Source organism: Paenibacillus sp. J45TS6, assembly GCF_018403285.1.
In the GTDB taxonomy this organism is placed as follows: domain Bacteria; phylum Bacillota; class Bacilli; order Paenibacillales; family Paenibacillaceae; genus Paenibacillus.
In genome coordinates this window covers 1-115,343 of sequence record NZ_BOSJ01000004.1, presented here as the reverse complement: position 1 = coordinate 115,343, position 115,343 = coordinate 1, and the positions used below count along the sequence as shown (strand labels likewise).

The 115,343-nt window shown below is 41.3% G+C and carries 117 protein-coding genes and 4 pseudogenes; 29 read left to right on the top strand and 92 right to left on the bottom strand.

What is annotated here, in order from left to right; translation table 11 throughout:
- Positions 1–53: 53 nt before the first annotated feature.
- The gene (locus KJS58_RS07740; protein ID WP_160032816.1) at positions 54–251 is read right to left on the bottom strand and encodes a hypothetical protein; all 198 of its coding nucleotides are present in this window, start codon (positions 249–251) and stop codon (positions 54–56) included.
- A gap of 295 nt (positions 252–546) precedes the next feature.
- On the opposite strand from KJS58_RS07740, the gene mnmL reads away from it, so the two are divergent.
- Genes mnmL through KJS58_RS07720 form a run of 4 tightly spaced genes read left to right on the top strand, consistent with a single transcriptional unit; the run spans position 547 to position 4,101 of the window.
- Positions 547–1,497: a tRNA modification radical SAM protein MnmL/YtqA gene (gene mnmL / locus KJS58_RS07735; RefSeq protein WP_213531982.1), complete on the top strand. Its 951-nt coding sequence runs from the start codon at positions 547–549 to the stop codon at positions 1,495–1,497.
- Positions 1,498–1,500: 3 nt separating this feature from the next.
- The gene (gene mnmM, locus KJS58_RS07730; RefSeq protein WP_213531981.1) at positions 1,501–2,085 is read left to right on the top strand and encodes a tRNA 5-(aminomethyl)-2-thiouridylate-methyltransferase MnmM; all 585 of its coding nucleotides are present in this window, start codon (positions 1,501–1,503) and stop codon (positions 2,083–2,085) included.
- Positions 2,086–2,142: 57 nt separating this feature from the next.
- On the top strand, positions 2,143–3,114 hold the full coding sequence (locus KJS58_RS07725) for a type I phosphomannose isomerase catalytic subunit (RefSeq protein ID WP_213531980.1): 972 nt from the start codon (positions 2,143–2,145) through the stop codon (positions 3,112–3,114).
- Positions 3,115–3,165: 51 nt separating this feature from the next.
- Positions 3,166–4,101: an alpha/beta fold hydrolase gene (locus KJS58_RS07720; RefSeq protein WP_213531979.1), complete on the top strand. Its 936-nt coding sequence runs from the start codon at positions 3,166–3,168 to the stop codon at positions 4,099–4,101.
- 83 nt (positions 4,102–4,184) lie between these two features.
- Here the strand turns inward: KJS58_RS07720 and KJS58_RS07715 are convergent, their stop codons facing one another.
- The 3 genes from KJS58_RS07715 to KJS58_RS07705 all read right to left on the bottom strand — a co-directional run bounded on the left by KJS58_RS07715 (position 4,185) and on the right by KJS58_RS07705 (position 8,970).
- Entirely contained in the window at positions 4,185–4,709 is a 525-nt protein-coding gene (locus tag KJS58_RS07715) for a YfiT family bacillithiol transferase (protein WP_213532234.1), read from the bottom strand.
- A 106-nt stretch (positions 4,710–4,815) separates the two neighbouring features.
- On the bottom strand, positions 4,816–6,072 hold the full coding sequence (odhB, locus tag KJS58_RS07710; protein ID WP_213531978.1) for a 2-oxoglutarate dehydrogenase complex dihydrolipoyllysine-residue succinyltransferase: 1,257 nt from the start codon (positions 6,070–6,072) through the stop codon (positions 4,816–4,818).
- Positions 6,073–6,078: 6 nt separating this feature from the next.
- A complete protein-coding gene (locus tag KJS58_RS07705; RefSeq protein ID WP_213531977.1) occupies positions 6,079–8,970 on the bottom strand; it encodes a 2-oxoglutarate dehydrogenase E1 component in 2,892 nt (963 codons plus the stop codon).
- A gap of 714 nt (positions 8,971–9,684) precedes the next feature.
- On the opposite strand from KJS58_RS07705, the gene KJS58_RS07700 reads away from it, so the two are divergent.
- On the top strand, positions 9,685–10,770 hold the full coding sequence (locus KJS58_RS07700; RefSeq protein WP_213531976.1) for a Gfo/Idh/MocA family protein: 1,086 nt from the start codon (positions 9,685–9,687) through the stop codon (positions 10,768–10,770).
- A 69-nt stretch (positions 10,771–10,839) separates the two neighbouring features.
- Here the strand turns inward: KJS58_RS07700 and KJS58_RS07695 are convergent, their stop codons facing one another.
- The 4 genes from KJS58_RS07695 to KJS58_RS07680 are packed head-to-tail and all read right to left on the bottom strand — an operon-like array spanning position 10,840 to position 13,323.
- Positions 10,840–11,298, bottom strand: a complete 459-nt coding sequence (locus tag KJS58_RS07695; RefSeq protein WP_213531975.1) for a GNAT family N-acetyltransferase — start codon at positions 11,296–11,298, stop codon at positions 10,840–10,842.
- 54 nt (positions 11,299–11,352) lie between these two features.
- The gene (locus tag KJS58_RS07690; protein ID WP_213531974.1) at positions 11,353–11,646 is read right to left on the bottom strand and encodes an antibiotic biosynthesis monooxygenase family protein; all 294 of its coding nucleotides are present in this window, start codon (positions 11,644–11,646) and stop codon (positions 11,353–11,355) included.
- Positions 11,647–11,662: 16 nt separating this feature from the next.
- Positions 11,663–12,202, bottom strand: coding sequence for a DinB family protein (locus tag KJS58_RS07685; protein WP_213531973.1), 540 nt, complete (start codon positions 12,200–12,202; stop codon positions 11,663–11,665).
- A gap of 44 nt (positions 12,203–12,246) precedes the next feature.
- Positions 12,247–13,323, bottom strand: a complete 1,077-nt coding sequence (locus KJS58_RS07680; RefSeq protein ID WP_213531972.1) for an undecaprenyldiphospho-muramoylpentapeptide beta-N-acetylglucosaminyltransferase — start codon at positions 13,321–13,323, stop codon at positions 12,247–12,249.
- A gap of 101 nt (positions 13,324–13,424) precedes the next feature.
- On the opposite strand from KJS58_RS07680, the gene KJS58_RS07675 reads away from it, so the two are divergent.
- From KJS58_RS07675 to KJS58_RS07660, 4 genes are all read left to right on the top strand, one after another.
- Positions 13,425–14,621, top strand: a complete 1,197-nt coding sequence (locus KJS58_RS07675; RefSeq protein WP_249717022.1) for a MalY/PatB family protein — start codon at positions 13,425–13,427, stop codon at positions 14,619–14,621.
- 394 nt (positions 14,622–15,015) lie between these two features.
- Positions 15,016–15,972, top strand: a complete 957-nt coding sequence (locus KJS58_RS07670) for an ABC transporter permease (RefSeq protein WP_213532232.1) — start codon at positions 15,016–15,018, stop codon at positions 15,970–15,972.
- Between the two features lie 15 nt (positions 15,973–15,987).
- A complete protein-coding gene (locus KJS58_RS07665; RefSeq protein WP_213531971.1) occupies positions 15,988–16,857 on the top strand; it encodes a carbohydrate ABC transporter permease in 870 nt (289 codons plus the stop codon).
- 80 nt (positions 16,858–16,937) lie between these two features.
- Positions 16,938–18,569, top strand: coding sequence for a type 2 periplasmic-binding domain-containing protein (locus KJS58_RS07660; RefSeq protein ID WP_213531970.1), 1,632 nt, complete (start codon positions 16,938–16,940; stop codon positions 18,567–18,569).
- Between the two features lie 61 nt (positions 18,570–18,630).
- Here the strand turns inward: KJS58_RS07660 and KJS58_RS07655 are convergent, their stop codons facing one another.
- The 4 genes from KJS58_RS07655 to KJS58_RS07640 all read right to left on the bottom strand — a co-directional run bounded on the left by KJS58_RS07655 (position 18,631) and on the right by KJS58_RS07640 (position 25,765).
- The gene (locus KJS58_RS07655; RefSeq protein WP_213531969.1) at positions 18,631–19,269 is read right to left on the bottom strand and encodes a hypothetical protein; all 639 of its coding nucleotides are present in this window, start codon (positions 19,267–19,269) and stop codon (positions 18,631–18,633) included.
- A gap of 235 nt (positions 19,270–19,504) precedes the next feature.
- A complete protein-coding gene (locus KJS58_RS07650) occupies positions 19,505–23,953 on the bottom strand; it encodes a carbohydrate binding domain-containing protein (RefSeq protein WP_213531968.1) in 4,449 nt (1,482 codons plus the stop codon).
- 32 nt (positions 23,954–23,985) lie between these two features.
- The gene (locus KJS58_RS07645; protein ID WP_213531967.1) at positions 23,986–24,864 is read right to left on the bottom strand and encodes a carbohydrate ABC transporter permease; all 879 of its coding nucleotides are present in this window, start codon (positions 24,862–24,864) and stop codon (positions 23,986–23,988) included.
- Positions 24,865–24,880: 16 nt separating this feature from the next.
- Positions 24,881–25,765: an ABC transporter permease gene (locus tag KJS58_RS07640; protein ID WP_213532231.1), complete on the bottom strand. Its 885-nt coding sequence runs from the start codon at positions 25,763–25,765 to the stop codon at positions 24,881–24,883.
- Between the two features lie 211 nt (positions 25,766–25,976).
- Here KJS58_RS07640 and KJS58_RS07635 point away from each other — a divergent pair, with 211 nt between their 5' ends.
- Both KJS58_RS07635 and KJS58_RS07630 read left to right on the top strand, forming a co-directional pair.
- Positions 25,977–27,686 carry a sensor histidine kinase gene (locus tag KJS58_RS07635; protein WP_213531966.1) on the top strand — a complete coding sequence of 570 codons (1,710 nt, stop codon included), beginning with the start codon at positions 25,977–25,979 and terminating at the stop codon, positions 27,684–27,686.
- 11 nt (positions 27,687–27,697) lie between these two features.
- Complete coding sequence (locus tag KJS58_RS07630; protein ID WP_213531965.1) at positions 27,698–29,338, top strand: response regulator transcription factor; 1,641 nt, start codon at positions 27,698–27,700, stop codon at positions 29,336–29,338.
- A gap of 150 nt (positions 29,339–29,488) precedes the next feature.
- Here KJS58_RS07630 and KJS58_RS07625 read toward each other — a convergent pair whose 3' ends face one another.
- From KJS58_RS07625 to KJS58_RS07605, 5 genes are all read right to left on the bottom strand, one after another.
- Complete coding sequence (locus tag KJS58_RS07625) at positions 29,489–31,177, bottom strand: extracellular solute-binding protein (protein WP_249717020.1); 1,689 nt, start codon at positions 31,175–31,177, stop codon at positions 29,489–29,491.
- A gap of 205 nt (positions 31,178–31,382) precedes the next feature.
- On the bottom strand, positions 31,383–32,096 hold the full coding sequence (gene bglS, locus KJS58_RS07620) for a beta-glucanase (RefSeq protein WP_213531963.1): 714 nt from the start codon (positions 32,094–32,096) through the stop codon (positions 31,383–31,385).
- Positions 32,097–32,401: 305 nt separating this feature from the next.
- The gene (locus KJS58_RS07615) at positions 32,402–33,871 is read right to left on the bottom strand and encodes an N-acetylmuramoyl-L-alanine amidase family protein (protein ID WP_213531962.1); all 1,470 of its coding nucleotides are present in this window, start codon (positions 33,869–33,871) and stop codon (positions 32,402–32,404) included.
- A 217-nt stretch (positions 33,872–34,088) separates the two neighbouring features.
- A complete protein-coding gene (locus tag KJS58_RS07610) occupies positions 34,089–34,511 on the bottom strand; it encodes a VanZ family protein (protein ID WP_213531961.1) in 423 nt (140 codons plus the stop codon).
- A 19-nt stretch (positions 34,512–34,530) separates the two neighbouring features.
- Complete coding sequence (locus KJS58_RS07605) at positions 34,531–35,382, bottom strand: GNAT family N-acetyltransferase (RefSeq protein WP_213531960.1); 852 nt, start codon at positions 35,380–35,382, stop codon at positions 34,531–34,533.
- Positions 35,383–35,557: 175 nt separating this feature from the next.
- Here KJS58_RS07605 and KJS58_RS07600 point away from each other — a divergent pair, with 175 nt between their 5' ends.
- Positions 35,558–36,988: an amino acid permease gene (locus KJS58_RS07600; protein ID WP_213531959.1), complete on the top strand. Its 1,431-nt coding sequence runs from the start codon at positions 35,558–35,560 to the stop codon at positions 36,986–36,988.
- On the opposite strand, the gene KJS58_RS07595 is transcribed toward KJS58_RS07600, so the two are convergent.
- The 12 genes from KJS58_RS07595 to KJS58_RS07540 all read right to left on the bottom strand — a co-directional run bounded on the left by KJS58_RS07595 (position 36,969) and on the right by KJS58_RS07540 (position 45,933).
- Positions 36,969–37,601 (bottom strand): LysE family transporter, encoded by a 633-nt coding sequence (locus tag KJS58_RS07595; protein ID WP_213531958.1) that lies wholly within the window; start codon positions 37,599–37,601, stop codon positions 36,969–36,971. The two genes, KJS58_RS07600 and KJS58_RS07595, sit on opposite strands and share 20 nt — an antisense overlap.
- 107 nt (positions 37,602–37,708) lie before the next feature.
- Positions 37,709–38,197 (bottom strand): NUDIX domain-containing protein, encoded by a 489-nt coding sequence (locus KJS58_RS07590; RefSeq protein WP_213531957.1) that lies wholly within the window; start codon positions 38,195–38,197, stop codon positions 37,709–37,711.
- 213 nt (positions 38,198–38,410) lie between these two features.
- Positions 38,411–39,196, bottom strand: a complete 786-nt coding sequence (locus KJS58_RS07585) for a Cof-type HAD-IIB family hydrolase (protein WP_213531956.1) — start codon at positions 39,194–39,196, stop codon at positions 38,411–38,413.
- A gap of 37 nt (positions 39,197–39,233) precedes the next feature.
- Positions 39,234–39,890, bottom strand: coding sequence for a ribonuclease H (gene rnhA / locus KJS58_RS07580; protein ID WP_213531955.1), 657 nt, complete (start codon positions 39,888–39,890; stop codon positions 39,234–39,236).
- A 220-nt stretch (positions 39,891–40,110) separates the two neighbouring features.
- Positions 40,111–40,587 (bottom strand): NUDIX domain-containing protein, encoded by a 477-nt coding sequence (locus KJS58_RS07575; RefSeq protein WP_213531954.1) that lies wholly within the window; start codon positions 40,585–40,587, stop codon positions 40,111–40,113.
- Positions 40,588–41,222: 635 nt separating this feature from the next.
- Entirely contained in the window at positions 41,223–41,555 is a 333-nt protein-coding gene (locus tag KJS58_RS07570; protein WP_213531953.1) for an SdpI family protein, read from the bottom strand.
- Positions 41,556–41,591: 36 nt separating this feature from the next.
- Positions 41,592–41,936 carry an avidin-fold protein gene (locus KJS58_RS07565; RefSeq protein WP_213531952.1) on the bottom strand — a complete coding sequence of 115 codons (345 nt, stop codon included), beginning with the start codon at positions 41,934–41,936 and terminating at the stop codon, positions 41,592–41,594.
- A gap of 19 nt (positions 41,937–41,955) precedes the next feature.
- Positions 41,956–42,792, bottom strand: coding sequence for a nucleotidyltransferase domain-containing protein (locus tag KJS58_RS07560; RefSeq protein ID WP_213531951.1), 837 nt, complete (start codon positions 42,790–42,792; stop codon positions 41,956–41,958).
- A gap of 3 nt (positions 42,793–42,795) precedes the next feature.
- Positions 42,796–43,233 carry a GNAT family N-acetyltransferase gene (locus KJS58_RS07555; RefSeq protein WP_249717018.1) on the bottom strand — a complete coding sequence of 146 codons (438 nt, stop codon included), beginning with the start codon at positions 43,231–43,233 and terminating at the stop codon, positions 42,796–42,798.
- Between the two features lie 40 nt (positions 43,234–43,273).
- Complete coding sequence (thyX, locus tag KJS58_RS07550) at positions 43,274–43,996, bottom strand: FAD-dependent thymidylate synthase (protein WP_213531949.1); 723 nt, start codon at positions 43,994–43,996, stop codon at positions 43,274–43,276.
- Between the two features lie 152 nt (positions 43,997–44,148).
- Entirely contained in the window at positions 44,149–44,430 is a 282-nt protein-coding gene (locus KJS58_RS07545; RefSeq protein WP_213531948.1) for a DUF6171 family protein, read from the bottom strand.
- 9 nt (positions 44,431–44,439) lie between these two features.
- Entirely contained in the window at positions 44,440–45,933 is a 1,494-nt protein-coding gene (locus tag KJS58_RS07540; protein WP_283771254.1) for an alpha-N-arabinofuranosidase, read from the bottom strand.
- Positions 45,934–46,323: 390 nt separating this feature from the next.
- On the opposite strand from KJS58_RS07540, the gene KJS58_RS07535 reads away from it, so the two are divergent.
- From KJS58_RS07535 to KJS58_RS07525, 3 genes are all read left to right on the top strand, one after another.
- Entirely contained in the window at positions 46,324–48,060 is a 1,737-nt protein-coding gene (locus KJS58_RS07535; protein WP_213531947.1) for an ABC transporter ATP-binding protein, read from the top strand.
- Positions 48,053–49,846, top strand: a complete 1,794-nt coding sequence (locus tag KJS58_RS07530; RefSeq protein WP_213531946.1) for an ABC transporter ATP-binding protein — start codon at positions 48,053–48,055, stop codon at positions 49,844–49,846. The genes KJS58_RS07535 and KJS58_RS07530 overlap by 8 nt, the downstream gene beginning before the upstream one ends.
- Before the next feature lie 107 nt (positions 49,847–49,953).
- Complete coding sequence (locus KJS58_RS07525) at positions 49,954–51,939, top strand: FUSC family protein (RefSeq protein WP_213531945.1); 1,986 nt, start codon at positions 49,954–49,956, stop codon at positions 51,937–51,939.
- A 78-nt stretch (positions 51,940–52,017) separates the two neighbouring features.
- Here KJS58_RS07525 and KJS58_RS07520 read toward each other — a convergent pair whose 3' ends face one another.
- A complete protein-coding gene (locus tag KJS58_RS07520; protein ID WP_213531944.1) occupies positions 52,018–52,839 on the bottom strand; it encodes an endonuclease/exonuclease/phosphatase family protein in 822 nt (273 codons plus the stop codon).
- A 7-nt stretch (positions 52,840–52,846) separates the two neighbouring features.
- A complete protein-coding gene (locus KJS58_RS07515; RefSeq protein ID WP_213531943.1) occupies positions 52,847–54,517 on the bottom strand; it encodes a PTS transporter subunit IIBC in 1,671 nt (556 codons plus the stop codon).
- A gap of 377 nt (positions 54,518–54,894) precedes the next feature.
- On the opposite strand from KJS58_RS07515, the gene KJS58_RS07510 reads away from it, so the two are divergent.
- The 3 genes from KJS58_RS07510 (at position 54,895) to pgmB (ending at position 59,239) form a co-directional block, all read left to right on the top strand.
- Positions 54,895–55,935 carry a LacI family DNA-binding transcriptional regulator gene (locus KJS58_RS07510; protein ID WP_213531942.1) on the top strand — a complete coding sequence of 347 codons (1,041 nt, stop codon included), beginning with the start codon at positions 54,895–54,897 and terminating at the stop codon, positions 55,933–55,935.
- Between the two features lie 343 nt (positions 55,936–56,278).
- Positions 56,279–58,561, top strand: a complete 2,283-nt coding sequence (locus KJS58_RS07505; RefSeq protein WP_213531941.1) for a glycoside hydrolase family 65 protein — start codon at positions 56,279–56,281, stop codon at positions 58,559–58,561.
- Between the two features lie 24 nt (positions 58,562–58,585).
- Entirely contained in the window at positions 58,586–59,239 is a 654-nt protein-coding gene (gene pgmB / locus KJS58_RS07500) for a beta-phosphoglucomutase (RefSeq protein WP_213531940.1), read from the top strand.
- 128 nt (positions 59,240–59,367) lie between these two features.
- Here the strand turns inward: pgmB and KJS58_RS07495 are convergent, their stop codons facing one another.
- The 21 genes and pseudogenes from KJS58_RS07495 to KJS58_RS07395 all read right to left on the bottom strand — a co-directional run bounded on the left by KJS58_RS07495 (position 59,368) and on the right by KJS58_RS07395 (position 77,448).
- Positions 59,368–59,796 (bottom strand): hypothetical protein, encoded by a 429-nt coding sequence (locus KJS58_RS07495; protein WP_213531939.1) that lies wholly within the window; start codon positions 59,794–59,796, stop codon positions 59,368–59,370.
- A gap of 72 nt (positions 59,797–59,868) precedes the next feature.
- Positions 59,869–61,005, bottom strand: a complete 1,137-nt coding sequence (locus tag KJS58_RS07490; RefSeq protein WP_213531938.1) for a DUF4269 domain-containing protein — start codon at positions 61,003–61,005, stop codon at positions 59,869–59,871.
- Positions 61,006–61,019: 14 nt separating this feature from the next.
- Positions 61,020–61,505: an 8-oxo-dGTP diphosphatase gene (locus tag KJS58_RS07485; protein ID WP_213531937.1), complete on the bottom strand. Its 486-nt coding sequence runs from the start codon at positions 61,503–61,505 to the stop codon at positions 61,020–61,022.
- Between the two features lie 74 nt (positions 61,506–61,579).
- Positions 61,580–61,975 carry an SRPBCC family protein gene (locus KJS58_RS07480; RefSeq protein ID WP_306433063.1) on the bottom strand — a complete coding sequence of 132 codons (396 nt, stop codon included), beginning with the start codon at positions 61,973–61,975 and terminating at the stop codon, positions 61,580–61,582.
- 72 nt (positions 61,976–62,047) lie between these two features.
- Positions 62,048–62,389: a hypothetical protein gene (locus tag KJS58_RS07475; protein ID WP_213531936.1), complete on the bottom strand. Its 342-nt coding sequence runs from the start codon at positions 62,387–62,389 to the stop codon at positions 62,048–62,050.
- 52 nt (positions 62,390–62,441) lie between these two features.
- Positions 62,442–63,044, bottom strand: a complete 603-nt coding sequence (locus KJS58_RS07470) for a hypothetical protein (RefSeq protein ID WP_213531935.1) — start codon at positions 63,042–63,044, stop codon at positions 62,442–62,444.
- 189 nt (positions 63,045–63,233) lie between these two features.
- The gene (locus KJS58_RS07465) at positions 63,234–63,422 is read right to left on the bottom strand and encodes a hypothetical protein (RefSeq protein ID WP_249717016.1); all 189 of its coding nucleotides are present in this window, start codon (positions 63,420–63,422) and stop codon (positions 63,234–63,236) included.
- 143 nt (positions 63,423–63,565) lie between these two features.
- Positions 63,566–64,123: a hypothetical protein gene (locus tag KJS58_RS07460; protein ID WP_213531933.1), complete on the bottom strand. Its 558-nt coding sequence runs from the start codon at positions 64,121–64,123 to the stop codon at positions 63,566–63,568.
- Positions 64,050–64,721, bottom strand: a complete 672-nt coding sequence (locus KJS58_RS07455) for a GNAT family N-acetyltransferase (protein ID WP_213531932.1) — start codon at positions 64,719–64,721, stop codon at positions 64,050–64,052. The genes KJS58_RS07460 and KJS58_RS07455 overlap by 74 nt, the downstream gene beginning before the upstream one ends.
- 47 nt (positions 64,722–64,768) lie before the next feature.
- On the bottom strand, positions 64,769–65,434 hold the full coding sequence (locus KJS58_RS07450; protein ID WP_213531931.1) for a hypothetical protein: 666 nt from the start codon (positions 65,432–65,434) through the stop codon (positions 64,769–64,771).
- A 266-nt stretch (positions 65,435–65,700) separates the two neighbouring features.
- Positions 65,701–66,843: a glycerate kinase family protein gene (locus KJS58_RS07445; protein WP_213531929.1), complete on the bottom strand. Its 1,143-nt coding sequence runs from the start codon at positions 66,841–66,843 to the stop codon at positions 65,701–65,703.
- Positions 66,844–67,075: 232 nt separating this feature from the next.
- Positions 67,076–68,239, bottom strand: coding sequence for a multiple monosaccharide ABC transporter permease (mmsB, locus tag KJS58_RS07440; protein WP_213531927.1), 1,164 nt, complete (start codon positions 68,237–68,239; stop codon positions 67,076–67,078).
- 2 nt (positions 68,240–68,241) lie between these two features.
- Positions 68,242–69,789: a multiple monosaccharide ABC transporter ATP-binding protein gene (gene mmsA, locus KJS58_RS07435; RefSeq protein WP_213531925.1), complete on the bottom strand. Its 1,548-nt coding sequence runs from the start codon at positions 69,787–69,789 to the stop codon at positions 68,242–68,244.
- Positions 69,790–69,834: 45 nt separating this feature from the next.
- A complete protein-coding gene (chvE, locus tag KJS58_RS07430; RefSeq protein ID WP_213531923.1) occupies positions 69,835–70,917 on the bottom strand; it encodes a multiple monosaccharide ABC transporter substrate-binding protein in 1,083 nt (360 codons plus the stop codon).
- Positions 70,918–71,160: 243 nt separating this feature from the next.
- Entirely contained in the window at positions 71,161–72,375 is a 1,215-nt protein-coding gene (locus KJS58_RS07425; protein WP_213531921.1) for a response regulator, read from the bottom strand.
- Positions 72,372–74,234, bottom strand: coding sequence for a cache domain-containing sensor histidine kinase (locus KJS58_RS07420; RefSeq protein ID WP_213531919.1), 1,863 nt, complete (start codon positions 74,232–74,234; stop codon positions 72,372–72,374). Before KJS58_RS07420 ends, KJS58_RS07425 begins: the two co-directional genes overlap by 4 nt.
- Positions 74,224–75,237: a substrate-binding domain-containing protein gene (locus KJS58_RS07415; protein ID WP_213531918.1), complete on the bottom strand. Its 1,014-nt coding sequence runs from the start codon at positions 75,235–75,237 to the stop codon at positions 74,224–74,226. Before KJS58_RS07415 ends, KJS58_RS07420 begins: the two co-directional genes overlap by 11 nt.
- 230 nt (positions 75,238–75,467) lie before the next feature.
- Positions 75,468–75,731 (bottom strand): annotated as a pseudogene (locus tag KJS58_RS07410) (KGG domain-containing protein); the annotation flags it as partial.
- A gap of 141 nt (positions 75,732–75,872) precedes the next feature.
- A complete protein-coding gene (locus KJS58_RS07405) occupies positions 75,873–76,175 on the bottom strand; it encodes a hypothetical protein (protein WP_213531914.1) in 303 nt (100 codons plus the stop codon).
- Positions 76,176–76,373: 198 nt separating this feature from the next.
- Positions 76,374–76,856, bottom strand: a complete 483-nt coding sequence (locus tag KJS58_RS07400; protein ID WP_213531912.1) for an NUDIX hydrolase — start codon at positions 76,854–76,856, stop codon at positions 76,374–76,376.
- Positions 76,857–76,908: 52 nt separating this feature from the next.
- On the bottom strand, positions 76,909–77,448 hold the full coding sequence (locus KJS58_RS07395; RefSeq protein WP_213531910.1) for a hypothetical protein: 540 nt from the start codon (positions 77,446–77,448) through the stop codon (positions 76,909–76,911).
- Between the two features lie 242 nt (positions 77,449–77,690).
- Here KJS58_RS07395 and KJS58_RS07390 point away from each other — a divergent pair, with 242 nt between their 5' ends.
- From KJS58_RS07390 to KJS58_RS25755, 4 genes and pseudogenes are all read left to right on the top strand, one after another.
- A complete protein-coding gene (locus tag KJS58_RS07390) occupies positions 77,691–78,350 on the top strand; it encodes a pentapeptide repeat-containing protein (RefSeq protein WP_213531908.1) in 660 nt (219 codons plus the stop codon).
- A gap of 104 nt (positions 78,351–78,454) precedes the next feature.
- Positions 78,455–79,681: an RtcB family protein gene (locus tag KJS58_RS07385; RefSeq protein ID WP_213531906.1), complete on the top strand. Its 1,227-nt coding sequence runs from the start codon at positions 78,455–78,457 to the stop codon at positions 79,679–79,681.
- A 230-nt stretch (positions 79,682–79,911) separates the two neighbouring features.
- Positions 79,912–80,853 (top strand): aminoglycoside phosphotransferase family protein, encoded by a 942-nt coding sequence (locus tag KJS58_RS07380; RefSeq protein ID WP_213532228.1) that lies wholly within the window; start codon positions 79,912–79,914, stop codon positions 80,851–80,853.
- Between the two features lie 12 nt (positions 80,854–80,865).
- Positions 80,866–80,958: pseudogene (locus KJS58_RS25755) on the top strand (hypothetical protein); the annotation flags it as partial.
- Positions 80,959–81,096: 138 nt separating this feature from the next.
- Here the strand turns inward: KJS58_RS25755 and KJS58_RS07375 are convergent.
- The 4 genes from KJS58_RS07375 to KJS58_RS25615 form a co-directional block, all read right to left on the bottom strand.
- On the bottom strand, positions 81,097–81,438 hold the full coding sequence (locus tag KJS58_RS07375; protein ID WP_213531904.1) for a cupin domain-containing protein: 342 nt from the start codon (positions 81,436–81,438) through the stop codon (positions 81,097–81,099).
- Positions 81,439–81,452: 14 nt separating this feature from the next.
- Positions 81,453–81,866, bottom strand: coding sequence for an SMI1/KNR4 family protein (locus tag KJS58_RS07370; RefSeq protein WP_213531902.1), 414 nt, complete (start codon positions 81,864–81,866; stop codon positions 81,453–81,455).
- A gap of 14 nt (positions 81,867–81,880) precedes the next feature.
- Positions 81,881–82,456 (bottom strand): CDP-diacylglycerol--glycerol-3-phosphate 3-phosphatidyltransferase, encoded by a 576-nt coding sequence (pgsA, locus tag KJS58_RS07365; RefSeq protein ID WP_213531901.1) that lies wholly within the window; start codon positions 82,454–82,456, stop codon positions 81,881–81,883.
- A gap of 151 nt (positions 82,457–82,607) precedes the next feature.
- Positions 82,608–82,742, bottom strand: a complete 135-nt coding sequence (locus tag KJS58_RS25615) for a hypothetical protein (RefSeq protein WP_283771253.1) — start codon at positions 82,740–82,742, stop codon at positions 82,608–82,610.
- 116 nt (positions 82,743–82,858) lie between these two features.
- On the opposite strand from KJS58_RS25615, the gene KJS58_RS07360 reads away from it, so the two are divergent.
- Together KJS58_RS07360 and cypC are read left to right on the top strand one after the other, a co-directional pair.
- Complete coding sequence (locus KJS58_RS07360) at positions 82,859–83,644, top strand: metallophosphoesterase family protein (protein WP_213531898.1); 786 nt, start codon at positions 82,859–82,861, stop codon at positions 83,642–83,644.
- Between the two features lie 157 nt (positions 83,645–83,801).
- Positions 83,802–85,058, top strand: a complete 1,257-nt coding sequence (cypC, locus tag KJS58_RS07355; RefSeq protein WP_213531896.1) for a CYP152 family fatty-acid peroxygenase CypC — start codon at positions 83,802–83,804, stop codon at positions 85,056–85,058.
- Positions 85,059–85,194: 136 nt separating this feature from the next.
- Here the strand turns inward: cypC and KJS58_RS07350 are convergent, their stop codons facing one another.
- From KJS58_RS07350 to KJS58_RS07340, 3 genes are all read right to left on the bottom strand, one after another.
- A complete protein-coding gene (locus tag KJS58_RS07350) occupies positions 85,195–85,476 on the bottom strand; it encodes a hypothetical protein (RefSeq protein WP_213531894.1) in 282 nt (93 codons plus the stop codon).
- A gap of 408 nt (positions 85,477–85,884) precedes the next feature.
- Positions 85,885–86,256, bottom strand: a complete 372-nt coding sequence (locus tag KJS58_RS07345; protein WP_213531892.1) for a hypothetical protein — start codon at positions 86,254–86,256, stop codon at positions 85,885–85,887.
- Positions 86,253–86,672, bottom strand: a complete 420-nt coding sequence (locus tag KJS58_RS07340; RefSeq protein ID WP_249717014.1) for a GNAT family N-acetyltransferase — start codon at positions 86,670–86,672, stop codon at positions 86,253–86,255. Before KJS58_RS07340 ends, KJS58_RS07345 begins: the two co-directional genes overlap by 4 nt.
- 146 nt (positions 86,673–86,818) lie before the next feature.
- Between KJS58_RS07340 and KJS58_RS07335 the strand changes: the two genes are divergently transcribed.
- Positions 86,819–87,046 carry a hypothetical protein gene (locus tag KJS58_RS07335; protein WP_213531888.1) on the top strand — a complete coding sequence of 76 codons (228 nt, stop codon included), beginning with the start codon at positions 86,819–86,821 and terminating at the stop codon, positions 87,044–87,046.
- Between the two features lie 52 nt (positions 87,047–87,098).
- On the opposite strand, the gene KJS58_RS07330 is transcribed toward KJS58_RS07335, so the two are convergent.
- From KJS58_RS07330 to KJS58_RS07275, 12 genes are all read right to left on the bottom strand, one after another.
- The gene (locus KJS58_RS07330; protein WP_213531886.1) at positions 87,099–87,770 is read right to left on the bottom strand and encodes an HAD family hydrolase; all 672 of its coding nucleotides are present in this window, start codon (positions 87,768–87,770) and stop codon (positions 87,099–87,101) included.
- Between the two features lie 62 nt (positions 87,771–87,832).
- Positions 87,833–88,270, bottom strand: a complete 438-nt coding sequence (locus KJS58_RS07325; protein ID WP_213531884.1) for a hypothetical protein — start codon at positions 88,268–88,270, stop codon at positions 87,833–87,835.
- Positions 88,271–88,333: 63 nt separating this feature from the next.
- Positions 88,334–89,164 (bottom strand): VanW family protein, encoded by an 831-nt coding sequence (locus KJS58_RS07320; RefSeq protein WP_213531882.1) that lies wholly within the window; start codon positions 89,162–89,164, stop codon positions 88,334–88,336.
- Between the two features lie 18 nt (positions 89,165–89,182).
- Positions 89,183–89,515, bottom strand: a complete 333-nt coding sequence (locus tag KJS58_RS07315) for a hypothetical protein (RefSeq protein ID WP_213531880.1) — start codon at positions 89,513–89,515, stop codon at positions 89,183–89,185.
- Positions 89,516–89,661: 146 nt separating this feature from the next.
- A complete protein-coding gene (locus KJS58_RS07310; RefSeq protein WP_213531878.1) occupies positions 89,662–90,057 on the bottom strand; it encodes an RDD family protein in 396 nt (131 codons plus the stop codon).
- A gap of 122 nt (positions 90,058–90,179) precedes the next feature.
- Complete coding sequence (locus KJS58_RS07305; RefSeq protein WP_213531876.1) at positions 90,180–91,379, bottom strand: N-acetylglucosamine-6-phosphate deacetylase; 1,200 nt, start codon at positions 91,377–91,379, stop codon at positions 90,180–90,182.
- Positions 91,380–91,388: 9 nt separating this feature from the next.
- Positions 91,389–92,180 carry a glucosamine-6-phosphate deaminase gene (locus KJS58_RS07300; protein WP_213531874.1) on the bottom strand — a complete coding sequence of 264 codons (792 nt, stop codon included), beginning with the start codon at positions 92,178–92,180 and terminating at the stop codon, positions 91,389–91,391.
- A 187-nt stretch (positions 92,181–92,367) separates the two neighbouring features.
- A complete protein-coding gene (locus KJS58_RS07295) occupies positions 92,368–92,871 on the bottom strand; it encodes a YcxB family protein (RefSeq protein ID WP_213531873.1) in 504 nt (167 codons plus the stop codon).
- A 93-nt stretch (positions 92,872–92,964) separates the two neighbouring features.
- On the bottom strand, positions 92,965–93,498 hold the full coding sequence (locus KJS58_RS07290) for an RDD family protein (protein WP_213531871.1): 534 nt from the start codon (positions 93,496–93,498) through the stop codon (positions 92,965–92,967).
- 95 nt (positions 93,499–93,593) lie between these two features.
- The gene (locus KJS58_RS07285; protein ID WP_213531869.1) at positions 93,594–93,749 is read right to left on the bottom strand and encodes a hypothetical protein; all 156 of its coding nucleotides are present in this window, start codon (positions 93,747–93,749) and stop codon (positions 93,594–93,596) included.
- A gap of 47 nt (positions 93,750–93,796) precedes the next feature.
- On the bottom strand, positions 93,797–94,279 hold the full coding sequence (locus KJS58_RS07280) for a hypothetical protein (RefSeq protein ID WP_213531867.1): 483 nt from the start codon (positions 94,277–94,279) through the stop codon (positions 93,797–93,799).
- Between the two features lie 2 nt (positions 94,280–94,281).
- On the bottom strand, positions 94,282–94,767 hold the full coding sequence (locus KJS58_RS07275) for a hypothetical protein (RefSeq protein ID WP_213531865.1): 486 nt from the start codon (positions 94,765–94,767) through the stop codon (positions 94,282–94,284).
- Between the two features lie 182 nt (positions 94,768–94,949).
- Here KJS58_RS07275 and KJS58_RS07270 point away from each other — a divergent pair, with 182 nt between their 5' ends.
- Complete coding sequence (locus KJS58_RS07270; protein ID WP_213531863.1) at positions 94,950–97,340, top strand: putative bifunctional diguanylate cyclase/phosphodiesterase; 2,391 nt, start codon at positions 94,950–94,952, stop codon at positions 97,338–97,340.
- A 37-nt stretch (positions 97,341–97,377) separates the two neighbouring features.
- On the opposite strand, the gene KJS58_RS07265 is transcribed toward KJS58_RS07270, so the two are convergent.
- The gene (locus KJS58_RS07265) at positions 97,378–98,058 is read right to left on the bottom strand and encodes an HAD family hydrolase (protein ID WP_213531861.1); all 681 of its coding nucleotides are present in this window, start codon (positions 98,056–98,058) and stop codon (positions 97,378–97,380) included.
- 58 nt (positions 98,059–98,116) lie between these two features.
- Here KJS58_RS07265 and KJS58_RS07260 point away from each other — a divergent pair, with 58 nt between their 5' ends.
- Positions 98,117–98,365, top strand: coding sequence for a hypothetical protein (locus KJS58_RS07260; RefSeq protein WP_213531859.1), 249 nt, complete (start codon positions 98,117–98,119; stop codon positions 98,363–98,365).
- Positions 98,366–98,468: 103 nt separating this feature from the next.
- Here KJS58_RS07260 and KJS58_RS07255 read toward each other — a convergent pair whose 3' ends face one another.
- The 5 genes from KJS58_RS07255 to KJS58_RS07235 all read right to left on the bottom strand — a co-directional run bounded on the left by KJS58_RS07255 (position 98,469) and on the right by KJS58_RS07235 (position 101,560).
- Positions 98,469–98,960, bottom strand: coding sequence for a DinB family protein (locus KJS58_RS07255; RefSeq protein WP_213531857.1), 492 nt, complete (start codon positions 98,958–98,960; stop codon positions 98,469–98,471).
- A gap of 64 nt (positions 98,961–99,024) precedes the next feature.
- Positions 99,025–99,624, bottom strand: a complete 600-nt coding sequence (locus KJS58_RS07250; RefSeq protein ID WP_213531855.1) for a hypothetical protein — start codon at positions 99,622–99,624, stop codon at positions 99,025–99,027.
- A 374-nt stretch (positions 99,625–99,998) separates the two neighbouring features.
- The gene (locus tag KJS58_RS07245) at positions 99,999–100,325 is read right to left on the bottom strand and encodes a hypothetical protein (protein WP_213531853.1); all 327 of its coding nucleotides are present in this window, start codon (positions 100,323–100,325) and stop codon (positions 99,999–100,001) included.
- Between the two features lie 40 nt (positions 100,326–100,365).
- Positions 100,366–101,019, bottom strand: a complete 654-nt coding sequence (locus KJS58_RS07240) for a zinc dependent phospholipase C family protein (RefSeq protein ID WP_213531851.1) — start codon at positions 101,017–101,019, stop codon at positions 100,366–100,368.
- Positions 101,020–101,131: 112 nt separating this feature from the next.
- Positions 101,132–101,560, bottom strand: a complete 429-nt coding sequence (locus KJS58_RS07235; protein ID WP_213531849.1) for an NUDIX domain-containing protein — start codon at positions 101,558–101,560, stop codon at positions 101,132–101,134.
- A 172-nt stretch (positions 101,561–101,732) separates the two neighbouring features.
- Between KJS58_RS07235 and KJS58_RS07230 the strand changes: the two genes are divergently transcribed.
- Entirely contained in the window at positions 101,733–102,233 is a 501-nt protein-coding gene (locus KJS58_RS07230) for a DUF2798 domain-containing protein (protein ID WP_213531847.1), read from the top strand.
- Positions 102,234–102,351: 118 nt separating this feature from the next.
- On the opposite strand, the gene KJS58_RS07225 is transcribed toward KJS58_RS07230, so the two are convergent.
- The 9 genes and pseudogenes from KJS58_RS07225 to KJS58_RS25415 form a co-directional block, all read right to left on the bottom strand.
- On the bottom strand, positions 102,352–103,488 hold the full coding sequence (locus tag KJS58_RS07225) for a YsnF/AvaK domain-containing protein (protein WP_213531845.1): 1,137 nt from the start codon (positions 103,486–103,488) through the stop codon (positions 102,352–102,354).
- A gap of 255 nt (positions 103,489–103,743) precedes the next feature.
- A complete protein-coding gene (locus KJS58_RS07220; RefSeq protein ID WP_374705795.1) occupies positions 103,744–104,262 on the bottom strand; it encodes a DinB family protein in 519 nt (172 codons plus the stop codon).
- Positions 104,263–104,290: 28 nt separating this feature from the next.
- Positions 104,291–105,109 (bottom strand): GNAT family N-acetyltransferase, encoded by an 819-nt coding sequence (locus KJS58_RS07215; protein ID WP_213531841.1) that lies wholly within the window; start codon positions 105,107–105,109, stop codon positions 104,291–104,293.
- A gap of 16 nt (positions 105,110–105,125) precedes the next feature.
- On the bottom strand, positions 105,126–105,563 hold the full coding sequence (locus tag KJS58_RS07210) for a hypothetical protein (protein WP_213531839.1): 438 nt from the start codon (positions 105,561–105,563) through the stop codon (positions 105,126–105,128).
- A gap of 160 nt (positions 105,564–105,723) precedes the next feature.
- Entirely contained in the window at positions 105,724–106,344 is a 621-nt protein-coding gene (locus KJS58_RS07205; RefSeq protein ID WP_213531837.1) for an NUDIX hydrolase, read from the bottom strand.
- Positions 106,332–107,111 carry an aminoglycoside adenylyltransferase domain-containing protein gene (locus KJS58_RS07200; protein WP_213531836.1) on the bottom strand — a complete coding sequence of 260 codons (780 nt, stop codon included), beginning with the start codon at positions 107,109–107,111 and terminating at the stop codon, positions 106,332–106,334. The genes KJS58_RS07205 and KJS58_RS07200 overlap by 13 nt, the downstream gene beginning before the upstream one ends.
- Positions 107,112–107,142: 31 nt before the next feature.
- Positions 107,143–107,883 (bottom strand): SDR family NAD(P)-dependent oxidoreductase, encoded by a 741-nt coding sequence (locus KJS58_RS07195; protein WP_213531834.1) that lies wholly within the window; start codon positions 107,881–107,883, stop codon positions 107,143–107,145.
- 201 nt (positions 107,884–108,084) lie between these two features.
- Positions 108,085–109,023: pseudogene (cysK, locus tag KJS58_RS07190) on the bottom strand (cysteine synthase A).
- 267 nt (positions 109,024–109,290) lie between these two features.
- Positions 109,291–110,310 (bottom strand): GNAT family N-acetyltransferase, encoded by a 1,020-nt coding sequence (locus KJS58_RS25415; protein ID WP_249717012.1) that lies wholly within the window; start codon positions 110,308–110,310, stop codon positions 109,291–109,293.
- A gap of 86 nt (positions 110,311–110,396) precedes the next feature.
- On the opposite strand from KJS58_RS25415, the gene KJS58_RS07175 reads away from it, so the two are divergent.
- The gene (locus KJS58_RS07175; RefSeq protein WP_201450690.1) at positions 110,397–110,540 is read left to right on the top strand and encodes a hypothetical protein; all 144 of its coding nucleotides are present in this window, start codon (positions 110,397–110,399) and stop codon (positions 110,538–110,540) included.
- A 98-nt stretch (positions 110,541–110,638) separates the two neighbouring features.
- Here the strand turns inward: KJS58_RS07175 and KJS58_RS07170 are convergent, their stop codons facing one another.
- From KJS58_RS07170 to KJS58_RS07145, 6 genes and pseudogenes are all read right to left on the bottom strand, one after another.
- A complete protein-coding gene (locus KJS58_RS07170; protein WP_213531831.1) occupies positions 110,639–111,214 on the bottom strand; it encodes an HAD-IA family hydrolase in 576 nt (191 codons plus the stop codon).
- A 50-nt stretch (positions 111,215–111,264) separates the two neighbouring features.
- Positions 111,265–111,591, bottom strand: a complete 327-nt coding sequence (locus tag KJS58_RS07165) for a hypothetical protein (RefSeq protein WP_213531830.1) — start codon at positions 111,589–111,591, stop codon at positions 111,265–111,267.
- A 191-nt stretch (positions 111,592–111,782) separates the two neighbouring features.
- A complete protein-coding gene (gene gdhA / locus KJS58_RS07160) occupies positions 111,783–113,162 on the bottom strand; it encodes an NADP-specific glutamate dehydrogenase (protein ID WP_213532226.1) in 1,380 nt (459 codons plus the stop codon).
- Positions 113,163–113,362: 200 nt separating this feature from the next.
- Positions 113,363–113,902, bottom strand: coding sequence for a GNAT family N-acetyltransferase (locus KJS58_RS07155; protein ID WP_249717003.1), 540 nt, complete (start codon positions 113,900–113,902; stop codon positions 113,363–113,365).
- Between the two features lie 22 nt (positions 113,903–113,924).
- Positions 113,925–114,923 carry an ROK family protein gene (locus KJS58_RS07150; protein WP_213531828.1) on the bottom strand — a complete coding sequence of 333 codons (999 nt, stop codon included), beginning with the start codon at positions 114,921–114,923 and terminating at the stop codon, positions 113,925–113,927.
- 63 nt (positions 114,924–114,986) lie between these two features.
- Positions 114,987–115,217: pseudogene (locus KJS58_RS07145) on the bottom strand (RidA family protein); the annotation flags it as partial.
- Positions 115,218–115,343 lie beyond the last annotated feature (126 nt).

Here is a 115,343-nt window from a genome sequence, read left to right as displayed (position 1 = left end):
CCAATAGGCACGGCATATAATTCCTTTTTCATTTATTTGGAATTGGGGTCCAACTACTTTAACAGTTCATAGTCTACCTTATCTTGGGTAGAAAAATCAAATGTCTTTTCGAAGGCTCTACGTATTTTCTTCTTGGCAATTGTTTCTACTTGTGGGTTGTTATTGAATCTTACTCCCGTAAGTGCTAGTGCTTCATCCGCTGTAAGCTCAACCGTTACTTTGTGCTGTCCTGCTTTTATTATCGAATTCATGTTATCACCTCATTATTAGTATGGCCGAGACGAGCAAAATGTATGAATTCTAGCGAAATTTGTAAGCAATAATGTTAAGGTCTGACCTAGTTATAATATAACATTACTGTGTAAGGTTTACAATAGGAAAGCGCTTATTTTTTTAATTTTGTCTGTGATCTTTTTCTGTAATCTATGGGAGAAGAATTCCCTTTTTGCAAAGCTTTTTGATACAATGGTAAAGGTTATCGTTAACTCAAATCAACCTTACTTTTTAATATACAGAAAGAACTTAGTCAAAAGGAGCAACACTACAATGAATTTACCAACTTCCTCCCCTCCACTCTGGGGAGACAAACGATTCCACACATGGAACTATGAAATGCGGGAGCAGTTTGACAATAAGGTATTTAAAGTCATGCTCGATGCCGGTTTTACTTGTCCCAACCGAGACGGCTCGATCGCAAAAGGCGGCTGCACGTTCTGCAGCTCGAGAGGCTCTGGCGATTTTGCAGGATCAAGAAGAAACGATTTGGTAACGCAGTTTAATACCATCCGTGATCGCCAGCATCAAAAGTGGCCGAATGCAAAATACATTGGATATTTTCAGGCATACACAAACACTTATGCTCCTGTTGAAGAACTGCGAGAATATTTTGAAGTGATTTTAAAACAGCCTGGAGTAGTTGGATTATCGATCGCAACACGTCCGGACTGTTTACCAGATGACGTGGTTGAATATCTTGCTGAACTCAATGAACGGACCTATCTATGGATCGAAATGGGTCTGCAAACGATTCATGATTCAACTTCACAGTTAATTAATCGGGCACATGATACAAAATGCTATGTAGAAGCTGTTGAAAAGCTAAGAAAACACAATATCCGTGTATGTACACACATTATTCACGGACTTCCTCAAGAAACTCATGAAATGATGCTTCAGACAACAAGGGCAGTAGCAAACATGGGTGTACAAGGAATCAAAATTCATCTGCTTCATCTTATGCGCAAGACACCTATGGTAAAACAATATGAAGCAGGTCTTCTGCGTTTTTTGGAGCAAGACGAATATATAAAACTTATTGTAGATTCCCTGGAAATTTTGCCGCCTGACATGATTGTTCACCGCTTAACCGGAGATGCTCCAAGAGATCTTTTGATTGGTCCAATGTGGTCCCTTAAAAAGTGGGAAGTATTAAATGGTATTGACGCCGAGCTAAAAGCTCGTAATACTTGGCAAGGGAAATACTGGAGGGGATATTAATTTATGGGTTTTCGATCCATTCTTAGCTGTGCCCACCTTTGGACAGCGGACAGGCTGCATCCTGGAGACACAGCCATTGATGCTACGGTAGGGACAGGAGCAGACACTTTATTTTTGGCACGGACCGTTGGACCAAAGGGGCATGTCTTTGGCTTTGATATCCAAGAACAAGCAATTGACCTTGCAAAAAATAGATTTGCGGGTGCCGCTGATCAAGATAAACTTGCACCCGTCACCTTTTTTAGACAAAGTCATGGGGATATGAGAAATTATATCCCTTCCCATTTCCATGGTCATATCGGAGCCGTCATGTTCAATCTTGGATATCTGCCGGCTGATCAAGCTGATCCTTCTGTAATCACGCTTACTGCAACTACGATCTCTGCTTTGGAAGTATCCCTTGATTTACTTCGACCCAAAGGAATCCTCACTGTCGTATTATATCCTGGACACAAAGGTGGCGATGAAGAAGCACATGCAGTTAGTGAGTGGGCTGCGGAACTTCCTATAGCTATTGGTCAAGCAGTTACATACAGACAGTTGCAGAGAGCCACTTCCCCCTATCTCATCGCTATTGAGAAAAAGTAACAGAATCTAATATGGGTAGAAGAAAGACTAAATTCATATCATAAGGAGAGAATAATCATGCATAAGCCTTACCCGTTGCAATTTCAGCCCGAGTTTAAAGAAAGAGTATGGGGCGGTCGCGCTTTAGAACAATTTGGTCTTACGATACCTGATGGACATATTGGGGAAGGTTGGATGATTGCAGATCATCCAAATGGAACAACAAAAGTGCTTAACGGTGAATTAGCTGGTCTTGGTCTTGACGAAATAAGAGAAACATACGGACGAGATTGGCTTGGCAACAAAGGGGTTTCCGAACAAGGGGGCCGATTCCCTCTACTCATTAAGTTGCTTGATTGTAATGATGATCTATCCATTCAGGTTCATCCTACCGATGATTATGCTGGACTTCCAAAAGGAGAACTCGGCAAAACAGAAATGTGGTATGTGCTTGATGCAAAACCGGATGCTAAGATTATATATGGATTAAAAGAAAATGTTACTCACGATCAGCTTCGTGACGCACTCGAAAACGGTACGGTAATGGATACCCTGCAGGAAGTACCCGTAGAAGCAGGAGACTCCTTCTTTATCCCAGCAGGTACAGTTCATGCCTTATGTGCTGGTGTGTTAGTTGCCGAAATTCAGCAAAACTCAGATACGACCTACCGGATTTTTGACTACAATCGCCCTGGTCTTGACGGTAAACCTCGTGAACTTCATATCGAAGATTCTTTAAACGTAACCGTATTCAAAAATACAGGAGCTACTTCGATGAAAACAAATCAGGCTGTTCCTGGTGAATGGCTTACACTTGCTTCTTGCCCATATTTTGTCGTCGAAAAGGGAATTGTAACGAGTTCTTGGAACCTGTCAACCAATGAAGATAGTTTTACCATTCTCGTTGTCTGTGAAGGCAGCGGCCAATTAATCTGGAATGATACGGAAGAACTTGATCTAAAAGCGGGACAATGTTATTTACTTCCTTCTAGCCTTGGAAGTTACAAACTTGAAGGAAATACAACCGTTTTACGCTCTTATCTCCCCTAATTTATTTTTTTCATTATTTTAGCGCCATTCACTTTGGAAGGAGGACTCACCATGCAGGAATATACGTTTCAAATGCTGGATAGCGATGAGGTCAATGTCTTTGTGTATCGGTGGGCTCCGGAAGATGAAATACCTATTAAAGGGATTGTTCAGATTGCACACGGGATGTCCGAAACAGCGAAGCGCTATAAAGAACTGGCTGAATGCTTGACTAAACACGGGTTCATCATCTATGCCAATGATCATCGTGGTCATGGTAAGACTGCTGTTGATCAAGGAATGTTAGGAGATGGCGGACCCAATGCCTTTAAGTGGATGGCGAAAGATATCGGCGAACTAGGAAAGTTCATACGCCAAGAGCATCCTCAGTTACCTCTTTTTTTACTTGGACACAGTATGGGCTCCTTCCTTACCCAAAAAGTAATGTATGCCGGTCCACATTTATACGAAGGCTATATTTTATCTGGTTCGAATGGGAAAAGAAATTTGCTGAAGTTAGGACAGATTCTCGCTCAACTGCAAAGTCTTATTCAGGGACAACAACGTCGAAGTTTTTTTCTCAATGCAGTCGTATTCGGTGGGTTTAACCGCTCATTCCGCCCTGCTGCTACTCCTTTTGACTGGTTATCAAGGGATGAACAAGAAGTAAGGAAGTTTATAGATGATCCTTTATGCGGCTCGCTATGCACAGCTCGCTTTTACCAAGGTTTTTTCGAACTTCTTATGGAGATCCACCTTCCTCATCATCTGGCTGATATACCTAAAGATAAGCCCGTCTACATCTTCTCAGGAGGAAATGATCCTGTGGGTATGCATGGCAAAGGAGTACTGAATCTAGTAGAAATGTATAATGAACTGGGGATAAGAGATTTGGAATATCGGATTTACCCAGAAGGCAGGCATGAAATGCTGCATGAAATTAACCGCAGAGAAGTAGAAGAACATGTTGCCGATTGGCTCCTTCGTCATGTATCTCCTTCCGTATGATCTATAAATCACACCAAAAAACCTTTCTTGAAATTGAACTTATCATTCAATGACAAGAGAGGTTTTTTGTCGTTATCTTTTTTTTACCAATTCATACGCCCGCGAAGTGAAGTAATATGGGCAGTATGGTGAAGACTATGCCACGAATAATGACGTGCACACTCTCCAAGCGTTAAGGTCTTCTGGGAACCAGGGTGATAAAATGTACGCTGATAATCTTCAAGAGACAGCGAATGAAGCAGTGCAGTCCAGCGTGCATGAAGCCCTTCTATGATATGTAAGGAAGGTGTTACCGGCATTAAGCTTGCGTCAGGCAGTTCAGCCCATAATGTTTCTTCGTATGGTGTAATCGTGGGATTATTCTCTGTCAAAGCGAGTTTACATCTAATAAAACTATTCATATGGCTGTCTGCCACATGATGAACAACCTGCCTAACAGACCATCCATCCGGGCGATAAGGAGTATCTAACTGTTCATCGGACAAATCCGCTACCGCCTCTTTCAGCTTCTGAGGTAACTCTTCCAGATTTTCAATCCATTCTTTGATGTTCTCCTCCGTTATGGGCTTATCTTCCTCTTGCCCAATCGGATATTGTAACTCTACAATATTCAGCATTTCCGTTTCCTCCTACTAAAAGTGATATAAAAAGAAGAACAAGCCGCCACATAAGATGCGCGCACCTGTTCTTCTTATTATTCAATATTCCGCCTTCTTATCCTTCAAGCAGCAGTGATTCTGGGTCCTCTAACAATTCCTTCACCGTTACTAGGAAGCGAACTGCTTCGCTGCCGTCAATAATACGGTGATCATAGGATAGAGCAATGTACATCATTGGGCGATTCTCCATACGTTCATCATCAATAGCTACTGGACGGACTTGAATCTTATGCATACCCAAGATCCCCACTTGCGGAGCATTCAGGATTGGAGTAGATAAGAGTGAGCCAAATACTCCGCCATTTGTGATGGTAAATGTTCCACCTTGCAGTTCATTTAGAGACAATGTATTCGAACGCGCTTTAGATGCAAGTTCTCCAATATTGCGCTCAATCTCAGCAAAGCTCAAACGGTCAGCATCCCGGACAACCGGAACAACAAGTCCTTCTTTAGCAGATACAGCTATACCGATATCGTAATATTTTTTAAGAATAATATCGTCGCCATCAATCTCCGCGTTAACTGTTGGAAATTGTTTCAATGCACCTACAACTGCTTTCGTAAAGAATGACATAAAGCCAAGACCTACATCATGTTTTTCTTTGAATTTATCTTTACGACGTTTACGAACGTCCAAGATTGCAGTCATATCAACTTCATTAAATGTAGTTAGCATAGCCGCAGTTTGTTGTGCCTCTACAAGACGCTTCGCAATGGTCGCGCGGCGGCGAGACATTCTCTGACGTTCTACTGGTTTGCTGAAGCTTGCTTGCTCTTTTGGAGCAGAAGGAGCACTTGCTGGCTTATTAGGTGTCGCAGCAGGAGCGGCTTGCACCGAACCATGAGTTTTCACATCTTCTTGGTAGATACGTCCAATAGGATCGCGGCTCTGTACTTGATCAAGATCAATACCACGTTCACGGGCAAGCTTGCGTGCAGATGGAGAAGCTTTAGGGCTTTCGCTCTCAGCAGCATCCTCCTTTTGCTTACTTTGTACAGGAGCTGGTTCTGGCGACGCTGCAGGAGCCGGAGCTTCCGGAGTCGGCGCTGAAGCTGCTGCAGATTCCTTGGCGCCTGCGCCTGCTTCAAGCAACGCAATAGCTTCCCCGATTTGCACCGTATCTCCTTCTTGATGCAAGATACTGGTGATTACACCGCTCTCTTCCGCACTAATTTCGATATTTACCTTATCCGTTTCAACTTCTAGAAGTACATCCCCTTGATTTACAGAGTCTCCTTCTTTAACGACCCATCTGGATATTGTCCCTTCCGTGATGGATTCCCCCATAGCCGGTACTTTAATTTCGCTCACAGCAAGCTACCTCCCCAGTGGTATGTTTTTCTTCGAATTTTGTTTCAATACTTTAGCGAGAATTTGTTGTTGTTCTTGGATATGAACGTGCTGGAATCCCGTAGCTGGGCTTGAATGCTCGGTACGTCCCGCATACTCCACCTTAACACCTTCTGGTGCAAGACCGCGAAGTTTCGGTTCCATATAAGTCCAGGCTCCCATATTTTTAGGTTCTTCCTGAGTCCATACGAGTTCTTTCAAATTGCGGAATCTAGCTAGTATCCGTTTTATCTCCTGTTCAGGGAATGGATAAAGCTGTTCTACACGGATAATATGAAGCCAGGACCAGTCTTTTTCCTTATCCTTATCAATCGCCTCTTCTAGATCAATAGCTATTTTGCCGCTGCATAACAATACACGTTCAACTCCCTCTGACTGTATACCAAGGTTAGGTTGTTCGAGTACTGCCTGGAAACTGCCTTCGCTAAGCAGCTTAGCTGGCGATGCTACTCTAGGGTTACGAATGAGGCTCTTCGGTGACATGAGTACGAGCGGCCTTGCATCTTCTGTTTCCGTCAAGGCAGCTTGGCGGCGAAGTAAGTGGAAGTATTGCGCACTGCTTGAGAGATTGGCAACAATCCAGTTATCATCCGCACTCATCTGCAGGAAACGCTCTAATCTTGCACTTGTATGTTCAGGCCCCTGTCCTTCACTTGCGTGAGGTAAAAGCATAACCAAACTCGAATTCTGAGACCATTTTGAACGGCCAGAAGATATAAACTGATCAAAGACAACTTGAGCACAGTTCGCAAAATCACCGAATTGTGCTTCCCAGATGACAAGCGTCTCTGGAGAGAAGACATTATATCCATACTCAAATCCAAGAACAGATTCTTCTGATAAAGGACTGTTATGAAGAGCAAACGACGCTTTAGCTTGCGGCAGACGATGCAGCATGTTGTACTCTTTGCCTGTCTCAGAATCATGTAAAACCAGGTTACGATGGGCAAAGGTTGCACGCTGTGCATCTTGACCCGTCATTCGAATTGGTTTGCCATCCGCAAGGATAGAAGCAAAGGCCAATGTTTCAGCCAAACTCCAGTCTACCTTTTCTCCCTCATCCAGAGCATTCTGACGACGCTGTAGAATCCTCTGCAGCTTCGGATACACCTTGAATCCTTCCGGCCATTTCAGTAATTCTGAATTGATCTCACGAAGTTTGTCTAACGGTACCCCCGTCGGCATATTGGTCATACGTTCTGGTCGATCCAGACGTTTGCTGCCAGCATCCACTTTACCATGAACTTCTTCATGACTTACCGTTCCTTGTTTTACTTCCTCGTAAGCCTGTTTCAGGACACGCTGCGCTTCTGCGCGATACTCAGCTAGAAGATCGGATGAAATTCCCTTTTGGCTAAGATACTCAGCGTACAATTCAGTTACTAATGCATGTTTTTTAACTTTTGCATACACGGTAGGTTGTGTCGTTTCCGGATCATCGGTCTCGTTATGACCATAACGGCGATAACCAATCAGATCTATTAAAAAGTCTTTCTTATAACGGTTACGGTACGCCGATGCAAGTCTCATCGCAGCAACACATGCTTCAGGATGATCCGCATTAACGTGGACAATCGGAATTTCATAACCTTTTGCCAAGTCGCTAGAATAAAGCGTAGACCGTGAGTCATCGCTGTTCGTTGTAAAACCTACTCGATTATTTACGATAACATGAAGTGTTCCGCCATTCTGGTAGCCTTTCAGCGCTTTGAAGTTCAATGTTTCAGCTACAATACCCTCACCAGGGAAAGCAGCGTCACCATGCATTAGAATCGTTGCGGCTTTGGACACATCCTGCTTAGGATAACCAGACTCACTGCGATCTTCTTGAGCAGCACGAGCGAAACCTTGAACGACAGGGTTCACATACTCCAAGTGACTCGGATTATTCGCAAGAGTGATTTTGGCCTGAATGTTATCCGCTTTTTTAAGCGTGCGTGTGGCACCTAAATGATATTTTACGTCACCCGTCCATCCAAAGTTCACACCAGAAGATGATTCCGAAGGAACAAGATCCTTGTTGATCGCTTGATGGAACTTGGAAAAGATTTTGCCGTAAGGTTTTCCAAGAACATGCGCAAGAACATTGAGTCTTCCCCTATGAGCCATCCCCATTAAGATATGACTTGAACCTGCATCCATCATCGTATCAATAAAAGAGTCAAGCATAGGGACAAGCATGTCATTGCCTTCGATAGAAAACCATTTTTGTCCGACGAATGTCTTGTGTAAAAATTGTTCAAACTGTTCTACTTCTACCAAACGTTTTAAAAGTGCTTTTCGTTCTTCTTCCTTAAGTTCCTCTTGTAATTTGCCCGACTCGATATATTCATTAAGCCACTTTCGTTCTTCTTCGTCCTGAATATGCGTGAACTCAAAAGCGATCGGCCCTGTATACAATTCATTTAGACGTGTAACTGCGTCTAGAGCTGTTTTGGTAGTCTGGTCTGCATTCTCCCAAACAATAGAGGCCGGCAATGATCTTAGATCCTGCTCACTAAGACCGAAATGCCCAGGAGATAGTAGATCTGTATCTGTATTTTCACTGATTCCAAGAGGATCAATATTCGCTTTTAAATGACCGAATCGTCGTATATTTTGTACTAATTCACCTATTGTAACCGCTTTCCTTAAAAGGTGGATATCAGCTACACCGGAAGCAACTGTACTCCCCGTCTCATTATTACTTGTTATTTCCTCTTCAGGAGGAGGTCCCCATTGCTCAAAAAGTAAACGGTATTCAGCATCTACCGAATCCGGATTAACTGTATAAATTTCGTACTGTTCTTGAACATAACCCATATTAGGTCCGTAATAAGCTTTCCAAGGGCTTTGCATATTGCCATCTTCGTTAGCCATAAATGTTCCCTCCGTCAATTATTTTGGATTGTTCCAGGACGGAATACCATATAAAAATCTAATCAATTAAAAACATATTATAATTCGTTAATATGAAGAGAATATGAATTAACTTCAGTAATGAATCGCTCTTTGGTCATCCTCATCTTTCATTACATTACTACATATTCCATGAATTACGGGCACTCACACTAGAAAGGTGAGTTTCTTTATTTCATATAGTAGATGTAAACTGATGCTCATGTTAGCCCAAGGCGGTCACCTCATTTAATTATTCTACCGATCCCAAGGGATGGTTGTAATTCCTAATTCTATTCTATAAACATTTGAAGCGAAGAGCATTTCCAATTTTAAAGGTAATTGATGCATTAATTAGATGAATCGTTTTTTACGTATCAATACACCAATTATTGATTCTACCAAATAACGAGTAAGAAGACAAAGATCATGAAAATCTTCTCTCATCAAAAGGAAGTTACTATACCTATAGTACCCCACTTTTCACGATTTGAATGGATTTTATACTTTTTAGCCAACTGTTAAAGTTGAGCTAACGTTTTTACGATTCGGAGTTTCTTCCCCCTGCGGAGTAGAATTATATTCTTGTTAACAAGAATATATATAAAAACATTGGTTTCATTCCGCCACATTGTGGTAACCATAAGTCAAGAGTAATTTCATTAATCGATGGATTTGGTAAAGGAGGAATGATGCTTGGAACGTACAATTAAAATCGGAATCATTGGAAGCGGAGGTATTGCAAGAGCTCATGCAAATGCCTATAAACAACTTGACTATGTAGAGGTTGTAGCCGTTGCGGATATTATTCCAGGCAAAGCATCCTTATTCATAGAACAAACGAATCTGCCCATGGCAAAAGCTTATGATGATCATCTTGATCTGCTGGAACTGGACTTAGATGGTGTCAGCATCTGTACACCGAACTTCTCCCATTACAATATTACCATTGATGCACTGAATGCAGGAAAACATGTCATGGTAGAGAAACCGATGTCTGTAACACTTGATCAAGCTATTGAAATGGTTGAGGCCTCTAAACGCTCGGGAAAGATGCTTACTGTCGGATTTCAACCCAGATACGATCCAAATATGCAGGCCATTCGCAGCCTGATTCAAGATGGACAGCTTGGAAAGGTATACTTTGCCGAAGCAGGCGGTGGCCGAAGACGCGGTATGCCTGGTGGTACATTCATCAGAAAGGATCTTGCCGGAGCTGGGGCTATGGCGGACATTGGCTGCTATTCTCTAGATATGGTTCTCCATGCGCTAGGTTATCCTAAGCCGCTTACGGTATCTGCCTATACCTCCAATTATTTTGGCACAAATCCAAAATATCACCCAGAAGCAAATATGTTTAACGTAGAAGATTTTGGTGCAGCGATGGTGCGATTAGAAGGCGATATTTTGTTAAGCTACAAAATCTCCTGGGCTATGCATATGGATACACTCGGACCCACGATGTTTCTTGGAACCGATGCCGGTTTAAAAGTCACTCCTTCAGGAAGCGGTCCTTGGAGCGGAGGCTGGGAAGGCCGAATCGGCAGTATGACGCTGTATCACGACATTGCTGGTCATCATACAGAAAGTCCCCTTCCCATTCAACATCATCAGATCAATTTATTTCATGCAAAGATTTTTGACTATGCTAATGCAATTCAAAAACGGTTACCAGCTCCCATACCGGGTGAGCAAATTTTATATAATCAGGCGATCATTGACGGCGTTCTCCGTTCCTCAGCCGCAAAAAAAGAAGTGACGATTGAAATTCCTGATTTATAGCATAGCAATCAAAAAAAAACAAAAAGCCATCTATCCTGCAGGAGGATTACGATGGCTTTCTTCTCGCCGCTACACCTCCTTGGATAGACGCAGCATATCTACACAAGGTATACCATTTTCTATAATAGGGTCAGGATAGTGTTTAATAAAAAAATCACGGTCAATTCCAGTGATTCGGAACCCTTCTCTTTGATAAAATCCCAGCTGATCCAGACTTGAATTGCCAGTACCGATCTCAATAGTCGAGGCTCCCTGATCCTTTGCATGATCAATTGCATAGCGCAGTAATACTCTTCCTATGCCCTTCCCTTGATATTCCTCTTTCACTGCCAAATTTACAATCTCATAAGTTTGCGGCCTGGTATGCAGCAGCACCACAATTCCTATAATTTTTCCATGAGATACGGCAACGCTTATCTGTCCGCGGTGAATGTATTCGTCTATCACAGCTTTAGACGGATCAGCAAGGAGTAATAGGTCATAAGGTACGGGATCTTCCTTCTCAATGGACCGGATTGTGTATTCCACATGTGTTCCCCCTTGATGCGGCAGAATTCAAAATTGTATTTTCCAGGTCAATACTTACAGACTGACCTTCTCGAAATGCTCTACCTTTGGAAAAGGATCATAGTAGTGATGAAGGATCTCTTTCCACTGCTGATAACCTTCCGAACCTCGAAATCCAATCGTGTGATCCTCCAGTGTTTCCCATTGAACTAACAGCAGATACTGATGATCTGTCTCCATGCATTTATACAATTCGTGATGAATATACCCTGTCATGCTTGATATAATCGTAGATGCCTTCGCAAAATCTTGTTCAAAAGCAGACTCATTCCCTTTTGTTACATACAGCATGGCACTTTCCAGAATCATCGTACATCGTTCCTCGCTATAAAGATTTAGACATATCTTCAAGTTGTTTCATATGATGGCGATCGTGCCAAATAAAATCTTCAACATAACTTTGTACAGTAAAAGGTCCGCCATCAAGTCCCCTATATTCTTTCGTCCAATCCTCAGCAGGTAGTTCATGAAGCGCGCGGATAATCTGCTCCCGGTAATGGAGCGTTTCTTGCACTAGCTCTTCTATACTAATTGTATGTGCATGTTCACGTGCCGCCTCATTAAATATATCAAAATCCAGATGCTGAATTTGCAGCTGTTTCTCTTCTCCAGAAATAATCAAAGATATGGCACCTTCCCAAAAATAACGATCCCAGCGCATCATATGACTAATCAGCTCACGAACCGTCCATTTCTCAGCTGCAACCGGGATATCCCAAAGCGTATTCTTCTCTATACTCCACTTGCGGAACCAGTCATGCCATTCGTGAAAAGACACAATCAAGGAATTTTTTTGCAGTGTATTCACTTCGCCTTCATCCCCTCGCCAGAAATAGATTGGAATAGATATCAATTCTAAATTCATTCGTCAAGATACAAGAAATCCCCTGCTTTTCCACAAAATAAAACTTATTTCAAACGTGAATTTTCAATGATTTTGATGATTTCTGATATCGCATCTTGTCGATTATAATCCAGCATCTTCGCTCTTATCTTTTCTTTATTCTCATCCAGCAAACGAATGGATTCCAGCAAGGTATCTTCAGTAAGATGTTCTTCCCATAAAATTTGAGCATATCCTGATGTTTCAAAGGCTTTGGCATTCAAAACTTGATCTCCGCGGCTTACTTTTTCAGATAATGGGATCAGCAGCATCGGTTTATGTAAGGTTAAGAATTCAAATATTGCATTCGAACCTGCCCTTGAAATCACCATATCCGCTAACGCAAGCACATCTGGGAGCTCATCCTGAAGATATTCAAATGCCTTGTAACCTTGTACCGAATCCATCTCTAGGTCCACTTGACCTTTCCCGCAGAGATGTACAATCTGATATTTCCCAGTAAGTTTGGTCGCTACAGTCCGCAACGTATCATTCATCTTCTTCGCACCGAGGCTGCCACCCATAAATAACAGTACCGGCTTCTCTTGCTCAAAACCAAGCCATCTTCTGGCCCGTTCCTTGTCGCCTTGCCGCAATTCTTCTCTAACAACAGCCCCTACATGAATTGCCTTATTTCCTATTAGGTGTTTTGCCGCTTCTTCAAAGGTAGTGCATACCTTGGTAGCAAAAGGAAGGGCAATCCGGTTAGCGAGACCTGGGGTAAGATCCGATTCATGAATAACAACGGGGATTTTACGCATCCATGCCGCCATAACAACGGGAACAGATACAAATCCGCCTTTCGAAAATACAATAGAGGGTTTCACATCCCCAAGGTACTGGTAAGCTTCACCCACCCCTTTTAACACTCGAAAAGGATCTTTCAAATTCTTAACACTAAGGTACCGGCGTAGTTTCCCCGTCGCTATTGCTTTATAACTCACCTCTTCTAGAGACTGAACAAGTTCTTTTTCAATACCGTCTCTAGAACCTATATAATGTACCTTTTCACCCTTTTGCAGAAAATAAGGAATCAGTGCCAAATTCACCGTTACATGTCCGGCAGATCCTCCTCCGGTAAAAACAATCGTTCGTTGTTTCATTTATATCCTCCACTCCTGTCTCATTGCGTTCATACCTACTTTATTAGATAATAATAATTATGGATTGTTATGCTATATATTGTGTTGGAGGAAACTAAATAATGGATAAAAATACGACTAATCATGATCATCCGCTTCATCGCATGATTAACCGCAGAGAGACACGTTCTGTGAAATGGGATGGAATGGAATCCCTTTTTGGGGTAAAAGAAGCCATTCCGCTGTGGGTTGCAGATATGGACTTTACTGCACCGGAGCCGGTCCTGCGAGCGGTACGTGACGTAGCAAATCATGGAATACTCGGCTATGCCACACCCAATGCTTCATTTCAGCAATCCATTGCTGACTGGATGCAAAAACGCCATGGCTGGAATGTAAGCCCCGAGTGGCTTGTTTATACACCAGGTATCGTCCCCGCCCTTAATATGGCAGTAGAAGCCTTTACTGAACCTGGAGATCACATTATCATACAGCCTCCTGTTTACGGACCTTTTCACAAGTTAGCATCTAATCATGGACGAGAACTGGTGTTAAACCCTCTCCTTCATGATGAGCTCCATTATAAAATGGATCTCGCTCATTTGGAACAAGTTGCAAAACATGAAAAAGCTAAAATGCTCGTATTATGCAGCCCTCATAATCCGATTGGACGTGTATGGACCAAAGAAGAACTAAAATCCGTAATGGAGATTGCTGCTAGGCATGACCTAATTGTCATCTCCGATGAAATTCATGCAGATCTCGTATTCAAAGAAGGGCTGCATACGCCTTACGCGATGATATCTGAAGAAGCTAAAATGCACTCTATCATCTGTACTGCCGCAAGCAAAACATTCAATATCGCTGGATTACATACGTCAAATGTCGTGATCGCTAATGAAGAACTGCGCGAGAAGTTTAAAAAAATCATTGAAAAAAATGCGCTCTCTTCAATGAATATCTTCGGTATTGCGGCAACGGAAGCAGCATACCGTGAAGGTGAACCTTGGCTTTCAGAGACCCTGGAGTACATTCATGAAAATATGGTATATGTTACAGAATTTATTCATACGCATCTACCGGAATTAAGAGTGAAATTGCCTGACTCAACCTATTTGCTGTGGATTGATTTTCGCAATCTGCAAATACCTCACAAAGAACTCTATCAATTCCTGCTTCATGAAGCCGGTCTCGTCTTCAGCAGCGGCACTGACTTTGGTGAACATGGAGAAGGATTTATGCGTATGAATGTAGCATGTTCAAGACGCTTGCTGGAAGAAGCCATGAATAAGCTAAAGATTGCTTTACAGTCTCGATAAGAGGTCAACATTTACTCCATAATTTAGGGTGGGAATCCGTTTAACGGCGAGTTCCCACTCTTTTTTGTCTGTTTTTCTTTATTTCAGACATTTTGTTTCTTTTTATTTTTGTGCTGAATATATCATTTTTTACGACCATTACTATAACTACCCTCTTAAAACGTTAAGAAATAGCGCTATAAAACACTGTTAATTAAAGATTCGACATTAATAATAAGTTAATTTAAATAAACGGCAATCTAAATCAAATAATATACATTAAAAATAAATATTGACAATGAAAGCGCTTATTCGGTAGTATTTTGTTTACAACACAGATGTTCACAGATATTTTGATAGTGTTTATTTCCGATTCATTATATGTACCTGAGGGGGAGGAATCAGAACCATGGGAATGAATAATCCCTTGGCTGTGAAACAGACGGTTCAAAGTAAAGGAGCCATGCATTTTTTCAAGAGAGAATGGCGCCGCAATAAGTACATTTATTTAATGCTTGTTCCCGTTTTAGCTTACTACTTTATTTTTTGTTATGGACCCATGTATGGGATCCTCCTATCATTCCAGAGCAGTTACAGCCCGGCTAAAGGAATTATGGGCGGAAACTGGATTGGTTTTGAGAACTTTACCATGTTCTTCGAAAGCTATAATTTCTGGAGACTGATGAGCAACACCTTAATTCTTAGTTTACTTAGTCTCGTTATCGGATTTCCCGCACCAATCATTCTTGCGCTCCTGCTAAATGAAGTGCGAAACCGATATTTTAAAAGCGCCGTTCAAACAGTCAGCTACCTGCCTCACTTTATTTCGGTAGTCGTTGTTGTTGGTATGCTAAAAACTTTTTCATCGTTAGATGGTGGACTATTTAATATAATCCGAGAATTCTTCGGTTTTGAGGCGATGATGTTTTTTACCGATAAAGACATGTTTCGTCCTATGTATATTCTCTCTAATGTGTGGCAAGGTGCAGGATGGGCCTCCATTCTATTCCTCGCAGCACTCGCTGGCATTAACTCAGAGCAATATGAAGCTGCAAGGATGGACGGCGCAGGCAGATGGAATCAATTATTACATATTACATTGCCGGGTATCATGCCAACGGTTATCATCCTGCTTATTTTGCGGATGGGCAGTATTATGAACGCAGATTTCCAGAAGATTTTACTTATGCAAACCGCTGCTACGTATGAGACATCAGATGTTATTTCTACTTTTGTATATAGGCAAGGGATGCTTCTTGGCGATCAGGCATATTCCACCGCAATTGGTTTGTTCAACTCCGTCATTAATTTCGCCTTACTGCTTGGTGCCAATTACATTAGCAGAAAAGCAAATGAAACCAGTCTGTGGTAGAGAGGTGAACCCAACATGAAAAAAACCTTTGGCGAAAATATATTTGACGTTATCAATATTTTTCTGCTGCTTCTCGTGATGTTACTTTGTGCTTATCCTATGCTCTACATATTTAACTCTTCTATATCTGATCCGCAGCAGCTCTTGGCAAGCCGATCGCTCATGCTGCTCCCAGAAGGATTTTCCATAGAAGCTTATACAAAAGTATTTCAGAATCCCAAGATTTACAGTGGTTATATGAACACTTTGTTTTATGTTATTGTCGGAACTGCACTTAACCTGTTGATGACGACACTCGCTGCGTATGCTCTTTCAAGACCTGATTTATACGGACGCAGCTTCTTCATGAAATTGATTACCTTCACTATGTTTTTTGGCGGCGGGATGATTCCTACCTTCTTGCTCATTCAGAATTTGGGTCTCCTGGATACGAGACTTGCTATGATTCTGCCGACAGCCATCAGTACTTTTAACTTTATCATCATGAGAACGAATTTTATGAGTATCCCGCTCCCCTTGATCGAGTCTGCTAAAATCGACGGGGCTCATGACTTTCGAATTCTATTCCAGATCGTTGTTCCTTTATCCAAGCCGATCATCGCCGTAATGACTCTCTATTACGCTGTTGATCATTGGAACGATTTTATGGGTCCTCTCTTGTACTTGAGATCTCAGGATCTATATCCGATTCAAATCATTCTTCGAGATATTTTGCTTAGTAACAGTACCGAAGCGATGGGTTCTGCTAACGACACCGGATTTGCGATCGGAGAAAACATCAAGTACGCCACCATCATTGTTTCCACACTCCCGATTTTGCTGATATATCCTTTTATCCAACGTTATTTTGTTCAAGGTGCACTGATTGGAGCCATTAAAGAATAGAGCAAAGTGCTTGCATCATCTTTGAATGTGAAGTGGTGCAAGTAACAGCTTTATCCTATAGATTGTTAAGGAGGGTTTATATGAAGAGGGTCATGTCTATAATGCTTGGTTTGGTAATGACAACAGGGCTTCTTGCAGGATGTAGTGGAACTAATGAGGCGGAGGAGCCGAAGCCAGCTGAGGGTGAGCAAGCAATTACCGAAATTTCTCTTCCCATTGTAGATGAAGCAATGACAATCAATTATTGGAGAGCGAATGATGGAAAAATTGCTTCAGGCAATGGATTCAGCGATGTAAAAGCGTATCAGGAAAAAGAAAAACGCACCGGGATTAAGGTGAATTTCACACATCCTCCACTCGGTCAACAAAAAGATCAATTCAATCTTTTAGTCACAGGTAACCAGCTTCCTGACATTATTTATTACAACTGGGCTGATGTATCAGGCGGACCGGAGAAACTGCTAGCGGATGGACGAATTATAAAACTTAATGAGTATATCGACCTTTATGCTCCAAACCTAAAGAAAATCATTGCTGAAGATGAAGAAGTTCGTAAACAAATTTCACTCGATGACGGTACGATCTTTATGTTCCCTTATCTACGTACAGATTCTGTAAAGCTTAATGGAACAACAGGCATGATTCTGCGTCAAGATTGGCTTGATAAGCTAAATCTGAAGGCGCCTACAAATATTGACGAGTGGTACACCGTACTAAAAGCATTCAGAGAACAAGATCCTAATGGCAACGGCAAAAAAGATGAACTTCCTTTTACAGCTAACTGGGGTCCAGGTAACATGAGTAAATTGAATGATTTTGCACCTGCCTTTGGCGTCCTTGCAGGTTTTCAGTTGAATGGTGAAACGATTGAATATGGTCCAATTCAACCAGGTTACGAAGAATTCTTAACTACCATGAGAAAGTGGTATGAAGAAGGTCTGATCGATCCAGAAGTCATGACTAATGACGGAAAAGCTTTTGATTACAAAATTACGAATAACCAAGCCGGTTCTTACTATGGCGGTGTATTTAGCGGTATGGCGAAATATCTTAATATGATGGCTGAAAAAGATCCAAACTTTAACCTTGTCGGCGCTCCTTGGGCGAAAGATCAGAATGGTGTATCTAGAAGTACTTTCCGTTTTGATACCAAAGTATTAAGTTATGGTGAAGCCATCACTACTTCTGCGGACAAAGACAAACTGAAAGCCATTGTCCAGTGGATGGATTATAACTACAGTCCGGAAGGACATGATCTCTTTAACTTCGGTATTGAGAATGAAAGTTACACTCGTAATGGCGACGCTATCGAATTTACAGATACGATTCTTAAAAACCCAGATGGACTGACCTATGACCAAGCACTTGCTAGTTATGCACTTTCTATTATGGATGGACCAATGAACCAAGATACGCGTTATCTTGACGCACTGATGACATTTGATCAGCAAAAAGATGCAAATAATGCATGGATGCAAGCAGATTATGCAATGGCTCTTCCTAACCTGCGTAAAACGGAAGATGAAGCAAGAAAAGAAGCCCAAATCATGGGTCAGGTTAACACCTATGTTGATGAAATGGTTACGAAATTTATTCTAGGTGATGAGCCTCTTACAAGTTACGAAACCTTTGTTGAGACCATTAAAGGAATGGGTATTGAAGAAGTAATTAAGATACATCAGGATGCTTACGCACGTTACCAAGCACGTTAATTTCAAATAAAAGAGAGTGCAGCGAAAGGGTAACCCCCTTAGCCCACTCTCTTTTTCTATTTTATGATGAATATGTTTCTTCTTCGATTGACGTAAAAAAACGAATATATTCTTCTACTAGTTGTGATGTTAATTCAGCTGATTTTCTAGGATTTGATGTTTCCAGCCCATGACCTGCATCCAGCACTTGATGGACCTTCAGTTCGGAACAAGAAGCGAGCTTTGCTCTGCTCTCTTCACTAAATAAAGAATCCTTAGTCCCGTAAATCACCATACCTTTCGAATGCTGCATATACGTGAGTGTACTATCCAGCGGTGTTAGGTACAGGTGGCGGATCGAGTAATTTGTGAGATGTTTAGCCGTGTACCCAGCAAGCAAGGTCCCCAAACTTTTACTCACAAAGATGAGCTGCTTATACCCCTCACTCGCGCATCTAACCATCTGTAATATTTCTTCTTCAAGGATGGAACGTTGTTCTCTCTCCAGTGCTACACGAGCACTTTGAAAGCCGTACTCCAAGATCAGGGCATCCATGCCCTGAGAGGTAGCGCTTTGAACAGCGTAGTACAGAACAGGCAGTTCACAAGAATAATTTTGCCCGGGAAAGAAAACCACGAGCGTATTGGAACCTTGTGTAATGTGTCTTAATCGAACGTCATGTCCCCAAAAGGATTCTTCATAGATCAAATGATGTTCCAAGAACTGCACCTCTCCTCCTTGTATAATCTATACCATTATATATGATATCAGGAAAATATAGTGATTTAATTGGATAGATAAGAAAGTGCCGGTTTTACAATTCTTCGCAAGGGTGATCTCAGTCTCCGGCCACAAGTCAATAACTTGTAACCTTCCATTACTAAAGATGGTGCTTCATCGAATCAAAGATTGCAGCTAAAATACGAGTCTATATCCTGCACAAAGCTTTAGCAGTCTACTTCACAGACCCCATATTAATCAAGCTGATATCGGACAACGTGATAATTGTATCGCCGTCTTCTGCACCCGAAATATTCCCCATATCAAATGAAATTCTAGTATTAGCATAGCTATCCTCTGTCGCATTAAATGTAAAGGTAAACAGTTGTTCCTCCGCAGTTAGATCAACCTTTTCCCCAAAGAATCCATGCCATTCATAGTTGGCTGATGCATCGACCCATCCGATGCCTAAGTTCATTTTTCTGGGCTTATCAGCTTTCGCCTTAAATGTAAGTTTGTATTTAAAATCTCGCTGGATGCCAAACCCTTCGTTAATGACCTGACGGTCCCAAGGGTTCTGCCCAGCCGTTCCAATTTTGGCTTGAAGCTGATGGTTACTAGCACTTATCTCAAGCTCCTTGGAATCCCCATCCACATGAGTAAACCAACCATCGGTTCCTTTGGAAAAGTCACCGTTTGAAATCAAGTTTACGTTAATAGGCTGTCCACCCTGATCGGCACTCGGATTCACCTCAATTAACGATACGTTATAGATGGATATAGTATGATTTCCGATTGATGACGGATAACCTAACCCAAATGCAAGTACAGCTGCGGGGTCCGAAGCACCATTCATCGTAAATGTATAAGCATATTGTTGCTTACTTTCGGTTAGCTCGATTTTTTCTTCCATATACTTCGTATAATCGCCTTCATTTTGTGAGACGACGGCTTGTACCGATTTCGGACTGGATGCAGATGCTTCGAATGCGAGCCTGTATGTTTTTCCTTCATCAAGCTTTATCTGTCGTTGCTGCAGCAAAACATCCCACCAATCCGTACTTGTGCCGGGTAAATGAATCAATACTCCTCCGCCTTCAACATCAGAAGTTATCAGATCATTAGGAATCTTCTCCCAATGCTCCTGAGATGCTGCAAGTTCTCCATTTTTCACCTTATTTTGTGATATATCTACCCAGCGTGTATTATAATCCTTACCTTCAAAATCTACATAATAATGTTTGCCAGCAGTTAGAGTAACGGGTGGAAAGTAGACTGTATTGTATTTCTGCCATCCACCCGTATCCCCAAGAGCGTACACAGACTGTGCAACCGTAGTGCCCTGTTCGTCCTTGATGCTGAAACGGACACTCGAATCATCTTCTGCACTAGCCATTCGGGCAGATATTACATAATCGTCGTCAGCAGCTACATCAATCTTGTATTGGAGTAGATCCCCTTCTTCCATATGACTGATATGCTGGCCGCCTTCATCTGAATTCTCAAGTTGTAAGCCCTGCATGGACCAGGCTTCCGTTGCAGGAATATGTGCGTAGCCATTAACGGAAATAGGATTTCCACGTTTTGTTAGACGGACATTGTCCACATAGACGGTACCTGTCGAGCTGCCGAGTAACAGTCTAAACTCAGAATTTGCAGTTGGCTCTCCATCTCCAATACTGATTTCTCCGGTATACGTCTTCATCTCCTGATCAAGCTGGATATTCTGACCTTGATGAATTTGTATGGAATGTCCCTCACCGCTAATCAGATCAATGTCCATACTGCGCGGCGCATCTGCTTTGGCTTCAAATGAAAAACCATAGGTGGTATTCGCCTCCAGCTTCAAATCTCCTTGATTCACCGCAACCTGCTCAGCCTCTCCATTCGTTTGCTTCACATTAACAACCAGTTGACGTTCCATAATCGGGAATTTCAAGAAGTTGTTCACGCTGATATCAGCTAAAGCATGTTCAGCAATCCTGCTTGACCAGAACCCAAGACGGTTCTTGCCTTGATCAAACGTTCCATTAAAGATGTAATTGCCATCAGGCAGCGGCTTCCGCTCTACAGTCAGCGGATCTGCTTCTCCTACCTCGCTCAGCCGAACATTAGAGATCAGAACGGTATGATTATCCAATCCTAAATTAAATTCAAATCTGGCATTATTGTCTGTTCCATCTCGCATGTCAAACGTATATTCGTATTTATTCCACTCTGTAGTAATCGCTAATGAGTGATCTCCCGAGTAATTCGTCCAACTTTTTTCAAATTGAGTCACCTTAGAAGAGATTGTACGGTTTGCTGACGCCTTCGCGTCGAACTCTATCTTGTATTTTTTATTTTTCTTCACATAGATCGGCATTTGTGTGAGCTGAATCGAATAGTTCTCAGTCCCTTTTTTATCAATGCTCACCTTCACTGCTTTTCCTTTTTCTTCATCCTCTACAACCTTGACATCTCCTGCTCCATCCGCATTTGTAATGAACTGCCATTGCTTTGGAACACCGCTCGCTTCCGTGCCTTCCAAGAAACGGTCATTGTATATCTGATTGCCATCCTCCTGCGGTTCACGCTGTGCTTCAGGCTCTATTGGATCTGTTGTCACATCAGGCCATTCGTCTAATTTGTCGTAAGAATATACGCGAACAAAATCAACGTTCATCGCTTCTGAAGTAAAGTCATTATTCGGTGATCCCGGCCAATCTCCTCCAACCGCCAAATTCAGAATCAGGTAGAACGGACGATCAAAAGGAGCAGGAAACGTATAGTATTCCGGCTGACCCGAAGCCTTTGTCTGCCAATTGGTCACTTCATGATGCAGCTTGCCATCAACATAAAATCGTATCATTCCCGGGAGCCATTCCACTTGAAAATCATGATAATCATCAGCGAATGATTCTCCATCCGGAAGTGTGATGCTTCCCTGATCGTGTCCATGAGACCCATCAGGCTTCACACTGTCATAATGCAAGGTACTGTATATTTTATTGTGGCTCTCTTCGCCGCCAATGAGCTCCATAATGTCGATCTCTCCAGAGGCAGGCCATCCTCCATAGTGGGCTTCATCTGTCGGCATCATCCAAAAAGCGGGCCACATGCCTTGTTCTTTAGGGAGCTTCGCACGTACAACGACTTTACCGTATGTAAAGTCGCCTTTACCCATAGAGATGAGTTTACCGGAAGTGAATTTTTGACCGCTTTTCTCTTCGCGTTTTGCTTCAATTTGAAGAACGCTTCGATTCTCATCTTTTACAATGCGGGTATTATCGGGACTGTAGTATTGCAATTCATTGTTATAGACTAGACCCGTGTCCTGGACTGTCCACTTGGAAGCATCAATAGCAGGTCCGTTAAATTCGTCATTCCAGACAAGCTTCCAGTCTTCATCAGGAAGCGTCGTTGGTGGAATTGGTTTCTCATTTGACGGGCTTTCTGGTACCGATGGTGTTTGTCCTCCCGGAGAAGATGGAGTGGAAGCACTGGAATCCGTTGTTGAATTACCCGGCTGGGAGGGAACAGGCTGTGCCGATTCTCCTTTCATGGAAGTAAGGAAGCCTGGTTTTACCTTTTCGCCATTAACAACAACATCTGTTGCATCGACTTTCAGTTCGTTAATCTTGCCTTTAGAATTAATCTGTGTCTGATCTGCTTTCGTGAGGACCGTTAATGAATTGATCAAGCTATCTGAGGAGAGTTCCACACTAGCTTTTTGCATAACGATCATCTTTTGTATGTTACTGCCTTCTTTAATATTTACACTTACGGGCTCTCCTCTTTTGTCAATAACGATGCGATTCAGCGTGGAGTCGCTGATGTCTATTGAATGACTGCCGCCGCCTTTAACAATGACACTCCCTGTAACCGTTACCCCTTGAAGCACAATGGACCCATCCCCAATTCCTTCTGTAAGCAGTAAGTTTCCTTTTACGACTGTGTTTTTGAGTGTAATATCAGAAGACCGAACAATCAGATTCCCCTCTACGCTGGATTCATAAGTTCCCGGAGAGGTTTTAATATCCGCGATCATCGCAGCTAGGAGACCTGCCGTCTCTGCACGTGTGATTGGAGATTTAGGATGTAACTTACCCTGATATCCTTTCATGATATGGTTACTCGTTAAGTAGGTAAGCGCTTTCTCAGCGTAGCTGGAAACATCCTTTGCATCATGAAACTTCAACAGTTCGCTTTCCTCTTCCATTCCGGTCGAAAGCTGAAAAGCTCGATCCACCATTATGGCAGCTTCCTGACGAGTTATCGGTTGTTTAGGAGACAGATGATCCGCATCGGTTCCTTGGATAATTCCTGACCCATTTGCTCTTGTCAGCACATCGTAGTACCAGTCCCCTGCGGTAACGTCCGCAAACGAATGAGACTCTGTTCCGCCTGTAAATCCAAACACACGATCGAGTATCATAACAAACTCAGCTCGGTTAATCACACGATTCGGCTTGAATGTACCATCCACATATCCTTGCAATAAATTCATATCTTGCATACGCAATACTGCAGACTGAGACCAATGTCCGTTCAGTTCTTGATAGGGAACAGAGGCTTGCAGGCTTTTCGCCTGCAAGTCCCCCATTTTCACCTGCGCATCTGCACCTTCTGCTCCAGAAAATGTTGGAAAAAAGAGTGAAGCTGTTAAACACCCTGTAACAATACATGCCAATCCTTTTTTCATCCTATATCCTCCATTAGCCTAATTTTCATTGCTTAGCCTTTAACCGCCCCAATGACGATTCCTTTTACAAAAAAGCGTTGCAAAAACGGATATACAAGCAAGATCGGCAGCGCACCGATAAAGATTTGTGCTGCGCGTACGGTTCGCTGTGAGATATTCTCCAGCATGGAAGGGTCTACATTGATTTTACTGAGATCTTGCTGAACAATGATGGTTTGCAGCAAGGAAGCAAGTGGATAATCTTTAATATCAGACATGTAGATCATGCCGTCGAACCAAGAATTCCATTGAGCTACCATTGTGAACAAAGACAGGGTTGCGATAGCTGGAAGCGACAGTGGAACATAAACCAAAACGAGTGTTTTGATATGTCCTGCTCCATCCAAATAAGCGGCTTCCTCCAGTTCCTTTGGTAATCCGCGGAAAAAGTTCATCATGAGGATGACATTCCACACGGACAAGGCTCCTGGCAAAATGAGTGCCCAGATTGTATTCATCAAACCAAGCTTTTGTACAAGAATATAGCTTGGAATAAGTCCGCCGCTGAATAAAATGGTGAACACAAAAAACCAAGTGTACCATGAACGCCCTTTGAAACTGGTATCTTCCTTCGACAAAGGAAAAGCTGTCATCAGCATGATGACGATACCAATTATTGTAGCTAGTATGGTTCGATTGACAGATACCAAAAGGGAATTGATAAAGTTTGAATTTCCGAATGTTTTTACATAAGCGTCCGTCGTAAAACCAATAGGCCAGAATGTGACCATATTGGAGGAAGCCGGCGCCATACTGCTGAATGAAACGGCTAATATGTGAATGATTGGCAGAATACAGAGCAACGATAAAATACCAAGGAACGTGTAGTTGGCTATGCTGAATATTCGATATCCTTTTGTTTTATAATACAAGCTTCGTTTCTCCTCTCTAAAAAACTCTATAGTTGGCTAGTTTGTAAGCTAATCTGTACGATACTACAATCAAAATAGTTGCTACCACAGATTTGAATAATCCTACCGCTGTAGCAAAACTCATCTTCCCGTTCAAAATCCCCAGTCGATAAACAAAAGTATCAATAATATCTCCTTTGTCATACACAAGCGGATTGTACAGGTTGAAAACTTGGTCAAAACCGGCATTTAGAATGTTACCAATGGAAAGCGTCATAAGCACAATTGTGATCGGCATCAATGCTGGAACCGTAATGTGCAGCGTCTGTTTGAACCGGTTAGCCCCGTCCACTTCAGCCGCTTCATAAAGCGCCGGGTTAATCCCTGCGAGAGAGGCAAGAAAGACGATCGTTCCAAAACCAAATTCCTTCCAGACGTCGCTGACGATCAGCGTTACCCGAAACCATGTACCATCTCCAAGGAAAAAGATCGGTTCCCCTCCAAGTGCTACGATAAGCTGATTCACGATCCCTCCTTGCGGGGACAAGATGTCAAGTAAAATCCCGCCGAGTATGACCCACGAGAGGAAATGCGGTAGATAAACCAGCGTTTGGCTCACTCTTTTAAAACCAACCAGTCGTACTTCATTTAATAAAATGGCAAACAACAAAGGGGCAATCAGCCCTGCCACAATCTTAAAAAAGGCAATAAAGAGTGTATTCCAAACGACTTGACCAACGTCAGGATATAAAAACAGGTATCGGAAATTGTCCCACCCTACCCATTCAGATCCTGAAAATCCAAGGTATGGTTTGTAATCTTGAAAAGCGATGACAATTCCGCCCATCGGTATGTACTGAAACACCAGCGCGAGTAATACGGCTGGAATGAGCATCATATGCAATGGCCAGTTCCGCTGCATATTCCAGCGCTGTCTCACCCTGGTAGAACGCTGTTTATGCGTTGTTTTTAAAGTATGTTCCTTCACCCCTGCATCCCCCATGTTCTAATTTTTATGTTTTACAAGTTAACCCAAACTTGTATAGTAAAATTATAACAATGGGATTTTGCGATCTATATCCTAATATTGCAAGAATGATATGAATATTTTAACGAGATGAGGAGGCAGAGCTTTGCTGAACCGCTTAAATGTTTTTACTAAAATTGCATTGTTAGTTGTGATCCTGCTTATCCTGGTTTTGTTCCTCTATACCTACTCGAATAGAGAAAGCGTAAGAGTCATTGAACATGAAATTCAGAACAACACGAAGAATCAGCTGTCGACTTTTGCAGAATCCGTGGAGTCCAACATTTATCAGTTGTCCCTTTACGGGATGTCGATTGGGCAGGATTCCAGTATTCAGGAGTATCAACGCCCCGACTACAAAGATATTCCCTATGAGCGTACCAAAGCGGGAAGTGCCATTCTAGAGAAGATGAATCTGTATAATGCAGCAAGCAAATGGCATTCGACCATTACCTTGTACTTCCCCCGTATGGAAAAAGTGATATCAACTGACTATTATGCTTACATACCTTACAGAGAAAATGAGTTTACAGAACCACTCTCGCAGTCCTGGACCTACAACGACAATCAATTTATCTGGCATACTACCGATCCAACGACAGCGATGAGCAATCCTAGTAAGGCCAAATTGATTACCAAAATTAGTTTTCCAGTTCACCACCTCAAATTACTGCTTAATCAGAATAAGTTAAACAACAAAGGCGACCCTTTTATGTTTCATCCTGATTTCGGCTTAATTAGCAACAGCACGGAGAAGAGTACCCTGAAATCCATCCTGCCTTCACTGCAAAATGCACAACTGCAAGCTAGAGGCGGGTTCAGAACTACACTGGATGGAACCGAATACTACGTCTCCTATATTCAATCCAAGAGTCTCGGTTGGTACTATGTGGATTATGTGCCCATGCAGCAAATATTAAAGCCGATTACGAGCAGTCGTAACCTGTTCTATGCCTCTATCGCAGTCTTAATCGTGATGAGTATCCTAGTTCTGTATACGCTCTTTCGCAGCGTTCAGGTCCCTCTTCTTCAACTGGTGAGAGGAACAAATCGCTTGTCCACCGGGGACTTTTCCGTGCGACTGAATCACACTGCACATAACGAATTCAGTCTCTTGTTCGCTAGGTTCAACATCATGGCGCAGCGTATTCAGGAGTTAATCGAAAATGTGTACGAGGAGAAACTGAGAAGACGTGAAGCAACCCTGAAGCAGCTGCAATCCCAGATCAATCCACATTTTCTCTATAACTGCTTGTTCTATATCAAAAATATGGCGAGAATGAAAAATGAAAAAGCGGTGGTGGCCATGGCACTAAATTTGGGAGAATACTACCGGTACATAACAAGATCAGAAAATGACATGGCAACAATAAGAGAAGAATTAGCAATGGTGAAAAATTATCTTGAAATCCAATCGCTTAGACTAGAACGTATGCATTTTACAATCGACGTTTCCCATGCTATTTTAGATAAAACGGTACCCAGGTTGACTCTACAGCCCATTATTGAGAACGCTGTCATTCATGGACTCGAGCCTAAAGCAGAGAACGGGGAAATCAGAATTTATGGGGACTGCAAAGATGATGTATATACGCTTACGGTGGAAGACAGTGGACTTGGCATGTCAGACAAACAGCTTGATCAAATGAAATATGATCTCCTTAAACCGCTGGATGAGAATATGGGCTGCGGCACGTGGAATGTTCATCAGCGTTTATCTTTTCTATACGGTGAAGGAGCAGGTCTGACCTATCATCATTCTTCACTCGGCGGGGTTAAAGTTGATATCATATGGCACGACAATACTAACAAGTAGGTGAACTACCCATGCTACAAATTTTATTAGTGGATGATGAACGTTCAGTGGTCGAGACGCTGGCGGAGACCATTCCTTGGGAAAGCTGTGGAATTGGCACTGTCCATGAGGCATTATCTGGCAAATTGGCGCTTGAAATGATGGAAAACCATGACATCGATATTGTGATCAGCGATATTCGTATGCCTGAAATATCTGGCATTGCACTGATTACGGAGATCCATAAAAGATGGCCCCATGTACAAACTATTCTGCTGTCAGGTCATGCCGATTTTGAATATGCAAAGCAGGCGATGGCCCAAGAAAGCTTTGATTATCTACTCAAGCCTGTAAGTGACGAAGACCTGATTGAATCCGTCCAACGTCTCGTGAGTAGAATTCAGAAAAAATGGGAAACCGCGGCATCTTATCAAAGAGCATTAAACGCGTTTCAGGATAATCTGCCACTACTGCAATCTACGATGCTCCATGAGCTGCTCACTGGCAAAACCTATGATCAAAAGACGCTGACAGATAAACTTGAGCTACTGGAACTTCCCTATACGATAGGAGAAGATTTAGCAATGTTGATTATTCGTATGGAAGAACATTTTTCCGAAATGGGCAGCAGCGATATTGCACTCATGGAATATGCCATCTGTAATATCATTAATGAAGTTGTGCAAGATTATTTTCATATCTGGCATACCCGAGATGTTCATGATTATATCGTTGTCCTGGTAAGTGTGAAGGATCCAAGCAAGATGTTCTCGAATAAACACGAGACTCCTCAGACGATGCTAGAACATTATGCTGCCCAGATTCAAACGAATGTTCAGGCGTACTTAAAGGGAGCGATCTCGATTTCCGTTTCCCATTGGGGAGAGTTTCCGAGTGAGATCGGTGAAATATATGAGCGATCAGTTATATCCATGCGTAAGCGGATGGGACAAGTCCAAGGATTGTTCGTTACCGCTTCCGACGAAAAAAATGTGCCCTCTCTTCATACGATCAGGTCGCTTTATAAACCGCCTACTTTAATAAGTCTGTTAGAAGCTGGACGTTTTCAAGATGCAGAACTGAAGATCGAGCAGATCTTTGAGGAGTTGCTGCATTCAAACGAATATCATGATATCGCAGAGTCAACGATTGAAGTGTATTACGCTTTAGCGGGTGCATTTACTTATATCATACATAAAAATGGGAAACAGCTCTCTTCTATTCTACCAGTAGAATCCTATCGTTACTTTCAAGCGCCTAGCTATTCGACGACAAAGCAATTAATGGACTGGTCTATCCGAACGTTGCATTACATCCGTGATGACGCTGAACAAGAGCTGAAGGACAATCACAGCACGATCGTTCGCAGTGTACAAAGTTTTGTCGATCTTCATCTGGCTTCCGATGTGTCCCTGCCGGCGATTGCTGACCATGTACACCTGCATCCTGTCTATTTGTCCAAAGTCTATAAAGCAGAGACGGGAGAAGCACTTACAGCCTACGTCTACCGATTAAGAATGGAGAAGGCCGCGTATTACTTACGAACTTCAACTGCCAAGATATTTGAAATTTCAGAGCTCGTCGGTTACAACAATACCGCCTACTTTATTCGTGTATTCAAGAAATATTATGACGTTACTCCGCAGGAATATCGGGAAAGTCTGCCCGTTTAAAGAAGAATCGAGACTAGATTCAACCAGTTACCTCTATTTTAACGAAAATTGCTAAAAGGCATTGCCGGAGTTTTCCCGACAATGCCTTTTTCGATTTTAATCTCTTGTTGAAATTTGCAGTTTATGTGTAGTCTAACTTCCCTGCAGTTCTTACTTTCCGCTCTGAACGGACTGGTACCATTCGTTTACTTCTTTCGTCATCTGATCCCCGCCTGAAGACTTCCACTTCTCTACGAAGGAATCAAAGGCATCAATTGAAGTTTTACCATAGATGATTTGTGAGAATGTATCCTTCTCCATCTTGGTCAGAATATCATTATTCATCTGCATCGTCATCGTTGGCGCACCAGTAAACATCTGTTTAAGAGAGATATCCTTTTGATCCAGAACAAGTTTCGCTGCTTCCAGCATCGCTGTTGGAACACTTGCATCTAACTTTTTCTCAAATGGCGTTGATGGCGTCTCACCATTGGCCAGCTTCGCCAGTGTATTCATGCTAAGACTTGGAATCCGTGCCCCATCAAAGGCCAACGTGTATTTCTCAGGAGCATAACCTTCAGTCAGACTTGGATCCGTTGATGGTTTGCCGTCAACCATAACATAATCGTATCCTTCAGCAAATCCATATTCAAATTCACCGCCTGCTTGTGGGTTAGCAAAATTCTCAAACAGATAATTTTGATAGGTGAAAAATGCTTCTGGATTCTCCATGTCTTTATTAATTAGAACAACACCATTCTCATTTGGCGTACCACGTCTGCCCGCTTGGCCATCAGGACCAGAAGGAATAGGATATGCCTTAAATTCAGCATCTGGATCGTTTTTCTTCACGTCCTCCAGTGGCCAAGTTGGCATCCAGTGAGGTCCAACCACAATCCCTGCCTTGCCGGCAGTGAATTCTTCAGCAGCCTTCGTCTCGTCGTATACGCCTACTTCCTCTGGGATATACCCTTTGCTCATCCAACTTTGTAATGTTGCGAGTGCCTGTTTTGCTCCTGGTGTCACTGAACCGTATTCAAGTTTTCCATCCTCTGTAAGGTTCCATTGGTTTGGCATCGTGCCATATGCTCCAAAGACCCATCCAGCATCCGACATCCAGGTATTTACCCAGTTTTTAAATCCAATGGTCAATCCGAATGTATCCTTTTTACCATTCCCATCCGGATCTCGATTTGTAAACGCATCCATAACAACTTCAAGATCAGCCAATGTCTCCGGTCCTTTCAGATTAAGCTTTTTCAGCCAATCCTCCCGAATCCACATCACTGGGTCACCATTATAGGAATAATCCAGAATCGGGATACCAATGCGTTTGCCATCTTGCATATATGGATACCAAACGGAAGGATCTTCGTTAATAGCATCTTTCCATGTATCGTTGGCATATTTATCAAATAACTCGCCTGCATCAACAAACATTCCGGATTCAATCAACTCACGCACCAAATTAAATTCACCACGATAAGAGATAATATCCGGCATTTGTGCATTAGAAGCAAGGGATAGACGAAGCTTCGTCTCGAATGCATTATTGGTAGATGGAGAAACCCATTCATTTTTTAGCTCAATGCCCAGCTTCTCCTTCGCCCATTTGGTATGAACATTGTTATCCTGATCCTCGCCTGACTTAAACGTAACGTCTGGACCCCAAGGCCGTAGATAGCTAATTGTCACCGGCGGATCGTATTTCCCGTCTTTAAGCTCCACAGGTGCAGATGGAGTGCTTGGTTCAGCTTCCTTGTTCCCCCCATTGCCGCATCCACTCAGTACCGCAGTTAGGGCCAGCATCCCTACCATTACCATACTGCCTATTCTTCTTTTTTTATTTGTGTCCAACATTGCTTCCCCCAGTCTATGTAATGTTGCTTACAGAGTTAATCATAATGAATGATAGATACATATGCCCATACTAATATTGCAACATTTATTGCATTAATTTAGGATATTTGAAATTGAATACATATATTGGATAAGTGATACTTGGTTGAACCCGGATATGATGAAAAATCAAAAGCAGCCAGTGACGGCTGCCTTTATTACCTCTCTAGTTACTCGTATATCGAACCCAATCATATTCTGCAGATAATGGATTGGCACCGTTATAAGAACCTAACCATTCATCAACCCCTGTCCCGTTCCAAATATTCATCATAATTTTTCCAGGTGTTTTGGGGATATTGCTGGTTGCTGTATGTTTTAATACTCCATCCACATACCATTTGATATGTCCTGGCTGCCAGTCGAAAGCATACGTATGAAATCCTTGTGATGCATCAAACCCTAAATTGATAATCTTCTCATGATTACCAACCCCATTCGTATAATAATTAAACTGTACTTTTGTTGTATCTTTACCTAAGAATTCAATATCAATCTCATCCCATTGTGTTCCATGAGCAGGTCCGGTATAAGTGAAAAAAGAGGAGACGATCCCAGGATTCTTAGCGGGTTTCATACTGACTTCATAAAGCCCGTATCCGTAATTATTGGTGGAACGATACTCACCGCAATCAAACTTATTTTGAGCAGAACTGGTTAAACCAAGCTTGAGTTTACCATCACTTGTAAAATTAACATTGTTTGCTCGCCAAGTGCAGTTGAACATTCCACCGTTAGAGTATCCATCTGCCTTTTGCCATGTGTTTGAGTTGAAATAGCTTAACGGTTCCCAGAAAACATAACCTGCAAATGCGCTTACTGAGGAAAATAAAGAAATCATCATAACCACCACCAACGTGTACCAAGTCTTCCTTTTCATCCACACACCTCCTGAGAAATTTCAAACATGTGTTAAAAACAACTTATAAAGCGCTTACATGTTTGTTGTTATCATTCTATATGGATTTGTATGAGTTAAAAATAACAAAATCTAAAGAATAGATATTCATTTCTAAACATAGCGGCCTAAAATATAGCTCTTTTCCTTCGCTTACGATAAGGAAATTACATTGCTAAAACAAAAAAAGCCGCGAATTCGCGGCTTCTTCTGCGTGTAGGATCATATCCTCCTCTAATCCACACTTTCGATATTCATAATCAATCCTTCATTCTTATGATGATAAGTTATAAGTTCAAATACTCTTTAACGCCATCAACAATGCCCTGGGCAACACGGTTCTGAAAATCTTCTTTAAACATAGCGGCTTCCTCTGTCTTGTTAGAAAGGAAACCAATCTCCAGTAGTGCAGCCGGCATTTTTGTATTTCTTAATACCGATAAATTACCTGATTTCACTTTACGGTCTTTAAAACCCGTTGCACTGACCAAATGTTTATGAACAATCGTAGCTAAAGCTTTATCTTGATTTTTGTAATAAAACGTTTCTGTCCCGCTTGCTGATGAACCGGCAGAGTTGGCATGGATGGAGATGAACACATCCGCTCCGAGGTCATTCGCTACCTTCGCACGACCTGTTAAAGAAACAAATGTATCATCATCTCTGGTAAGAATTACATCAACGCCCGATTCTTTTTTAAGTAATGCCTCTACCTTCAAGATCAGACTGAGGTTTAAGTCTTTCTCTAATTTGCCTGTGACTCCTACTGCACCAGAATCATGATCTCCATGACCTGCATCTAAAACAATGACTTTGTTGCCGTTATTTTCGTCAGGGTTCGTCGTGTTCGGCGGTATGACAGGAGTTGTTCCCGGATTCTCGGTACTTGGTGTAGATGTTGAATCTGAATTTAAGTCGAGTACTAGTAAGCTTGTCCCTTCTTGCGTCACATGGTATCCAGAGGACTGTGTTAAATCGATAACAATACGGACGGTTGAAGGTTTATCACTGAACAGAGAGTATCTGACTTTAGATACAACCGGGTAATCAGTAACTTCTAAAGTACCTGCTCCCTGCTGATTCAGATCTTGTCCATACGTTGAACTAAATTTAGTATCAGGCAGATCAATTACAATTCGATCAGGTCCAGTCATCGTGAATACTTTAGGAGTAACTTTACCGCTTGTTGCGATCAGCAGACGATTCTCGCTGAAGCTGAGCCCGCTTATTTCAGTAAGACCACTGGGATTGGTTACCGTACTGCTCTCCCCTTCACTAGGGGCTACAGGTGAACCCGCTGGAGGCTGACTACCTGCTCCAGATCCACTCTCATCCTCCAAATATACTGTCTTTGTCGTATTGTTCCATTTTACTTTCATTCCGAACTGCTCGCCTATAAAACGCAGCGGAACCAAAGTCGTTCCCTTTCTAAGGACGGGCGCATTGTCCAGCTTTACGGATTGATTATCAACCGTAGCATTTTTATTATTTACGACCATTTTAATGGTGGAGCCATTTTGTTCTATAGTAACGGTGCCTGTTTTTTGTTCCCACTTTACACCATAGCCAAGTTCCTCTGCAACCATACGGATTGGAATCATGACAGATTTATTAATAATCTCGACTTTCGTATCCCCCGTCGTTCCAAGCTGTTTATCGTTAAGATAAATCTTAGCTTGTCCACCGTCTGCATGACTGAGCCCAGGAATCACCCATAACCCTACAAACAACAACATAAATAGAACAATTTTCTTCAAACCTTCACACATCCTTTTGGTCGTCTAGTAAACTCGCCGGCATCCAACATTTTTTTACATTCACTACTATAATGAACGCAGAAATCTGGTAATAGTTGCGTCTTTAATGACCTTTTCTTTTCCAATCTGTCATAAAAATGAAACCTAAAATCCCTTATATATATCGGTTTCTTTACTCTTTTTCTAAATACTGCATTTCTTCTATGTTTCTGACCAATCATGAGATCCATGTTTCATATCGTTTGTATAACATATATCCAACAGAACCACCGATTACGTTCAATAATAGATCATCAATATCTCCGGTTCCCACTCGTAACAAAGTCTGCATACACTCAAGCAAAATGATAAAAGAACTAAAGAATAGAATGAACCTTCCATAGGACCAAGGACGAGACAGCGATGCAGGAATAAGAAAACCAAGCGGGATAAAAACGGCAATGTTTCCAATCAGGTTTATTGCTGAATCAATTACATGATCTAGACTCAGATTCCTCACATAAGCTAAAATCGTATGTAATGGGATTAGATTATAGCGATAGTTATCATGAACATAGCGATGAAATCCGGCAAACATAAAATATAGGAGCATTACTGAATATAAAAAAAGGATCACCCGAAATAAAGTTTGTTGCTTCAACTCTTACATTCCCTTCTTTCTACATAAGGCCGCTCAGAGGCATAAGACTGCTCCAGGTCGATCTTGTGTAACCAAGCTGCATTCCTGCTCGCTGCATATTCCGAAAACTCGAAGACAGATACGAGGCTTGTCCAACGATAAGATTACAATCCTCCTGAACTGCATCTTTCATTCTCCGCTCAATTAACAAGGTTTGAATCCCTCTATTTCGGTATGCCGGCAAGGTAGTTGCAAAGGTCAATGAAGCAGTACTTCCTTGAATATAAGCTGCCGCAGCGCCCACGGGTTCGTTATTATAATAAGCTACATAATACTTCCAACCTTTTCTTCCATGAAGAATACGGTTGTTATCTGCAATATGCTGTTTCCCTGAAATCGGTAATCCTGTTCCTAGACAATGAACCGTAGCATAATCATCAAATTGATGCGAGTTAATTTCTACAATTTGGATATTTTCCTTATCGCTTGTCTTTTTTTCTAACGAAGAGCTAGTCTCTTTCTTACATTCTTTATATAACGTGGCATGAAAGGAGGATTGGAAAAATCCATGTGTAGTCAGAGATCTAAACAGTGTTGGCTCTGCTCTGAGAGGAGTAATCTCGATATGCGGATTTCGATTCCTGGAGCGATAAAACATCATTATTTCAGGCAAATATGACTCTTCCTCTGAGCCGATTCCTTTCACTGTATTAAACTGAGGCCAAGGCATCTCCCTGCTATAAAAAGCGACAGCTTCTCCAAAATACTGAGTCTCAATGCCCATTGGATTCCCCGGCCGTTCTTCCATTGCCCTCATACGATCAATCATGTATTCCATTTCAGAACGTTCAAGTCGCTGGGCAGTGCTTACTTCAAGTACTTTACCTTGCATGATCTGACACCTTCCCCGTCTTTTTGCTTTATTCGCCTTTTATCTATCATAGTCCAATACCTATATTTTGCCAATTCATTCCGCCTTTTTTATGCAGGAAATTATTCCAGTATCTTTTTGTCTGTCTTTTCTTATATTACAGAGGTAAATATGACATGAATGAGGTACAGAAAAAATGGGCGATAATAGCAATAATAAGAAACAAGTATCTGAAACAAAAGGTAATTTATCATGGTGGCAACTTTCTTTGCTTGGCGTTGCCGGTACCATCGGAACGGGGTATTTTTTAGGTTCTGCTCTTGCCATTCAGGTGGGTGGTCCATCCGTTTTATTTACTTTTGTACTGGCTGCTCTTGGTACATATTGTGTATTTAATGCACTCGCCGGTATGACAGCTGCTGCACCAGAGCAAGGGTCATTCCGATCCTATGCGAAGAAAGCTTATGGAAAATGGGCTGGATTCAGCAGTGGATGGGGGTATTTTTCTTCAGAATTACTGATTATGGGAAGTCAGCTCACTGCCTTGTCCCTATTTACGAGATTTTGGTTTCCGGCTATCCCAATGTGGGTATTCGCGTCAGTATATGCACTGCTTGGACTCCTGATCATCGTAATTGGTACGAAGTTGTTTGATCCGCTGCAGACTACAGCAGCCATTATCAAACTTTCAGCTATCCTTATGTTCATTGGTCTTGGAGCTGCTGGTTTATTCGGCTGGTTATCCGGCGGAATCAAACCTAATGCCCCGCTTCGTTTAAGCGAGATATTCCCTAACGGAATTACAGGTACATGGGCAGCGTTACTCTTTTCTTTTTATGCCTTTGGAGGAGTGGAAGTCATGGGGCTTATGGCAATCCGTTTGAAGCAGCCAAAAGAAGCTCCAAAATCGGGCAGAATTATGATAACGGTACTTGCCGTAATCTATGTAACTTCCTTGTTTCTTGTTCTTACCTTGGCGCCTTGGCAGAGTTATGGAACTAAAAAGAGTCCATTTATCCAGGCACTAGCCACTTATGAACTTCCTTTTATTCCTCACTTATTTAATGGCGTGCTGATTATTGCTGGTTTCTCGACAATGGTTGCATCCTTATATGCGGTAACGACGATGCTAGTTACCCTTGCCCAAGACAAAGACGCCCCTTCTCTTTTCGGCAGAAAAGTGAAGGAACGTTTTCCTATTTATGCGTATGGATTCAATGCTGTGCTGCTCGGTATTTCGATCCTAACAGCGTTACTCTTGCCTGATACCATCTATGAATCAATCACAACTGCGGCAGGACTCATGCTCCTGTACAATTGGTCCTTCATTCTTATTACCTCAGGCAAACTGCTTAAGCTCACCACTTTTGGACAAATCAAAAGATACGGAGGACTTACTCTCATTCTACTCGCTGTAACAGGAACACTCTTTCATAAGACGGGTAGACCTGGCTTTTGGATCAGCTTTCTGTTTATCGCATGCATTGGTCTCTTAACCCTGTATATGCAGAAAAAAGTATGGACTGCGGATAGGCCCAAACGAACAAAGCCCGACCGCAAGCTGATCCAAAAGTTAAAATCTAATAAATATCGCTTCCCGGGAAGGGTTAAAAAAATAAAGCCTTGACTGCCTGAACACCAAAATATAATCCAAATCCTAATAAGGATAGACCCGAAATTACAGAGATCGTCTTTAAAAGTGTGGGACTTAAATACCGGCGGAAGAAACTGGACATGGTGGCAACGGCTAGGTCCCACATAAAAATACCAAGTATGATGGCAGAACTAAAAATCACTACATGCATTACGCTTCCAGAGCTTGTCTCTTTCGCAAGAACGGAACCATAAATGCCGAGCCAGAATAGAATGGACATCGGATTAAAAAGCGATAACCAAAATCCTGACATCACTGATTTACCCAGAGGTTCTTTATGATCGATTTCCGTTTCCTTGATCTGACCGGTGCTAAGAATACTTTCTATTCCTGTGTACGAAAGCACAAAAAAACCAAACAACCATAAAAACGTTTGAATAAAGGGAGCATCTAGTAAATGGACGACTCCCAAATACACTAATAGCATGTACAATAGATCAGCAAGCACTGCGCCAAGTCCGAAAAACCAGGAATGAAAGAATCCACGTCTGATTCCAATGTTGAGCTGGGCAGCATTGAGCGGACCAATGGGTGCAGCAATGGAAACCCCAAGCAGTATGTAACCCAAAAAAGCACTTGTAATCATACAGCCTCCTCCTTCCTTGAATAAAAAGACAACCTATTGTTCATCTTATTCAAGAAGGAAGGCATGTACGACAACAAAGTGAATGAGAGAAAAATTAAAAGGGTAACTTAATCACGCACAACTCTATGTTTTAGATAATATTTAAGACCTGCTCTATCTACATTACTAAACTGCAGTGGATTCTGATCGATCATCGTACGAAGACTTTGCAACGTTTTCCATGTAGCTCCCTTTGTCTCGTCCCCTTGTTCTAACAGTTTACCTTCTGCCTTACAGATAAAATACATACCAATGGAATCAACCGGTCCCTTAAGGGTTTGGTATACACAAAAAGGCTCAACACATTCGACCTCGAAGTCTGGATTGATGCCTATCGTATCGATTCTTTTTGAAGCGCCTTCAATCCGAGTAATGGTGAGACCTGTTTCTTCTTGAACTTCTCTAATTAACGCTTTGTGAACGGATTCGAATAGTTCAATTCTTCCACCTGGAAGTTCAAGTGCTTCCTCTCCCGGCTTGTTACGGGTTTGAATGACGAGCTCGGTTCCTTGTTTTCCTTCTCTTTCAATAAAAGCTCTTGCATTAACATAGAACATGAACATCCTCCTCACAGGAAACTCCCAATCCTCTTTCCGATCTTAAGATCAATAATACCATATATATCCTTTTTTACGCATATTGGTTCCCCTATTATGTAATTATCATGTAATTTTTTTGTGTTGAAAATGAAGGCTGCAAGCATAGAAAAAGGATGGTCCCATGGATCATCCTTTTTCACACCGCTTTGTCCTATATAAACCAAAACCTCACTACAATAACCCGGCATACTCCAAACCTTTACGAATTCCGCTTTCATCAACCGAACTGGTCACATATTTTGCATATGATTTAACCTCATCATTGGCATTCCCCATTGCGATACCCAGCCCTACATAGGACAACATTTCTACATCATTCAGTCCATCGCCAAAAGCAACCACTTCTTCTTTCGATATTCCCAAAACTTTGAGTACCGCCTCAATCCCTTTGGCCTTGGAACCTTCCGCAGGAATTACATCCACAGCATAAGGATGCCATCTAACAAACTGAAGATCCCCAAAACCAGCTTCCTCCGATGTATAGATATGTTCTTCGTGTTCTTGGCAATATAGCAGTGCCTGATAGATCGGCGCTTCTTTCCAATAGGAAGTACGATAACCCGGTACCTCGACACGAAGGGTCTCAAAAGACGTTGCAATAAAATCGTGCTGTTCCGTGTTAGAGAAGCTCGCCTCAGCACCTTGCATTACAATGGGATGATTGTGGCTGAGTGCCGTATTTTCCAGTCTTTCCATTGTTGATTTGGAAATAGGAGTCTTATGAACAGGTTGTCCTTTGTACACCACATATGATCCATTCAGACTGATAAACGAGTCCAGACCAAGCTCTGATAAATATTTTGTAATATAGTAAGGTGCTCTTCCCGTCGCTATAAAAACATCAATTCCACTAGCTTTCAGCTGATTCACCGCTTCAACTGCATCTGCAGGAATAACCTTCTCATCATTCACCAGCGTACCATCTATATCAAAAAACACTGCTTTATAATTAGTCATTCTTATGTTCCCTCCATGAATGTTATGATTTCTCTATTTACTTACGTCCATAATCTGCTTTAATTTCTCCCCACAACTTCGTTTGCCATTTCACGATTTTGTTCTGGTACGTATGCGTTCTGAGCCATTCTTCAGCCCGCTCGACCAAATCCCAAACCTGACGGGTCGAGGCATCTTTTTTCAATGTAGTAGCCGCTTTCTTCTGTCTAACCCATTTCATCGCATTTACTGAGTCGCTATAAATGGTCTTGTTACTTCCTTGTTCTTGAAGATAGGCCAGCGCATGAACAATGGCAAGAAACTCGCCGATGTTATTTGTACCATTTGGTATGGGACCTACACTGAACAATACTTCTCCTGTCTTCGTATCCACGCCTTTGTATTCCATAGGGCCTGGGTTTCCCCTAGTTCCTACATCAACCGAGATACTATTGTAGTCAACAGGTTCTATAGGTGCAGCATCAGCAGCTCCATACGTACGCTTGCTAGAACTCCCTGCAGATTTCTGAGCTCCTCCTTGCCCCCAATATCCTTTCCAGCCTGCCGTGTAGGCTTTCTCGGCCTCTGTTTTGGATTCAAATGCCTTGTATTTAGCGCCATTCACTCCGTTAACCTGCTGCTGGCATGCAGGCCAACTTGTATAAATACCCGGGCTTTTCCCTTCCCAAACTACATAATATTTTTGCTTAGCCATGTCCCCTGATTCCCTCCATACTTACCTTTTCACATTACTTTCTACAATACCTTTTCAGAAGAAAAGATGCAAAGTCATCTGTTATTTCAAGACATAAGAAAAGCCTGAGCGTAAGAACCCAGGCTTCATGAGATCAATCCTATTTTTTCATTCGTAAGACTCAGCATATGTACGGCTCCCTGCTCAAACTTATAAGGAACAGAGATGATCTCTACAATAACTAGCTGACGATATGCTTGACACCCTTTCCAACTTCCAGCACATGAAGCTCGGGAACGACAAATTCCGGAACAACGTGATGCTGCCTAAGAACATCAAGATCAATCCATTTATATCTATATTCTTTATTTGTACCTGTAAATTCACCATCTTTATTGAAGATCGGATGTGGATATGGAAGTTCCAGAACGAAGAACATTCCCGTCTCATGAACCTGCATATTGGGACCCAGCGGTAAATCGACAATATTCTCAATCATCCATACTTGCTGCTCTTGAATTACAGGTACACCAAGCTGTTCATATATCATCTTAGCGATTGTATACTCAGGTGTATCATCTGCTTCTACACTTCCGCCTGGTAAAAACCAATACGGCTGGTTTTGTTCTCTTTGCAGGAGAACTCTGCCATTCTGAATAATTATTCCTCCTGTAGTTGTGTGATACTCGATGGATTCATGGTTGTAGGATATCATCATCACTATTCCTCCTTAAGTACAGTCCACTTACTCATTTTGGTTTTATTTTGTATACACTAGACTCTTACAATGAATTCTTGATCAGGAATAGCTTGCCCCAATCAGCTCTTACCATGTTCTTAAATGAAGCACAGGATCATAACATACCCGATGTTCGTCTTTTGCTTTTAATGACACAATTTGGTCAAAATATTAACATCGGATTATTTCTGCTTTCTGAGCTGCCGTAAGTCCTATCTGATGGGCATCCGATATGAAGATATTTTCCATATTTCTCACAGGAAACCTCAGTTTATCCTTCTTATTTCACAGCGGATTTTGTCCGCTTTACTAACTCACACTTTCTATTCAGAATTCAGATAAAACAACGTTCAGTACTATAATAACAAGCTTTAAGAGGAAATAGTTTGATTTTCCGAAAAAATATTTATGAATTTCAATTTTACTGCTGACTTCCTAATTTTTGCTCCTAATTCGTAGTTTATATGGAATAAAAAAGAAGTTATGCGGACTGCACAACTCCTTAATTCCCTTATATTGTAAACACATATATTTTGTTTATAAATGTCGAAATAGTTCGGTTATTCTGTAATTCTCTTTTATATTGTAAGCGGTTATAGTTGTATTTCCATGTTTTATTCTAGCTCCTTTAACCTTCTCTCCACCATTACAAATACAAGGAAATGAACGGTCAGAAACACGCCTACCAAAATACCAAGTCCCTGAATACCTTGAACGAATTTGGCAACGATCAATCCAATGATTATAAAAAAGATCCCAACATAAATCATCCACATCGCACTATAACGATTCGCTTCTTCCCACATTTGTTGATTCTGAGTTGACCGATGGGTTCGATATCCAAACAAGCTGTTTATTCGCTTTGGAGGCTTCCATTTCATTACCACACCGATGATAACGGAAATGATCCCTACAAAACTGAACACGACCAGATTATCCAAATCCATGGCTGCCTCCTTCTAATACAACAATACAATCACCTTTCAGACTTCTTGCAGTATAGAACGCCCGCTTGACCGGTCTCCGCTTGTCCATGTCCATTCTTCATGGATGCATATTTTTCCGCTCTCAAGTAATTCGGGAGTTGAAGTGCATATCCCTGTCATGATCTCATTCTTTTCATTAACATGATGATAACGCATATCCAGAACTCCATCTTCCCCCATTGTCGCAATCAGGTGGCCTGCTATAATACCGCCTCCCGCATAATTAGCCCACACGAGGTTTCCGTCCTGAAAATAATGAAAAAGTGTCTCTCGATTGACCTCCCCATTGCCGGAATTCTCCCATGACGTAAAGATTCGTCCATTGTAATCAATCTTGTTCATCACTGTCAGCCTCCCTATCCTACTTAAGAAATTGTTGACGGGCTTCGGAAACCACCAGATCTGATCTGTACAGTTCAATGAGATCAAATGTGTCTTCTATTAAATCAGATAAAATATTTATGGATTCTTCAGCTGGTACCCTCCACAAGTTCATCATTTGAAATTCTGCATTATTTGGTTTCATCTTCATTTGGCTTAACGTATTAATAAGCCCCTTCGTCTTACCTGGATAGTACATCCGGTTTAGGCCACACCATATTGCAAGCAGCTTTTCTTGATTTTTCAGTTTCTTTTCCGCCAAATATACGAGATCGTTACGAACAAGCCCTCTTTCCATCTCTGCTCTAGAATAAAAATTAAGATGTTCTGTGATCAGCCAGCTTCCTATATCCTCAGGATATGCGCTTAGTGAACACTTCCAGCCTGCAAGCACGCCTGACTTATCATATAAAGATAAGGATTGCAGAATGCCAGTTGCTACCGTATGAGTAGAAAAAGAGTGGTGTTTATATTGAATCAAATTCATTAATTTTTGTTCGACAAAAGAAATAGAGAAATACACCATCTCACATTTCACACCTTGGATCTCATAATTCACTGCATATACATCATCACTAGAAGCAATCTCAATACCTGAGAGCTCATCCAGCTTCATTTGTTCGTATTTCTTGATAGAAGCGGGTATGGGACCTTCTACATAGCATAGTAGATCAAGATCCGAGAACGCATCAACCTTACCTGTTGCGACCGATCCAGTTACCATAATAGCCTCTATACAGGGAAATCTCCTTGTTAGTTCTTCTGTTTTAGAATTTGCGATATTCCGTCTTTTCTCGTACTCTGTCAGCAGTGGCATACGTCATTCCTTTCCTACAGGATTCGTATGAATATCTCGAGAACATATCAAAATATCTCCGCGCCGTGTCCATCCGAGACCCGTCCAGAATGATTGGCCACTCTCATTGGAACCCATCACCATAATATGGGCTCGCTCGATCCCTGCGTCTCGTAATCGGTCCAGACAAGACTGTACAAGGATTTTGGCAATCCCTTGTCCCCGGTATTCCGGCTTGACTGCCAAATGGTATAGATAGCCTCGTCTTCCGTCATGTCCTGCCAGTAGAGTCCCTATGATATCTTCACTCTGAACAGCTACATAACTGAAGCCTTCATTACGTTCCAAATAACTTTCTATGGCTTCCCTGGAATCTGCATTGCTGATACTCATTCCTTCCGTTCTTCTCCATAAAGCAATACACTGCTCATAATCGCGGGCATCCATCTTACGGTATTCCAAGTTCGTTACCTCCTGCCATTCATTTAGGTTATGCTCTCTTCTATAACAAAGTTTCTTCCTTATAATGCACCATCTCATTCATTGCTGCCGGGAACAGAGGTTCACTTAAGGAGAGAATTGCTTTCGCATACGCTTGAATCTCCTGCTGGGCATCATGCATAAGCCGCTGATTTAAGAAATGACATACGGATTGCAGTGAAGCTGTCCAATACCAGCGAATATACATCCCGTAAGATGGGAGAAAAAGCCTTGCCTGTTCCGCGCATACCCCTGATTCTAGAGCTGCCTCATATTTTTTTATACCCAGTTCTACATACTCCAGTAACTCTTCACTTAGTTTCGCGCCCTGCTCTATTGGAAGCGCCTCTCCGCTCCCTTGTTTTGAATGTGCGGGTGCTCCTCTCCACTCCTGATGATTTGGAATATAAAACTCGGGTTCTTCTGTTATGTATCTGCGACTCGACTCATTCCACGCATCGAGGCTGTCTCCTGTACCTTCCATATGACTTGAGCCGACTATGTATTTCCACCACTGTCTAGCAACCATCAAGGGTGCGTAGATTTCATATTGCAGCATTACGTGGCGAAAAGGAGAAGTATGTCCTTCTCTTGCTAGAAACCGTATCAGTTTCATATCTCTCTCCGTGAGTTCCACTGACTCTTTGGCATAAGACACTCTTGCCGCATTCGCTATGGTTAGATCAGACCCCATATGATTTACTAGACGAACATAACCTTGATCAAGCACTTTTTCAAAAGACATATCAGCTGCACCCCTTTATTCTAATCCCATTATTTTACTGTATTTCCCAAAAATATGTCTAGCAGTTTCGTATCTTGATCAACTTGATTTTCATGTAAAAAAAGCACCCTCCTCGGAAAGGAAGATGCTTTCATTCTCATTCTTCATTCATATTATCTAAGCCATTTCGGTTCAAAAGGATATGGACAGGTAGCGCTGGCTACCTTAGCTTTCAAAGGAATGAGACACCCACAGTATTTACAAGTGGTTCCGTATTTAAATCCATCACATGTACGGCAGATCGCTAAACGTTCTTTGTACAGCTCCTGAACAGCCTGTTCTGACATCCCTTGATCAGATGTAACAGTGGACTGTTCCATAACTGCAAGTTGTGATTCGCTGACATGCACACTTACCGTACAACCTTTGCATTCGTTATCAGCTCTTGATGTCATCCTCTTCCCTTAGCCTCTCTTTGGCACAATCTTAATTACCGCTACGGAAGCAGCAGGCAGTGTGAAACTTACGTTTCCTTGCTCTGCTGTGATTCCTTCAAGTTCTTTCGGTGCAACCTGAGTCGGGTTGTCAAACGAGTTATGCGCATCCAGCTCATTAGATGAAACCAGCACTTGACCGCTAACCACTGCATCTACAATTCCTTGCAGATCAAGTTCTACGTTCAAGGAATCTGCATGGCTAAGATTACAAGCAGATACATGAATATGCCCTTCATGATCTACAGAAGAAGATAGGCTGAGCTGCGGAATTTCCTGATCACCCATTTTATAAGATGGACTTACATATTGAGACTCAAGCAAATGTGCATCCTGGTGAACTTTATACATATCAAAAACATGATATGTCGGTGTGAGTACCATATTAGCACCTTCCGTCAGGATCATTGCTTGCAAGACATTCACGATCTGTGCAATATTCGTCATCGTTACGCGATCGGAGTGTTCATGGAATAAGTTCAGGTTAATTCCCGCTACGAGCGCATCACGTACTGTATTTTGTTGATATAGAAATCCTGGATTTGTTCCTGGTTCTACTTCAAACCAAGTTCCCCATTCATCAATGATCAGTCCTACTTTTTTGTCTGGATCATATTTATCCATAATGGCCGAATGCTTTACAATCAGTTCTTCCATGTATAGAGTAGCTTTCAGTGTTGTGAACCATTCTTCACTTGTGAATCCAGTTGCACTGCCTTTTTTCTCCCATATACCTGTGCCTGTCGTGTAATAGTGAAGACTAAGTCCGTTCATGAGATGATGAGCTTCCCGCATGAGGACTTCTGTCCAGTGATAATCCGCTGTATTAGGTCCGCAAGCAATTTTGTATACCGGCTCAGAACTGTAATTACGCACATAAGTGGAATATCTGCGATACAGATCAGCGTAATATTCAGGACGCATGTTCCCGCCGCAGCCCCAGCTCTCATTACCTACACCAAAATACTTCACGTTCCACGGTTCTTCTTGACCGTTCTGTGCACGAAGGCTTGCCATCGGCGACTGTCCGCCGTTATTCATGTACTCTACCCATTGCTGCATCTCATACACTGTACCGCTGCCGACATTACCACAAATATAAGGTTCTGCCCCAATCAGTTCACAGAGTCTCATAAATTCATGCGTACCGAAGTGGTTATTCTCTTCTACTCCGCCCCAGTGGGTGTTGAGCATACGCGGACGGTTCTCACGAGGTCCAATTCCATCTTCCCAGTGGTACTCGTCAGCAAAACAGCCGCCTGGCCAGCGCAGTACAGGTACTTTTAGTTGTTTCAATGCTTCTATTACATCATTTCGGATGCCGTCCGTATTTGGAATGGGTGAATCTTCGCCAACCCATATTCCTTCATAAACACAACGTCCTAAATGTTCAGAAAATTGACCATAGATATTTTTATTGATTTGGCTTTTTCGTGTCTCCGTATGTACAAGAACTTTTACCATAATAATAACCTCCACCTTATTGAAATGAATGGTTCTTCGCGTGTTCCCTATTGTCATTGAATTAATTAAAATATAAATCCTACTTGCTACTTTTCCTAACAATTACATAATAAACCTAATAGGTTATCTCTGTAAACGCTTTTTTACACAAATAATGAAATAATATTTCAATTAATCCAAATAAAAAACATTGAATCTGAAATACGTATTTTATACATACCGATTCCGGAAGGAATCAATTGACAATATTTCCACCGTGCCTTTAAGTTAAAAACAAGCTTACTTGAATTCATTTCATAATATCTTCAGCCTCTTTAATGAGTAATGAAATTGATTTACTTACTAAAATGTCGTCCCTCTATCTCACTTACGAAAGGTGTCCTTATTTTAATGAAGAAACTACTTCCTTTTCTCAAACCCTACTGGGCAGCGAGCTTACTCGCTCCTCTGCTTATGTTGCTCGAAGTTTCCATGGATTTGCTCCAGCCGAGACTCATGGCAAGTATCATAGATGAAGGGATAATGACAAGCAATCTTGATCATATTCAGGAAACCGGACTTTTTATGATCGTTGTCGCGCTGATCGGTCTAGTGGGCGGAGCCGGCTGTACGATTTTTTCGAGCATTGCTGCACAGCATTTTGGAAAAGATCTGCGAATTCGATTATTTGAACAGATCCAATCTTTTTCTTTTCACAATTTGGATGAACGAAAAACCGGCTCGCTCATTACTCGTCTAACGAATGATGTGGTACAGCTGCAAGCTTTTGTTCAGATGGTTCTAAGAATCTTTGTCCGTACGCCGCTTCTGCTGATCGGAAGCTTAGCAATGGCAATTATGCTGAGTCCAAATCTAGCGTTCATCTTAGTGGTTTCCGTGCCCGTACTTTTCTTCATCCTCTATCTCTTAACCAAGCGGTCCTTTCCTTTATTTACGAAAATGCAAAGTAAGCTCGATCATGTAAACACCGTTCTTCAAGAAAACTTGTCTGGTGTTCGTGTCATCAAAGCTTTTGTCCGGAGAGATTATGAAGAGCAGCGATTCAACAAAACAAATGACGATTATACCCAGGCAGCGATTCGGGCTAATCGGCTGATGGCACTCAGTATGCCGCTGATGACGCTTGTACTAAATGTAAGTATCGTAGCGGTGCTCTGGTTCGGGGGATTGCAGTATTATCAAGGAAGTCTCGAAATAGGTAAACTGATCGCCTTCATTAACTATGTCACCCAGCTCCTGATGTCGATGCTGATGCTAAGTAACATGCTGGTTTTTGTATCGAGAGCGAAAGTATCTGCAGATCGGGTAAATGAAGTGCTGAGTACATACTCCGAGATTGAGAACCCGATTCATCCAAAACATATGTCCAGTGATAATGAAGGGTCTATCGAGTTCTCTAATGTTAGCTTCTCCTATCATAACCAGGAGGATGACCTCGTCCTCACAAATATCAGTTTCAAAGCAGAAGCGGGTCAAATGGTAGCCATTCTTGGAGCGACAGGTGCTGGGAAAACTACCCTGATCCATCTCATTCCAAGACTTTACGAAGTATATAGCGGAGAAATACGGGTGGGGGGTGTCCCCATACAGGACTACGATCTGGAGGAGCTAAGAAGCAAGGTTGCCGTAGTGATGCAGCAAGCGATTCTGTTTAGCGGAACGATTCGGGATAATATCCGTTACGGTAATCCTTCAGCCAGTGAGGAACAAATCTTGGCGGCTGCAAAGGCGGCCGAAGCGGCTCCTTTTATCGAACAATTAGAAAAAGGGTATGACACGGTCCTTGGACAAAAAGGGGTGAACCTGTCTGGCGGGCAAAAACAACGGATTTCACTCGCGAGAGCACTCGTTACGGACCCTGCAATACTTATTCTGGACGACAGCACGAGTGCGGTTGATTTAAAGACAGAGGCTAACATACTAAAAGCGATGGAACAACAAAAAAGCAACGTGACCAAGATGATCATCGCACAGCGGATTTCTTCTGTAACAAAAGCAGATCTGATTCTTGTCCTAAACGATGGGATGATTGCAGCTCAAGGAACGCATGAAGAACTTTTGAAGACAAGTTCCGTTTATCAAGACATCTACCGTTCACAGCGAAAGGAGGATATATCCTATGTCTAATCAAATGCGTCCCCGAGTTCCTGTGCATCAAATGCCAAAAGTAAGAGCGAAACATACAGGTCCTACGATAAAACGGCTCTGGAATTACTTAAACAAACAGCGCGCAGCACTGCTCATGGTTTATATTTTCACCGTGCTAAGTTCACTCACTGCTCTACTAGGTCCCTACCTTATTGGGGTAACAATTGATGATTACATTATTCCGAGAGATTATATGGGACTGATTCAAATCTGCTTGATCATGCTTGCTATTCATTTGTTCGGTGCGGTAGTTACATGGGTGCAGGCCTATATTATGACCGCCCTCTCCCAGAAAACGGTGCTTCACCTGAGAAAAGATCTGTTTGCAAAATATCAAAAACTGCCGGTTTCATTCTTTGACAAGCGCAGCACTGGAGAACTGATGAGCCGTGCAACGAATGACATAGAGAATGTATCTAATACACTGAATCAGAGTGTTACTCAACTACTGAATAGTATCGTGACACTCATCGGTTCACTTGTAATTATGATTATTTTGGATATACCGCTCACCTTAGTAGCACTGATTAGCATCCCGCTCGCTCTTGTAGTAACCCGGAATATTGCTAAATACACAAAGAGATATTTCAAAGAACAACAGCAACATCTGGGGGATCTCAATGGAATGATTGAAGAAACCATCAGTGGACAAAAAGTGGTGAAACTATACCGTCAGGAAGAAAAAGAAACCCTTCGCTTCAGGGAAATTAGCGAGCGGCTAAATCAGATTGGAATTAAGGCGCAAATTATGTCTGGGATGATGGGACCATTCATGAATGTCATCAACAATCTCAGTTTTGCCCTGATTGCGGCTGTCGGAGGCTGGCTCGTATTCCAAGGTTCAACCCAGGTCGGTATTGTCGTCAGTTTCCTCAGTTACTCTCGTCAATTTGGGCGCCCCATCTCTGAACTAGCAAATCAATATAACCTGATTCAGTCTGCTGTCGCCGGTGCAGAGAGAGTATTTGAGATTATGGATATGAAGACGGAGCACGAAGGCGAACATGGAAAACCGATCACGAATATTCAAGGTGCTGTACGTTTCGATGATGTGTCTTTTCACTATCATGCGGATAAACCTATTTTGCAAAACATAAGCTTTGCTGCACGTCCAGGTGAAAAGATCGCTCTTGTTGGACCCACTGGAGCAGGTAAAACATCGGTCGTAAATCTATTAACCCGTTTCTACGATATTGTGGATGGAGCAATTACGATTGACGATGTAGACATTTGCCAAATCGACAAAGACCATCTTCGCAGGCTGATGGGTATGGTACTTCAGGATGCCCATGTTTTCTCTGGAACGATTCGGGAAAATATCCGCTTTGGCAAACTAGATGCTACGGACCAGGAAATAGAGCAAGCGGCTGTACTCGCGAATGCAGACACATTTATTAAACGACTCCCTCAGGGGTATGACACGATGCTTAGTACGGAAGGCAGCAACCTGAGTCATGGACAGCGGCAATTGTTAACGATCGCGAGAGCCATCCTTGCCGATCCGGCTATTCTTATACTGGATGAGGCGACAAGCAGTGTAGATACAAGAACCGAAATGCATATTCAAGAGGCAATGAAGCTACTTATGCAAGGGAGAACCAGCTTTGTTATCGCCCACCGGCTAAGTACGATTCAGGATGCAGATACCATTCTTTACCTTGAGCATGGACGTCTTGTAGAACAAGGGACACATGAGGAATTACTAGCAGCAAAAGGTTCTTATTATGAGTTGTACCACAGTCAGTTTCAACAAGTTGTATCCTAATAGACGATTGCTGATGCAAGTTTAAACTCCGAGGTCTTGTGGTAAATAGAGTTTTTGACTGAAAACCTATATTTGAATTACCCATGACTAAAGAGGTGCCATATCATTTGGATTTAAACAAGCAATCAATACCCAAAACAAGAACTTACATCGCACAGCATCTTAAAAAAGCTTTTCGTATCAATAAAGTCCCGGTTCCTTGGGGACCGGCTGTTATTGCGGGGCTTAGCACCGGCATTCCTCTGCTAACCGGTGTCATCTTACATGAACCGGGGCTTGGAATGCTGGCAACAACGGGTGCTTTTGTGAATGTATATATGAGGGATGAAACTGCAAGACAGCGCTTTGTGAAACTGAGCTGTATTCTGTTAGGGCTTGCTTTCAGTATTATGCTGGGCACCCTTGCGGCTCCTTCTTTACTTGCAAGTGCAGCTGCCATTAGTTTTATTGGTGCCGCAGCTACTTTTTTGTGTGGAATAACAGGCGTCCTGCTTCCTGCAGGATATATGTTTGTTCTCGTATGCGGTATGGCGATCAGCCTTCCCGCAGATCCAGGATTATTCGCCTATCGGGGGCTGATTGTGCTCCTTGGCGGCATTCCTGCACTCCTATTATGTATGATTCCCCTAGTGTTTCATCGTTATGGACCTGAGAAAAGGATGCTGTCTTCCCTGTATCAGAAACTTGCAACTATGCTTGAGTCTTTGAATACGAGCGACTATCCGCTTCTTCGCTTGGAGACGGGGGAACTTCTTCAGCAAACGAAAAAGATAATTTATAAAAGTATGATATCCCGAAGAAAAGAGAATCTCTCCCTTCAGCAAATCTACGAGATTACAGAGGCTGCGGATCAGTTATTTTGGGCTATTGTGTCTATAGAAGATCAACAAATATCCGTTCCTGCTGCCTATCCACGTATGCTGAGAACGATATCCCGTACATTACCTAAACGATCTTCAACTTTGACTGTGGATCGGCAAGTTTTCGGCAAAATAAAGAAAGAAGATCATTTTGAATCTGGCTTACAGGAAGCATTTCTATACATGATGGAAGCCATTAAGAACCCTTCTCCCAAACTTGAAGTGTCCACTCGTTCACTAAAAGAGGCGATTGGTATCAGGTGGAGTATTCGAGGTCTGTATCACTATACAACAATCTTCTCTGCCTCTATGAAAATGGGGGTGCTCGTTCTTGTTTCTTATGGAATGGCGAGTATGATTCAGGCACCGCATCCTTCCTGGGTTCCGATCGGATGCGCTTCTGTCCTAATCGCCGCTACAGCAACGGCCAGTATATATCGCGGAATTCAGCTTATGATCGGTACATGCTTAGGAGGATTACTCGCATCCCTGCTGTTATTCTTAGAACCGACAAGCCTTGTGATCGTAATGAGTGTTGCTCTCATGCAATTCATTATTAAAACGCTGGCCGCCAAAAACTATGCTCTTGCTGCGGTATTCATTACGCCGATCTCTCTTCTGCTCGTATCACTGGCACATCCGGTAGATTCACCGCTTGCCTTTGTAAATGTAAGAATTATAGATATTTTGCTTGGTTGTTCGCTTGGTTTAGCCGGGATGCTTGTACTGTCACCTCATTCTGCTTCAAAACGGCTGGATCGGACTTTTGCTGCCGCTTTGGATACCCAAGCCAATCTGCTCAAGACTTATGCAAAAAATCAACATACCCAAGAAATAAAGATCTTATCCAATATCGTACTTCGGTCGTTAAAAAGAACCAGTACCTTATATGATCAAGCTTTTAATGAAATTACACATCGTCCATACCATGTGGAAGAAGACTTTCCTATATTGATTCGGGTTCAAAAAGTGGGTTATCTTACTATTGATACAATTAGGAATGAGCAATTACAAGAGAAGAAAGAGGAACTACTTGCATGCAGTAATCTGCTGACAGACATGTCAGCTTATTTTAAAACAACACCTATTTCCTACAAAGGAAGAATAAAATTGAATCAAAATCTTGGCGTTTCTTCTTTAATAGAGAACAAGTCTATCCCGCTCTTCACTGCAGTCATGGATCTTTATCAGGAAATTCTGGCAGCAGAGACAAATAAGAATTCGACCCATTGATGCACAAACCAATTGATGCACAAAAAAAATAATCCCACATCCTCCTTCCAGGATTGTGGGATTATTTACTTGTTAACTTTAGATTTCCACAGCGACACCAAAATGATCTGATACCACAGGACTAATGGTTCCATTCAGTACGACTTTTGAAGAATGGACAGGAACCTCTTGATTCGAAAAGACGTAATCAATTCGCAGCTTCTGCTTATTATCTTCCCATCCCGCAATCGCCTTAACAACCGTGAATCCATCGTCTTTCTGAGCAGCAAGCTCATAACAATCATGCCATCCACTCCCTGTCACCAGGGAATAACCTTCGCCCTCAATGTGAGCCGCATTGTTGAAGTCCCCCATGATAAAGGCAGGCAGAGAACCAACATACTTGTCCATCACAGCAAGAGAGTATTTCCACTGAAGCTCAAATGGTTCCTCTTCATCATGCCACCAATTATAATGGCCATTCACGAACCAGGTATCCTTACCGGAGATTTCCGTTTTGATTCCCAGCAGTTTGCGTGTACGGAAATTGGCATAATCCCGCATATCCGATACGTAAGCACCGAACGCTTCCTTAATCGGCGTCTTGGACAGAATAGCCAGTCCCTCGTCGTATTTAGCAAATCCAACATGGATAGGTATATACGTCCAGTAGTATTCGGTGTGAAGCTGTTTACGAAGGACATAAGCATAATTATCTGCTTTGACGATCGTATTCTCTTCCGCTTCATGAAAATAGGTCATTTCCGAAGCAGGAAGTGCTTTTTCCTGCATGGATTGATTGACTTCCTGAAGTGCAATCACATCAAAATCGTGCTCGTTTATAAAATGAGCAAGCTGCTCTATTTTCTCAAGCTGATTTTCTTCGATCCATGCGTGTGTGTTGAGTGTTAGTATTTTCAAAATTTCATCACCCTAGTCTGTCTTGAATATCGGATTTGAGTACATCCGCTTTCGGTCCATAGATCGCCTGAATTCCATTATCCTTCTTGATCAGCCCGAGTGCTCCAAGTTTCTTCCATTCCTCTTCATTACCCACGGCATCAACATTATTCACTGTAATACGCAGACGAGTCATACATGCATCTACATCGACAATATTTTGCGGTCCACCGAGGATGCTAATGATTTTAGAAGGAAGATCTTCTCCTTCGGCATCTGCAACTGATGTTTCAGAAGCCGATGCAGAACCCGCATCCTCATCTGCTGCTTTATCAGACTCATCATCCGTATAATTCCCAAGTCTGCCCGGTGTAGCCAATTTAAATTTACCAATCATAAAGTAAGAAATAAAATAGGATGCCCCAAAGAATACAGCTGTTGTAATGACAAAGTTAATAATATCTGCGACAAGGCCCGCATTAATCGATAACGGAATCCGTGTTAATAATTCAATCATACCGAAGGAATGCAGCCGCAGATGAATTAAATCTGCCATACCAAAAGCTAGACCCGTAATGACTGCGTACACACCATACAGAAGCGGTGCAGCAAACATGAACATAAACTCAAGCGGCTCTGTTACCCCTGTCAAAAATACAGCCAAGCCTGCGGACAGGAACATGGATTTATATTTGGAACGTTTGTCTTTATCTACACGGCGATACATGGCAAGCGCAATACCCATCAAAATACCGGCTCCTGCGATCATTTGTCCTACTTTAAAACGTGCAGGAGTAACCGTGGAAATAAGCTGTTGGTATGCTGCAGGATCTGTTCCTTGCAAGTTCGCAAGGTCACTTGCCCAAGCAAGCCAGAGTGGATCTTGTCCAGCTACCGTTCCGCCCGCATTCGCTCCGGTTAGTACCGTGTAAATGCCTCCAAGCTCTGTGTAGTTTACTGGAATAGTAAGCATATGATGCAGACCGAAAGGTAAAAGTACCCGTTCTAGCGTACCATATAAGAACGGTGCCATAAACGGTGCTGTATCTCCCGAGGCAGCAAGCCATTTACCAAAGCCATTAATTCCCGTTTGTACGAAAGGCCATACGGCAGACATCACAACGGCAATAATAACAGACCATAAAATAACTACGAAAGGTACAAAACGTTTACCGTTAAAGAAAGCTAATGCTTCCGGCAGTTTACGATAATTATAATATTTATTAAAGACTACAGCTCCGAGGAAACCAGAGATGATACCGACAAAAACACCCATGTTCAGTGCTGGTGCTCCCAGTATGGAAGTAAAGTAGCCCGATACTAGAATTTCCTGACCAAATAAAGTCGTTGTCGTTGCTCCCTCTTGTGTGAGCATGTCACTGCTTACGCCAAGAATCGTTCCTGTCGTAATATTAATTAAGATAAAAGCGATTAGTGCAGCAAAAGCTCCACCTGCACGCTCTTTCGCCCAAGAACCACCAATAGCAACTGCAAATAGTATGTGAAGATTGTTGATAATTCCCCAACCGAGATTTTCCATAACCCCGCCTGCGGTCACTAGGAATGAAAGATCTCCCCCGAACATGGCGATTACTTTACCCAGTGAAATCATAATACCGGCTGCTGGCATAACCGCAACAACGACAAGCAGTGCTTTACCAAACTTTTGCCAGAACTCAAAAGACAATAATTTTTTCATAATGAGTACCTCATGTTCTATTATTTCGCAACCTTCGCTTCATCCATTATGATTCCCCATTTAGCATAATTGGAATTGATATCGCATTCAGAAATCCCTTACAAAAAAACGATTCTACAGTTGTAACACATAAGCTAATCCAGTGCGTTTTTCTTAAGCGTTTACACTTTGCTTTCTAGACTTGTTAGGGATTCAAACAGATTCGATTGCAACATTGTGCAATTCAGTGCAATCGGTTGCAAGATCATTATAAATAATATCGCTTTCATTTTGCAACCCTTTTTTAAAAATCTAATTTTGACGACGGGTTTACCGTTGTTCATTTGCCAAGGGGTGTGTATGATATAACAAAAGAATAGATGAAAGGAGCGTTATCGATGGCAGTAACAATAAAAGATATTGCAAAGCGTGCGAATGTGGCTACCTCCACCGTATCTCGCGTTATACAAGATAGTCCCAAAATCAGCGAAGCTACCAAGGCTAGGGTAAGGAAAGAAATGAAAGCGCTTGGATATGAACCTAATTTCTCTGCACAAAGCCTGGCTAACAAGATGACGCAATCGATCGGTATTATCATGCCAGATGCAGAAATTGCTATTTTTCAAAATCCATTTTTTCTGGAAAGTATTCGAGGAATCAGTGAGCTTGCGAATGAGAAAAATTTTACAATGGCCATTGTCACAGCAAGAACCGATGAAGAACTGCTTGATCGCGTTAAAATGATGACAAGAGCCAACCGGGTAGATGGCTTCATTGTCCTCTACTCCAAATCAGAAGATCCGGTAATCGATTATTTTCATAACGAAAAAATTCCTTATACCGTAATAGGTAAACCACAGCAATACGTAAATGAGACTACTCATGTAGATAATGACAATTTCCAAGCAGGCAAAGACGTAACACAATATCTAATAGAACTAGGTCACGAATACATTGCTTATGTGGGGGCTGATGTGAGTCGTACAGTTCATAAAGAAAGGGTCCGCGGGTACACAAGAGCACTACAAGATTCGGGTCTCTTTACTGATGAGCAGTATATACTCGACCCATGCTTCACTAAGGAAGATTTAGATTTACTTTTTAAACTACCTAACCGGCCAACCGCCCTTATTGTCGGCGATGATATGTATGCTCTCCCACTGCAAACGATGCTGAGTCAGTTGGGATTTTCACTGCCAGAGGCTTGCTCACTTGTGAGTTTTAATAATCTCCGTATTGCTGAGATGCTGAATCCCCCGCTCACTTCAGTCGACATCGATATATTTACACTGGGATATCAAGCTGCTAAAAGTCTAATTGAGAAAATTTTAGATCCCAAAGAAATGACAAAACATATTATTGTCCCGCATCGAATTGTCGAGCGTGCTTCTTCTCAGCGCAGAACAATAGAAAATACGGCAGACAAAGGAATTTTATAATTCTCTTGCTTTATCACAGAAAAAGAATGATCACGCATTTGATTTTGCATCAAGCTGCTTTTCATAAAGTATCCTGAGAAGTCGAATACGAGATTGTTCTTTTTTGGGTTGACAGGGCAACCGGTTGCACTATATACTGAAAACGCAATCAAATGATAGCACTTTCATGATGCAACATCGTACGTTTTTTAAAGCAAATGATCAGGGTTATTCATACGATAGTGGATATGAATTTTGACAATATAAGAAAAGGCTTTCAAAGTGCGATGAGGTATCAAAGTTTCACCAGTGATTAACTAACACAGGAGCTGTGGAGACTCACACTCCTTCAAGGAGGATTATCATGTCATATAAACGTATTTTTGACACTCATGCATGGAAACTCACTACAAATACACTTCATAAGGAAGATCTGCGCCTTCAGGAAAGTATGACTTCCATTGGTAACGGATACATGGGAATGCGAGGGAATTTTGAAGAGACGTATTCCGGAGATCACCATCAAGGCACCTATATTTCTGGGGTTTGGTATCCTGACAAAACAAAGGTTGGCTGGTGGAAAAACGGATACCCTGAATATTTTGGCAAGGTTATAAATGCCATGAATTTCATTGGAATACGCGTCCTAGTTAACGATAACGAAATCGACACTTATCAAGATAGAGTCACTGACTTCTATCAAGAACTCGATATGAAAGAAGGGATTCTACGCCGTTCCTTCACCGTAAATGAACAGGTGCGCATTGAAACAGAACGTTTTCTCAGTGCCTCCTTCCTTGAACTATGTCTAATTAAATATAACGTAACGAATCTGACAGATGAGAATATCAAAGTCACTCTGATTCCGTACTTGGACGGAAATACGAAAAATGAGGACGCTAACTATGAAGAAACATTTTGGGTTGAAGCGGATCGTAAAATAGGCGACCCTTACATTAGTCTTTCTGCTATGACAAAAGAAAATGCATTTGACATCGAGCGCTTTACCATTAATGCAACGATGGGCATTGTAACAGAACATGCTTTATCTATGACAACAGAAGAAGCAGGACTTTATGCAGCGGCTCATTATGAATATGAAATCCCTTCCGGCGCTTCTGCAGAAATTCAGAAATATGTTGTGGTTACCACTTCACGGGATATGGAGAAAGAAGATCTGATCCCTACAGCGGAACGTCTGATGACAGACGCGATGAACAAAGGGTACAACCTGCTTCAAGAAGAGCATATTCTGGAGTGGGCTCGGCGCTGGGAGAAAGCGGATATTACCATTGAAGGTGATGTAGAAGCACAGCAAGGAATTCGCTTTAATATCTTCCAATTATTCTCGACTTACTATGGACACGATGAACGCCTGAATATTGGTCCTAAGGGCTTTACAGGTGAAAAATATGGCGGTGCAACTTACTGGGATACCGAAGCTTACGCTGTTCCAATGTATCTAGCGCTTGCTGACAAACGTGTAACTGAAAACTTGCTGCGCTATCGCTTCAATCAACTGGAAGGTGCGAAACATAATGCACGTCAGCAAGGTCTAAAAGGTGCACTCTACCCGATGGTTACCTTCACTGGTGTGGAGTGTCATAATGAATGGGAAATTACGTTTGAAGAGATTCACCGTAACGGAGCCATTGCTTACGCCATCTATAATTATACGAATTATACGGGAGACAAAACGTATCTCCAAAATGAAGGTATTGAAGTACTGACCGAAATCAGCAGATTCTGGGCTGACCGGGTTCATTTTTCGAAACGTCACAATAAATATATGATTCATGGGGTAACCGGACCTAATGAATATGAGAATAACGTCAACAACAACTGGTACACCAACACTATGGCAACTTGGGTTCTGAGATATACAATGGAATGTCTAGCAGATATCGATGAACAACGAAAAGAACAACTGAATATTTCTGCTGAGGAACTCGCTCACTGGCAGGATATTGTGGACCGTATGTACTTCCCTTATGACGAGGAGCTGGGTGTACATGTACAACATGATACCTTCCTTGATAAGGATCTGCGTCCTGTATCCTCCTTGGATAAAGCAGATCTTCCGCTCAATCAGAAATGGTCATGGGATAAAATCTTGCGTTCTCCATTCATCAAACAAGCTGATGTTCTGCAAGGAATTTATTTCTTCAGCGATGAGTTCACAATGGAAGAAAAGAAACGGAATTTTGACTTCTATGAGCCAATGACGGTTCATGAATCTTCCCTCTCCCCTTCCATTCATGCAGTACTTGCTGCTGAACTGAAGATGGAAGAAAAAGCAGTTGAGATGTACAAACGTACGGCAAGACTTGATCTTGATAACTATAATAATGACACGGAAGATGGTCTGCATATTACTTCTATGACAGGCAGCTGGCTTGCTATTGTGCAAGGATTTGCTGGCATGCGTACGCATGGAGAGACGCTGCGCTTCTCGCCATTCCTGCCAAAAGAATGGTCTAGCTACAGCTTCCACATCAATTATCGTGAGCGCCTGATTAATGTAAGTGTAGATCAGAACGAAGTGAAGATCACGCTTGTCTCCGGTGCACCGCTGACGATGGAACTTTATGATATAGAAGTGCTCATTACAGATGAAGAGCCACTCATTACAAAAACCACTTCCTAAGTGAATCTGAAAGGTGGAGAAAGAATGAAAGCCGTTATTTTCGACCTCGACGGGGTCATTACTGATACAGCAGAATATCATTATCTAGCATGGAAAAGTCTAGCTGATGAATTGAACCTTCCTTTTGATAAGGAATTTAACGAGAAATTAAAAGGAGTCAGCCGGATGGAATCCCTGGAACTCATCCTGTCCCTAGGTGACACTGCTTATTCCGATGAAGAGAAAAAAGCACTTGCTGAAAAGAAAAACGATCTCTATAAAGAAATGATTGCAAAAGTCACACCTGCCGATTTGCTTCCAGGAATTGAAGCACTGCTAAAAGAGTTACAAGAAGCTGGCATTGGCACTGCTCTTGCCTCCGCAAGTAAAAATGCACCGTTTATTCTGGATCGTCTGGGAGTTACCCACTATTTCAATCATGTCGTTGATGTGAACTTGATTAAACAAGGGAAACCGGATCCAGAAATCTTCTTAACGGGTGCTGCTAAACTTGGCGTTCTGCCTGAAGACTGTGTCGGCATTGAAGATGCAGAAGCAGGAATAGAGTCCATTCTTTCCGCTGGTATGTATGCGGTTGGCGTAGGTACACCTGCTCAGATGCAAAAAGCGGATCTTATCGTCTCTTCCACAGCTGAGTTGTCTCTCTCTTTGCTGAAAGAAAATTTCACGAAAAAATAAATAAATGATGTGTCGATAAACAAAAGACTTGAGTGGATAGATCGTTACCTGCGATCCATCTCACTCACGTCTTTTTATTTTTTATTCTGACTCTCTTCAGCACTATATAATTGGTTCACGTTCACAATTTATTCTTCCAAGTGACGGACAGGGATGCTATAGAGAACATATTGTCTCGTCCACTTTTCACTATCCACGATTGCAGATGTTTCCTCCTGGGAGCTTGCTCCTCCTTCCTTGCCAAAGAAATAACCTGCTCCCTCCTGGGTTTGATACGTCCATCCTTTATCCTTCATGAAAGAGATAACCGCCTCTGCACCATCACCTTGGCTGCCCTTAAATCCGTACCATTGCTTACCTTCCTCTTCTGTCAAATAGATCAGTTCTTTGGAAGAAGGTTCTAATGCTTGAACCGCTTCTTTTTTACTTATTGTAGAGAAAGGGGCAGCGGGATAATATGTTTTACTTGAATAAGCAAAGGGCAGTATGATTAAAATCAAAATAAACGGAAGAAGAAGTAGAATTCTAGTAAAAACTTTGCGTTTTTTTACGTTCATCAGCAATCTTCCTCTCTATTATTCATTTAACAAGAAGTCCCATTATGCCTGTACAAATACCTCCTCTCTCTGTCACCAGAAATTCTTAAAGCGATAATATAATTCTTCTTCATAATAAAAGGCTTTAGCGAAAGGCAAGGTTTGTTTCATATAGATCTCTATCGCTTTGATGTCTTTCGCGGGAAAAACAAGCTGAGAAAAGTATCGAAGCAAAAAAGATTCGATAAAACCAAAAAACTCCGTACCCCACTTCTCCACATCTGAGGTGATATAGGTATTCCACTCAAAGTCCTTCACTTCAATAACCCCATAGGAATCGAAACCATCGAAATATTCATAATGATAATCACTCGAATCTTCGATAATACTTGCCTCCATCTCCTTAAGAATCGGAGATTGTTCCTGAGAAAGGTCAAGAATCGTACATCGACAAGTGAAATCGGCAGCGCCTCGAAAAAACAAATGTGCTTCGTTTCGATTTTTCCCCGGTGATACATATATGGAATGATCTTTATGATATCTTTCAGCAAATAATTCGGACCCTTCCTCCCCTTCTGTATACTCTATATTTTTCGTGTTCAAAGGAAAGTGGTATTTCTTTTTCTCACTAAATTGATATACTCTTGGGAAACTATCTATAAAAGAAGGATACCCCATTGCTTCAATTTTCTCGTCAGCCCATGACTCTACCTCTAACAGGCTCTCGTATGGATCTCCCTCTAGCTCCATCAGCATGGCAAATGCCGGTTCTGTTTTATACCCTTCTCTCTTAAGCGAACGTACATGCTGTCTAAATTCATCATTGTAAAGACGAAGTATACGGTCTTCGATCAACATATGACGATAGGCATTCTGCTTAGTGACTGGAATGGGCTGTCCAAATATCTCGACCTCAAACGGCTCAAGCTGGAAATTCGCTTTCATCCTTCTGATCCCATCCACTATTTTGTCCGTCATAATAAAGTCCTGGAAGTCTCCAAATTCACTTCGTAAAAGTCGTTCAAATGCCGAAAAATCATACACCTCACAAATAATATCGAGATCACTGCCTTCAATATCGATATCTATCGGAATTGTTCCTGTTAGGATAGGAGTGTATGGAGATAGAATCTCCATTACATGGTGTTTCTGCAGTGCCCGGTATGCTGCTTGTTGTACTTCGTTTCCACTAAGTAGATAGGTCAAATCTTCGTACTGAATATGATTCACTTTTGTCTTTCTCCCTACAATTTTGTTATGGTTCGCTTTTGTGTTTCGTTACGCTTTTCATCCCATAGAGCATAAATTTCAAAGGTTCCGTCTTCAAAAAAATACGTCAGTCTTTCTCTAAACCAATCTTGCATCGGATAGTGTACCAGTTCATCAAGCGGGATCCACCGAAGTTCTCCTTCAGGAGGATTGTCCAGCAAATCTCCTTCAAATGTATCCGTTATATAGTTAAATACCATATACCGGTATCTCTCATTCACATCAACAAACTCATCAAGACCTTTGTATATTAAATTACTTACCGTAAGACCCGTTTCTTCTTTTACTTCGCGTATGGCCCCTTCGGTTAAACTCTCGGGAAAGTCCACTTTCCCTCCTGCAGCAATCCATCCTGGAAATCCATTTTCACTTGGACGGTTCATTAATAAGATTCGATCTCCGCCACGTACTACGCACATCGTGTACAGTTTAACTTCGATATCATTTGATCCGTTTGTCATTATGTAGTTCGTCTCCTTGTGTAAAGTAAGTTATATAAGAAACTACCTGTGCTTTACATGTCTTTATACCTTCTCTAAGATTCAAGCATTTTCTTTAATTGCTTATTACGGTACTCAAGAAATTTTTTCATATATAATTGCAAAATAAAACGCTCCGCAAGCCTTCCTACCCATCCATAAGGAGCTTCAAAATAAAGCGTGTCCCTAAGCCGTGTTGAACTTGGACCAAGGACTTCAAACTCGTGAATGTGTGTCATGCTGCGGAACGCGCCTTGCTGCATTTGATCTGTAAACATGTAGGGCGGCTCAAAAGCTACCACTTTAGATGTAAGCTGCTGGCGAACAAAGAAGTGAGTTGCCTCAAAGGTTACCATCTCACCGTACCCGATCAGCTGTCCATCTATACCTCCAGGGGATGAAATGACCTTCTCGTGAGTATGTTTCCATACCGTTCGGGTATGCAGATCCAAATCTCTCGCTGCATCAAAACAGCAACGTATCGGCCTATCAATCGTGATCTCGGTCTGAATACTAATCAGAGGTCATTCCCCCTTTTTGAAATACTCCAATAGAATGAAAGACTGAGACATGGTTTTCTCGTCTACAAATTCCTTATACCTCGGCATCAGGGTTGGCTCGTAGTAAACCATGAGAACCGTCAAAACAATAATAAGTATAGAAGGAATCGCGCGAATGCGTCCATTTCTAATGACAAGAATATTTCCACAAATCCAGATTCCTGTTACAAGTAAAAACGATCCTAAGATCAGCCATACCGGGATAGATCCTTCCATTACCCAATATAATAACCTCAGCCAATACCATCCGATCAGGGTCATTACAGTATTAAATAAGATCAATAACAGATACGGAATCCATCTCACTTGTCTACCAGGACCTCTCTTTCATTATCAATTCATTACCTCTATTTATTATTTATTTCATATATCTCTCGTTGTTTTCAAAAAAACTCTTCAAGAGATCTGAATCTCCATGTTCCTTATATACTGCTTTCATCGCAGCGGTCCAACTATTTTTAATAGAAGGATAATTACCACTAATCATGCGCTCTCGATCTAAGTTATTTTCCAACGTCAGAAAAATCTCTTTTAGTTCTTTCACAGCTTCCACTTTAGCCTCATCATCATCCGAGAGAGCGATATATTTCAGTTTATAGGAGATATAAGTTAAAAAACCTGTGATATCATTTGCACCTATGGGCTGGTCATATGTGTAATTCCAATGGGTATTCGCAAGTGTATATTCAGCAAGCTCAGCTCTATCCAAATCCTTAACAACATCCAGAAGTCCACTCTCAAACTGAGTCATCGAGATACTGCCTCTATCCAGTTCCTTCAACAGCCGATTTAGTTCACTGTAATTACTCATACCATTTGTTACTAATTCGCGATTCATTAATGACAGCACATAGCGATCCGTATTTTGATACTGAGCATACTTTTTCTTCGCTTGCATAGTTCCAAAGATCAGTAAAATGGAGGTAAGAATCAAAATTAGGTTCTTCCATTTATTATTCATGGTTTATTTATGTTCCTCTCTAAGATGTAATGTACTCGAATCTATTTATTCTACATGATTATTAACGTTACCAGTAGGTGCATTGTTTCAAAAAAAGAAAAGCGAATCGTTATCACAAAAAAAACAGCCGCACTCAGCACTAGGCTAAACAGCGACTATTTATGTCTTCATTTTACATATGTTAAAGCACTATAACTCTTGGTCTGTATGCCGGTTTGGATTCTTATGTTTACCGATGTAAATATCGAGCGCAGTTATCCCTCTCCGCGCCAGTTTCACGAATAACACAAAACAATAGATACCTATTCCTAGACAAACGATATACCAAATGACTAAAAATATAGATAAAATACTGAAAACACCTGTTCCTCCATCCATGAGCATGCACTCCTCCTCTATATAAAATAAAAAAGGACTTGCCTCTTTCCCTCAAGCCCTGATTAAACAACTTATTCCTAATTATACCATTATTATGTAATATTTTATATGTTTATGACTAATTAAATCCTCTTAAAAGGCAATTACTTCTCTTCATCATTGATACTTCCTTGATCAATAGCCTCAAACATCTTGGAGTAAGCAGACTGAATGTTTCTTTTACTCCGCCTGTCATTATAGACTCCAAACTGCCAGTATCCCATTTCATTTCCCTGCTGCGGAACGAGTGCAGTTGCATAGCTAAGATCAACCGATGTATCTGGCGCATCTTCATAACTAAGCTCTTCATAGAAAAAAGGGACGTAACTCCGCTCGGATTGTATAAAGAATACGGGGATCTCTAATTCCTTGTATACTTTTGCAAACTCTGGTGCAGCAGCCTTTGATAAAAATTCTTTACTAATAAAAATAGCATCCAAATGGTTACTTTCTTCCTTCATCTTCTGAAGATTTATTTTATGAAAAGAAACCTGCTTCTCGCGTACCACGGGTGCTTCACCTACCATACCAATGCTAAGTTTCTTCCCATCATAAGGCTTGTTATGGCTTGAATTCGTAGTGTTAAGACTATAAGATACAATCACATACGCGAGTAGAGCAAAAAGGATAAACATTCCTGCTACTTTCATCGTCGATTTCAAGTGTTGTTACCCCCTTGGCTAAAGCTTTCTTATTTCTTGTTGCCACTTCTTTTCTTATCATGGCAAACTGAATCTGGTCCACAAATTCTCCTTTGATCTGAAACTTTTCTCGAAGTATGCCCTCCTGCTGCATCCCGACTTTTTTCATAACCCGTGCTGAACTTAGATTATCTACATTACATCTTCCTTCAATCCGGTTTATATTCATATGACTAATTCCATATTTAATTACTTCTTGTAACCCTTCAGTAGTGATACCCTTCCCCCAATATCTACTAGAAAGAGCATATCCGATTTCTGCACAGCTATGTATCTCGTCCAGATGAATAAATCCAATTCTTCCTATCAATCTTCGTTCCGGCTTATAAATAACAGCCCAACGATAGGCTATCTTTTCTACAAACGATCTCTGTACTTTCTCTAAAAACACTCGAGTGTCCTCGGTAGATTCATGCCGATCCCATAATGTCCGTTCCGATACCAGCGGGTCCGAAGAAAAACTAAAGTATTCTTCCAGGTCATCCATATCTAATCTTCTAAGTATCATTCGTTCCGTTTCAAAAACCGGTTCTTCTGTGAACAGCACCTCTTTATTCATTTTACCGACCCTCCTCTGCCTGTTAATTCCAATGTCACTATTAAACCCTATACTTTTCCTACGCCTGACAACACTATTACTGTCGGGTAACCAATAACCTTACCATCATGGATTTGATAATTAAGTCCCTTGATTCCCTCTTCCATCTCCTCTGCTGTCTGCTCGTTTCCATAATTAAATTTATCTTGCTCTACTTTGGTAATAATCCATTTTTCGTTACGCTTCTCCAATGTATACTTCTTAGTAGTTGCGCTGAATGGTTGATCTTTCAACTCTTTATTTTCAATCGTGTATATATTGACTTGATTAGACTGCTCCCCTTCATACACATCCGATATGCGCACCGTTGCACTAAGTTTTTCCATACCAATTCCATGAATTAAATTAAGCATATGTTCTTTATGTTTGTCGTACTCCTCTTGAGGCATATTCACCAAATCATCTCGGGTGTATGCTCTACTATCATATCCAAATATAATCTCACTACGGATAGATGCCCAGTATTCTTCACTTACAATTTCATCTATAGCTTTATGATATTGTCTATAGGATTTGTTAAAGTAAATAAGATCAAATTCACTCTCTTCAACTGTCTTCACATGTTCCACGATCTGCTGTTTCTCCGAACTTCCCATCGGCGAATTAGAGGTACACGCCACTAAAATGGTAGCAAACAATAGAAGCGACCCACACAAAAGACTTATAGATTTCATTCAAATCCCCTTTCTCCCTGTACTTTAGCTTAACAAGAATAAGCAGAAAGCCGAAGTTTGGTGTTCGTGTCGGTCACCATAAACAGTCACGAGTTGAATAGCATATTCTTCTTATACGACATTGTATTCTTATATTCCTCGCTGTCTAAATAACGGAACCTAGCTAAATGCTGCGAATACTTCGTTACTATGCGTTAAAGCGGTTAACCTAGCGTTTCAATCGGCAAAACACGTTCTACTCTCTTTTGTTTTCTCTGCTCTTTCATTTAGATTTTCAGCTTAAGCAGCCTACCAATATTTTCGCTTGTACACTCGACATTACGAGGACCATCGGCAAGCAGTTTTTCAATCTCGTGAGCACCAGGAACAATACCAAAAATTGCATCGATCCCTTCTTCATAGAGAACCTCAACGCCTTCTCCAATGTAACCAGCGAGTGCAATAACAGGGATTCCCTTTTCTTTTGCAACTTTGGCCACGCCGTAAGGAGTCTTACCGAATTTGGTCTGAAAGTCCATTCCCCCTTCTCCTGTGAAGCAGTAATCCGCCCCAGCAAGTTTCTCGCGCAGCCCCGTGTATTGAATAATAATATCAATGCCTCTTTGAAGTGTGGATTTTGTGAAAATGAGTAATCCTGCACCCAATCCGCCTGCTGCACCCGCTCCAGGAACATCACGGATATCTTTGTTCAGCACGCTCTTCACTACTTCCGCATAATGGGCTAGATTGTTATCTAACTGAAGGACCATTTCAGGTGTAGCCCCTTTCTGTGGACCAAAGACATGCGACGCACCATTCTCACCGCACAGTGGATTGGTTACATCACAGGCAACGATGATTTCCACCTCCTGAAGTCTGGGATCAAGCTCTGCCACATCAATGGTGCAAAGCCGATCAAGACTACCTCCTCCGCGAGGAAGAGTTTCCCCTTTCTGATCAAGGAATTTGGCTCCGAGCGCTTCCGCCATACCTGTTCCGCCGTCATTGGTTGCACTGCCGCCTATACCGATAATAATTTTCTTTATACCTTGATCAAGGCATTCGCGGATTAGTTCTCCTGTTCCATAGGTGGTCGTAATCAGCGGATTTTTCGTATCTTTCGTTACATAGTGAATCCCGCTTGCTGAAGCCATTTCAATGGCAGCAGTTGTGCCGTCTCCCATAATTCCGAATTGAGCAGTTACTTGGTTCCCTAGAGGACCTGTCACTTCTTTTTCAAACATTCTCCCGCCTGTTGCATCTACCAAAGATTGGACTGTACCTTCGCCTCCATCTGCCATAGGAACATGCAGATAATTTGCTTCTGGAAAGGATTTACGCAGTCCCTTTTCTATAGCAATACATACTTCTTTAGCTGTCATACTTTCTTTAAATGAATCCGGTGCAAGCACAAATGTTTGTTTTGCCATCTAAATCACCTCAACCTGTATTATAGGAAAAATCCATTCATGAGCGTTGGTGCTGTTCCCATATTAAGAATTGCTTCTTCATCAGAGACCATAACTCCTCTATTCGTTAACATGGAAGCTGCACAATAAGAAAACTTGATTGCTCAATTAAAAAACCGGTAAGTAATAGGTGAAAAACCTATCACTTACCGGTCACATAATATATAAGGAAGTACATCTCTACCCAATCATTTTAAGCTGCCCTTTTATTCTTATTGTAAATATCAAAAGCTACCGCTAACAAGAGAACCAGACCTTTGATTCCTTGCTGCCAGTCTATGCCAAGACCAATCAATGACATCCCATTGTTCAGTACGCCCATGACGAGACCGCCAATGATTGCCCCATACACCGTTCCGATCCCGCCGGAAGCAGATGCCCCGCCAATAAAGGCAGCTGCGATGGCATCGAGTTCAAAGTTTGTTCCTGCTCTTGGAATTGCTGCGTTTAGTCTTGCCGTAAAGATTAAGCCCGAGATGGCGGCAAGAACGCCCATATTAACGAATACCCAGAAGGTTACTTTCTTTGTTTTCACACCGGAGAGACCTGCGGCTTTTTCGTTTCCTCCGATCGCGTAGATATGACGCCCCATAACCGTCCTGTTCATGATAAAAGAGTATCCAACAATCAGCACTGCCAGCAGGATCAAGATATTTGGAATACCTGCATAACTAGCAAGCGCGAAAGAAAATATGTTAATGACGGCAGCAATAACAACCATTTTAGCAATAAATAGAGCGCTTGAAATCGTCTCGAACTGATACTTCTGCTGATTTCTGCGATTTTTCACTTCACTCATCACGTATAGAATAGTTACCACAATTCCGGCGAGCAGCGCTACCAGGTTTGTTTCCATATTACCGAAGTCTGGAATAAATCCTGCACTGATCTTTTGAAACCCTTCAGGTAAAGGAGCAATGGATTGACCTTCCAGGACAATCATCGTCATTCCCCGGAACAGTAACATCCCTGCTAAGGTCACAATAAAAGCCGGAATTCTGACATAAGCAATCCAAAAGCCCTGCCATGCCCCTATAAGCGCACCCAGTAATAAAGAGAGAATGACAGCAATGACAGGATGAAGGTTCATGTCTACCATCATGATTGCAGCACATGCTCCAACAAGAGCTGCAACTGACCCTACTGATAAATCAATGTGTCCGGTAATGATGACCAGCACCATTCCGATCGCTAGCACAAGAATATAACTATTCTGCAATATAAGGTTGGTGATATTGATTGGCTCAAATAATAACCCTCCGCTGAGGAGTCCAAACAAAATCATGATCAAAATTAGTGCAATAATCATACCGTACTGGCGAATGTTATTTTTAAACAGCTTTATTAATGTCCCCATCTCTAAGCCCCTCCTGTTCCCTTGCTCGGTGTCTTGGTCATATATTTCATGAGCACTTCCTGATTTGCTTCACTCCGGTTTACTTCCCCGGTAATTCTCCCCGCATTCATTACATAAATCCGGTCACATATACCGAGGATCTCAGGCAGCTCGGAGGAAATGACGACGACGGCTTTCCCTTCGCTGGCAAGTTCCTGAATGATCGAGTAGATCTCAAATTTAGCACCTACATCAATCCCTCGTGTTGGTTCATCCAGAATCAGAATGTCAGGCTCGGAATAAATCCATTTGCTAAGTACGACCTTCTGCTGATTTCCACCGCTCAAATTCTGAACTTCCTGCTGGATACTGGAAGTTTTGATTTTCAGCCTTTTACGCATCGTTTCAGCTACCACAATCTCTTCATTCTCGTTAATGATTGATGCTTTTTGCAGCTTAGGAAGACCGGTCAGCGAAATATTGCGTTTAATATCCTGTATCAGTACCAACCCATAATCTTTACGATCTTCCGTGACATAGGCAAATCCATTATCAATGGCTTGACCGATGCTGTTATTTTGAATGACTTCGCCTTCCTTACGAAGCTCACCCGATATCTTCCGTCCATAAGCTTTACCAAAAATGCTCATTGCTAGTTCAGTCCTCCCTGCGCCCATGAGTCCTGCAATTCCAACAATTTCGCCGCGGCGGACATTCAGGTTTACATTATCCAGCACTTTGCGATCCGCATGGTGCTCGTGATACACCGTCCAATCTCTGACTTCAAGCAGCATTTCTCCTATATTCGGCTTGCGCTCCGGATAACGATCCGTCAAATCACGACCGACCATCCCTCTGATAATTCGATCTTCTGACATATCCTTAGCTCTCATATCTAATGTTTCTATCGTTTTTCCATCGCGAAGAATGGTAACTGAATCGGATACCTCGGATACTTCGTTCAGCTTATGGGAGATTAAGATACAAGCAATCCCTTGTTTCTTAAATTCGAGCATTAGCCTGAGCAGGTTTTGGCTGTCGGTTTCATTCAGCGCTGCCGTCGGCTCATCAAGAATGAGCAATTTTACTTTTTTAGAAAGTGCCTTCGCAATCTCGACTAACTGTTGTTTACCGACGCCAATATTCGTAATCAGCGTGTTAGGATTCTCACTGAGTCCCACTTCTTTTAATAGTTCTCGGGTTTTCATAATGGTTTCATGCCAATTGATAACCCCTTTATTTACTCTTTCGTTGCCTAAAAATATATTTTCCGCAATAGAGAGATAGGGAATGAGTGCCAGCTCCTGATGGATGATGACTATTCCTTTTTCTTCACTGTCCTTAATGGTCTTGAACTCACATACATCGCCTTCAAAAAGAATATCGCCCTCATAGGTCCCATATGGATAAACCCCGCTGAGCACTTTCATAAGCGTTGATTTCCCTGCCCCGTTCTCCCCGCATAAAGAATGAATTTCACCCGGTTTTACTTTTAAATTCACATTCTCCAGTGCCTTTACTCCTGGAAAAGTCTTCGTGATTCCGCGCATTTCAAGAATATATTCAGCCATGATTTCACCTTCCCGCGTATAAATTCCCCTGCCCTTGTGCAGCTTCTATTTCAATCCAACTTCTTCTTTTGTGTAATAACCAGAACCAATAATCTCTTCTTCCACATTGGTAGCATCAATGGATACCGGCTCTAAAAGATAAGAAGGTACGATGCCTTTTCCGTTATCATAACTTTCTGTATCGTTTACCTCTGCCTCTGTACCATTTAGAACACTTTCAGCCATTCCGACTGTCCGCTCTGCAAGTTTGCGTGTATCTTTAAAAATGGTCTGCGTTTGCTCTCCGTTAACGATCGATTTAATAGAAGACAGCTCCGCATCCTGGCCCGTAATAATCGGTAAAGGTTTTGTTTCACTTCCGTACCCTACACCTCTTAAGGAAGAAATAATGCCCAGGCTTATTCCGTCATAGGGGGACAAGACGGCATCGATTTCTTCGCCGGAGTAATGGGCACTAATGAGGTTATCCATCCGCTTTTGGGCTTCGGCTCCATCCCATCGCAGCGTAGCGATCTGACTCATCGTTGTCTGCTTGCTCCGAACGACTAGTTTCCCGGAATCGATATATGGCTGTAGAACCGACATGGCCCCATCAAAGAAGAAATAGGCATTGTTATCATCTGGAGATCCCCCAAACAGCTCAATGTTAAACGGCCCTTTTCCTTCTTTCAGTCCCAGTTTCTGCTCGATATAGGAAGCTTGAAGGACACCAACCTGAAAGTTGTCAAAGGTCGCGTAGTAGGACAAATACTCCGTATTTCGAATCAAACGGTCATAAGCGATGACTTGTATACCCTCATCATGTGCCTTCTTGATAACATCGGTCAGCGTATTGCCGTCAACCGAAGCGATAACAATCACGTCTACACCCTTGGTGATCATATTTTCAATCTGTGCGATCTGATTTTCAACGACGTCCTCGGCATACTGCATATCCGTCTTGAAGCCTTTCTCCTCAAACAATTTCACCATGTTCTGTCCGTCTGCTACCCATCTCGCTGAAGACTTGGTAGGCATTGAAATGCCAACATAGCCTTTACTGTCGCTTCCTTCCGTTTCCGCAAGGTTGCACCCGCTTAAAGAGATGACGAGCACGAAGAGAAGCAGAAATGATAATCCTTTCTTCATCGGTCCCACCCTTTCGCTTGTACGATTCATATAGAAAATATATGGATACCAGGCCTTAAGTTAGCGCTTTCATATCCGGTTATTCCTTATTCGCCTATTATCATAGCACCCCAGTAAAAAGACCGTCTTTGCACATTTACAACCATTTTTATAAAAATCAAACCTTTCATAACATAAAAAAGAACGCCTCACGGCGTCCTTTTGTAAAGATTACAAGTCGATGAATACACAGCTGAGGCTCGTTCATTCATTTTGAAAAGCCTCTCCTTTACGGTATTTATTAGGTGAGATCCCGATCACTCTTTTAAAAGCGGTACTAAAGTAATGCTGACTCTCATAACCGGTCTGTTCAGCAATCTCATGAATACTAAGCTCGGTACCGTTGAGAAGCTGAATGGCTTTGCGGATTCGAATCCCCGTCAACAAAGAAATAAAGGAATCCCCCAATTCTTTTTTTAGCATTCGGCTCAAATATACAGGCGAAACAGACAGCTCGCTTGCAGTCAACTCCAGGGTTAGTGCTTGGTCATGGAAATGTTCCTGCAAATAATGTCTGGCTCTGCGAACCAGCGGTGAGACGGATGCTTCCTGATAGATGTTATCCTTGATCCGCTGGTAAGCATGGGGAATGTCGAGTAATGTACCACCCGTATCTTCATAAGCAGTATGAACGGTAATCCCCAAGCTTCCTTTTGCTGCATCCTCTAATTTCATCAGAAGCTCAGGAGCAATCTGAATCCACGTAATGCCCACAATCAGGTCATCTGCGTATTTAAAGATCAGAGCACTGCCACTTCCAAGCAGCTCTTCGGTTATATTTTTTACCGCATACATATAGAGTTGTCGATCTCTTTCTGTTAACAAACCCCTCGTCGTGGGCATCTCCGGCCAGCGAATAACAAGAAGGTTGACAGGCTGCGTAGAAGGGAGGGCCAGCAGATGTAACTGTCTCATGATTTCCGCTTCGGTGAGCCTTCCTTGTATCCATTCCTGACCTAATTGTTCACGCAGGATCTCTCTTTTCTTCTTCAAATGCTCACTCGCTGCTTCCTGTTCTTCTCGTTGCTTCAGCTTCTCATCAAGTGACAATTTGATGCGGCGAAGCACTTTTTCCAGTTCGACCGGATCTACCGGTTTCAAAATATATTCATCTACGCCAAGCCCTATCGCTTTCTGGGCATAACCGAATTCATCGTATCCCGTAATGATTACACATCTTGAATCCATATTTTTCTCACGAAGCGATTGAATAAACGTAATGCCGTCCATAATGGGCATATTCATGTCAACGAGTATGATATCGGGTGCCTGCCGTTCCGTCATTTCAAGTGCTTCAGCACCGTCTTCGGCAAGCCCCATCACTTTCATCCCCAGTAAGCACCAGTCTATGGACTCGAAGATACCTTCACGAATGATGGGCTCGTCATCTGCAATCAGAACCTGATAAGGATGCTTCATCTCTCTTCTTCCTCCGTCACATGATCTAACATAACTTGCGGTTTCGTTACTATGGGATGTATTATCGTTACTTTTGTCCCTTCTCCTTGCGTGCTGTCTAATGTAATGCCATAAGATGGTCCAAATGTGAGCTGTATTCTGGCTTGTACATTGAGTAGACCATAGCTCCGGCCTGGCAGCTGTTCCTCATTGTGTGTCTCTAGTGTGACCAAAGGGTCATCCAGTTGCTTTCGTAACTGACGAAGCCGATCTTCATCCACCCCCGCTCCGTTATCCGATACCGTAATGATCAATGCTTCTTCTTGCTTCCTGACTTTAATCAAAATGGTACCTGCACCCCGTCTGGCCTTGATTCCATGGTATATCGCATTTTCTACCAACGGCTGCAGCATCAGCTTAACAACATAACAATGAAGCTCGTCTTCCTTGATATCCATGTGACACTCAACCCGGTCCCTGTAACGCGTTTTTTGAATTTGCAGATAGCTAGAGATGTGTTCTATCTCTTGGGATAAGGGAATCATATTGCTTCCTTTACTAAGCCCAATCCGGAACAATTTTGATAAAGACTGGATCATGACAGACACATCATCTGCTCCCTGCTTACGCGCCATCCAGTGAATCGTATCCAGCGTGTTATATAAAAAATGCGGTTTAATATGCGCCGTGAGACTCCGCAGCTCTGCCTCCTGCTTTTGTTTCTCCTTCTGCCGATTGATCACCATCAGCTTTTTAATCTCTTGAAGCATACGGTTAAAGCTGATCCCCAGCTGTCCAACCTCATCCCCCCTATTGCCTAAATAACGCAAGGTCATGTCTCCCTTTTCTGCTTTTTGCATCAAAGACATCAGATGATGGATAGGCCTTGAGATCGACTGAGACAGCACATAAGCCGCCGTTAAACCAAACATACAGACAATAAATAAGTAACAGACCACATAAAAATGAATTTCTCGGACGGCAAGTGCCGCATCTCCCGTATCAAATACCCCGATTGTTCGCCATCCCGTATAGGATGAGGTCTGATATTGAAATTGAAAGTTTTCGTTTCCAATTTGCTTGTTAAACGTTCCAGAAGAATTGTCGTCAAACCAGGAAGCATTAAAATGCCTAAGAACGGAATTCTCAGGTGCATAGATCTTTTCCCCTTCCTCATCCAGAATCATCAGATACCCATTTTTGCCTAGTGTAATATCTCGAACAATCCCCGATAGTGAACGCAGCTTTAGATCGATTAATATGACTCCCTTAATATCCTGTGTCTCCGAATCCACAAGGGCTCTGGCCACAGAGACGACTTCCTCAGGCGTATAATTGACATGCGTCGTTACACTTCGCTTACCAGGATGTCCGATAACCGTAAATATTCCCTTCTGCCCCACTGCTTGTTTGAACCACTCTTCTTCCGTCAGATCTGCATCGTTGTATGCATACATCTCATTACTCAGATAAGCTCCCTGCGAATTGACGACCATTATTCCAGCTATTTCTGGATATAATGTTGTGAAGCCCTGAAAGAAGCTACTCATATTTTCGGTTAACTGACGTGGATCTCTCTCATTTCTGGTTTCTTTGATAAACGTTTGGACATCCTCATCAAATTCAGCAAGATAGGTAATGCTTTGCAGATTATCAATCGATTTATCAAGGGATTGATTCACTTTTCCGATCAATTGGAGCGTGTTGTCTTCTACCTGCCTTTCTACAATTCGATCAACTGTAAAGTTTACGAGCACGCCAAGCCCAAGAGCAGGGACAATACCAATCAATAAAAATAGAATCGAAAGCTGATATCTTAGAGGCATTTGACTAAAGCGCAGCTGCTTCCATGAAGGTATGGCCTTCTTCTTACTTCGCATAATACTGCTCCACATTCTGCTTGTTCACGACATTAATCCCCGTATCAACCAGTACCGGAAGCGGAGATACTACATCGGTAGCGGAAGGTGCCGGAGTCGTCAGGTCGTGGTGCAGATGGAACAGGTATTGTAAAGACCAATACCCCATATTCCAGGTTCCTTGAGCAATGCTTGCTGTTATGGTCCCGTCCTGAATCATATCGAGCGTTCCTTTATTGGTGTCGAAACTTATAATTTGAACTCTACTCTTACCTGCTTCCATCCGCGCTTTAACCACTTCTCCAACGCCGACGCCCCCAGTTGCTTCCGTAATAAAAATCCCCGCAAGATTAGGATGTTTCCCCAGCAGTTCTTCCGTTTGTTGTCTTGAAACTTCGATGCGTCCTTTGCCATCCACCGTATCAACGACCTCAATATCCGGATAGGACTTTTTCATCGTCTCTGTAAATCCTTGGGTCCGTTCGATATGATTCTGTTGCCCAGGCAAGGTAATAACCGCAACTTCTCCTTGTCCGCCAATGAGCTCAGACATCTGTTTGGCAGCGGTCGCTCCCGCATTGTAATTGTTCGTGGCCAGCAGGGAGTATGCCTTGCTGTTTGGGGCACCTGCATCGAATAACACGACGGGAATTCCTTCATCCACCGCACGATTAATGACGGCTGTAAGGGCATGAGAATTCATAGCGGAGAGCGCAATCCCTGCTGGTTTTTTGGCAATAGCCTGCTCCAGTACGGTAATCTGTTCATGAATATCGTAATTGGTTGCTCCCCGGTATTCGATAGATACATTCATGGCATCAGCAGCATCCTCAAAACCTTTAAGTACGCTTTTCCAATATTCAAGCCCCGATTGAAAGGTGATCATGACATACCTCTCCGAGATCTCGCCTCTTAATCCCATACCTGCTGGATCTCCCTGTTTGTTATCTTCTGACATATATTGAAAGACATAAATTAGAAAGGCGAATATTAAAAGTCCATATACAAACAGCATCTTTTTCATTGTGATTTATGCCACCTCCTCATACCCAACCTTATTTTACCACCACCTTTGATTAAACGCTTTCATAAAATAATATAGAGAACTTTATCTCCTAGCAAACACGATTAAGAGGATGACCCCCGATTGTTATCAGAAGCCATCCTCTTACTAGTTAAGCAATATTATTATCTTTCACAAGTAATCTGGTTCATTAAACTTAAATAGATCAAGTTTTTGGAAATTCACTATTAGGAGCGAGAACTTGCTTGTCCACCCTTACGGCCAGCTTCTTCCCGGCTCATTTTTCCATCATTATTAGAGTTGCTGCGGGCTTCTCCACCCTTTTCACCAATCTCTTGGTAAAACTCTTTACCATGATTTTTGGATGTAGCTTCTCCACCTTTTTCGCCAATCTCTTGGTAGAATTCCTTATCATGATTTTTTGCTGTTGCTTCTCCACCCATACGTCCTGCTTCCTCGCGGCTCATCTTATCATTTCGATTGTTATTTGCCATTTGAAATCACTCCTTATGTTGGATTTGTTTACAGAAAGTAATCTTACCTCCCGCATGTCTATTAATTAACCGTCTCATAAATTATTAAACTCTTCCGATATAATATTCTCATAGATTTCTATCCTATAACTTCTATTCCGTTCAATGATCACGCAGTGTTTCTTCGTGGATCTCCTTGTTATGAGGGGCCAGTACGGCTTCAAAAGATTGGTATAGATCCATGAATTCAGGATCTTTGTTAATTAACTTATGACCTATCTCATATAACTCCTCTGAGGCATACGTCTGAACTTCAATGAATTTCCCCGGATCTTCTTCACTTTCCATATAAAAAAGTTCATAGTTCACATACCGTTTATACAGCTTGTCAGCTCGCTCCATTATTTTTTCATATTCTGCAATTCGGGTAAGGTTCACATGATAGATATACATTTTTACAAACATAATCCTGCCTCCTGAACTTTTTTAGGATCAGAGCAAAAAACGATAAAAACCCGACTTAAGATATTAAAATCTTGAAGACCGGGTTTTTCATTCATTACAGATGCAAAGCGTTATGCATACAGGATATGAGAACATGGATGAAAAAAAGAACACATCCGTTATTCATTATTCATTATTTTATGTATTACTATGAAGACCCTAAATATCTCGGCTCTCCTTTACTATAAAGTCTGGTTTTGTTACATACTCCATATACCTGACAGTCCCTTTGTATTCAAGGTACACTTCATACCGAGCACGGATCGCTCCCGATGTAATATAATCGAGAACCTTATCTTTCTTTACCCACTTCACTTCCGAAGTTTCATCCGAGGTGCGGAGTTCCCCGCCGACCGGCTTGCATATAAAATCAAACATGACCTTCGTCGGTACGTCTGTTATCCCATCATGCCACTTATATATCCCTGTATTGGAATATACGCCGATTAGCTGCATGACCTGAGTAGAAATTCCGCTCTCTTCTTCCACTTCTCTTCGTAGACCATCCATGAGATTCTCTCCAACCTCTACTTGTCCACCAGGAAAAACCCAACCGCCATGAAATGTCTTAACCAGTAAGATTTGTTCGTTCTCATCTTCGACAATTCCGCCTGCGGCCACAATATGTGTTGGCATCTGCAACAGAAGTATCCCCCTTATAATGAGATAATCTTTTCGTTTATGATAAAAACACTCACACGCCTGCTTCCCGCATACGTTCCAGAATACCCACAATTCGCAGCCCCGTAATATCCTCCACCCGGATTCCATACTTCTCCTGAATTTTGGCGATTTTCCGCTGGGCTTTTTCTTTTGTATCACAGAAATCATACAGCGTAGAATCATCCGATATGAACATGCCGTAATAATCCAATCCAAATATCTCTTTGAATAAAATAATGCCTTCTGGCTCTAAATAGTTAATCTGATCGACTGAAGTAAACACCATTCCTGATTTACTTCCTGGTCTAGGCAGATCATTCCCTTTTGCCTGATAATCCATAAAATTCTCTTGCAACGCCTTAAATGCTTCTTGCTTCGTATGTCCTTTTCCGCTCATCCAGTACCAGTTCATAATTCGAGCTTCCCAAGGAAACTGTTCCTCTCCCGTGTCTTGTCCAGATATCTGTCTATATTCGGTAGGATAGTCGTGAATGGACCAGCTTTTCTTAAAATAGGACGATACTAACTTGGACGCCGTCTTCCACGAACTCATCAGAAATTGTTGTCTCATTGCACAAGCACTCCCTATCTATAAATATAAACGTAGCTATCACACACGGTTTATCGTGTTCCGTCCTTACTCGCTATTATGCTCCGTTACCCCTATTATAACAAGACAAACCATGTTTACGAACATTTAACCCATCAAAAGATATCTCGTTTTTGTTACAATACGTGAAGGCACACTTCTCTATAGCTATAAACAAAGGTTTATTTACATAAAACATTAAATCGCAGGAGGAATATTATACCATGTCAAATACAGAGAAATCTCCACTCAAAATCATCCGTCCCAAACTGCCTCATCAGTTAAATACACTAGATCTCTCCAGTGCAATGATAGACGACCGAACAGAATGGATACAGTCGGTATGCGAAGAACAAGAAATATCCTATGTTACAGCTGAAAAAGTTCTTTTTGATCAAATGCAGTTTAGCCATGTTACTTTTAGCCAAGTATCCTTTCCAAGTGCCGAACTAACGGATGTGGTATTCACTCACTGTGACTTATCGAATGTGGATTTTAATGAGGCAGTTCTTCACCGGGTACGATTTGAACATTGCAAAATTATCGGGATGGACCTCACAGCTGCCACTCTTCGGAACATCGTATTTCAAGACTGCGCAGGTGATTATGCTACATTCCGATTCAGTAACATGAAACAGGTGTCTTTCGAAAACTGTTCTTTACTGAAGTCAGACTTCTATCATTCGGAATTTACAAAGGTAGAATTTGATCGTTGTATGTTAAACGAGTCACAGTTCTCTGGAGCAAGCCTTAAGGGAATTGATCTCAGTAATAATGAATTTTTTAACTTGGGTGCCACGCTTGAAGATCTTCAAGGTTGTATTATTTCTCCAGCGCAGGCTATTCTATTCACTAAGATTTTTGGACTTGTTATTAAAGAATGAGCTTACGTATTAAATGTTTTAAGTCAATTTATAACCACCTAAGGAAATTATCGGATGATATACTCTTCGTTATAATAACGAGAGAATTATAAGGAGAATTTTGTATGTTTGAAGCGATCGGAAAGTATAATACAGCTAAAATTTTCACATCACACCTGGAGGAAACGGCCTACGGCCAAGTGCTTGAACTATGTAATCAGAAAGCCTTTGGAGGAGCAAAAGTTCGTATCATGCCGGACTCCCATGCCGGAAAAGGTTGTGTTATCGGCTATACTCAACAATTAAAGGGCCGCGTCGTTCCTAATCTCATCGGTGTCGATATTGGATGTGGTATGGAGGTAACTTATCTTGGAAAAATAGAAATTGATTTTGCTCTACTTGATCATTTTATCAGGCACAAAGTTCCACATGGTCACTCCATCCATCAAAAGGTGATGCATAAACTGGAGAAACCTGCTCTCCAGAAACAGATCAAGCGAATCTCTAAGAAAACAGGGACAGACTATGAGAAACATCAGCGAAGCATTGGTTCTCTTGGCGGAGGCAACCATTTTATAGAGATTAATGTGGATTCGGAAGGGAACAAAATTCTGGTCATTCACTCGGGAAGCCGGAACTTGGGACTTCAAGTGGCAACTTACCATCAGAAAAAGGCAGAACGTTATTGCACAAGCCGGTTACAGGATCTTATGGAGCAGCGCGAAGAAGAAATTCGCTTATTACGTGCTTCTGGGGATGTAGACACTATCCCAGCTGTTATTCAAAAGTATGACGCGGAGCTGGAACTCTACAGAGTACCAAAACCGCTGATGTTTCTTGAAGGTGCAGGGGCTGATGAATATCTAGAGGATATGTATGCTGCACAAGAGTTTGCTTTGCTGAATCGTCAGGGCATGTCCAAAGCGATTGCTGAGTTTTTGCAGCTTGACTACAGGAACCTAGACAAATTCACTACCATTCATAACTATATTAATCCAGAAGATAAGATCATTCGAAAGGGTGCCATTTCAGCCAAAAAAGGTGAAAAAGTGATCATTCCAATCAATATGCGTGATGGTTCCATTATTGCGATTGGAAAAGGAAATCCGGATTGGAACTATTCTGCTCCCCATGGGGCCGGAAGACTCATGAGCCGCTCACGTGCGAAAGACCTCATTCATATGAATGATTTTAAGGATACAATGCGTGACGTGTGGACCTCTTCCGTGAGTACCAAAACGCTCGATGAAGCCCCTATGGCTTATAAACCAATTGAGGAGATTTTGGAGAATACGAAGGATGCGCTGGAGATTGTAGAGATTATTAAACCTTTATATAATTTTAAGGCGTAATTAAATGCCGGTAGACTGGACATTCATCAAAAAAATCCTTTGGACTAGAGTCCAAAGGATTTTTGTTTATTTTTTCAAGACCTTATTCAACATCATAATCCTTCACGAAGAAAAAGTCTATATTTTGGCAGGGAATTTATTTACAATGATGTTGCCGGCAAAAACTTAAATTGGAGTGTTGTTTAGTGAACTTTACATGCCATCTCGACCAGACTGATCTACAGGATTATCTGAAAAAAGTTTTTGGTACCGGTTATTTAGCTAGCAGTGTAACGAAAATGCATGGCGGTGCACAGAAAGTGGTCTATAAGATTAAGTGCAGTAATGGATTCATCTGCGTTTTGTATGAATGGGATTTATCCATGAATTATTTTAAAGAAGATATAGAAAATGGTGATATTCATCAATATTCTTATGGTAGTCATCTCTTTGAATTAAATAACAAGTATTTGATACAACATGGAATTAAGACCCCCACTCTTTATGATCTAAATACAGAAAAAACGCGTTACCCATTTGATTATGCGCTTGTTGAATATGTGGACGGACAAACGGCAGAATCTTATTTTAAGCATTCCGATTCACGAGTTCAGGATAAAGTGTTTGAGCGGCTGGGGGATATGCTGGATCGTATGCATGCTAACGAAAGGCATTATTTTGGAAAAGCGGATCAGAGTGAGATCGGTACCGAGAACTGCCATTACGAGCAAATGGAAAATGCCAAAGTACAGTTATCATATGCTTCACAATATATGAAGGACATTCAGGTCAAACAAAACAAATTACTCGAGATTTTGTATGAACTTGAATCAAGAATTAAATCAAGAACGCAGTATGGGTTCATTCACGGGGAATTAGGCCCAAACCATGTGCTTGTGAATGACAAGCTGGAACCCTTTTTGATCGACATTGAGGGGGCAATGTTCTTTGATATCGAGCATGAACATAGTTTTTTAGAAATACGATTTGGGGATTTCTACCGATATCTAAAGAACGATAAGCTTGATCCTGATCGGATGTTATTCTACCGTTTCCACCATCATATATCCTTACTATCGGGTGGTTTGAAACTGCTTCATAGAGGATTTCCAGATGAGCAGTTTGCGAAGGATTTGGCTAATTACCATGCCGCGTGTGCATTACAATTTATAGAGGGTTACGATATACAATAACGTGACTATAACCACCTTCGTCCTAGCATGGCGGCTGAAAGAGAAGCCATCATAAGAAAGATTTTTGAGAAAACAGGAGAAACATTCTTAATTGAACAACGCTGATAAAGATAAATATCCTAGGTATTAGCACTAAAGCCTCTCGTCCTTTGGACGAGAGGCTTTTTGATTATAAATGCCAGAAGTCTTTTTACTCTTGTCTACTAGAAGCAGATAATACCACTATGGCGAATTTCCCTCTCATTAGGTAAGCTCCACCCGATCTCCGGCTGATCTCGGTGAAGAAATAACGAGAAACTCGGCATCTTCCTCCGTACGATTGAAGATTTGGTGCGGAGTTCCCGCTTGAACTTCCATTCCTTCCTGTTGTGAGAGGCTGTAGGTAACTCCATCCACCTCTAATTCTACTGCGCCAGAGAGAATGAAGAAAAATTGTCTTGCTAGCTCATGGTAATGACTTGATTCACATGTACTAGGAGGCATCTTTTCATGGATGATGCTTAAACTCGAATCATTCACAAGCTTCCAACCATCACAGCCTGCTCCCCAAATATAATGTTCGGATGTTTCTTTATTTCTTATCATGATGTTATCACCTATCATTCCTCCAGTAATTCTACAATCATGGATGCTAGATTCTCATAAAACGGCTCCATTTCATTTGACTTATGATTGTAGTAGTAGATCGTTTCGCTCATCTGATTTTGTTCACCTACAACATAGCACAGAAGATCACCTGTTCCATCTTCAGCGATCGCAATATAACGCTCTGGGAAATCACTCAAATCTATCAATTCGTTATTTCGGATAATATCATCGGATGTTTTAGCGAGCCGCTGGTTGTCTTTTATAGGATAGAGAATCCATTCATCAATTTCAGCTTGATTCACCAGCTGTACGAGCTCTTTATATTGCGTAGGAAATAAAGCTTGAAGTTTTGTCTCTGTGTAAGCAATATCCGAAAGGGACACTCCCGGTTTCCTTGTAGGGATGCGTTCACGTAATTCATGCATTATTCTTTCACCTCTTAATTTTTAAAATAGGACAGGTTACGGATGATATAGTTACATCCTGATAACAGGGTTACGAAGGTAGCTGCAACTAAAAGTGCCTGATCGACAGGGAAAGTCGTAAACATACTGAACGGAAAGTTATGTAAAAGTACAGCCGTAATGGCGATTACCTGCAGGACCATTTTTATTTTACCAAACTGATCTGCCGCAAGAGTAATCCCTCTCCCAGAAGCAGCCATTCTTAAAGCAGTAATCGCGAATTCTCGGCCGATAATAATGACAGCCATCCATCCGGGAACCATGCCTGCTTCTGCCATCATAATTAGGGCAGCAGAGATAAGCAACTTATCTGCCAATGGGTCAAGCAGCTTACCCAAGTTCGTAATTTGATTATATTTTCGAGCCACATAACCATCAAGCTTATCTGTCCCCGCAGCAAGAACAAAGAGGAATACAGTCAAGACATAGCTCATTGTATTCCAGATCGGTGCTTGTTCCGAACTTGCGACATTGGAATAAAAATAAAAACAGAGCATAAACAAAGGAATCATTGTGATTCTAATGATGGTAATCCGATTGGCGAGGTTCATTGCTCTTGCCTCCTTTTCATCAGTTTATCTTACAATTTATGGATAATCCACGTTTTTATTGTTCATTTATGAAAATACAAAAAGGCCCTTGCTAAAAGCAAGGGCTTATCGTATGTAGCTCAATCTACTTTATTTATATAATGTAATTAACCTAACCGCCAGTTACTGTTGTATAGTTACCAAAGTAATTCATTAAGAATGCGGCTATGATAAGAACCACTGCGATTATACCGATAATCGTCATATTTTTCTTGCGATTTGTCGGGCGCTCTCTATTATCTGCCATGTTTGCTCTCTCCCTTTATATTTCGTTGTTGTTAACTAATTAAACGTATAGAGGATTTTATAAACGATAGATTAAAATATCCCAAAATCCGTTTGATTCAGATATAATGGAAAATAATGAAATCTGGCTTTGTTTTCATCTATCTTTTGAAAGGAGTGCTCGGTATCAGAACCATTGTTATCAGTGATTTACATGGGTGTTATGACGAATTTAACGCCTTACTCCACAAAGTAAAATATCAGCCCGAGCAAGATCAGCTTATACTTTTAGGAGATTACGTGGATCGTGGCCCACGCAGTAAAGAGGTCGTAGACCAAGTCATGACACTTCACCGTGATCATGGGGTCATTGTTCTCAAAGGCAATCATGATCAACTGTTTCTCGATGCTATTTTAAAGGATGAAGATGCACGGTGGATTAGAAATGGTGCTCGTCAAACGTTAGCCAGTTACTGTGATTTATCCTGCTCTCCTGAAGAGCTGAATCAGGAAACTTATGAACAAGCAAAAGCTTTTATTAAAACACATTTTTCCCACCATCTAGAATTCCTTACTTCTTTGCCTTTATATTATGAAAACGCTACCCATCTCTTTGTACACGCAGGCATCAATCCTTTTTATGCCGACTTTAAAGAGCAACCCGAAGATGATTTTATTTGGATTAGAGAGATGTTTCATGATCAGGCTACGAATCTCGACAAAATCGTTGTCTTCGGACATACGCCTACCGTCCATTTACACGAGCGGGCTGATATTTGGTTTCAGAAAGATAAAATCGGTATTGATGGAGCCTGTGCTTATGGAAAACAATTAAATGCATTAGAAATTAGAGAAGATGGCAGCTACCATGCTCATTCAATCCCTGCAGGGACCGTAGCGGTCAGCAGTAAAACGACTACATAAATAAGGAATTGAAATTAGTATATAAGCTCTTGGAAATGAGTAACATGCGAAAATAGCCCTTCTCCTTCTCACCTTCTGTTATAAAGAATTCATATTCGGGTATTAATCTAATAATACAAGTGTACATAGAATTCAAATTCAGGAGGTGTCATATCAAATGGAAGAAACCAGATCATTTCCAAAAGAAGAAGGATTGGATAATACGCTAAACGTTCTCAAAGAAGGTTACTTATATATCACAAACCGCGCGATTGGATTTCAATCCAACCTGTTTGAGACACGGTTGCTTGGGGAAAAAGCGATCTGCATGCGCGGGGAAGAAGCTGCTCAGCTTTTTTATGACAATGAGAAATTTGTTAGAGAGGGTGCAGCTCCCAAGCGAGTATTGAAAACGCTTTTTGGTGAGAACGGAGTGCAAACCTTAGATGGAGAAGAACACCATCACCGGAAAGCGATGTTTATGTCCCTTATGTCTCGTGAAGGTCTTCAGAAAATAAGAGAGATTACGAGCAAACATTGGGGTCTTGCCGTGGGCCGCTGGGAAACCAAAAAAGAAATCGAAATCTATGAGGAATCACAGGAGCTTCTGTGCCGTATTGCCTGTGAATGGGCAGGTGTCCCTCTAGCAATCGATGAAGTGAAGGAAAAAAGTGAGTGGCTCGGTGCCATGATAGAAGCAACTGCTGCGATAGGCGTAGCGCATATGAAGGGTAAACGAGCACGTTCCAAAGCAGAGAAATGGATAACAGCTCTTGTGGAAGAAGTACGCGAAGGCAAGATTCATCCAGCAGAAGATACAGCGCTCTACACCTTCTCTTGGCATCGTGACCTAACGGGAGAGCTGCTTGATCCGGAGACGGCATCCGTTGAAGTTCTTAATATCATTCGGCCCATTGTAGCAGTCTCCATCTATATTACTTTTACGGCCTTAGCTGTTATTCAGCAACCGGAAGAACGTGAAAAACTAGCCTCCGGCGATGAAACTTACTTACAAAACTTTGTTCAGGAAGTCCGACGTTTTTATCCATTCTTCCCTTTTAGCGGAGCAAGAGTGAAGGAAGATTTCACATGGCAAGGCTATGAATTTAAGAAGGGTGAACTTACACTACTCGATCTGTATGGTACCAATCACCATCCTGATTTGTGGGATCAGCCGGAGCAGTTTAGACCGGATCGTTTTAAAGACTGGAGAGGAACCCCGTTTAATTTCATCCCGCAAGGCGGCGGTGATTACGATACAGGGCATCGCTGTGCTGGGGAGTTTATTACGATTGAGATTATGAAGGAAAGCCTCGACTACCTTGCTAATAAAATGAGTTATGAGATCCCAGAACAAGACTTCAGTTATAGCTTTAACGACATACCGTCACTGCCTCACAGCAACATTGTGCTTAAAAATGTAAGATCGAAGTAAGATTTGTTTAATTTAGCTGCAAGAATAGTGTCATTACAAAGGGGAATCAGAATTCATTCTGACTCCCCTTTTTTTTGATTTTTTACTGTGGTTATTTACTAATTCGAATCAGTGTCTTTTGGCAATAATTCTTCCGTTAAAATTCTTTTACTCTGCTTAAATAGGGAGTTTCTAATACGATCCCTTCTGCATCCATGACCAAATACTTGGGAAAATCCTTAATACCAAGTACCTTGGCCCATCTCTTATAAGGTTCTATGTCTTGATTCCAAAATTGAATTTTATTAATGGTATCTAGAAAAATAGGATGAGAGTTATGAAAGATATTTAATTCATTTGTTTCCGTCATGGGCAAGCTATCTTGGTAAAAAAAATGGACAGCATACTTTTCTTGTCCGGAAGGTTCTAAATATTTCATAACATCTTGTCTACTTGGGCCCCCACAACCTGAGATAAAGAATATGCAGGTAATCGCGGATAGAATAAAGAAACTACGCTTTGAAAATAAGTTCATACATGTCCTCATTTCTAATACTCTCTAGTTATATGTAAAGCTCTAATTAACATCTCACGAAAGACGAGTTCCTACTTATTTTCAGAAGATGCCTCTTTTTCTGAATAATGATCTACCTTTACTTGTCTACGTATGCTCAGATCCACCACTTCTTTATGAATCTTTCCCATTTCGTCATCCCATATAATTTCAGCAAAAGTAGACTCATAGGTGCCCTCATCCTTATTTAACTCGTCATAAGAATACTCGTGAACGTTAGTACCGAGATTTTTTGCATTTTCTATAATATTAAGAGGGTTATCTACTGTTCTGCTACTGCTGACTAGATGATACTCTCGCGAAAAAACTCCCTCTCTCTTGTCCCTCATTCATTTCGTAAAAACTAATTTCAAAATTACGTGTTTGAGCCAAATCGCTTGGATCTCCTGTGTAAGTAAGCTCTGCATTACCTCTTAGGATTTGTCCATTGCTAATTAGGATCATATAGTCCTGGACTTCCCACCGTTCTCCAACGCCATTCATTAAATACAGTTCTGTCTTTTCTAGGGGAATAGACTGGGCTGAGGTAAGAATCTCTGATTCCTCCTTGTTTCCTGAGTTACCAGATAGGATAAGGAAGACACCGATCACTACAAGCAACACACCAGCGCCTATTTTTAGTTTGCGAGCCGCTTGTATCCTCATTCCTCTTGTTCCTTTCTAGACCTCCATACTGCACCGCCGCAAGGTGTAAACCCACATTCTTTATAAAAGGACTCATGCTGCTTGCTGTAATTGACAGTCACAATCGAAATTCCGCAATCTTCCGCTGCCTGTAGCAATGACTGAACAAGCGATTTCCCTATCCCCTTGCCCTGCTCTTCTGGATCAACCATCACATCCTCCATGTATCCATGTTCAAAAGCTTCACCCGGTCCGGTAATATAACCAAAGGCGACCAATCTTCCTTGTTCATTTCGGGCAGTTGCCCATAGCAGGCAATGATCTAGTAGAGCAGGATAATCTTCCTCCCTTCTCCCCCAGCCCACTTTACCTCTGAGTTCAGGAACTTCGTGTCTTTTTAGTACTTCATTAATCTGAATCGGATACAAAACTGTCAACGCTATCACCTCGTCTCTACAGTCACAATTGACATCCCATAATAAATCAAACATAGACACTCTTTTAATATTTGTTATATAATCCCAATAAAATATTTACTAATATTAGCATCGTTGTATTCATGAATAGTAAAGGAGTTTTACCCATGATCATGATCGTCTTGCTTTGTATTGCCCTGTTATTCTGTGTCTTGCTCATTTTCCGAATGGGAAGCCAGAATTATTTGAAGTATTTTTCTTTACTCGTGTTTTTCACTTCTACAATCCTTTCTTTACAAGCCGGTCATTGGAGAGATCCACTTACCATCGTTCAAATCATCTCGATGCTTAGTTATTTCTACGCTGTGGCTGTCCAGAAAGAAAGTGAAAATTAAGAATAGGGTCAGAAGTTAATGAAGTTAACCAGTTAAGAAAGAAGGAAGAGAATTACATTATGCGTAGCAGTTCCCCAATCTGATTGATGGTGTGCAGTGGTTTTGCCTTGTTCGCCTCACACCAAGGCTGGTTAACCCTCATCCAGATCGTATGCATTCCCAGCGTGTGCGCCCCCTCCACATCATTAATCGGATGATCTCCAATAAATAAACATTCCTCAGGTTTTACGTTTAGCCGCTCTAATGCCACTTGAAAAATACGTGGGTCCGGTTTCTTGCATCCCGCCTCCTCGGACACCACAATCACATCAAATTGTTCTCTTAACCCGAGATGATCAATTTTGCCATACTGGACCGCATTCCTGCCATTCGTAATGATCCCTGTCTTATACTTTTCTTTCGCGTAAGCAATGACTTCTTCTGCCTGTTCCATAAGGACAGCACTTATTACGTAGTTCTCAGCATAGTATTTCATCAGATCATCTACGAGCGGTTTATTTTGTTCGTTGTTCCAAGGGAATTCGCTCAGCAGTTCTGCGAATAGCACAGGCTTATTTTTATATCCATCCTCATCACGCTCAATCATTTGCTCAAGCCATAGATCCGTTGATTCGATATGCCTAAAATATTGCTTCATAAACCCTTCTGCAAACTTTCGAAAGGTCGTCGTTCGATCCAGCAACGTATTGTCTAGGTCAAAAATAACCGCTTTAATATGTTCCATCTGAGCATTCCCCCTACGAATTTTCACTTATGTATTGAGACCTTTCCTGACGTTACCCTTCCTTACGGTGTACTGAATTCACGCTCGAATAGTAACTGAATTTGACCTGTAAAAAGCTCGTTTGTTTCATAATAAACATCTTCTATGGATTGCGGACTAAACCAAAGTTTTCTATCTTCACCTTCGTAGAATCCGATTACATACATCCCGCCGACACTTCCCTCCTGATTCTCTTCTGGAATGAGTACCACATCGTTTAAACCTCCAATCCATAGACGGATCTCACCCGGATCATCCAGCCATTTTGTTCTACCCGTTGTTCCATCAAGCAGTTCTACTCTGTCCACCTTTGTTATATCACCTGGATAGATCTCGGATAATGTTGTCCCCTGAAGAGCTGGACGAGAAGAAGTACAGCCTTGTAAAAACACAGCACATAGGAAACATACGAATAAAAGTAGAAAACCACCTGATCTCCGCATTCTGTCCTTCCTTCTCACGCTCAACCTCCTACCTATTTGTCCTTATAGCTGGAGAATTACATTCAGCCCTTCAAGGTGATCCTAAGCTTGCTCCTGCTGTTCATTTACCTCATTCTCCGATTTCAAAAATGGCTGATACATCATCAGCGCATGATTCTCTGTAATATACTGATCATCAATCAGTTCCTCCTGCTGATTCCATACTCGCCGGTATAGCAGGTTATGTCTCATATGTCCGCCCCAGTGTTCCTGAGTAATCCGATGCTCCTTCTCATACACTTCATAGGTCAGCTCCTGTGGAACTACACTATTCCATGAACCGATTAGAAATTCATCTGTGATTTGTAGAGTAAGCTGGTACGGCCGGTCAGTAGGATTGGTAATTCTCAAATCGAGATAGTTATAGGCGCAGGTTGCTCCACTTCCAAATGGCTGACTTCGGCCTGAGTCAGGGAACACATCATAGCTATGTCGATGCCTCTCCGTTATCTGCATAGGGGTATGTAAGGTAATCCAGTAGAGGAGATTCGACAACTGACACAAGCCGCCCCCAATTCCGGGTTTAAAGCCACCATAGAACAAAACCATTCCTTCCACATATCCCTTTCTGCGGTTTGGATTGCCGATTAGCTTCCAATAAGAAAATGTTTCCCCAGGCTGAATGATAATCCCATTCAAACGTTTCATTGCAATTTTTAAATTGATGATCTTGTTATGTTGCAGCCACATATCTACATCCTTTAACTTTCTCAACAGCGGAGTCTTATGGGATGCAACTTTATATGGCAATACGGTGCTGCTTTGTTTTTGAGCGAACCGAGTTCCTCCAAAATACCACTCTACATATCGTCTACTACGATAATATGCCGTTCCGAGCTTAATACGGAGTTTAGACCTTTTGATCGGCTTCATGGTATCTTCCCCCTATCCTTATTTTCTTTCAAAAAAAGTCCCGAGTAGCCCTACCGTTCTGATCTCATATACTAATTCGTTATGATCCATATCGTAATATTCCATATCTTTTATTGTGAAAAACAAAGCATTTCGGGTATGTCCTGTTTCATACATTCGTTCCCCATCTTTAACAAAAGTCTTTCCATCAAAATAATTATACTCTTCGAGTGTAATTCCATATTCTCGCTCCAGCCAACCATGGTACCTACCTTCAGTCGGATTGAGCAGCACAAAGACTAACATGATCATACCGAGCGCAAGTAACCACTTTTTAAGAGTACTCCGCTGGAGATTAGAACCATTTATCACGATGAAAATCCTCTCCATAACCTGTTATTACGAGCTGTAAGGTTATAAGTAAAGGACGGAGCATAGGACGGTTTTGTTACCTCCCTGTTAAAAAAACCAACTGCTCTATATGTTGCAGTCGGTTTTGCAGTGGAATCTTTTGCTGATTATCTTCGTACTACCTCTGTACCGGCAATGAGATCATGAATGGAGCGTTTGTCTTCCCGAGTTATAACAAAATAGCCACTAACGATCTGAACAATTCCGAGTGTGACAGCGTACACGAAAGATCCTACAAAAAATCGGAGTAACATGTTCTTTACGGTTGGAGGTGATTTATCCAGTACTCTTCGAATTTGGATACCACATAGATACTTGCCTACAGTAAACCCATTCCAAAACACAGGCAGCAGCAAAAAGTATAGCATTAATAGCACTTCTGTTGCTGTATTACCTATCAAACCGATAAATGTATTCATTAGTATGCCGATAACAAATGAATCTAAGATATACGCTCCCAAACGTCTCCAAAATCCCGCAGGTTTACCTGCTACCACACTCATGACACTCACTCTCCGCTCTATTTTGTTTTCTCTTTTATGATTAGCTCATATGTAATAACAACAATAGAGTGGGCGTAGTTACTTCTTCAATGATAAAAAACGTGATTTCTTAGAGGCCTGCTTTACTCGCTGCACTTTCCTGCCTTATACGTACGAAGGACCTTGAACTGCTCGCCATCCCAGGAGGCCAGAAGTACATCCGCTGGTGCTCCAACCTCAATTCCACGTGCTGAAGATAAGCCCATCATGGAAGAGGGAATTACAGAAGCTATATCCCAGGCACGTTCTAAACGGCAGATCCCGCTTCTAGTAAGATGTTCGATCCCTCTAGTCAGCAGCTGTGCAGAGCCAGCAAGCAGTTCGGGGGACTCGGCTAGATGGAGTCTGCCTTCCGGAGTAAGGACCACTTTGCCCCCAACAGGTGTATCGTAATACCCTGGCGGCATTCCGCAGAGGGCAACGGCATCACTTACGAGCAGCGCCTGATCTCCTTTTACCTTCAGGGCTACTTTAAGCACTTCCTCTGGGAGATGAAACCCATCCGCAATGAGACAACATGATAACTCATCTGCTGCAAGCTGTGCCCATAGGACATTCGGATGACGAGGAAGCTCTGCTTGTATACCATTACCAAAATGGGTTGACATCGATGCTCCAGCAGCAACCGCAGCCTTGATCTGAGAGGATGACGCAGAGGTATGACCAATGGAGACGGTAATTCCTGCGGCTACACATTGACGGATAAAAACCTCTGCATTCTCCCATTCTGGTGAGAGTGTAATTAGCTTAATTCTGCCTTCTGCAGCTTGTTGCCACTGCGTAAATTCCTCAAAGTCCGGCTTTCTCACCCACTTCAAAGCATGCGCTCCCCTTGCACCATCTTTCGGTGAGATATAAGGGCCTTCTACATGAATTCCGGATATCATGCTTGCCACTTCTAGATCCTCCGCGCAGGCGGCAGCTATAGTGCGAAGGGCTCGCTCAATATGTTCTGAGCTCTCTGTAATCAGCGTTGGATAATAGGACGTCACGCCTTGCTGCAGCAGTAACCTTGTTACCGACTTTACCGTTTCCGAAGTTAGATGCCGATGATTGAAGTCGTAGCCTTGGAATCCATTGATCTGAAGATCAACGAGTCCCGGGCCAATCAGAGGAAGCCCCTCCTTGATCTCATGAAGATCACAGCTTCTCTCATTACGTTTAGCTGGAGTGCTAGATAAGACTTTGATTTCACTGATCTTTCCATCTTTACAGATGAGTTTGATTCTCTCCCCTGTCCTGTAGTGAATTCCTTCCACAGCAGCATCGTTATATTCACTCATAGGCCCAGATCAATCCTTTCCAAGACCCAGCTCAGCATCATATGACGCCTCATCTAGGAACAAAATCGCTCCTTGATGCGTTCGCAGTATAGAAGCGGGGCAACTTGGTTCTATAGGTCCCGTTAAGGTTGCTGTAACGGCTGCCCGTTTGAGCGGGCCTGGAACCATACAGTAGATATATTTTCCGGATAATAGCGCTGGAATGGTCAGAGTTAACGCATGGGTTGGAACTTGATCCAGACTCGCAAAACATCCATCATTCACCTGTTGTTCTCGGCATGCCTCATCCAGCTCTACACGTTTCATCCAGACGGGATCAGAAAAATCTGCAACTGGCGGATCGTTGAAAGCGATATGCCCATTTTCTCCAATCCCCATACAGACAATATCTACTGGAGAGGCAGTCAACAGTTTCGTATACCGATTGCACTCTTCCTCTGCATCCTTAGATGGATTAATATAATGAACATTCCCAAGCGGAACACGATCAAACAAACCACGCTTCAAAAATAGACCAAACCGCTGTGAAGCGGACTCTGGCAATCCTACATATTCATCCATATGAAAGGCATCAACCCGTTTCCAGTCGATTCCCTCCGCTTTTCCGAGGGCATCCAAAAACTCATTTTGAGACGGAGCTGCAGCAAAAATCATCCGGATTCGTTCCTGCTTTTGAAGCAGAGTTCTCATCTGATCTGCCACAAGAACAGCTGCAGTAAGTCCCATCTGTTTGCGGTCTGCATACACCTGTACCTTAAGGCTGTCACGAAAAAAAGTCATGCTTGATGTGGTTTGTTCCATCGTTCATTCCTCCTTTGGAATTGTCCCTATCTCAAACTCTGTTTTTATCGATCTATTTACTTTATGACTGCATAATTACGTAAATGACGAGGTTCTTTGTTTTCTCATTCGTGACCGGGATACGACTATCCTGTATAAAATCACAAAAAAAGACCAAAAGCTTTATATCGCTCTTGGCCCTTCTTTATTAAGATATTTTCTTATGAGTATATTGTTCGAGTTGATGTACAAATGCCTGCTCTTGTTCATCATCCGCAAAAGCACGTTTAGGAATATTGATCGCCTGAACACTATTGACGAAAATATAAATATAATCCTTATCTGATTTAATAGCTTCGATCTCTTTCCAGGAATACTCTAGATTATTATATTCGGTGGTTTCGTACATGCCTTCCCCATTAAGTTCAATAGCATGTTTACCGACTGTTCCAGCGTTTGTTTTTACAAGTCTCATGACCTTGCGTTTGATCGAGAAAATCATATAAAACGCAGATAATGCACTCACTAGGATTCCGATAATAATAGAATATGCCCAAGAATAGTCTAACACGAAACGAAGCATTGCAATGATAATGATCGGCAGGCTGATGAATGTGAGCATCAGCAGGTTTCGGTATTTCGGAATATGGAACATGACAAACTTGTTCATATTCCAGTAATCCTCTTTTGTTAAATCAATCGTAATTTTCATGAATACGGTGTATCCCTCTCTTTTCCTATAAAAATATTCGTCGATCCTGTTCATATCATACGGTACATTGCAGACCTAAACCACCGTTTTATTCTAATTCATTGCTAGAGCATATCTCACAAATAAAAAGATCACCCAAAAGGAACAAAGACTAACGATTACGGTGTAAAGAATAACCCGGTAAGTATCAAGCCTGCCATGCCTCACAGTAAGCCTCAGGTCATCATCCCAACTGGTATAACCCTTTCTAGTTAATCTTCTGTATCCAATCACACCCGCAATCAGCTGCAAGATTCCAATACCCATCCCCATGCCCCGGTACCATACCATACGTGCACGGACAAAAGCTTCATATCTGCCGATTGGACTTCCATCTGCGTGAACAACTTGAATATGAAGCAGTTTCTTGCCTGGTGTTGTTTTAAAAATATTCATATAGCATCCTTCAAGCACAATCCACACGACAAGCATCAAAAAATCGACGGTCGCAGAACTGTATTCCATTAGCCGTATAAGACTTGGTTCATCGATCACTGCCCATAGAGATAAAAAAAGAGCAGCGTGAACCACATAATCAAACATTCTAGCAAAATATCTTCTCCACGGAATCGGTGTTGTTACATCCATCGTGCAAAATCCTCCTATATGTTCATTCTTGCTGTATGTATCATTCTTGAAGTGTGTATTATCACGCTGTGACCTGTACTCTACTTTTCTTTTCTCTACTTTTCTCCTCTTCTTTGCTCAAGTAATTCTTTGATATCTCTAAGCTCTTGCAGCATTTCCTCGTTGTATTTACTTTGTTTTGAATTATCCATTCCGAACTTTACGCAAAATACGCCGATCAAAAATGAAAGAACCGATGTAATAACAAACATTATAGTTATGAATCTCCTTGTACTTATAATAGAGCAGTCTACGCTGCTTACTTACCATAAAGCATCTTCGTTAACGAATCGCCTACATCCTCTGTCGAACTCGCTGGACCATAGATGTACCCATCATGAAGCTGATAACGAATGTTTACTTCACTTGATTTCATCCATACCTGATCCAGATCTTTGGAAATATGAATAAAACCAAGCGTAAGCCGACTTCCATCCTCACTATAGTAAGGAATCGCATATTCATATTGATTTTCGTCTAGGTCGACAGTAAAGTGATACGTCAAATCTTGGTCTACCTTAATTTCTCCTGTAATCCGGTGCTTACCCGATAATCTTTTGTATTTTTCCCCATCCAGTATTACCCTTGTCTTTTTCTCAAATGTTGTATCTGGAGAATAGATCACTGCCTCTATATTGTGATGGAAAGGCAAATCCCGATGATAATAAAGTGTAGCAACAATACAACTAATTACAGCTGCACTGATCCATAAATAAATCCTTTTCTTTTTATGACTTATCATTATCACTGCTTCATCTCCGGTTCCAGTTCAAATACTCGCTCTACATAAGCAAGCAAAATCGCCTCATTGGAATGACCATCTTCTGATAAAATCGTGTATAACCAAGAATATAAAACCATAATCGCAGGTAACAGGCTTACACTAAGGAAAAACATTTCAGAAATAAACGGAGGGCCCATGATTAAATTTATACATGAAAAAAGAAACATCGTGTATATAAGAGCAAAAGGATCTGTCCATCCTTTATATAGACGAAAACGAACGTGAGTTTTTCCATCTTTTACAGAAATCCGGCCTACCGCCTTATTACGAACGATTCTTCTCCTATTGTGTTCCCCATCGTTATACGAAATGCTAAAAATGCCGAATTTCGTCCATCCACGAAAGGATTCGTTATAAAAATCAAAGCGAATAAAATCAATATTTTCTTTTATAAAGGACAGGCATTCTTTTCGGGGGAGCTTTGTTATATACCTTCTCTTCTTCATTAATGAATTCTCCCCATTCATTTCAATTGGCGATAGGTTTATTTTCCATTTATTATATCGTTTTATGATTCCACATCTATAATTAATATTCAACCTTTTTATGTATTAACCAGTTATATACTGTAAAATAGAATCTTGTCTTGAATAAGAGTTAATGAAGTCTAGTAGATGGAGCGATGGTAATGTACAACATGATCCTACAAATTATATTTTTATTTATCCCGTTTTTGATTTTATTCGCACTGGGAATTGAAGTTTATTTCAAAAATCCTCCCAGTACATTAAATCGCCTAAGTATGTTATTACTGTTTTCACTCAGTTTATTTTTTCTTGGAGGATTCTGGGCAAAAACATTGCCAATTGCATCTGGATTATACGTAACGATGTATGTGAAATACATCAGCGCTTTTGTAACGATGACACTCGGGCTCTATCTCTATAGCTTGGTTAGTAAAATACGAATAAAACCGTTATTCCGACATTTGATTTGTTTAGTCCCATCGATTGGTATCATTCCCATTTTAACGAATCCCCCTGAAGCTATTGTGTTAAGTACACAAAGTGTATTTTGGCGTTCTGAACAGTTGGATTTCTACATGGTGATCATGATCATGGGGATTGCAGGGTATAATTTTTTGATGTTGTTTCTCTTTTTATGGATTGGCAATCGGCAGCGAAGGGATAAGAACTGGTCACAAAAAGAATACCTTCGTATGCATAGAATCAAACGAGGGCTCGTCCTCAGTCTATTGTGGGCTGCCTTTTGGGCAGTGTTTTCCTTATTTAAAAATTCATTTGGCCCTGAGACTCTTTTTAGAGTACTCCCTTATGAAATAATGCCCGCGTATTGTATATTGATCTGGGCTTATTATATTCGTTCTGCCATGATTCACTATGACTTTCTCGCTTCACCTAATCGTCGGTTCGAAGTTCTGTTTTCTTTATCAAGACAAGGGATTGCACTTGTAAACGACTTAGGATTCGCTGTAGAAATAAATGACTCTTTTCGGAAATCGCTTGGAATTTCAAATACAATTCCAGAAGAAGGAATTGATCTAATCTCTCTGATTCCTGAAGAAGAGCAACAAATGATCAAAGAATTATATAAAGAAAAATTTGGCACGATGACACCGATTCATATGGAACAGAAAATCAATACTTTTGTACACGAAACAAAGATCGTGGAAATTGACACCGCCTATTTGGAAATTGATGATCAGATTTTTTGCTATCTGGTTACACGTGACATCACTACAACAAAGAATGCAGAGGCAAAACTGCAAAAACTGGCTTATGAGGATAATTTAACAGGACTCGGAAATCGGCTTCATTTTATAGAAAATTTAGAGCAGGCACTTCAAAATTCTAATTTAGAAGATCAGCAGACAGCTGTCATTATGATAGACCTCGATCAGTTTAAATGGATCAATGATACGCTTGGCCATTCAGCTGGAGATTTTTTATTACAGCATGTTGCAGGCCAAATTCGCGAGAGTATGCCCTCCTCTGCAGTCGTTTCCCGGCTAGGTGGAGATGAGTTCGCTATAACCGTGCCTGTGAGCTATAGTGAGGAGGCCATTCGTTATGCTAATGAACTTTTATCTTCTCTACAGCAGCCCGTTCATATCTTTGGAAAACCATACACCGTTACGGCATCAATTGGAATCAGTATAGCGCCTGAGCATGGCAGAACCATTGAAGCATTGTATAGCAGTGCAGACACTGCTATGTACGCTGCAAAACAAGCAGGACGTAACCAATATTATTCCTATACTCCTAACTTAAAAGCCATGGCCGAACGTAATTTAACAATCGTGAATGGACTCAGCACCGCTCTTGCCAAAAATGAATTCACACTATATTATCAGCCGCAGATCGATACTCGTACAAATCGTATTGTTGGATTAGAGGCTTTAATTCGATGGAATTCACCAGAACTAGGATTCGTGTCCCCCGCTCAATTCATACCGATCGCCGAGGATACAGGAATGATAAAATCCATGGGTGATTGGGTTCTGAATGCCGCCTTTAAACAAACGAAGCAGTTGGTGGATGAGGGGTATGCTGATATCTTGGTTTCTGTTAATTTATCTGCGCATCAGCTCAGAGAACCTTTATTTGCAGAACGAATTGCAGAGCTACTGCAGCAACATGATCTTTCTCCGCGAAATGTATGTCTTGAAATCACGGAAAGAACGGCGATATTCGATTCGAAAAAATCACTAGAAATCTGTCGTGCTCTGGTGGAGCTGGGTGTATCACTGTCCATTGATGATTTCGGTACGGGATTCTCTTCCCTAAGTATGTTGAATCGTTTTCCATTCACGTATATCAAAATTGACCGTTCTCTCATTCAAGACATTGCAATGAACGTGAATGAAGCAAAGGTTGTACAGACAATTATTGAATTAGCAGATCGACTTGGTATGAAAGTTATCGCTGAGGGTGTAGAAACGGAGCAACAATTATTCTTGCTCTGTAAACTAGGATGTCATGAAGTTCAAGGCTATCTTAGAGGGCGCCCTATGCCAACAGAACAACTTAAGGTTTTTTTAGCAGATGATAAGCATTAAAAGAAGGGATCCCATTCATTGGGTATCCCTTTTGTTTTTATGATAAAGATTCCAAATGAACTTCACTTAAATTCGGATATATGTAATCTGGTTTATAGTGATCCGGCAGCTTTCTACCAAGCCTATTGATCCAGATTGCTTTGATGCCAAGGCGCTGGGCTCCCTCAATGTCACTTGTAAGAGAATCCCCTATATGAATCACTTCATCCGCTGTACATCCACTTCTGCGTAGTCCCTCTTCAAATAATTCACTTCTTGGCTTGTAAGATCTCACATCTTCACTCGTAATTACGTCTGTTACCGAAATCCCATGATAGTTCATGGCAGCCGTAATATCATCCCGATCAATATTAGATAGAATGTAAATAGGGGTTCCTACGAGCGATTCCAGAAAAGGAATCGTATCTTCGTATAATGGAGGCTGAATCCAGTTATTAAACTGAGTTTGAATGATATCTTCTGCTATACAAGATGAATTAAAGTTACGAACCGTATCTGCTAAAGACTGAATACCGATCTCCCTTTGCCTGAGAAACGAATCGCCATAACTTTCTCGCGATAGGTGAAAAAACGTAGTAGACCAGTGCTTTCCAATATGATTTACTTCTACATCATCCGAGCTGGAGCGTTTTACTTCATCATAAATAAGAGGCAGAATATCATCGTCTTCATGTACTAATGTGCCATAGAAATCGAGAAATACCGCTTTGAATTTCATCTATTAGCCCCCTGATCGGAAAATTATTTATCGCAAGGCAGAGAAAAATATTCTATAATTGGATAAAAAAGATGAGGTGAAGTTAATGAGGCTTGAGGATTATGCTCCAGTGATCGTTATTGCTGAGTTGTTTTTTCTGCTGGCTGCCTGTATCTGCTTTCCTTTTTGGCTGTATGCAAAGAAAGAAAAGAACGTGAAATTATTTCGTAATTTAATGATCTTATTTGTTGTTCTTCTACTTATCGGCGCTCCTTTGTACTACCAGGTGTACGATCAGATTATATCAATAGAGACAATCTCTGATTAAGCGACCTGTTCGAACTCCTCCGTATCGACTTTTCCTCCCAAGAACCCACCTGTCTTATATTTCATCGTTTTGTATTCCCATTATTCCATCTTCGTTTTCCCTCTCATTTTTGCTGAACTGCAATTAGATTCTTACCTATAACATTAGGAGAAATCGGATTCTTCTGAATTCCTGTTTCTCTTGCCCAAACAGACAGCTGTCCCATGTGGTGTATTTGGTGTGCTATGATATGACGCATTACTTCGCCCCAAGCATCACGGTCAACACTACCATCAGGCCTATGATCGTAAAATGCTCGGGACTCCATTGAATTGTCCCATGCAGCAACGAATGCTTCCACTTCAGGTTTGAATCGCTGATCAAGCTCTCTTACCTTCTGAAGCGAAGCATAATCATCAAAATTCTCCTGATCATCCGGTTTACCTTGCAGTCTTCGAATCCAGCTCCACTCTACATCTACGATATGAAAAAGCGTCTGTAAAATGCTTCCGACTCCTCCGGTTCGTGGTCGCAATAATTCCTCTTCCGGCAGATCCTTACACCACTCGTACCACTGTTCTCTTACAATCCAGTTATATCTGAAAAAAGTTTGCATTCCCTGCCCCTTTCAGATTTCTTTATTGTTTTCTGGCTTCCGTCTCTAAAGCTGTATGTACTCTTTACCAGTTCGTATACCGCGGCTCGGCAGAGGACAATTTATCAGCAACCATATTTCCTTCCTTATCAAAACCTCTTATGTTCCAACTTACGTCGGTGTAATCGTCCATGACAAACAGCGCATAACCATCCTTCACTTCCTCAACTAGATACTGATCTGGATGGGCTTCGATGTCCTTCATACTGAACTCATAGGGCTCATTCAAGTAACTTATCCTCTTGTGATTTCCAAGTGATACGGAGGTAATATTAGAGTCGCGATTTACTTTAACGCCGACAACATAGCTGTCATCTTCTTCTACATCATTTTCAAACCCTACCGCCTGAAAAGGCATGTCTCGATCAGGGGATTCTTTTACTGCATGACCACCAAATTCATAAAATAAACCTAATTTTTTTCTGAGTTTAACAGCTCCGAACGTATTATTCATGGTGTCTTCATAGATTGCGGCTTTACCATAGACTGTATCCTGAGAAATAATAATCTTATGATTCCCAGGAATCGCACCTGATGCAGTTAGGTGCCAGTTCTGTGTGAAGCTGCTCAAAACTTGTAATCCAAGTAAAACACAAATGATAATAGCGATTTTTTTCTTGTTCATATCCTTATGTACGCCCCCTGATGTCATGTTTCGTGAATATAGTAAAGCACGATTATACTATATCCTGTAATATTATACCTTCTGATCCTTTACCAACATGAAGCCTCCTCATAAAAAAGAACATGAATCGAATATCGGTTTCATGTTCTTTATGGTTCTTAAGATCGGATCACAAACGGATAGAATTCTGTTCAAGTTTTAGTATTTTATAATAATCTTCGACACTATCTTCTGCCCCATTCATGATTCTTCTGTAAACTCTGTTCAGTCCCTCTTTGTTGTATCAGAAACATGTTTTCTGTATATCTATCCCAAACTTTACAGTCCCAGTTGATCAAGAATTTTTTTCCATTGTCCTACTTTCGAGAAAATTATTAATTGCTACTGCTAGGCTCCTCTTTCTTCTCTGTGAGATAGTTCCTCCATAAATGAATGAGCTTTCTCTTTACATAATAGTAAGTCTTCCTTAGCTCATCTTTTAAAGCTCCCCATACCATGAGCATAAATCCAAGCCCCATACATCCTATTGCATAAAACATGGGAGTATTTCCTTCGGTTATTTCAAGTGCTGACCCGATTCTTCCTGGGGGAGTCGTAAAACTGCCTAAAGTAAGACCAAGTTCAAGTGCAGGAAGATAAATACCTAGATAAAGAATGATTCCACCAAGAAATAAAATACCTCCTGCTACAATCTTTTTCATTGTGATTCTCCTCCACTCATAGGTAAGATAGACCATAAGCTCACCCTTGAATCGTCCGTTTTTCTAACGCTTCCCAAGCTTTGAGAAGTTCTTTAGCTTCGTCCGCCGTTTTCTTAATAAAGTCACGAACCCTGTCTTCTGTAAAATAAACCAGCTCAATTCCCGGTTCATTCTTCGGATCCTTTAGCCACTCCAGCTTCATATCACGATACTTTTCTACTTCTTCCACACTCACAAAAGGGGCCACCTCAAACCCAGTAGCTGCCTCTAATTGAGTCAGGATGACATCGATCCAGTAGCTGCTCCGTAAAAGATCATACTCCAGCTGACTTACTTCTTCATTGTAAATCTTCCGAATCTCCACCGGGTCCTTCTGAACCTTGCGCTCAAAGTCAGCATAGAGTGTTGCCGTCCATCGTTCATCTGTAAAGATATGTATGAAATACCCTGCTATGTATGCTTTCCACGCCGGATCTTCACTTAGATCGATATACTCCAGGTATTTACTAGTAAGTAGCACGGGATCAGCTAGGCGATCGTTCCTGACAAAGTGAGACCGCATTTTCTCTTTCCGTGTTGCCCCTTCCCTTGCGTGAATTGCATCCGGTGCAATACTTCCCAGTAAAAAAGCAGGTGATACTTGACCTTCATACATTCTATTCGCTACTGCAAAATGGATCATTGGCCAAGGCATATCCTTAATTCCCCTCTCAAATAAGAAACTGTTACACCAAAGGTGCGGTCTTTGCTATATACCGCTCGAGTGCCATTTTTACCCCATCCAAATCTAAAACCAGCTTTCTATTTCATAGAATCTGTCCCCTTATTCCTTCTACAAATGGTGTCACTTCCAGTTCATTAAATTCTTCCTTATAGAACCACTTTGCTCCAAGAGAATCATGGCCATCTCCACTTACCTTCAAGATGTAATTCTCATTATTAATACTAACTTTGTAAATGATCCCGATATGATGCATTTCCTCTAGCTGATCTTTTCTAAACGGATGAATAAGAGTATAGGACGGAGCACTATGAATAACCGCATTTATCTCTTCAATCCCTGTCTCTTCTAGAAGCTCTCTCTTCAGCGTAAACAGAGGCTCTTCGCCAAACTCAATGGATCCACCAGGAAGATCCCATTTCCCCTTATGCGGACCTCTCGATTTTTGAACGAGCAAGATCCGATTATCTTTGACGAGAATGCCATATACGCCGAGGTGGGTATATTGATCCATCATTTACACCTTCTTCTCTAGGATTAAAAACGAGTCTGATCTCCACAGATTAACGGAGTTTAAGAAGAAAAATTTATAAACTCTGTATCAAAGTTCACAAATTGTTCACTTACTAAGAAATTTTTATGTCACTATACTAGAGCTTATCTGCAAAACGAAAGGAAGAAAAAAATTGCCTAGTAACAAAAAAGAAGGAATTATTTTTGGATTAATGATGTGTTTTGGAATGGTATGTGTCATGTTCTTTTACAACATGTATTTGAATGGTTTGTTAACCACATTACCTTTTTCTGGTATTTTATCACAATTTGCTTTAACATTTGTAATTGCTTTTTTAGTAGAGTCTTTTATTGTTGGACCTATTGCTCGAAAAGCCGCGTTTTCCTTGCCATTTGATAAATCCAAGTCGTTGTATGTCATTCTGGCTACATCTACTTGTATGGTTATAGGTATGGTGCTCTGCATGTCGGTATACGGTCTTATTACATCCATGATTATGAATGGCATCGAAGGTTCGATCCTCGCAAACTATGGACGGACGGTTCTCAAAAACGTCATTGTTGCCTACCCTGTTCAATTACTAGTGATTGGTCCTTTGGTAAGGTTCCTATTTGTGAAATTCGTTAAGGATGAGCCCGTAGTCAACTTAAGTACATCGAACAGCTCATTGTGAATATAGTTCTCTTTCTAGGATTGTAGATTGTAACTTTATTTCTACAGAAATAAACCCGATGAGTATGAGACTCATCGGGTTTATTTTATTTGCTTTATTTTCGTTCGTTGTACCAAGATTAGCGTCTTGGACGGTTAACTGCAGTATCATTTACAGTACCACGGTTAAGTCCATCACGTGCAGTCGTAGCATCAACATCTGCATTCACTGCCGGTTCACCCTCACGGGAAATACGAGCTTCTTCACGTTTTACCGTATCTTGAACTTGTTCCGTATTTTGAACAGTTTCTTTGTGAACTTCAACTTCGCCTGTTACTACGTTACGTTTATTAACTTCTACTTGCTCTTCACTTACGGGAATACGAATACTTTCATCTTTTCCGATAGGTTCGTTTGTTGTGTTGTCATGAACAGCTCTGCGTTCAATTACGACTTCTTCATGACTTACAGGAACATCAATGGTTTTCTGTTCTTCGACAACTTCTTTGTGAACTTCTACTTCGCCAACTTTAGCCTTATTTTTAGATACATCCAGTTGTTCTTCACGAAGACGCATTGTCTTTTCATCTTCACCTGAATCAAAGCGGCCATTGCCCACATTCTCAGGTGTAACTTGGCGGTCAGCTGTTCTACGATCAACATTTGCAGCTGCCGTATTCGGAGTAGATGTTACGGAAGAATTACGTACTCCTTGATTTTTATTAAAAAGGTGTGCATTTGTCGCATTATTATTACGGAAGATATCATGCACACTTGATTTAGTGTCTGCTTTGTCCTCAACGAGCACCAAAATTTGTCCTTCTTTTACGTTAGACTCATATTCTTTCGCTTCGTCTTCTGGAATACCCAGACCAATCAAACCGCCAACCAGTCCGCCGGCACCCGCTCCAACAGCAGTACCTGTCAGTGTTACTGCGATTGGACCTGCTACCATGATTGGACCAAATACAGGAATAGCCATGATTCCAAGTCCTGCTAATAGACCAGCGATACCGCCAACCAGTCCGCCTGCTGTTGCACCTGTTGCAACACCTTCAGGAGCTTTCGTTCCTGTCTCGTCACTAATTGCCTTCATATCTTTTCGATCTTTTGCAATTACTGAAATTTCGTCAGTGCTGTAACCTTTCGCTTTTAGCTGCTCAATAGCTCGGCTTGCTTCTTCTTCTGTTCTAAATGAACCTACGATTCTTTCATTTGCGTGTACCTTGTCCGTTTTCTTTACATCTTCCAAATGGTTTGTGTTTTTGTTTAACATAATAAATTCCTCCTTGAGATTCTCTCATTTTAGTTTTAGTGATTCGTATTTTTTAATTTTTGATTTCTTAGTGATGCTTGCTTGTTCTAGATTTAAACCCCTAAAAATAATTTAAAACATTTTACTTGACATTTATTAAATTACGTTTTGTATGATTTGATGATTTTCGCTCTTTTCCACTTCATACTAAAAGCAAACAAAAAGGTTGATTTCACAGAGAAACTCTCCGCAAAATCAACCTCTATTCAAATCTATTTATATATCCATTCTTTTTCTAATCATTCTAATCTGGCCTCTATGATTGATCTCATCTTCAAATACATGAAACCACATAAAATAATAATTGGCTTGTTGCTGAGCCCAAAACTCTTCTTCTGTATAGAGCCATTCATCTGTTACTGTTTTAAATAATTCATAAGTTCGTTGCCTTACTGCTTGTAGCTGATCGGTATAATAGCTTAGTTCATTCCCTTTAATCTTATTACGCCCTTCTTCACCAAGGCTCAAAGCTGGACCCCAGATCGCGGTTTCTTCCTCATTCAATCCTCTTTTCTCAAATGTCCCCACCTGGTAAGCATATTCCACTGCTGCAAAATGTGATAAGAGCGCACCTATCGAGTTACTTTTGGAGTCCACTAAAAAATCTAATTGTTGTACAGATAAATCTTTTACTTCTTCCAAAGTGGTAAATCTCGCATAGTTCATCATCGATAATAAACGGCTGATTTGAGGGGAGTACCCAGGAATATCGGTAATAAGAAAGATCTGCTTCATGTCTATCATGTTAATGACCTCCATGTATTTAGGTGATGTCATACCAGAAAATTTGATAGTCGAATGAAAGTGACATTCCCATCTTTTTCGCAAGGCGCACCGAACCCATATTCTCTGGCATACAATCCCAATATGGCTTTACTCCCTTACGTTTGCACTCTTCTATGAATGCGTAAGCAACTGCTGTGCCAACATGTTGATTCCTATATTCTGCTAGTGTCTCTATATCTACCGAATGGGTGTCGCCATCTACAAAAGCAGAAAAACATACACTTATCACATTATGATTAAGTTCTGCCATATATCCAAAACCGTGTTGTAAGAAGTCCTCTTTCGATTCCCAGAACCTAGCTATCTTCTGTTCCAGGAATGGTTTATTTTCAAATCCTCTAGATTCAAGTAAATCTCTATCTATTCTATGAATCATCGTATTCTGCACATAATTACTACTTTGTTTTTCATCGTTTTCAGTCATTTCAAACACATATTGATTATCATTTAATAGGCTTCGTTTTCTAAATATCATTTGCAGTGTTTCTGCCCAACGATCATTTTCCACACTTATTTCCACGGCATCAATATTCAGCTTTTTGAGTCTAGGTTCAATTTCATTGATCATGTAAGTTTCTAAATACGTCAAGAAAGATTCACTCTGAGGGTCTCCAACCATATGAAATCCGGACTGACCTTGGATCCAAATCATAGCGGCGGTAACATCCGTCCCATGATCTACGTAAACCGAACCGGGATTCATCCCGTTCACCACTGCCCTAACTTCAATATTTCTACACTGATCCGTGATAGGTTGTACCTTGTAAAACTCTTGTTTATCTAGTTTCGTTATCATATGAGCACCAGCCATTCTAATGAGTACTTTGTTTAAGTAACTTATTTAAGTTTTCAGAAAAGCTGTCCCAATCGCCACTATAACCGATGTTCATTCCCCAGCCTGCTTTGAGGAGATTGCTTGCTAGTACTTCTAGTTTTTTTCTATCTGCAGAACTTAGAACTGTGTTAGGAACACCTGTATAATCGGGATATTTTGATACATAGTTATAAAGAATAGAAAGCTCTCTTTCTTGTTCTTTTGTTAATCTTCCTAAGGTTTGACCTATTTTCATGAACGAATTTAATTCTTCTTTGATATCTTCCATTTTCTCTAAAACAACGTTATCATCTTGCCAATTTTGATCCATTTGATAACGAATTGCGCTCTCTAGTTCCAACAAATCTGTTTGAACTTGAAAAGTATGGCTTGAAATTGCATCGTCGATTCTATTATTATTCGTTATCAACATCATGATTAGTATCATGTTCAACAACAAAGATATCATCACGATGAATGTAATGTATTTAACTTTTTGTGTATTGATTTGATTACTCCTCCCTAGATCGTAGAAGTTCCAGGAGATGTCCAGTAACTTATATTGTTTCTCTTTATATTGGTTCTCGTTATCTTATTCAATCAAATATCACTTCACTATTCGCTTGTAAGCCTTTATCAAACATGAGTTGGACCTGTCCGTATGTATTTCTCTCCTCCGAAAGCTGTGGTAGATTGGACCGATCAAAGAATTTCACTTCACTTGTTTCCATTCCTTCCATCGCACTACCGCCCATGATTTCGCATAATATAAATATTTTGTACACATGGTAAGGAGAAGGTGCATGGTAATGCTTATTTTTATCCAATACAGCAAGTAACCGCCGAGGTACGACATCAAATCCCGATTCTTCTTTTACTTCTTTCACTACAATTTCGCGTGGAGATAACCCGATATCTGCCCATCCCCCAGGAAGTGCCCACGCACCATCCGCCTTTTCTTTAACGAGGAGTATTTTATCGTCCTGAAAAATAACACCCCTGACATCTACCTTTGGAGTGGCATACCCGGTTTCATTAGCGAACAAATCGGTAATCTGATCTGAATCGACTTTCGTATATGTGTTTACTATTTCTACACTTAAGCTTCTCAGCTGCTCGTATCTCTCAATATCATAAATATCTTTACCATATGCGAGACCAATCTGACTGATTGCCTGGATCTGTTTTGCCCATGTAAGCCATTTTACTTCTTCCATTCATTTACACTCCCTGCGTTATCGATTTCTTCTAACATATAAGTAGCAAACTCAAGCAAGATCTCGTCATCCTGCTTAATCGTATCAACTTTACCTTGATATGCAGCAAGACAGTCATGTATGACATCTGCATATTTCATGGGTACAACCTCGGCGGCCCACTCTCCGCCTTCCTTTTTGGAAGATACAATCTCTTCTTTGAGAAAGAATAGTGCTCTGCATAAATTCAAGACATAGTACACCGGATTTTCGGTAATCCCTTCGGTCACATCCTTTACATCGGATTGAATCGATGCTATAAAATACGACTTATCAATCGCTGTAAAAACATCTCTAATGGATTTTCCATAGAGTACGATCCCCCGATGAAAGATAACTACGAAATGAGCTGCTAAATCCGTATCCTCATAGCCGCCGCATAGATAATCCGGATCTGATTTATATTTTTCCTTATGTGCTAATGAATAATGAAATTCAAACGGAGTAGGATATACGAATTCATCTGTATATTTTTTGAGCACTACACTTAACTCTATGCCTTTTGTCAGATGCAGCTCTTCCTCAAACCGAATAAGTCCGGCTGCTATTCTCTTATATGTATCTCTGGATTGTTTCGACTTAACGACCACTAAGATGTCTATATCGCTATGTTCTGGGTGGAAACATCCCATTGCCATTGAACCATGCAAGTATATGCCAGTAAGAGCATCTTGCAATTCTTTCTGAAAAAGATGAACAACGCCGTCTAAATTAATGGGTCTATGCATTTCATTCTCCTTTGTAAGGGGTTATCTCCTGCTACACTTCAGCGTAAGTAACGATCTTTCCAGGCTCTATCTTCTGATCAATCCTATGTAACAAGTGCTCTCCAAGATCCCTGGTTGATATCAATTGTCCCGTTTCGTGAGCTGCATTAAAAAACGGAGCCATCCCAAAATCAGTCTCATTTTTCCCTCTAGCCACCCTTTGTAGTTCGGTGTCGACCATACCTGGATCAACCGCTATAATTTCAATAGGATTTTCTCGTTTATTTTGCTCTGCTCCCACACACCTGGTAAACATGTTTAGTCCTGCTTTTGCTGTACAGTACACACTCATATCGGGTGCTGGATATGTCCCTGAACCTGAAGATATATTGATAATTTTTCTTCTCAACTGTAGACTTTCGGTTTGCTGAATAAAACAAGAAGTCAAAACCATAGGAGCAATTAAACTAATTTGCAGATTTTTATTTATTTCTTCCTGCGTGCATTTTTCAATTGATTTGAGTGGTTCAAGCATAGCCGCATTGTTAATCAGGCATAACATGTCTGTATCGTTCGTATTAATTGACTTCAGAATTCCATCTAGCATATGCTGAGCACCCATTGTATTACTTAAGTCGAACTTAAGATGCGAGTAATTCTTATACTTACATAAGACATCTGAACTTCCTCTAGATATACCATGAACATGACTGCCTCTTTCAAGCAGCATCATAGCCAGTTGCTCGCCGATCCCTCTTGATGTACCCGTAATAATAAAGTGCTTCTCAGCCATAGAACTTGCCCCCTATTTTTCATACAGTACTATTCTCTTGAATATCCTCAGTTTGACTTCTTCCAGGTGTTATTTACCATAATTATACATATTGTGCGCGAGTAGCGATAGGTTTAAGTCATTTTCTCCCGTGAACTGATAAGGAGACTCCAAAATAACTCAAAAAAGAGCAGCTACATTCAGCATGTAACTGCTCTACTTTTATGCTTCTGGAAAAAGATCGGGTACCGATAGATAACGCTCGCCTGTATCTGGGAGTAGTACGACAATTTTTTTGTTTTTATTTTCTGGTCTATTTGCGACTTGTAGTGCGGCGAACGTCGCTGCTCCAGATGAAATACCTATTAGCAACCCTTCGCTTCTCGCTAACTGTCGTGTTGTTTCATAAGCATCTTCGTTTTTCACTTGAATAATCTCATCAACGACCGAATGATGAAAATTACCGGGCACAAATCCAGCACCGATCCCTTGAATTTTGTGTAATCCCTTATTCCCACCGGAGAGAACTGGCGAATCAAATGGCTCAACGGCAATAATCTGCACCTCAGGTTTTCTACCCTTTAGCACCTCGCCTACCCCAGAAATGGTTCCGCCTGTTCCCACACCACTAATAAAAATATCCACTTCCCCATCCGTATCTCTCCAAATTTCTTCTGCTGTTGTCTTTCGGTGGATCTCAGGATTAGCAGGATTCTTAAATTGCTGCGGAATATATGAATTAGGAATGGTATCGGCAATTTCTTCGGCCTTTTTGATTGCTCCAGCCATTCCTTCTTAAGCAGGAGTGAGAACTAATTCTGCACCCAAGGCAGATAACAATTTTCTGCGTTCCATACTGAAACTTTCGGGAAGCGTAATCACTAACTTATATCCTAATGCTGCAGCTGCAAAAGCAAGCCCCACTCCCGTATTTCCACTAGTCGGTTCTATAATCACGGTATCTTTGTTAATATCGCCCTTCTCTTCTGCATCTCGAATCATCGCAAGTCCAATTCGGTCTTTCACACTGCCTGCAGGGTTAAAGTATTCTAATTTAGCAATAAGGTTCGTCTCTAGATGATGATTCAAAGAAAAGTTAGCAAGTTCTAATAACGGTGTATTACCAATTAAATCAGTAAGATTCTTTGCTATTTTTGCCACTGAGGTTCCTCCGTTCAATTTCAGTTAGTGATTAATCCCATAAAAAAATCTATGCTTATGATTCTTTATTAACAGTTTCCTTGATCTCTCTTATGTCTTTTATTAATAAATCAAGTCTCGCATTTAATCCTTCGTCTCTTTCCATTTTTCTTTTTAATCTTACTTCCATAGTGACAACACTCGTTGTAATAATAAATAGTAATAGTACAATAAGGATCGTTCCTATCATGCTACCTTCACTTCTTTCCGATTCAAACTTGTTGTAGTTTACTTATAAAAATAAGTCATATGCTCTTCATCGTATACCTCGCCCATATACTCCAAAGCATTCTTTTCAACACCATAGGATTCGAACCCTAATTTCTTATAGAGTTCTACTGCGGATCTATTTACCGTTATCACACTGAGATTGATTTGCTTCAACTCTTCTAAATCTTTTCCCCGGTTCAATACTTCTACCATGAGGCTCTTGCCGATCCCTTTTCCTCGATATTCGGGTGATACATAAACTCCCCATACCATTCCTTTATGTTTAAACTTCATTCCTTGTCCTTTTCTGAAACCTGCGATACCTACAATTTGATTGTCTTCTTTAAAAGCTCCTAGAATATACTCGTCATGTTCATTTTTGATCTTTTTCACTACTTCGCTGATTGGCGTCCCAACAGAATCTTCGTAAGAAGTTCCGAATGCCTCAGGGCTTACTCTTAATGATTCTAGTCTTATTTTCCAAAAGTGTTCTGCTTGTTCTTCTGTTATATTCTTGATGCAAATCTCTTGTTTGATCAGTTTTTTAGTTAAATAAAGGGTAAGATCATCATCGATTGTGGCAACCTCTCCATATTCAAGATACCTCTGACCATTATGTATTCCTCTGCCATCGGGGATATACCCCCGTCTTGCATATAGAATTTGAGCATTTCCGTAATCCGTAAATAACCCTACCCCAATTCCGGAAAAATCAGATCGTTCTTTAATGATCTCCTCTGCTCTATCCATCAATTTAGAGCCAATGCCTAATCGGCGATACTTCATTAATACATTAAAATCATTAATTTCAGGAATCCCTTTTTCTCGAAAAGAAGGATAATACGAATCCCATAACACATTGACATATCCGGCAAAATCACCATCCACTTCAGCAACAATCGATACACGTTCACCACGTTTCTGTTCGTCCAAATATCTAACATATAAATCTGCAGGCTTTTCCCAGCCTTGTTGTTTAAAAGCATTCGAAATGATCATAGGATCATTTTCATTAAGCTCTCGCAAACAGATATTCATACTCTCTTCCTCCATGCATCAATGTTTACAATGAACTCAGCGGTTTATTAAATATATATAAAATTGAAACTAAGAGGTGTCGTATCATGGCTAAATCAAGCGCAAATAAAGTATCTTCTAAGAAATTGTCTAAGAAAGCATCGCATGTTTTGCAAAGTAACTCTGCTAGTAAAACCTCAAAATCTTTAGCAGGGTCTGTACTCGCTCAATCAGGATCCGACAGTAAATGATTTTCTATCCTCCAATATAGTTTGGAGGTTTTTTACTGTGGATAATTTTGCTCAATTTTTCACAACTCTGAGTAATGGATAAATAAATTTTTAACTGATTAGTTGTTTATTGCTATGGAAGTTAAATCAAAAAAGTTTTCATATGCCGTCAAGTATACATCTGCTCCAGGAGTGCTGTTCTGAAATAGACAAGTCTTTATTCCAATGGACTTCGCCGGGACAATATCAATCTCACGATCCCCAATCACTAGATCAATCTTATATTTATGATGTAAATAAATATAAGATGCAGGATCAGGTTTTCTCGGAAATCCATCATCTATAGCAACAATTTCGGTAAAATAATCTTCAAAGTCATAATATTTCAAAATATGTTCCACATCTTTACGAGGTTTATGTGTCATGATGACATTTAGATCGGCAAACTTTAATATATCCTCAACGAACGGAAAGGGAGTCGTATCTGCTGGGTGTACTGCTTTCTCCATGGCAAACAGTCTTTTTACCTGTTCTTCTGATAAATCGTAATACTGAACAGCATGGGTAAATGAAATTTTCAGGTGATTATATATATCTTGCTTAGATACTGTATGGCTGAGAATCTCATAAAGAATTTCAGTATAAGCTGGGTATGTATTAAACAAGGTACCATCAAAATCCCACAGGATATTCATAGTATGAACTCCTTTCTTCACTGTAATTGAAAGCTTTAATATTCAGCTGATTAGTCATATATCGTAAAAGATGACATATCAAAAAAGTGATTTAATACCCCAACTGCTTTTATGTCATACTCCTTATTTGATTGAGAAAAAGTTTCTCTTACCTGCAAATATATCCTCGCATTTTTAATTTCTCTTGTATCACGATTAATCGCTCTATCTCCCATCTTGCATCCCGATTCCAAACCACTATGATCACAGATAATGCCTTGTTTACTTGAAAGCCATTCATTGTAATCCACTTCATCTGGAGCAGTTATAATGAAGAGGCTAATTATGAATCCAACGAATCCTAGAATCCAATTGAACTTACGATTCACACGATTCATTCTCTTCCTCCCTTCATACAGTTTCAGCGATAACCTCTATACTTCTTGACTCATCTGTAAAAACCCTCTATCTAATCATTAAAATGCAATTTTGTCATTCCATCTACATTAAACAGTAATATAAAAAACCGCCTTCCTATGGAAGACGGTCTCATTGTTAACAAGCTGATAACAGCTTTACTATTATTTTATTAGACAATCCCGTGAGCGAGCATAGCGTCTGCTACTTTAAGGAAACCTGCGATATTTGCCCCAGCAACCAGATTACCTGAACAACCGTATTGATCAGCTGCTTCAACGCTGCTGCTATAAATGTTACGCATGATCTCTTGCAGTCTGGTATCCACTTCTTCAAATGACCAGGACAACCGCATGCTGTTCTGTGACATTTCAAGTGCTGATACGGCTACACCGCCTGCATTAGCTGCTTTTGCCGGTCCAAACAAAACACCATGCTCATGGAAAATATCAATCGCAGCCAGCGTAGAAGGCATGTTAGCTCCTTCACCGATTGCTTTCACTCCATTTTTAACTAGCAAAATAGCAGAATGTTCATCAATCTCATTTTGAGTTGCACAAGGAAGTGCGATGTCACAAGGGATAGACCAGATTCCTTCACAGCCCTCTGTATAAGTGGCATGAGGATGCTCTTTTACATACTCGCTGATTCGTAGACGTTCTACTTCTTTTAGATATTTCACTGTCTCTAGATTAATACCTTCTGGATCGTATATATATCCGCCGGAGTCACTGCAAGCAACAACCTTCGCACCAAGTTCTTGAGCTTTTTGAATGGCATAGATCGATACATTACCGGAACCGGATACAACAACCGTGCTGTCTTCGAAGCTAAGATCTTTCGATTTCAACATCTCGTCAACAAAGTACACACATCCAAATCCAGTTGCTTCCTTACGTGCAAGACTACCGCCGTACTGTAGTCCTTTACCCGTCAAGACACCGGATTCATGACTACTTGTAAGTCGTTTATATTGTCCGAACATATAACCAATTTCTCTTGCGCCTACGCCGATGTCCCCCGCTGGAACGTCCGCATCTGAACCAATGTACTTATATAGTTCAGTCATAAAGCTTTGAGTAAAGCGCATAACTTCCATATCCGATTTTCCTTTTGGATCAAAATCAGAACCGCCTTTACCGCCGCCGATCGGCAGACCCGTCAATGCATTTTTAAAGATTTGTTCGAAGCCTAGGAACTTAACAATTCCTGCGTACACGGAAGGATGGAACCGCAGTCCACCTTTATAAGGACCGATTGCACTGTTAAACTGTACACGGAATCCGCGGTTTACCTGTACCTTACCTTGATCGTCAACCCAAGGTACTTTGAAAGTAATAACACGTTCAGGTTCAACCAGCTGTTCAAGCAAGCTGTTTTCCCGGTACTTCGGATGAGCAGCGATAACGGGAATAAGAGAATCGAGAATTTCTTTTACCGCTTGATGGAATTCAAACTCCTGTGGATTTCTTGCAACAACCGACTCATAAACGGAATGAACATACTCTGTAGCAATAAGCATGTTTTGTTCAGTATTTTCTCTCGTTATCATGGACACTTTTTCGATGCACTCCTTTGTTGTATTAAAGTCTGTAGGCTTCTCTTTGTCAAAACGCATAAAAGTTTGTAGTTAAATATACAGGATAACAAAATAAAATACGAGATAAAAATCCATAAAATGTTTTTTATAACGCTATTAAAATGTTCTATAGTGCTAATAATGTTATGCTATTACCCTGAATTACTGCTCATTTACTGCTTTTCATACAGATGAGCGCTCCATCCATCTCCATTTATTGTTCTTATATAGTTAAATCCATAATCTTGATAATACACATTAAGTCTGCTGTTGTCTGCCATACAATCCAACCTTACAAAAGTCTTACCCCGGCTTTTAATCTGCTGTTCCGCTTTTTCTAAGAGAATATTTCCGATTCCCATTCCCTTATAATCTCTATTCACTGCAAATCGGTGGATATAACCTGAATGTAGATTATCGAGCTCTTTCCATATAAAAGGGTCTGTCCAAGTAATAATATAAGTCCCCACTACCTCCGAATTCAGCTCAGCAATGTAAACGTCAGAACCATTTGTTAGAAATTCTATAACCTGATCCACATTAAAAAACTCCGGACGCCATTGGTATATTCCTTTAGAATTAAGCCACTTAGCCGAATTTTGCCACAGGTTTAAAATGATGGGCGCTTCTGATAATGAAGCTGACCGAATAACAAGTGATGAATTTGATATTTTTGATGTCTCTGATGTTTCAGATGTCTCTGACGTTTCCACTGCTTCTCCCCCTCATCACAAATCAGGATTCTATTTCAATTCTATTGGAGAGTTTCTTTGTTAAGCGTTCGCTTGCGTATACAGCAGCACCAATCATGCCTGCTTTTCCGCCTAACTGAGCTTCCTGAATCTTACATGCCTCGTTGGATAACTTTAAAGCATGCTTAGCAGTTGTCTCCCGAACCACATCTAGCAATCGATCTCCTGCAGCAGACATGCCCCCGCCGACAATGATCATCTCTGGATTATATAGATTAATGACATTGGAAAGGCCAAACCCTAAGATTCTGCCCGTTTCATGCATCACTTCCATTGCTACTTGATCTCCTAAATCATACGCATCAGAAATCATTTTAGCCGTAATTTGGCTTTGATCTTGTTGGACCCATTCTTGAATGATACTTTTATGACCATCATTTAGCCGTTCAATAAAAGTGTTGACCATCCCGACAGCCGAAACATATCTACCCAAGCAGCCTGAACTGCCACACTTGCAAGGGCGACCTTCTCTGTACATATTCATATGGCCTATTTCCCCAGCACTCGAGGTCTTTCCATACAACACATTGCCAGCACTGACGATTCCTGATCCCAGTCCTGTTCCTAAGGTAATTAGCACAACATTATCGAAACCAATACCTGATCCAAATCGCCATTCACCGTAGAGATTTACACGAACATCATTGTCAATAAAAGTGGGAATTCCAAAGGTATTCTCCATCTCATTTACAACATGGATATTTTCCCAACCAGGAAAATTAGGGGAGAAAATCGAGAGCCCTTCATCTGGATTCAAGAGACCAGGGATGCCCATTCCCATACATCTTATGTCAGATTGCGACAAATTAGAGGTTTGCAACATTTCAATTATGGTTTCTTTCATTCTATTTAGTACATGGGTTGGACCTTTGATTGCTTCCGTTTGAACGTTTTTTTCAACTACCATTTTAAATTCTTTATTAAAAATAGCTGCCTTGATGTTCGTACCACCAAGGTCGATTCCGATCGTATACTGACTCATGTGTTAGCTCCAATCCCTTAAATTCATAGGTGTAATAGCGCTTTCTAAAACTTCATAGGTTGTCTATTCTTCCACTTCAAATATAGAATCCACGATGATGGGAAGATTATCTCTTACCGATACAGCCCCTAATACGGATCTCGCGTGAACTCCTTTTTCTCCAAAGACCTCATACATGAGATCGGATGTCCCATTCAACACCTTATGGTGCTCTTCAAAGCCAGGTTCTGCATTCACAAAACCTTGAATCTTCACAACACGCTTCACTTTGTCTAAACTACCTAGCGCATCTTTGGATCGTCTACACTTAGTTGGACAGAAAAATTAAGGGCTAGTAGAATGAAGAGAATACGATTAGGAGCGGATCTACTATGCCAAAGCAAAGACGCACATTCACAGCAGATTTCAAAAGACAAATGG

Bases quoted from the DNA above. Each gene is read 5' to 3' on its own strand.
- KJS58_RS07540 (WP_283771254.1), bottom strand. From the start codon at position 45,933: ATGGTAAAAGTTCTTGTACATACGGAGACACGAAAAAGCCAAATCAAT.
- mnmL (WP_213531982.1), top strand. From the start codon at position 547: ATGAATTTACCAACTTCCTCCCCTCCACTCTGGGGAGACAAACGATTC.
- KJS58_RS07200 (WP_213531836.1), bottom strand. From the start codon at position 107,111: ATGCATAGACCCATTAATTTAGACGGCGTTGTTCATCTTTTTCAGAAA.
- KJS58_RS07560 (WP_213531951.1), bottom strand. From the start codon at position 42,792: ATGCCACTGCTGACAGAGTACGAGAAAAGACGGAATATCGCAAATTCT.
- KJS58_RS07565 (WP_213531952.1), bottom strand. From the start codon at position 41,936: ATGAACAAGATTGATTACAATGGACGAATCTTTACGTCATGGGAGAAT.
- KJS58_RS07225 (WP_213531845.1), bottom strand. From the start codon at position 103,488: ATGTTAAACAAAAACACAAACCATTTGGAAGATGTAAAGAAAACGGAC.
- KJS58_RS07510 (WP_213531942.1), top strand. From the start codon at position 54,895: ATGGCAGTAACAATAAAAGATATTGCAAAGCGTGCGAATGTGGCTACC.
- KJS58_RS07280 (WP_213531867.1), bottom strand. From the start codon at position 94,279: ATGATAAGTCATAAAAAGAAAAGGATTTATTTATGGATCAGTGCAGCT.
- KJS58_RS07485 (WP_213531937.1), bottom strand. From the start codon at position 61,505: ATGACAAACGGATCAAATGATATCGAAGTTAAACTGTACACGATGTGC.
- KJS58_RS07670 (WP_213532232.1), top strand. From the start codon at position 15,016: ATGAATAATCCCTTGGCTGTGAAACAGACGGTTCAAAGTAAAGGAGCC.
- KJS58_RS07240 (WP_213531851.1), bottom strand. From the start codon at position 101,019: ATGCCTTGGCCAATGATCCATTTTGCAGTAGCGAATAGAATGTATGAA.
- KJS58_RS07345 (WP_213531892.1), bottom strand. From the start codon at position 86,256: ATGAGGATACAAGCGGCTCGCAAACTAAAAATAGGCGCTGGTGTGTTG.
- pgmB (WP_213531940.1), top strand. From the start codon at position 58,586: ATGAAAGCCGTTATTTTCGACCTCGACGGGGTCATTACTGATACAGCA.
- KJS58_RS07705 (WP_213531977.1), bottom strand. From the start codon at position 8,970: ATGGCTAACGAAGATGGCAATATGCAAAGCCCTTGGAAAGCTTATTAC.
- KJS58_RS07680 (WP_213531972.1), bottom strand. From the start codon at position 13,323: ATGAAACAACGAACGATTGTTTTTACCGGAGGAGGATCTGCCGGACAT.
- KJS58_RS07725 (WP_213531980.1), top strand. From the start codon at position 2,143: ATGCATAAGCCTTACCCGTTGCAATTTCAGCCCGAGTTTAAAGAAAGA.
- KJS58_RS07305 (WP_213531876.1), bottom strand. From the start codon at position 91,379: ATGAGTGAATATAACGATGCTGCTGTGGAAGGAATTCACTACAGGACA.
- KJS58_RS07170 (WP_213531831.1), bottom strand. From the start codon at position 111,214: ATGAATATCCTGTGGGATTTTGATGGTACCTTGTTTAATACATACCCA.
- KJS58_RS07295 (WP_213531873.1), bottom strand. From the start codon at position 92,871: ATGAAAATTACGATTGATTTAACAAAAGAGGATTACTGGAATATGAAC.
- pgsA (WP_213531901.1), bottom strand. From the start codon at position 82,456: ATGAACCTCGCCAATCGGATTACCATCATTAGAATCACAATGATTCCT.
- KJS58_RS07495 (WP_213531939.1), bottom strand. From the start codon at position 59,796: ATGAACGTAAAAAAACGCAAAGTTTTTACTAGAATTCTACTTCTTCTT.
- KJS58_RS07245 (WP_213531853.1), bottom strand. From the start codon at position 100,325: ATGAAAAAGATTGTAGCAGGAGGTATTTTATTTCTTGGTGGAATCATT.
- KJS58_RS07720 (WP_213531979.1), top strand. From the start codon at position 3,166: ATGCAGGAATATACGTTTCAAATGCTGGATAGCGATGAGGTCAATGTC.
- KJS58_RS07405 (WP_213531914.1), bottom strand. From the start codon at position 76,175: ATGTTTGTAAAAATGTATATCTATCATGTGAACCTTACCCGAATTGCA.
- KJS58_RS07685 (WP_213531973.1), bottom strand. From the start codon at position 12,202: ATGAATTTAGAATTGATATCTATTCCAATCTATTTCTGGCGAGGGGAT.
- KJS58_RS07415 (WP_213531918.1), bottom strand. From the start codon at position 75,237: ATGAAAAAGATGCTGTTTGTATATGGACTTTTAATATTCGCCTTTCTA.
- KJS58_RS07640 (WP_213532231.1), bottom strand. From the start codon at position 25,765: ATGCAGCGGAACTGGCCATTGCATATGATGCTCATTCCAGCCGTATTA.
- KJS58_RS07625 (WP_249717020.1), bottom strand. From the start codon at position 31,177: ATGTTGGACACAAATAAAAAAAGAAGAATAGGCAGTATGGTAATGGTA.
- mmsA (WP_213531925.1), bottom strand. From the start codon at position 69,789: ATGGCTGAATATATTCTTGAAATGCGCGGAATCACGAAGACTTTTCCA.
- KJS58_RS07505 (WP_213531941.1), top strand. From the start codon at position 56,279: ATGTCATATAAACGTATTTTTGACACTCATGCATGGAAACTCACTACA.
- KJS58_RS07320 (WP_213531882.1), bottom strand. From the start codon at position 89,164: ATGAAGCCGATCAAAAGGTCTAAACTCCGTATTAAGCTCGGAACGGCA.
- KJS58_RS07465 (WP_249717016.1), bottom strand. From the start codon at position 63,422: ATGGATGGAGGAACAGGTGTTTTCAGTATTTTATCTATATTTTTAGTC.
- cypC (WP_213531896.1), top strand. From the start codon at position 83,802: ATGGAAGAAACCAGATCATTTCCAAAAGAAGAAGGATTGGATAATACG.
- KJS58_RS07265 (WP_213531861.1), bottom strand. From the start codon at position 98,058: ATGAAATTCAAAGCGGTATTTCTCGATTTCTATGGCACATTAGTACAT.
- KJS58_RS07350 (WP_213531894.1), bottom strand. From the start codon at position 85,476: ATGAAATATTTAGAACCTTCCGGACAAGAAAAGTATGCTGTCCATTTT.
- KJS58_RS07585 (WP_213531956.1), bottom strand. From the start codon at position 39,196: ATGACTAATTATAAAGCAGTGTTTTTTGATATAGATGGTACGCTGGTG.
- KJS58_RS07390 (WP_213531908.1), top strand. From the start codon at position 77,691: ATGTCAAATACAGAGAAATCTCCACTCAAAATCATCCGTCCCAAACTG.
- KJS58_RS07375 (WP_213531904.1), bottom strand. From the start codon at position 81,438: ATGATAAGAAATAAAGAAACATCCGAACATTATATTTGGGGAGCAGGC.
- KJS58_RS07425 (WP_213531921.1), bottom strand. From the start codon at position 72,375: ATGAAGCATCCTTATCAGGTTCTGATTGCAGATGACGAGCCCATCATT.
- KJS58_RS07250 (WP_213531855.1), bottom strand. From the start codon at position 99,624: ATGAACAAGAAAAAAATCGCTATTATCATTTGTGTTTTACTTGGATTA.
- KJS58_RS07420 (WP_213531919.1), bottom strand. From the start codon at position 74,234: ATGCGAAGTAAGAAGAAGGCCATACCTTCATGGAAGCAGCTGCGCTTT.
- KJS58_RS07150 (WP_213531828.1), bottom strand. From the start codon at position 114,923: ATGAGTCAGTATACGATCGGAATCGACCTTGGTGGTACGAACATCAAG.
- KJS58_RS07450 (WP_213531931.1), bottom strand. From the start codon at position 65,434: ATGAAATCTATAAGTCTTTTGTGTGGGTCGCTTCTATTGTTTGCTACC.
- KJS58_RS07255 (WP_213531857.1), bottom strand. From the start codon at position 98,960: ATGCAAACTTTTTTCAGATATAACTGGATTGTAAGAGAACAGTGGTAC.
- KJS58_RS07285 (WP_213531869.1), bottom strand. From the start codon at position 93,749: ATGTTTGTTATTACATCGGTTCTTTCATTTTTGATCGGCGTATTTTGC.
- KJS58_RS07665 (WP_213531971.1), top strand. From the start codon at position 15,988: ATGAAAAAAACCTTTGGCGAAAATATATTTGACGTTATCAATATTTTT.
- KJS58_RS07570 (WP_213531953.1), bottom strand. From the start codon at position 41,555: ATGGATTTGGATAATCTGGTCGTGTTCAGTTTTGTAGGGATCATTTCC.
- KJS58_RS07575 (WP_213531954.1), bottom strand. From the start codon at position 40,587: ATGATGATATCCTACAACCATGAATCCATCGAGTATCACACAACTACA.
- KJS58_RS07205 (WP_213531837.1), bottom strand. From the start codon at position 106,344: ATGGAAGAAGTAAAATGGCTTACATGGGCAAAACAGATCCAGGCAATC.
- KJS58_RS07600 (WP_213531959.1), top strand. From the start codon at position 35,558: ATGGGCGATAATAGCAATAATAAGAAACAAGTATCTGAAACAAAAGGT.
- mnmM (WP_213531981.1), top strand. From the start codon at position 1,501: ATGGGTTTTCGATCCATTCTTAGCTGTGCCCACCTTTGGACAGCGGAC.
- KJS58_RS07370 (WP_213531902.1), bottom strand. From the start codon at position 81,866: ATGCATGAATTACGTGAACGCATCCCTACAAGGAAACCGGGAGTGTCC.
- KJS58_RS07360 (WP_213531898.1), top strand. From the start codon at position 82,859: ATGAAATCTGGCTTTGTTTTCATCTATCTTTTGAAAGGAGTGCTCGGT.
- gdhA (WP_213532226.1), bottom strand. From the start codon at position 113,162: ATGATAACGAGAGAAAATACTGAACAAAACATGCTTATTGCTACAGAG.
- KJS58_RS07630 (WP_213531965.1), top strand. From the start codon at position 27,698: ATGCTACAAATTTTATTAGTGGATGATGAACGTTCAGTGGTCGAGACG.
- KJS58_RS07330 (WP_213531886.1), bottom strand. From the start codon at position 87,770: ATGGAACATATTAAAGCGGTTATTTTTGACCTAGACAATACGTTGCTG.
- KJS58_RS07455 (WP_213531932.1), bottom strand. From the start codon at position 64,721: ATGAATAAAGAGGTGCTGTTCACAGAAGAACCGGTTTTTGAAACGGAA.
- KJS58_RS07470 (WP_213531935.1), bottom strand. From the start codon at position 63,044: ATGAATAATAAATGGAAGAACCTAATTTTGATTCTTACCTCCATTTTA.
- KJS58_RS25615 (WP_283771253.1), bottom strand. From the start codon at position 82,742: ATGGCAGATAATAGAGAGCGCCCGACAAATCGCAAGAAAAATATGACG.
- KJS58_RS07220 (WP_374705795.1), bottom strand. From the start codon at position 104,262: ATGAAGCAGATCTTTCTTATTACCGATATTCCTGGGTACTCCCCTCAA.
- KJS58_RS07660 (WP_213531970.1), top strand. From the start codon at position 16,938: ATGAAGAGGGTCATGTCTATAATGCTTGGTTTGGTAATGACAACAGGG.
- chvE (WP_213531923.1), bottom strand. From the start codon at position 70,917: ATGAAGAAAGGATTATCATTTCTGCTTCTCTTCGTGCTCGTCATCTCT.
- KJS58_RS07740 (WP_160032816.1), bottom strand. From the start codon at position 251: ATGAATTCGATAATAAAAGCAGGACAGCACAAAGTAACGGTTGAGCTT.
- KJS58_RS07650 (WP_213531968.1), bottom strand. From the start codon at position 23,953: ATGAAAAAAGGATTGGCATGTATTGTTACAGGGTGTTTAACAGCTTCA.
- KJS58_RS07210 (WP_213531839.1), bottom strand. From the start codon at position 105,563: ATGATGTTGATAACGAATAATAATAGAATCGACGATGCAATTTCAAGC.
- KJS58_RS07535 (WP_213531947.1), top strand. From the start codon at position 46,324: ATGAAGAAACTACTTCCTTTTCTCAAACCCTACTGGGCAGCGAGCTTA.
- mmsB (WP_213531927.1), bottom strand. From the start codon at position 68,239: ATGGGGACATTAATAAAGCTGTTTAAAAATAACATTCGCCAGTACGGT.
- KJS58_RS07215 (WP_213531841.1), bottom strand. From the start codon at position 105,109: ATGATAACGAAACTAGATAAACAAGAGTTTTACAAGGTACAACCTATC.
- KJS58_RS25415 (WP_249717012.1), bottom strand. From the start codon at position 110,310: ATGAATATCTGTTTGCGAGAGCTTAATGAAAATGATCCTATGATCATT.
- KJS58_RS07335 (WP_213531888.1), top strand. From the start codon at position 86,819: ATGATCATGATCGTCTTGCTTTGTATTGCCCTGTTATTCTGTGTCTTG.
- KJS58_RS07310 (WP_213531878.1), bottom strand. From the start codon at position 90,057: ATGAGTGTGGTAGCAGGTAAACCTGCGGGATTTTGGAGACGTTTGGGA.
- KJS58_RS07690 (WP_213531974.1), bottom strand. From the start codon at position 11,646: ATGATTCTGGAAAGTGCCATGCTGTATGTAACAAAAGGGAATGAGTCT.
- KJS58_RS07270 (WP_213531863.1), top strand. From the start codon at position 94,950: ATGTACAACATGATCCTACAAATTATATTTTTATTTATCCCGTTTTTG.
- KJS58_RS07275 (WP_213531865.1), bottom strand. From the start codon at position 94,767: ATGAAGAAGAGAAGGTATATAACAAAGCTCCCCCGAAAAGAATGCCTG.
- KJS58_RS07175 (WP_201450690.1), top strand. From the start codon at position 110,397: ATGGCTAAATCAAGCGCAAATAAAGTATCTTCTAAGAAATTGTCTAAG.
- KJS58_RS07675 (WP_249717022.1), top strand. From the start codon at position 13,425: ATGGATAAAAATACGACTAATCATGATCATCCGCTTCATCGCATGATT.
- KJS58_RS07165 (WP_213531830.1), bottom strand. From the start codon at position 111,591: ATGAATCGTGTGAATCGTAAGTTCAATTGGATTCTAGGATTCGTTGGA.
- KJS58_RS07530 (WP_213531946.1), top strand. From the start codon at position 48,053: ATGTCTAATCAAATGCGTCCCCGAGTTCCTGTGCATCAAATGCCAAAA.
- KJS58_RS07515 (WP_213531943.1), bottom strand. From the start codon at position 54,517: ATGAAAAAATTATTGTCTTTTGAGTTCTGGCAAAAGTTTGGTAAAGCA.
- KJS58_RS07195 (WP_213531834.1), bottom strand. From the start codon at position 107,883: ATGGCTGAGAAGCACTTTATTATTACGGGTACATCAAGAGGGATCGGC.
- KJS58_RS07300 (WP_213531874.1), bottom strand. From the start codon at position 92,180: ATGGAACAAACCACATCAAGCATGACTTTTTTTCGTGACAGCCTTAAG.
- KJS58_RS07590 (WP_213531957.1), bottom strand. From the start codon at position 38,197: ATGTTCTATGTTAATGCAAGAGCTTTTATTGAAAGAGAAGGAAAACAA.
- thyX (WP_213531949.1), bottom strand. From the start codon at position 43,996: ATGTCTTTTGAAAAAGTGCTTGATCAAGGTTATGTTCGTCTAGTAAAT.
- KJS58_RS07545 (WP_213531948.1), bottom strand. From the start codon at position 44,430: ATGACATCAAGAGCTGATAACGAATGCAAAGGTTGTACGGTAAGTGTG.
- KJS58_RS07235 (WP_213531849.1), bottom strand. From the start codon at position 101,560: ATGGATCAATATACCCACCTCGGCGTATATGGCATTCTCGTCAAAGAT.
- KJS58_RS07385 (WP_213531906.1), top strand. From the start codon at position 78,455: ATGTTTGAAGCGATCGGAAAGTATAATACAGCTAAAATTTTCACATCA.
- KJS58_RS07605 (WP_213531960.1), bottom strand. From the start codon at position 35,382: ATGCAAGGTAAAGTACTTGAAGTAAGCACTGCCCAGCGACTTGAACGT.
- bglS (WP_213531963.1), bottom strand. From the start codon at position 32,096: ATGAAAAGGAAGACTTGGTACACGTTGGTGGTGGTTATGATGATTTCT.
- KJS58_RS07595 (WP_213531958.1), bottom strand. From the start codon at position 37,601: ATGATTACAAGTGCTTTTTTGGGTTACATACTGCTTGGGGTTTCCATT.
- KJS58_RS07290 (WP_213531871.1), bottom strand. From the start codon at position 93,498: ATGGATGTAACAACACCGATTCCGTGGAGAAGATATTTTGCTAGAATG.
- KJS58_RS07445 (WP_213531929.1), bottom strand. From the start codon at position 66,843: ATGGCAAAACAAACATTTGTGCTTGCACCGGATTCATTTAAAGAAAGT.
- rnhA (WP_213531955.1), bottom strand. From the start codon at position 39,890: ATGGCTAAGCAAAAATATTATGTAGTTTGGGAAGGGAAAAGCCCGGGT.
- KJS58_RS07395 (WP_213531910.1), bottom strand. From the start codon at position 77,448: ATGAGACAACAATTTCTGATGAGTTCGTGGAAGACGGCGTCCAAGTTA.